This is a genomic window from Roseicyclus sp. (assembly GCF_018402035.1).
Classification (GTDB): domain Bacteria; phylum Pseudomonadota; class Alphaproteobacteria; order Rhodobacterales; family Rhodobacteraceae; genus Roseicyclus.
Genome location: NZ_JAGYJN010000002.1, coordinates 112,116 through 223,610 on the forward strand (window position 1 = coordinate 112,116; position 111,495 = coordinate 223,610).

General features: G+C 60.6%; 117 protein-coding genes, 2 tRNA genes, 1 other RNA gene and 17 pseudogenes (2 of these 137 running past the window's edge). 87 read left to right on the forward strand and 50 right to left on the reverse strand.

The window, feature by feature from the left end:
• From KG698_RS04605 to KG698_RS04625, 6 genes and pseudogenes are all read left to right on the forward strand, one after another.
• Positions 1–352 (forward strand): annotated as a pseudogene (locus KG698_RS04605) (aminopeptidase P family protein); it begins 862 nt to the left of the window's first position.
• Positions 353–451: 99 nt separating this feature from the next.
• Positions 452–1,586: pseudogene (locus KG698_RS04610) on the forward strand (ABC transporter ATP-binding protein).
• Positions 1,583–2,721, forward strand: a pseudogene (locus KG698_RS04615) (extracellular solute-binding protein). Before KG698_RS04610 ends, KG698_RS04615 begins: the two co-directional pseudogenes overlap by 4 nt.
• Positions 2,722–2,775: 54 nt before the next feature.
• Complete coding sequence (locus tag KG698_RS15470; protein ID WP_367114032.1) at positions 2,776–3,060, forward strand: hypothetical protein; 285 nt, start codon at positions 2,776–2,778, stop codon at positions 3,058–3,060.
• Between the two features lie 574 nt (positions 3,061–3,634).
• A pseudogene (locus tag KG698_RS15475) lies at positions 3,635–4,411 on the forward strand (ABC transporter permease); the annotation flags it as partial.
• Between the two features lie 149 nt (positions 4,412–4,560).
• A pseudogene (locus KG698_RS04625) lies at positions 4,561–5,346 on the forward strand (ABC transporter permease); the annotation flags it as partial.
• 56 nt (positions 5,347–5,402) lie between these two features.
• On the opposite strand, the pseudogene KG698_RS04630 reads toward KG698_RS04625, so the two are convergent.
• Positions 5,403–6,258, reverse strand: a pseudogene (locus KG698_RS04630) (urea carboxylase-associated family protein).
• Positions 6,259–7,039: 781 nt separating this feature from the next.
• On the opposite strand from KG698_RS04630, the gene KG698_RS15480 reads away from it, so the two are divergent.
• From KG698_RS15480 to KG698_RS15485, 8 genes and pseudogenes are all read left to right on the forward strand, one after another.
• Positions 7,040–7,261 (forward strand): flavin reductase, encoded by a 222-nt coding sequence (locus KG698_RS15480; protein WP_367114033.1) that lies wholly within the window; start codon positions 7,040–7,042, stop codon positions 7,259–7,261.
• Positions 7,262–7,610: 349 nt separating this feature from the next.
• Entirely contained in the window at positions 7,611–8,021 is a 411-nt protein-coding gene (locus KG698_RS04640; protein WP_213684407.1) for an LLM class flavin-dependent oxidoreductase, read from the forward strand.
• A 715-nt stretch (positions 8,022–8,736) separates the two neighbouring features.
• Positions 8,737–9,141, forward strand: a complete 405-nt coding sequence (locus KG698_RS04645; RefSeq protein WP_213684681.1) for a hypothetical protein — start codon at positions 8,737–8,739, stop codon at positions 9,139–9,141.
• The gene (locus tag KG698_RS04650; protein WP_300982911.1) at positions 9,023–9,397 is read left to right on the forward strand and encodes an amidohydrolase family protein; all 375 of its coding nucleotides are present in this window, start codon (positions 9,023–9,025) and stop codon (positions 9,395–9,397) included. The genes KG698_RS04645 and KG698_RS04650 overlap by 119 nt, the downstream gene beginning before the upstream one ends.
• Positions 9,394–9,603 carry a hypothetical protein gene (locus tag KG698_RS04655; RefSeq protein ID WP_213684409.1) on the forward strand — a complete coding sequence of 70 codons (210 nt, stop codon included), beginning with the start codon at positions 9,394–9,396 and terminating at the stop codon, positions 9,601–9,603. The genes KG698_RS04650 and KG698_RS04655 overlap by 4 nt, the downstream gene beginning before the upstream one ends.
• 203 nt (positions 9,604–9,806) lie before the next feature.
• Positions 9,807–10,654 (forward strand): annotated as a pseudogene (locus KG698_RS04660) (aldehyde dehydrogenase family protein); the annotation flags it as partial.
• A 37-nt stretch (positions 10,655–10,691) separates the two neighbouring features.
• A pseudogene (locus KG698_RS15775) lies at positions 10,692–10,964 on the forward strand (aldehyde dehydrogenase family protein); the annotation flags it as partial.
• A 52-nt stretch (positions 10,965–11,016) separates the two neighbouring features.
• Complete coding sequence (locus KG698_RS15485; protein WP_300982912.1) at positions 11,017–11,241, forward strand: aldehyde dehydrogenase family protein; 225 nt, start codon at positions 11,017–11,019, stop codon at positions 11,239–11,241.
• Positions 11,242–11,251: 10 nt separating this feature from the next.
• Here the strand turns inward: KG698_RS15485 and KG698_RS04665 are convergent, their stop codons facing one another.
• Together KG698_RS04665 and KG698_RS15780 are read right to left on the reverse strand one after the other, a co-directional pair.
• Complete coding sequence (locus KG698_RS04665) at positions 11,252–11,695, reverse strand: LysR substrate-binding domain-containing protein (protein ID WP_213684410.1); 444 nt, start codon at positions 11,693–11,695, stop codon at positions 11,252–11,254.
• Positions 11,696–11,960: 265 nt separating this feature from the next.
• Positions 11,961–12,107, reverse strand: a pseudogene (locus tag KG698_RS15780) (LysR family transcriptional regulator); the annotation flags it as partial.
• Between KG698_RS15780 and KG698_RS04675 the strand changes: the two are divergent.
• The 9 genes and pseudogenes from KG698_RS04675 (at position 12,082) to KG698_RS04715 (ending at position 15,898) form a co-directional block, all read left to right on the forward strand.
• Positions 12,082–12,834, forward strand: coding sequence for a hypothetical protein (locus tag KG698_RS04675; RefSeq protein WP_213684411.1), 753 nt, complete (start codon positions 12,082–12,084; stop codon positions 12,832–12,834). The pseudogene KG698_RS15780 and the gene KG698_RS04675 sit on opposite strands and share 26 nt — an antisense overlap.
• A gap of 14 nt (positions 12,835–12,848) precedes the next feature.
• A complete protein-coding gene (locus KG698_RS04680; protein WP_213684412.1) occupies positions 12,849–13,046 on the forward strand; it encodes a hypothetical protein in 198 nt (65 codons plus the stop codon).
• 79 nt (positions 13,047–13,125) lie between these two features.
• Positions 13,126–13,278, forward strand: coding sequence for a hypothetical protein (locus tag KG698_RS04685; RefSeq protein ID WP_213684413.1), 153 nt, complete (start codon positions 13,126–13,128; stop codon positions 13,276–13,278).
• A gap of 47 nt (positions 13,279–13,325) precedes the next feature.
• A pseudogene (locus tag KG698_RS04690) lies at positions 13,326–13,777 on the forward strand (ABC transporter ATP-binding protein); the annotation flags it as partial.
• Between the two features lie 151 nt (positions 13,778–13,928).
• The gene (locus KG698_RS04695; protein WP_213684415.1) at positions 13,929–14,414 is read left to right on the forward strand and encodes a TOBE domain-containing protein; all 486 of its coding nucleotides are present in this window, start codon (positions 13,929–13,931) and stop codon (positions 14,412–14,414) included.
• A gap of 41 nt (positions 14,415–14,455) precedes the next feature.
• Positions 14,456–14,797, forward strand: a complete 342-nt coding sequence (locus KG698_RS04700) for a hypothetical protein (protein WP_213684416.1) — start codon at positions 14,456–14,458, stop codon at positions 14,795–14,797.
• A 20-nt stretch (positions 14,798–14,817) separates the two neighbouring features.
• Positions 14,818–15,144, forward strand: coding sequence for an ABC transporter permease subunit (locus KG698_RS04705; RefSeq protein WP_213684417.1), 327 nt, complete (start codon positions 14,818–14,820; stop codon positions 15,142–15,144).
• The gene (locus KG698_RS04710; protein ID WP_213684418.1) at positions 15,144–15,284 is read left to right on the forward strand and encodes a hypothetical protein; all 141 of its coding nucleotides are present in this window, start codon (positions 15,144–15,146) and stop codon (positions 15,282–15,284) included. Before KG698_RS04705 ends, KG698_RS04710 begins: the two co-directional genes overlap by 1 nt.
• On the forward strand, positions 15,281–15,898 hold the full coding sequence (locus KG698_RS04715; RefSeq protein WP_213684419.1) for an ABC transporter permease: 618 nt from the start codon (positions 15,281–15,283) through the stop codon (positions 15,896–15,898). Before KG698_RS04710 ends, KG698_RS04715 begins: the two co-directional genes overlap by 4 nt.
• An 843-nt stretch (positions 15,899–16,741) precedes the next feature.
• On the opposite strand, the gene KG698_RS04720 is transcribed toward KG698_RS04715, so the two are convergent.
• Complete coding sequence (locus tag KG698_RS04720) at positions 16,742–17,521, reverse strand: hypothetical protein (protein ID WP_213684420.1); 780 nt, start codon at positions 17,519–17,521, stop codon at positions 16,742–16,744.
• Positions 17,522–18,288: 767 nt separating this feature from the next.
• Here KG698_RS04720 and KG698_RS04725 point away from each other — a divergent pair.
• The 4 genes from KG698_RS04725 (at position 18,289) to KG698_RS04735 (ending at position 21,046) form a co-directional block, all read left to right on the forward strand.
• Positions 18,289–18,618 carry a hypothetical protein gene (locus KG698_RS04725; RefSeq protein WP_213684421.1) on the forward strand — a complete coding sequence of 110 codons (330 nt, stop codon included), beginning with the start codon at positions 18,289–18,291 and terminating at the stop codon, positions 18,616–18,618.
• Positions 18,619–18,686: 68 nt separating this feature from the next.
• On the forward strand, positions 18,687–19,499 hold the full coding sequence (locus KG698_RS04730; protein ID WP_213684422.1) for a hypothetical protein: 813 nt from the start codon (positions 18,687–18,689) through the stop codon (positions 19,497–19,499).
• Positions 19,500–19,545: 46 nt separating this feature from the next.
• On the forward strand, positions 19,546–20,334 hold the full coding sequence (locus KG698_RS15490; protein ID WP_300982914.1) for a hypothetical protein: 789 nt from the start codon (positions 19,546–19,548) through the stop codon (positions 20,332–20,334).
• Complete coding sequence (locus tag KG698_RS04735; RefSeq protein ID WP_367114049.1) at positions 20,252–21,046, forward strand: DEAD/DEAH box helicase; 795 nt, start codon at positions 20,252–20,254, stop codon at positions 21,044–21,046. The genes KG698_RS15490 and KG698_RS04735 overlap by 83 nt, the downstream gene beginning before the upstream one ends.
• A gap of 437 nt (positions 21,047–21,483) precedes the next feature.
• On the opposite strand, the gene KG698_RS04740 is transcribed toward KG698_RS04735, so the two are convergent.
• Together KG698_RS04740 and KG698_RS04745 are read right to left on the reverse strand one after the other, a co-directional pair.
• Positions 21,484–21,630 (reverse strand): hypothetical protein, encoded by a 147-nt coding sequence (locus KG698_RS04740; protein WP_213684424.1) that lies wholly within the window; start codon positions 21,628–21,630, stop codon positions 21,484–21,486.
• The gene (locus KG698_RS04745; protein ID WP_213684425.1) at positions 21,630–22,007 is read right to left on the reverse strand and encodes a hypothetical protein; all 378 of its coding nucleotides are present in this window, start codon (positions 22,005–22,007) and stop codon (positions 21,630–21,632) included. Before KG698_RS04745 ends, KG698_RS04740 begins: the two co-directional genes overlap by 1 nt.
• A gap of 574 nt (positions 22,008–22,581) precedes the next feature.
• Here KG698_RS04745 and KG698_RS04750 point away from each other — a divergent pair.
• The 14 genes and pseudogenes from KG698_RS04750 to KG698_RS04795 all read left to right on the forward strand — a co-directional run bounded on the left by KG698_RS04750 (position 22,582) and on the right by KG698_RS04795 (position 30,245).
• A pseudogene (locus tag KG698_RS04750) lies at positions 22,582–23,038 on the forward strand (DUF2924 domain-containing protein).
• A complete protein-coding gene (locus KG698_RS15785; protein WP_367114034.1) occupies positions 23,035–23,214 on the forward strand; it encodes a hypothetical protein in 180 nt (59 codons plus the stop codon). The pseudogene KG698_RS04750 and the gene KG698_RS15785 overlap by 4 nt, the downstream one beginning before the upstream one ends.
• Complete coding sequence (locus KG698_RS15790; RefSeq protein ID WP_367114035.1) at positions 23,198–23,371, forward strand: recombinase family protein; 174 nt, start codon at positions 23,198–23,200, stop codon at positions 23,369–23,371. Before KG698_RS15785 ends, KG698_RS15790 begins: the two co-directional genes overlap by 17 nt.
• A complete protein-coding gene (locus KG698_RS15795) occupies positions 23,340–23,642 on the forward strand; it encodes a recombinase family protein (protein ID WP_367114036.1) in 303 nt (100 codons plus the stop codon). Before KG698_RS15790 ends, KG698_RS15795 begins: the two co-directional genes overlap by 32 nt.
• Positions 23,566–24,159: a recombinase family protein gene (locus tag KG698_RS15800; protein WP_367114037.1), complete on the forward strand. Its 594-nt coding sequence runs from the start codon at positions 23,566–23,568 to the stop codon at positions 24,157–24,159. The genes KG698_RS15795 and KG698_RS15800 overlap by 77 nt, the downstream gene beginning before the upstream one ends.
• Positions 24,128–24,361, forward strand: coding sequence for a hypothetical protein (locus KG698_RS15805; RefSeq protein ID WP_367114038.1), 234 nt, complete (start codon positions 24,128–24,130; stop codon positions 24,359–24,361). The genes KG698_RS15800 and KG698_RS15805 overlap by 32 nt, the downstream gene beginning before the upstream one ends.
• On the forward strand, positions 24,361–24,741 hold the full coding sequence (locus KG698_RS04760; protein WP_213684426.1) for a hypothetical protein: 381 nt from the start codon (positions 24,361–24,363) through the stop codon (positions 24,739–24,741). Before KG698_RS15805 ends, KG698_RS04760 begins: the two co-directional genes overlap by 1 nt.
• 571 nt (positions 24,742–25,312) lie before the next feature.
• Entirely contained in the window at positions 25,313–25,456 is a 144-nt protein-coding gene (locus KG698_RS04765) for a hypothetical protein (protein WP_213684427.1), read from the forward strand.
• The gene (locus tag KG698_RS04770; RefSeq protein WP_213684428.1) at positions 25,453–25,806 is read left to right on the forward strand and encodes a hypothetical protein; all 354 of its coding nucleotides are present in this window, start codon (positions 25,453–25,455) and stop codon (positions 25,804–25,806) included. The genes KG698_RS04765 and KG698_RS04770 overlap by 4 nt, the downstream gene beginning before the upstream one ends.
• Before the next feature lie 579 nt (positions 25,807–26,385).
• Complete coding sequence (locus KG698_RS04775; protein WP_213684429.1) at positions 26,386–26,898, forward strand: hypothetical protein; 513 nt, start codon at positions 26,386–26,388, stop codon at positions 26,896–26,898.
• A gap of 179 nt (positions 26,899–27,077) precedes the next feature.
• A pseudogene (locus KG698_RS04780) lies at positions 27,078–27,238 on the forward strand (DDE-type integrase/transposase/recombinase); the annotation flags it as partial.
• 623 nt (positions 27,239–27,861) lie between these two features.
• On the forward strand, positions 27,862–28,173 hold the full coding sequence (locus KG698_RS04785; RefSeq protein ID WP_213684430.1) for a co-chaperone GroES: 312 nt from the start codon (positions 27,862–27,864) through the stop codon (positions 28,171–28,173).
• A gap of 47 nt (positions 28,174–28,220) precedes the next feature.
• Positions 28,221–29,849: pseudogene (gene groL, locus KG698_RS04790) on the forward strand (chaperonin GroEL).
• 177 nt (positions 29,850–30,026) lie between these two features.
• Positions 30,027–30,245 carry a hypothetical protein gene (locus KG698_RS04795; protein WP_213684431.1) on the forward strand — a complete coding sequence of 73 codons (219 nt, stop codon included), beginning with the start codon at positions 30,027–30,029 and terminating at the stop codon, positions 30,243–30,245.
• A gap of 314 nt (positions 30,246–30,559) precedes the next feature.
• Here the strand turns inward: KG698_RS04795 and KG698_RS04800 are convergent, their stop codons facing one another.
• Complete coding sequence (locus KG698_RS04800) at positions 30,560–31,387, reverse strand: TIGR01459 family HAD-type hydrolase (protein ID WP_213684432.1); 828 nt, start codon at positions 31,385–31,387, stop codon at positions 30,560–30,562.
• A gap of 295 nt (positions 31,388–31,682) precedes the next feature.
• Here KG698_RS04800 and KG698_RS15495 point away from each other — a divergent pair, with 295 nt between their 5' ends.
• Positions 31,683–32,090, forward strand: a complete 408-nt coding sequence (locus tag KG698_RS15495) for a hypothetical protein (protein WP_300982915.1) — start codon at positions 31,683–31,685, stop codon at positions 32,088–32,090.
• Positions 32,091–32,103: 13 nt separating this feature from the next.
• Positions 32,104–32,454: an aminotransferase class V-fold PLP-dependent enzyme gene (locus tag KG698_RS15500; protein ID WP_300982916.1), complete on the forward strand. Its 351-nt coding sequence runs from the start codon at positions 32,104–32,106 to the stop codon at positions 32,452–32,454.
• 370 nt (positions 32,455–32,824) lie between these two features.
• Here KG698_RS15500 and KG698_RS15505 read toward each other — a convergent pair whose 3' ends face one another.
• Positions 32,825–33,268, reverse strand: a complete 444-nt coding sequence (locus KG698_RS15505) for a hypothetical protein (RefSeq protein WP_300983021.1) — start codon at positions 33,266–33,268, stop codon at positions 32,825–32,827.
• Here KG698_RS15505 and KG698_RS15810 point away from each other — a divergent pair.
• The 4 genes and pseudogenes from KG698_RS15810 to KG698_RS15525 form a co-directional block, all read left to right on the forward strand.
• A pseudogene (locus KG698_RS15810) lies at positions 33,170–33,385 on the forward strand (CDP-alcohol phosphatidyltransferase family protein); the annotation flags it as partial. The gene KG698_RS15505 and the pseudogene KG698_RS15810 overlap by 99 nt on opposite strands.
• A gap of 28 nt (positions 33,386–33,413) precedes the next feature.
• On the forward strand, positions 33,414–33,773 hold the full coding sequence (locus KG698_RS15815) for a hypothetical protein (RefSeq protein WP_367114052.1): 360 nt from the start codon (positions 33,414–33,416) through the stop codon (positions 33,771–33,773).
• Between the two features lie 34 nt (positions 33,774–33,807).
• On the forward strand, positions 33,808–33,975 hold the full coding sequence (locus KG698_RS15520; RefSeq protein WP_300982918.1) for a sugar phosphate nucleotidyltransferase: 168 nt from the start codon (positions 33,808–33,810) through the stop codon (positions 33,973–33,975).
• Between the two features lie 39 nt (positions 33,976–34,014).
• Positions 34,015–34,386, forward strand: a complete 372-nt coding sequence (locus KG698_RS15525; RefSeq protein ID WP_300982919.1) for a hypothetical protein — start codon at positions 34,015–34,017, stop codon at positions 34,384–34,386.
• 866 nt (positions 34,387–35,252) lie between these two features.
• Here KG698_RS15525 and KG698_RS04820 read toward each other — a convergent pair.
• A tRNA-Ser gene (locus tag KG698_RS04820) sits at positions 35,253–35,342 on the reverse strand.
• 250 nt (positions 35,343–35,592) lie between these two features.
• Here KG698_RS04820 and KG698_RS04825 point away from each other — a divergent pair.
• The 9 genes from KG698_RS04825 to KG698_RS15535 all read left to right on the forward strand — a co-directional run bounded on the left by KG698_RS04825 (position 35,593) and on the right by KG698_RS15535 (position 44,097).
• Positions 35,593–36,477, forward strand: a complete 885-nt coding sequence (locus KG698_RS04825; RefSeq protein WP_300982920.1) for an SPOR domain-containing protein — start codon at positions 35,593–35,595, stop codon at positions 36,475–36,477.
• Between the two features lie 67 nt (positions 36,478–36,544).
• The gene (locus KG698_RS04830; protein ID WP_367114039.1) at positions 36,545–37,702 is read left to right on the forward strand and encodes a D-alanyl-D-alanine carboxypeptidase family protein; all 1,158 of its coding nucleotides are present in this window, start codon (positions 36,545–36,547) and stop codon (positions 37,700–37,702) included.
• On the forward strand, positions 37,699–38,331 hold the full coding sequence (gene tmk / locus KG698_RS04835) for a dTMP kinase (RefSeq protein WP_213684435.1): 633 nt from the start codon (positions 37,699–37,701) through the stop codon (positions 38,329–38,331). The genes KG698_RS04830 and tmk overlap by 4 nt, the downstream gene beginning before the upstream one ends.
• Before the next feature lie 211 nt (positions 38,332–38,542).
• Positions 38,543–39,661, forward strand: a complete 1,119-nt coding sequence (locus KG698_RS04840) for a DNA polymerase III subunit delta' (protein ID WP_213684436.1) — start codon at positions 38,543–38,545, stop codon at positions 39,659–39,661.
• 19 nt (positions 39,662–39,680) lie between these two features.
• On the forward strand, positions 39,681–40,490 hold the full coding sequence (locus KG698_RS04845; protein WP_213684437.1) for a TatD family hydrolase: 810 nt from the start codon (positions 39,681–39,683) through the stop codon (positions 40,488–40,490).
• Between the two features lie 4 nt (positions 40,491–40,494).
• On the forward strand, positions 40,495–41,292 hold the full coding sequence (locus KG698_RS04850) for an MBL fold metallo-hydrolase (protein ID WP_213684438.1): 798 nt from the start codon (positions 40,495–40,497) through the stop codon (positions 41,290–41,292).
• Positions 41,293–41,295: 3 nt separating this feature from the next.
• Positions 41,296–42,225 carry an AEC family transporter gene (locus tag KG698_RS04855; protein ID WP_213684439.1) on the forward strand — a complete coding sequence of 310 codons (930 nt, stop codon included), beginning with the start codon at positions 41,296–41,298 and terminating at the stop codon, positions 42,223–42,225.
• A gap of 175 nt (positions 42,226–42,400) precedes the next feature.
• Complete coding sequence (locus KG698_RS15530; RefSeq protein WP_367114040.1) at positions 42,401–43,504, forward strand: ABC transporter transmembrane domain-containing protein; 1,104 nt, start codon at positions 42,401–42,403, stop codon at positions 43,502–43,504.
• A complete protein-coding gene (locus KG698_RS15535) occupies positions 43,456–44,097 on the forward strand; it encodes an ABC transporter ATP-binding protein (protein ID WP_367114050.1) in 642 nt (213 codons plus the stop codon). Before KG698_RS15530 ends, KG698_RS15535 begins: the two co-directional genes overlap by 49 nt.
• A 9-nt stretch (positions 44,098–44,106) precedes the next feature.
• On the opposite strand, the gene KG698_RS04865 is transcribed toward KG698_RS15535, so the two are convergent.
• The gene (locus tag KG698_RS04865; protein WP_213684440.1) at positions 44,107–44,949 is read right to left on the reverse strand and encodes a fumarylacetoacetate hydrolase family protein; all 843 of its coding nucleotides are present in this window, start codon (positions 44,947–44,949) and stop codon (positions 44,107–44,109) included.
• A gap of 134 nt (positions 44,950–45,083) precedes the next feature.
• Positions 45,084–45,170: transfer RNA gene (locus KG698_RS04870), tRNA-Leu, on the reverse strand.
• A gap of 189 nt (positions 45,171–45,359) precedes the next feature.
• Between KG698_RS04870 and lipB the strand changes: the two are divergent.
• From lipB to KG698_RS04885, 3 genes and pseudogenes are all read left to right on the forward strand, one after another.
• Positions 45,360–46,022, forward strand: a pseudogene (lipB, locus tag KG698_RS04875) (lipoyl(octanoyl) transferase LipB); the annotation flags it as partial.
• A gap of 201 nt (positions 46,023–46,223) precedes the next feature.
• Positions 46,224–47,843 (forward strand): cytochrome c oxidase subunit 1, encoded by a 1,620-nt coding sequence (locus KG698_RS04880; RefSeq protein WP_213684442.1) that lies wholly within the window; start codon positions 46,224–46,226, stop codon positions 47,841–47,843.
• A gap of 125 nt (positions 47,844–47,968) precedes the next feature.
• A complete protein-coding gene (locus KG698_RS04885) occupies positions 47,969–48,430 on the forward strand; it encodes a DUF2244 domain-containing protein (RefSeq protein ID WP_300982921.1) in 462 nt (153 codons plus the stop codon).
• Between the two features lie 10 nt (positions 48,431–48,440).
• Here the strand turns inward: KG698_RS04885 and KG698_RS04890 are convergent, their stop codons facing one another.
• Entirely contained in the window at positions 48,441–48,899 is a 459-nt protein-coding gene (locus KG698_RS04890) for a GatB/YqeY domain-containing protein (protein WP_213684444.1), read from the reverse strand.
• A 150-nt stretch (positions 48,900–49,049) separates the two neighbouring features.
• Here KG698_RS04890 and carA point away from each other — a divergent pair, with 150 nt between their 5' ends.
• Together carA and KG698_RS04900 are read left to right on the forward strand one after the other, a co-directional pair.
• A complete protein-coding gene (gene carA / locus KG698_RS04895) occupies positions 49,050–50,198 on the forward strand; it encodes a glutamine-hydrolyzing carbamoyl-phosphate synthase small subunit (RefSeq protein ID WP_213684445.1) in 1,149 nt (382 codons plus the stop codon).
• A 112-nt stretch (positions 50,199–50,310) separates the two neighbouring features.
• A complete protein-coding gene (locus KG698_RS04900) occupies positions 50,311–52,335 on the forward strand; it encodes a glycosyltransferase family 2 protein (RefSeq protein WP_213684446.1) in 2,025 nt (674 codons plus the stop codon).
• Here the strand turns inward: KG698_RS04900 and KG698_RS04905 are convergent.
• Positions 52,304–52,957: a GntR family transcriptional regulator gene (locus tag KG698_RS04905; protein WP_300982922.1), complete on the reverse strand. Its 654-nt coding sequence runs from the start codon at positions 52,955–52,957 to the stop codon at positions 52,304–52,306. The genes KG698_RS04900 and KG698_RS04905 overlap by 32 nt on opposite strands.
• Before the next feature lie 100 nt (positions 52,958–53,057).
• Between KG698_RS04905 and KG698_RS04910 the strand changes: the two genes are divergently transcribed.
• Positions 53,058–53,702 carry a pyrimidine 5'-nucleotidase gene (locus KG698_RS04910; protein WP_213684447.1) on the forward strand — a complete coding sequence of 215 codons (645 nt, stop codon included), beginning with the start codon at positions 53,058–53,060 and terminating at the stop codon, positions 53,700–53,702.
• A gap of 130 nt (positions 53,703–53,832) precedes the next feature.
• Complete coding sequence (locus tag KG698_RS04915) at positions 53,833–55,029, forward strand: UbiH/UbiF family hydroxylase (protein ID WP_213684658.1); 1,197 nt, start codon at positions 53,833–53,835, stop codon at positions 55,027–55,029.
• A gap of 100 nt (positions 55,030–55,129) precedes the next feature.
• On the opposite strand, the pseudogene KG698_RS04920 reads toward KG698_RS04915, so the two are convergent.
• The 3 genes and pseudogenes from KG698_RS04920 to KG698_RS04930 all read right to left on the reverse strand — a co-directional run bounded on the left by KG698_RS04920 (position 55,130) and on the right by KG698_RS04930 (position 57,300).
• Positions 55,130–56,261 (reverse strand): annotated as a pseudogene (locus KG698_RS04920) (aminotransferase class V-fold PLP-dependent enzyme).
• A gap of 128 nt (positions 56,262–56,389) precedes the next feature.
• Positions 56,390–56,848, reverse strand: coding sequence for an Lrp/AsnC ligand binding domain-containing protein (locus tag KG698_RS04925; protein ID WP_213684448.1), 459 nt, complete (start codon positions 56,846–56,848; stop codon positions 56,390–56,392).
• Positions 56,845–57,300 carry an Lrp/AsnC family transcriptional regulator gene (locus tag KG698_RS04930; RefSeq protein WP_213684449.1) on the reverse strand — a complete coding sequence of 152 codons (456 nt, stop codon included), beginning with the start codon at positions 57,298–57,300 and terminating at the stop codon, positions 56,845–56,847. The genes KG698_RS04925 and KG698_RS04930 overlap by 4 nt, the downstream gene beginning before the upstream one ends.
• A 139-nt stretch (positions 57,301–57,439) precedes the next feature.
• Here KG698_RS04930 and ilvC point away from each other — a divergent pair.
• Positions 57,440–58,461: pseudogene (ilvC, locus tag KG698_RS04935) on the forward strand (ketol-acid reductoisomerase).
• Between the two features lie 176 nt (positions 58,462–58,637).
• Here ilvC and KG698_RS04940 read toward each other — a convergent pair.
• The 3 genes from KG698_RS04940 to KG698_RS04950 form a co-directional block, all read right to left on the reverse strand.
• A complete protein-coding gene (locus KG698_RS04940) occupies positions 58,638–59,099 on the reverse strand; it encodes a CAP domain-containing protein (protein WP_213684450.1) in 462 nt (153 codons plus the stop codon).
• Positions 59,100–59,398: 299 nt separating this feature from the next.
• Positions 59,399–60,235 (reverse strand): inositol monophosphatase family protein, encoded by an 837-nt coding sequence (locus KG698_RS04945; protein ID WP_213684451.1) that lies wholly within the window; start codon positions 60,233–60,235, stop codon positions 59,399–59,401.
• A gap of 80 nt (positions 60,236–60,315) precedes the next feature.
• Positions 60,316–60,699 carry a helix-turn-helix domain-containing protein gene (locus KG698_RS04950; protein WP_213684452.1) on the reverse strand — a complete coding sequence of 128 codons (384 nt, stop codon included), beginning with the start codon at positions 60,697–60,699 and terminating at the stop codon, positions 60,316–60,318.
• Positions 60,700–60,962: 263 nt separating this feature from the next.
• Here KG698_RS04950 and KG698_RS04955 point away from each other — a divergent pair, with 263 nt between their 5' ends.
• The 3 genes from KG698_RS04955 to rpmG all read left to right on the forward strand — a co-directional run bounded on the left by KG698_RS04955 (position 60,963) and on the right by rpmG (position 63,342).
• Positions 60,963–61,931, forward strand: a complete 969-nt coding sequence (locus tag KG698_RS04955; RefSeq protein WP_213684453.1) for an NADPH:quinone oxidoreductase family protein — start codon at positions 60,963–60,965, stop codon at positions 61,929–61,931.
• 258 nt (positions 61,932–62,189) lie between these two features.
• Positions 62,190–62,975 (forward strand): Bax inhibitor-1/YccA family protein, encoded by a 786-nt coding sequence (locus KG698_RS04960; protein WP_213684454.1) that lies wholly within the window; start codon positions 62,190–62,192, stop codon positions 62,973–62,975.
• 199 nt (positions 62,976–63,174) lie between these two features.
• A complete protein-coding gene (gene rpmG / locus KG698_RS04965) occupies positions 63,175–63,342 on the forward strand; it encodes a 50S ribosomal protein L33 (RefSeq protein WP_021098674.1) in 168 nt (55 codons plus the stop codon).
• Between the two features lie 130 nt (positions 63,343–63,472).
• Here rpmG and KG698_RS04970 read toward each other — a convergent pair whose 3' ends face one another.
• Positions 63,473–64,171, reverse strand: coding sequence for a metal-dependent hydrolase (locus KG698_RS04970; RefSeq protein ID WP_213684455.1), 699 nt, complete (start codon positions 64,169–64,171; stop codon positions 63,473–63,475).
• Positions 64,172–64,305: 134 nt separating this feature from the next.
• Between KG698_RS04970 and gatC the strand changes: the two genes are divergently transcribed.
• The 11 genes from gatC to KG698_RS05025 all read left to right on the forward strand — a co-directional run bounded on the left by gatC (position 64,306) and on the right by KG698_RS05025 (position 75,889).
• A complete protein-coding gene (gene gatC / locus KG698_RS04975; protein ID WP_213684456.1) occupies positions 64,306–64,593 on the forward strand; it encodes an Asp-tRNA(Asn)/Glu-tRNA(Gln) amidotransferase subunit GatC in 288 nt (95 codons plus the stop codon).
• A gap of 2 nt (positions 64,594–64,595) precedes the next feature.
• On the forward strand, positions 64,596–66,080 hold the full coding sequence (gene gatA / locus KG698_RS04980; protein ID WP_213684457.1) for an Asp-tRNA(Asn)/Glu-tRNA(Gln) amidotransferase subunit GatA: 1,485 nt from the start codon (positions 64,596–64,598) through the stop codon (positions 66,078–66,080).
• 314 nt (positions 66,081–66,394) lie between these two features.
• Positions 66,395–66,922 carry a hypothetical protein gene (locus tag KG698_RS04985; protein ID WP_213684458.1) on the forward strand — a complete coding sequence of 176 codons (528 nt, stop codon included), beginning with the start codon at positions 66,395–66,397 and terminating at the stop codon, positions 66,920–66,922.
• Between the two features lie 39 nt (positions 66,923–66,961).
• A complete protein-coding gene (locus KG698_RS04990; RefSeq protein ID WP_367114041.1) occupies positions 66,962–67,606 on the forward strand; it encodes an N-acetylmuramoyl-L-alanine amidase in 645 nt (214 codons plus the stop codon).
• Positions 67,607–67,617: 11 nt separating this feature from the next.
• An RNA gene (rnpB, locus tag KG698_RS04995) (RNase P RNA component class A) lies at positions 67,618–67,999 on the forward strand.
• A 94-nt stretch (positions 68,000–68,093) separates the two neighbouring features.
• Entirely contained in the window at positions 68,094–68,738 is a 645-nt protein-coding gene (locus KG698_RS05000; protein ID WP_213684459.1) for an SDR family oxidoreductase, read from the forward strand.
• Between the two features lie 158 nt (positions 68,739–68,896).
• Positions 68,897–70,135 carry an aspartate kinase gene (locus tag KG698_RS05005; protein ID WP_213684460.1) on the forward strand — a complete coding sequence of 413 codons (1,239 nt, stop codon included), beginning with the start codon at positions 68,897–68,899 and terminating at the stop codon, positions 70,133–70,135.
• 133 nt (positions 70,136–70,268) lie between these two features.
• Positions 70,269–70,496: a hypothetical protein gene (locus tag KG698_RS05010; protein WP_213684461.1), complete on the forward strand. Its 228-nt coding sequence runs from the start codon at positions 70,269–70,271 to the stop codon at positions 70,494–70,496.
• A 116-nt stretch (positions 70,497–70,612) separates the two neighbouring features.
• Positions 70,613–72,856 carry a phosphoenolpyruvate--protein phosphotransferase gene (gene ptsP, locus KG698_RS05015; RefSeq protein ID WP_213684462.1) on the forward strand — a complete coding sequence of 748 codons (2,244 nt, stop codon included), beginning with the start codon at positions 70,613–70,615 and terminating at the stop codon, positions 72,854–72,856.
• A gap of 61 nt (positions 72,857–72,917) precedes the next feature.
• Positions 72,918–74,222, forward strand: a complete 1,305-nt coding sequence (locus KG698_RS05020; RefSeq protein WP_300982925.1) for a SulP family inorganic anion transporter — start codon at positions 72,918–72,920, stop codon at positions 74,220–74,222.
• A 53-nt stretch (positions 74,223–74,275) separates the two neighbouring features.
• Entirely contained in the window at positions 74,276–75,889 is a 1,614-nt protein-coding gene (locus tag KG698_RS05025) for a GMC family oxidoreductase (RefSeq protein WP_213684463.1), read from the forward strand.
• A 54-nt stretch (positions 75,890–75,943) separates the two neighbouring features.
• Here KG698_RS05025 and KG698_RS05030 read toward each other — a convergent pair whose 3' ends face one another.
• Positions 75,944–76,411: a GNAT family N-acetyltransferase gene (locus KG698_RS05030; protein ID WP_300982926.1), complete on the reverse strand. Its 468-nt coding sequence runs from the start codon at positions 76,409–76,411 to the stop codon at positions 75,944–75,946.
• Positions 76,412–76,506: 95 nt separating this feature from the next.
• Here KG698_RS05030 and KG698_RS05035 point away from each other — a divergent pair, with 95 nt between their 5' ends.
• Positions 76,507–77,112, forward strand: coding sequence for a flavin reductase family protein (locus tag KG698_RS05035; protein WP_213684465.1), 606 nt, complete (start codon positions 76,507–76,509; stop codon positions 77,110–77,112).
• A gap of 9 nt (positions 77,113–77,121) precedes the next feature.
• On the opposite strand, the gene KG698_RS05040 is transcribed toward KG698_RS05035, so the two are convergent.
• On the reverse strand, positions 77,122–77,655 hold the full coding sequence (locus KG698_RS05040) for a hypothetical protein (RefSeq protein ID WP_213684466.1): 534 nt from the start codon (positions 77,653–77,655) through the stop codon (positions 77,122–77,124).
• A gap of 160 nt (positions 77,656–77,815) precedes the next feature.
• On the opposite strand from KG698_RS05040, the gene KG698_RS05045 reads away from it, so the two are divergent.
• Positions 77,816–78,691 (forward strand): S-methyl-5'-thioadenosine phosphorylase, encoded by an 876-nt coding sequence (locus tag KG698_RS05045; protein WP_213684467.1) that lies wholly within the window; start codon positions 77,816–77,818, stop codon positions 78,689–78,691.
• 33 nt (positions 78,692–78,724) lie between these two features.
• On the forward strand, positions 78,725–79,627 hold the full coding sequence (locus KG698_RS05050) for a dienelactone hydrolase family protein (RefSeq protein ID WP_213684468.1): 903 nt from the start codon (positions 78,725–78,727) through the stop codon (positions 79,625–79,627).
• Here the strand turns inward: KG698_RS05050 and KG698_RS05055 are convergent.
• Positions 79,624–80,073: a nucleoside deaminase gene (locus KG698_RS05055; protein ID WP_213684469.1), complete on the reverse strand. Its 450-nt coding sequence runs from the start codon at positions 80,071–80,073 to the stop codon at positions 79,624–79,626. The two genes, KG698_RS05050 and KG698_RS05055, sit on opposite strands and share 4 nt — an antisense overlap.
• A gap of 53 nt (positions 80,074–80,126) precedes the next feature.
• On the opposite strand from KG698_RS05055, the gene KG698_RS05060 reads away from it, so the two are divergent.
• Positions 80,127–80,963, forward strand: coding sequence for a pseudouridine synthase (locus KG698_RS05060; protein WP_213684470.1), 837 nt, complete (start codon positions 80,127–80,129; stop codon positions 80,961–80,963).
• On the opposite strand, the gene KG698_RS05065 is transcribed toward KG698_RS05060, so the two are convergent.
• The 3 genes from KG698_RS05065 to ftsY form a co-directional block, all read right to left on the reverse strand.
• Positions 80,905–81,546 (reverse strand): inner membrane-spanning protein YciB, encoded by a 642-nt coding sequence (locus tag KG698_RS05065; RefSeq protein ID WP_213684471.1) that lies wholly within the window; start codon positions 81,544–81,546, stop codon positions 80,905–80,907. The two genes, KG698_RS05060 and KG698_RS05065, sit on opposite strands and share 59 nt — an antisense overlap.
• An 11-nt stretch (positions 81,547–81,557) precedes the next feature.
• Complete coding sequence (locus KG698_RS05070; RefSeq protein ID WP_213684472.1) at positions 81,558–82,460, reverse strand: EamA family transporter; 903 nt, start codon at positions 82,458–82,460, stop codon at positions 81,558–81,560.
• Positions 82,461–82,528: 68 nt separating this feature from the next.
• A complete protein-coding gene (ftsY, locus tag KG698_RS05075; protein ID WP_213684473.1) occupies positions 82,529–83,608 on the reverse strand; it encodes a signal recognition particle-docking protein FtsY in 1,080 nt (359 codons plus the stop codon).
• 137 nt (positions 83,609–83,745) lie between these two features.
• Between ftsY and KG698_RS05080 the strand changes: the two genes are divergently transcribed.
• A complete protein-coding gene (locus KG698_RS05080; RefSeq protein ID WP_367114042.1) occupies positions 83,746–84,795 on the forward strand; it encodes an alkane 1-monooxygenase in 1,050 nt (349 codons plus the stop codon).
• On the opposite strand, the gene KG698_RS05085 is transcribed toward KG698_RS05080, so the two are convergent.
• The 6 genes from KG698_RS05085 to KG698_RS05110 form a co-directional block, all read right to left on the reverse strand.
• Positions 84,792–85,631, reverse strand: a complete 840-nt coding sequence (locus KG698_RS05085) for an ATP-binding protein (protein ID WP_213684475.1) — start codon at positions 85,629–85,631, stop codon at positions 84,792–84,794. The two genes, KG698_RS05080 and KG698_RS05085, sit on opposite strands and share 4 nt — an antisense overlap.
• Before the next feature lie 4 nt (positions 85,632–85,635).
• Complete coding sequence (gene tatC, locus KG698_RS05090; protein WP_213684476.1) at positions 85,636–86,505, reverse strand: twin-arginine translocase subunit TatC; 870 nt, start codon at positions 86,503–86,505, stop codon at positions 85,636–85,638.
• Positions 86,502–86,984, reverse strand: a complete 483-nt coding sequence (tatB, locus tag KG698_RS05095) for a Sec-independent protein translocase protein TatB (protein WP_213684477.1) — start codon at positions 86,982–86,984, stop codon at positions 86,502–86,504. Before tatB ends, tatC begins: the two co-directional genes overlap by 4 nt.
• A gap of 57 nt (positions 86,985–87,041) precedes the next feature.
• A complete protein-coding gene (locus KG698_RS05100) occupies positions 87,042–87,275 on the reverse strand; it encodes a twin-arginine translocase TatA/TatE family subunit (RefSeq protein ID WP_213684478.1) in 234 nt (77 codons plus the stop codon).
• 127 nt (positions 87,276–87,402) lie between these two features.
• Positions 87,403–88,485 carry an ABC transporter ATP-binding protein gene (locus tag KG698_RS05105; RefSeq protein WP_213684479.1) on the reverse strand — a complete coding sequence of 361 codons (1,083 nt, stop codon included), beginning with the start codon at positions 88,483–88,485 and terminating at the stop codon, positions 87,403–87,405.
• 88 nt (positions 88,486–88,573) lie between these two features.
• On the reverse strand, positions 88,574–89,353 hold the full coding sequence (locus tag KG698_RS05110; RefSeq protein ID WP_213684480.1) for an SDR family oxidoreductase: 780 nt from the start codon (positions 89,351–89,353) through the stop codon (positions 88,574–88,576).
• 121 nt (positions 89,354–89,474) lie between these two features.
• On the opposite strand from KG698_RS05110, the gene KG698_RS05115 reads away from it, so the two are divergent.
• The 4 genes from KG698_RS05115 (at position 89,475) to KG698_RS05130 (ending at position 94,628) form a co-directional block, all read left to right on the forward strand.
• Positions 89,475–90,479: a Hint domain-containing protein gene (locus KG698_RS05115; RefSeq protein WP_213684481.1), complete on the forward strand. Its 1,005-nt coding sequence runs from the start codon at positions 89,475–89,477 to the stop codon at positions 90,477–90,479.
• A gap of 45 nt (positions 90,480–90,524) precedes the next feature.
• Positions 90,525–92,135, forward strand: coding sequence for a peptide chain release factor 3 (locus KG698_RS05120; RefSeq protein ID WP_213684482.1), 1,611 nt, complete (start codon positions 90,525–90,527; stop codon positions 92,133–92,135).
• Between the two features lie 131 nt (positions 92,136–92,266).
• Positions 92,267–92,761, forward strand: a complete 495-nt coding sequence (locus tag KG698_RS05125) for a hypothetical protein (RefSeq protein WP_213684483.1) — start codon at positions 92,267–92,269, stop codon at positions 92,759–92,761.
• Positions 92,762–92,894: 133 nt separating this feature from the next.
• Positions 92,895–94,628: a DEAD/DEAH box helicase gene (locus tag KG698_RS05130; RefSeq protein WP_213684484.1), complete on the forward strand. Its 1,734-nt coding sequence runs from the start codon at positions 92,895–92,897 to the stop codon at positions 94,626–94,628.
• Positions 94,629–94,808: 180 nt separating this feature from the next.
• On the opposite strand, the gene KG698_RS05135 is transcribed toward KG698_RS05130, so the two are convergent.
• The 18 genes from KG698_RS05135 to KG698_RS05220 all read right to left on the reverse strand — a co-directional run.
• Entirely contained in the window at positions 94,809–96,485 is a 1,677-nt protein-coding gene (locus KG698_RS05135) for a ribonuclease J (RefSeq protein ID WP_213684485.1), read from the reverse strand.
• On the reverse strand, positions 96,482–97,261 hold the full coding sequence (locus KG698_RS05140) for a type III pantothenate kinase (RefSeq protein WP_213684486.1): 780 nt from the start codon (positions 97,259–97,261) through the stop codon (positions 96,482–96,484). The genes KG698_RS05135 and KG698_RS05140 overlap by 4 nt, the downstream gene beginning before the upstream one ends.
• Positions 97,262–97,274: 13 nt before the next feature.
• On the reverse strand, positions 97,275–98,036 hold the full coding sequence (locus KG698_RS05145; protein WP_300982928.1) for a biotin--[acetyl-CoA-carboxylase] ligase: 762 nt from the start codon (positions 98,034–98,036) through the stop codon (positions 97,275–97,277).
• Positions 98,026–99,474 (reverse strand): NADH-quinone oxidoreductase subunit NuoN, encoded by a 1,449-nt coding sequence (nuoN, locus tag KG698_RS05150; protein ID WP_213684487.1) that lies wholly within the window; start codon positions 99,472–99,474, stop codon positions 98,026–98,028. The genes KG698_RS05145 and nuoN overlap by 11 nt, the downstream gene beginning before the upstream one ends.
• 9 nt (positions 99,475–99,483) lie before the next feature.
• Positions 99,484–101,028, reverse strand: coding sequence for an NADH-quinone oxidoreductase subunit M (locus tag KG698_RS05155; RefSeq protein WP_213684488.1), 1,545 nt, complete (start codon positions 101,026–101,028; stop codon positions 99,484–99,486).
• A 10-nt stretch (positions 101,029–101,038) separates the two neighbouring features.
• Entirely contained in the window at positions 101,039–103,123 is a 2,085-nt protein-coding gene (gene nuoL / locus KG698_RS05160) for an NADH-quinone oxidoreductase subunit L (RefSeq protein WP_213684489.1), read from the reverse strand.
• Positions 103,124–103,128: 5 nt separating this feature from the next.
• Positions 103,129–103,437: an NADH-quinone oxidoreductase subunit NuoK gene (nuoK, locus tag KG698_RS05165; protein ID WP_213684490.1), complete on the reverse strand. Its 309-nt coding sequence runs from the start codon at positions 103,435–103,437 to the stop codon at positions 103,129–103,131.
• Positions 103,438–103,571: 134 nt separating this feature from the next.
• Positions 103,572–104,180 (reverse strand): NADH-quinone oxidoreductase subunit J, encoded by a 609-nt coding sequence (locus tag KG698_RS05170; RefSeq protein WP_213684662.1) that lies wholly within the window; start codon positions 104,178–104,180, stop codon positions 103,572–103,574.
• Positions 104,181–104,187: 7 nt separating this feature from the next.
• Positions 104,188–104,604, reverse strand: coding sequence for a carboxymuconolactone decarboxylase family protein (locus tag KG698_RS05175; RefSeq protein WP_213684491.1), 417 nt, complete (start codon positions 104,602–104,604; stop codon positions 104,188–104,190).
• The gene (nuoI, locus tag KG698_RS05180) at positions 104,601–105,095 is read right to left on the reverse strand and encodes an NADH-quinone oxidoreductase subunit NuoI (RefSeq protein WP_213684492.1); all 495 of its coding nucleotides are present in this window, start codon (positions 105,093–105,095) and stop codon (positions 104,601–104,603) included. Before nuoI ends, KG698_RS05175 begins: the two co-directional genes overlap by 4 nt.
• Before the next feature lies 1 nt (position 105,096).
• The gene (nuoH, locus tag KG698_RS05185) at positions 105,097–106,134 is read right to left on the reverse strand and encodes an NADH-quinone oxidoreductase subunit NuoH (RefSeq protein WP_213684493.1); all 1,038 of its coding nucleotides are present in this window, start codon (positions 106,132–106,134) and stop codon (positions 105,097–105,099) included.
• 10 nt (positions 106,135–106,144) lie between these two features.
• Positions 106,145–106,546, reverse strand: a complete 402-nt coding sequence (locus KG698_RS05190) for a hypothetical protein (RefSeq protein ID WP_213684494.1) — start codon at positions 106,544–106,546, stop codon at positions 106,145–106,147.
• Between the two features lie 5 nt (positions 106,547–106,551).
• Complete coding sequence (gene nuoG, locus KG698_RS05195; protein ID WP_213684495.1) at positions 106,552–108,573, reverse strand: NADH-quinone oxidoreductase subunit NuoG; 2,022 nt, start codon at positions 108,571–108,573, stop codon at positions 106,552–106,554.
• Between the two features lie 84 nt (positions 108,574–108,657).
• Positions 108,658–109,092 carry a DUF5333 domain-containing protein gene (locus KG698_RS05200; protein ID WP_213684496.1) on the reverse strand — a complete coding sequence of 145 codons (435 nt, stop codon included), beginning with the start codon at positions 109,090–109,092 and terminating at the stop codon, positions 108,658–108,660.
• A gap of 116 nt (positions 109,093–109,208) precedes the next feature.
• Entirely contained in the window at positions 109,209–109,463 is a 255-nt protein-coding gene (locus KG698_RS05205; RefSeq protein WP_213684497.1) for a hypothetical protein, read from the reverse strand.
• A 163-nt stretch (positions 109,464–109,626) separates the two neighbouring features.
• Positions 109,627–110,007 (reverse strand): hypothetical protein, encoded by a 381-nt coding sequence (locus tag KG698_RS05210; RefSeq protein WP_213684498.1) that lies wholly within the window; start codon positions 110,005–110,007, stop codon positions 109,627–109,629.
• Between the two features lie 22 nt (positions 110,008–110,029).
• Positions 110,030–111,325, reverse strand: a complete 1,296-nt coding sequence (nuoF, locus tag KG698_RS05215; RefSeq protein WP_213684499.1) for an NADH-quinone oxidoreductase subunit NuoF — start codon at positions 111,323–111,325, stop codon at positions 110,030–110,032.
• 54 nt (positions 111,326–111,379) lie between these two features.
• A protein-coding gene (locus KG698_RS05220; RefSeq protein ID WP_213684500.1) for a DUF5337 domain-containing protein crosses the window boundary here: on the reverse strand, positions 111,380–111,495 show its end. Its footprint extends 130 nt past the window's final position; only the last 116 of its 246 coding nucleotides appear in the window; its start codon lies beyond the right edge, outside the window; its stop codon occupies positions 111,380–111,382.

Consider the following 111,495-nt stretch of genomic DNA (forward strand, 5'->3'; position numbering starts at 1 on the left):
AGGCAAAGAGCTACTGATGCCAGGGAATCGTTGTTCGGATATCGCGCGCGAGCTGAACGAGATGTATGCTGCTGAGAACCTCTTGCAGTACCGAAGCTTTGGATACGGCCACAGCTTCGGCGTGTTGTGCCATTATTATGGCCGTGAGGCGGGTCTTGAACTGCGCGAAGATTGCGACACGGTACTGGAACCGGGCATGGTCGTATCTATGGAGCCTATGATAACAATCCCCGAGAGCCTGCCCGGTGCAGGCGGGTATCGTGAGCACGACATCCAGGTCGTTACGCAATCGGGCAACCGCAATGTTACGGGGTTCCCATATGGACCAGAGCACCTTATCCTCCCGAGCTAACCTACGATGGACGGGCGTTTGAGACGCTTAATCCTGAGATGCAAAGGTTCCGGGAGTGGGAAGGGATAATGTCAGAAAGTAGCCTGTTGAATTTAGCAGATGATGTTGATTGTCGTCTTCGACGGAGTTCAAAAGAGCTACGATGGCACAACATTGGTCGTAAGGATCTCAACCTTGCGGTACCGAGGGGTGAGTTTTTGACGATGCTCGGCCCCTCGGGCTCTGGAAAAACAACCTGCTTGATGATGTTGGCGGGTTTTGAAACTGCCACAAGCGGCGAAATCCGTTTGAAAGGGCGCAACATCAACACTGTACCACCGCACAAGCGGGGTATTGGCATGGTATTTCAGAACTATGCACTATTTCCCCACATGTCAGTTGCAGAGAATTTAGCCTTTCCTCTTGAGGTCCGAAAGATTGACAAATCTACCCGTGAATTAAAGGTAAAACGGGCGCTGGAAATGGTGCAGATGGGTGATTTTGGAAGCCGTCGGCCCGCACAACTGTCGGGCGGCCAGCAGCAACGGATCGCTCTTGCCCGTGCGTTAGTTTTTGAACCCGAGCTTGTTTTGATGGATGAACCGCTTGGAGCGCTTGACAAACAGTTACGCGAACAAATGCAGTTTGAGATCACACGAATTGCCCATGAATTGGGCATCACAGTCGTTTACGTCACCCATGATCAAACTGAAGCATTGACCATGTCAGACCGCGTTGCGGTCTTTAACGATGGGCGCATCCAACAACTCGCAACACCCTCCGATCTATATGAGAACCCTTCGAATAGCTTCGTTGCGCAATTCATTGGCGAAAACAATCGCTTAATGGGCACAGTCACGCGGATCGATGGCGATACCTGTATTGTGCGGCTGGATTCCGGGGATGAAATAGATGCCAAACCCGTAAATGTGTCGAAAGTGGGCGATCGGACACAGATATCAATTAGACCCGAGCGGGTCGAAACGAACAAGGCACGACTACGCGCAGGCGTGCACACACTCAAAGCTGAAGTTCTCGAATTCATCTATATGGGCGATATTTTTCGCACTAGACTTCGGGTCGCGGGGAATAACGATTTTATTATCAAGACTCGTAATGCCCCGGACCAGATCCGCCATCAGCCAGGATCAAAATTGAAATTGGTTGGTTGCCAGAAGACTGTCGCGCGCCTCGACGCGCCGCAGGAAAAATAAAAAAGAAAAACGAAACCCACAACACGGAGCTAAAGGTATGAATATCAAGACACTACTCAGCGCCACGGCGCTTGCGACACTGCCACTATCTGGCAGCTTTGCCATCGCACAATCATTGCCAGAATGCCAAGATTGCGCCGATAGCATGGTGTTAATGTCATGGGGCGGCGCCTATCAAGCATCCCAGGTCGCGGCCTATGCCGAACCTTACAGCGCGATCACGGGAGTCACGGTCACATGGGACGAAGGCTCAAACGAAGCCATCGCTAAAATGCGTGCTGCATCTGAAGCGGGAAACATGACCTATGATCTTGTCGACGTCGAAGGGCCTGACGCCCAACGCGCTTGCGACGAGGGCCTAGCGCTTGAGATCGATTTTGATGCCGTTTTGGCAGCTGGTTCCGATGGAAGCACGCCCACCGAAGATTTCGGCACCTCAGGTTCAATCATCAACGAATGCTTTGTGCCCCAGATCGTGTTTTCGACGACCTTCGGGTATCGCACGGACGTGGCCGCTTGGAATGGTGCAACGCCAGACAGCCTGTGCGCAGTTTTTGATCTTGAAAACTTCCCAGGTATGCGTGCCTTGGAAGGACGGCCCAAAAGAACCTTGAGTGGCGCTTCTGTGCGATGGTGTCGCGCAAAGATGACCTGTACGATGTTTTGTCATCCGATGGCGGCGTAGAACGCGCTCTGGCCAAACTCGACACAATCAAGGATAGCGTCGTCTGGTGGTCCGCTGGTGCTGAAACACCCCAGCTTTTAGCCGATGGTGAAGTGGTGATGGGCTCAACATACAACGGCCGCCTTTTCTCGGCAATTGTTGAACAAAATCAGCCGATTGCAATGCTGTGGGATTGGCAAGTCTTCGACTATGATGGCTGGGTTGTGCCGGAAGGTCTGGATGACGCGCGTATGAACCGTGTCATGCATTTCTTGAATTTTGCAACCGACACGCAGCGTCTGGCTGATCAGGCAAAGTACATCTCGTACGGCCCGGCACGCGGTTCGTCTCAGCCACTCGTCTCGACACATGCGACGCTCGGCATCGAGATGGCGCCACATATGCCAACTAATCCTGCCAACCAGCAAAACTATCTGGTCAATAACATTGAGTGGTGGGCTGACAACCAAGATGAGGTTGAGTCGATCTTCCAAAACTGGCTTGCCCGGTAAATAACTCTTGGGCGGGGCGTTCGCGCCCTGCCCCTGCCTTTTGAGGGCAGGCGGATGACGCTAGAGACAGACAATGGCGCGGTGCTGACCGCAAGCGGCGTACCTCTCAGGCGCAGCCTTAACCGTGCCTTGCGCCGGCAAAAACTGCGTGCCTTTGTTCTGATCGCTCCGCTCTTGGTGTTTGTCCTTGTAACATTCCTTGCCCCGATCGGCGACATGTTGTTCCGCTCCGTGGAAAACCAGATTGTCGCCGACACCCTGCCGCGCACCGTTGACGCGCTGGCTAATTGGGATCCGTCGTCCGACCAACCCCCGATGAGGCGGCGTTTCGTGCACTAGCCACCGATCTGCTCATCGCCACAGAACGAAAGCAACATACACGGCTTGGGTCGCGGCTAAATTACGAAGCCTCAGGCATGTCATCCCTATTTCGCAGCACTGGTCGCGATGTAGAAGATTTTGGCGAAGAGGTGAGCGCATCGCTGACCAAGTTGGATCCTGCATGGGGCGAAGCGGATAACTGGGTCGATTTATTCGCGGCGCCTGACTGGATAATTGAACAAAAATTTGGGCTGCTTCCGGAAACCGGCGGGGAGAACCTACGTTTCGCTTGTCGGAAATCGCAATAAACTCCTTACCTCGGACGGCAGAAATTTACGGAATTTTTGCCCAGATCTCACAAGAGACCAACAATCGCAGCCCAACCCGCCAGGATCCATGGCATCTGGTCGCGATCACCTTGATCGAGGAAGTGTCATCAACACCTTCTGTCGCGCAAGAGTTTCAGGGCGATCATGCAGCACGGCTTGCCGCGATTGCACAGGCAGATTTTGCCGTCGCTAACTTTGGCACGGCATTCCGCGAAAGCGACGATGATTGGGCAACCGTGCGCCCTTGGGCCGTTATCTCAATGTATGCGGCGCCATATACCCCGGGATATTTTCTTAATGCGGTCGATTTGGGTAAGACCCCTCAAGGCATCGCACCACGACCTGTCGAAGAGCAGGTGTATATCATGCTGTTTTTGCGTACGATGTGGCTGTCTTTAACCATCACTGCGCTTTGCCTATTGTTAGGATACCCCGTCGCTTGGTTGTTGGCGAACCTACCATCGCGACAGTCCAACTTGCTGATGATTCTTGTCTTATTGCCGTTCTGGACGTCACTCCCTGGTACGTACCTCTGCTTGGAAAGTACTTTTGCAGCGTCAAGGTGTGATCAACGATTTGCTCGTTTGGATCGGCCTAATCGGGGATGATGGTCGCCTTGTCATGATCAATAACCAATTTGGAACGGTTATCGCGATGACTCTACATCTTGCTGCCGTTCATGATTTTACCGCTTTACTCAGTCATGAAAACCATTCCCGGTACATATACATGCGGGCAGCAAAATCACTTGGGGCGAACGATTGAGCGCATTTTTGGCGGGTCTATTTCCCCAATCCATTCCTGGTATCGCAGCCGGCTCTATCCTCGCATTTATTCTTGCCATTGGGTATTATATCACACCTGAGCTAATGGGCGGGGCACGTGGTGTGTTTATTTCAAATCGCATTGCGTATCATATTGGGACTTCTCTCAACTGGGGCCTCGCTGCGGCACTCGGAACGATGCTTTTTTGATCGTCGTACTCATCCTATATTGGGTTTATGACCGCTTTGTGGGGTAAAAATGTCAAGTTTGGCTAATTTTACTTTTCTGAAGACTGATCCCAGTTACCGAGTTTCAAGGCCTATGACCTCAATGGTCGGAGCGCGTTCAACATGAGTTTGCCTATCTACGCCACGCCTTTGAAACGGGATTTGGCACATCGCTTTCCAGTGTCTTCTGCGCGACGATCTTCTTCTTCCTGGTTGCGCCGATCATCATCATCATCCCACTTTCGTTCAACGCACAGGACTTCTTTACCTTCACCCCCGAGATGTTACGCCTTGATCCGGCTGGCTCTCTCTCAAGCATTATGATGATTTCTTCAACAACCCAGACTGGCGGCTTCCGCTCATAAACTCGCTGTCGATTGCGCCTGTCGCAATGATTATTGCTGTCTCGCTTGGAACGCTCGCAGCCATCGGATTGTCGCAGTCGCATGTACCATTCAAAGGCGCAATTATGGCTATGTTGATTTCGCCCATGATCGTTCCTTTGGTGATATCGGCTGCGGGAATGTATTTCTTCTACTCCCGAATTGGACTACAAGGCACTTATTGGGGGTCGTTTTGGCCCATGCTGCACTTGGGACTCCTTTGTAATCATTACCGTCACAGCCACCCTTGTCGGTTTTGATCGCACGCTCATCACGCGTGCAGCGGCAAGCCTTGGGGCTGGCCCACTACGTACCTTCTTCTCCGTTCAAATGCCTTTGATTTTGCCTGGCGTCGTTGCGGGCGGTCTCTTTGCATTTATTACGTCTTTTGACGAGGTAGTCGTTGTGATTTTCTTGGGTGCGCTGGGTGAGAAAAACACTGCCTTGGCAGATGTTTACCGGCCTCGCGTGAGCAAATAAGCCCCACGATTTTAGCTGCGGCAACTGTTCTTGTTGTGATATCCATCCTGCTTCTTATCACCCTAGAACTGCTTAGGGCGTCGCTCGGAACGTTTGCGCGGGCTTACACCTCATAGGTAGAACATAGCGGAACTCTTTTTGTTTTTTTAGCAGCTTTAAGTTCATGGGAAGGCCAGTCATCTACCATGGTTCTGATCATAGCTGCTTATCGGCGGCACGTTATGCTCAAAATCTGGATTTTGAAAAACCTCAACCAGCAGCGGGAAGCAACTTGCTTTATCGGAGGAATGTTCATCGCCGCAATCGCCGCCTGGGCAGGCAGATAGCCCAACGATCAAATCAATCTCCGCAACAAACTCGATGTAGTCACCGGGGCGCACCGGACTGGCCTTCATGAAATACTGATGCGTATCTGCGGTGAACCCCGTGCAACATGAAAACATTAAGGTACATCATGGACGAGGGCTCGGCTTGGCGAAGCGGTAGTCCGGCAAAATCAGCAAGCGCGCGTGTAAGATTTGAATGGCAGCAGTAATGATAATCAACTCCGCCGAGAAGCCGACCGGTATAGGGGTCGCAACGTGTTCCGATAACATCATGAACAGAGCCACCAAACTCATCGAATCCGTACCAATCGAGTGTGTCCGCAACAATTGTCGCTATCGGTCGGAAACTTGGTAGGCGGGACCACTGAAACGATCACCAGTAGACAGGTGTGTCCCATGCAGGGCACTGTGTTTTACCCTGAGAAAAATGTTCCCTGCAAATCAGCAGCATTCCAAAGATTTAGGTCACCAACCTGTGAGCCTTCAGTGCAGGTTATGCGAAAACTGCCTGCAGGGGCAGCGATGCATCGCGCATCGCGTGGTGGCACCAGCATCTCATTAATCTTCCGCGCACCTAAACGCGCTGCATTAGGGCTATTATGTCCGGGCGATGGAGCGTATCCGCCGGATAGCAAATAGTGGGTTTAAGGGCGCGGCGCGCATGTGCATCTTGTGGAGGTGAAAAGTTGGGGTTTATCGGTTTCATGACACCTCGATCATTTAGCCCTTGAAGACTAGAGAATTTCAGATTGAACTATTCCCCAATCTTTGAAAAGGCATTCGGGTCGATTCAACTACATCCCTCACCTATTGGTTGGTTACGGTTGTGTTGAAGTAGATCACGGCACGTTGTTGTTCGCTATGGGCAGTGTGGAGGGTGTTACTGGCTGTAGGAGGTGATCAGGCGGCTTGTGTCTTAACTCGAGCCTACGATACCGTTTTCCGCGCGCGCAGATAGGCACATTACTACTTTCAGTATCGCCATCGGCATTTGGCATTTTCGCCAAAGCCCATGATCAAAAACACAGTCCCGCTGCGGCCCGCAGAAGGCATCCTGATTGCGCTTGGCGCCTTTGGTGCAGGCGTCTAGAGCATGGAGCGAGGGGCCGAAAAGGGTCGTCGCATGGTGAAGAGAGGCGCGCATCACCAATTTTCTCGAACTTAAACTTCATGAAGTTTCGTTTTATCAACTCCAAATAGTACTGCCATGATCTGCCCATGGTTCGAGGCATTGTCGTCTCGAAAGAGACTGGAGCCCAAAACGTGTCGATGCATCCGCTTCAACCAGGGCCTGTCCGGCCGCAGATACAACTTGCCCCACAGTGGACGCAGCAGGCGCCCCCGTTTCATGCGTCCACGCGCGATAGCTATCTTGCGGCGATGCGCCAAGTGGCAGGGTCGGTCGCGGTGGTCAGCAACCGCAGGCCCTGCCGGCCGCTACGGTGCGACCGTTACGGCCTTTTGTTCCGTTTCCGCCGCCCCCCACGGTGCTTGTTTGCCTGCGCGACGGTAGCCGCATCGCCGAGGCAGTGCAGGCGAACGGGGTATTCACATTAATGATGCTGCCGGAAGACGCCGACCTAATCGCGCGCACTTTTGCGGGTGAGTTCGACGGCCTGCACGAGGATCGCTTTGCCGGGATCACTTTGATCGAGCAGGGGGCCTTGCCCCCGCCATCGCTGATACGCTCAGCCTTGCCTGCCGGATAGTGCGCAGCGAGCGGCAGGAAAGCCATGCCATCCTTTCGGTGCGGTTGCAGCCATCGGCCACCGGTCGCTGCCACCGCTTACCTATCACGATGGCGGCTATCGCGGTCTGCGCATGGTTCCACAAACGCGCAGCCCCATCCCATCACCCACCCTTTTTCCGCAGACAGAGTGAACCGACCATGGATTTTAACCTGCATTTCTCTATGAACTATCCGGGCCACGCCTATGGCGGTGCTCGTTCTTCAAGGGATCTCCTCGAACAGTCAGTTCTGGCCGACCAACCCGGGTTTCGGTCCGTCTCGGTGTCGGAGCATCATCTGCTAAACCCTGATTGAACCCTGCGCCGTTGATGACGGCGGTCAAGATCGCGTCCCAGACGAAACACATCGACATTGTGACCTGCGTTGCGGTGCTGCCCATCCACGACATGCGTATCTATGCGGGCGAGGTGATCGCAGCAGACATCTTTACAGAGGGGCGGCTGGTGCTGGGCGTAGGACGGGGCGGCTATGCCTCATGCAGATGGAGCGACTGGGTGTTGCCACAGCCGAGACCCGCGCGCGGTTCGAGGGAATCGCTGGATGTGTTGCAGGCCTTGTTGACACGCGACGAGGTGTCATGGGACGGTACCTATTACAAGTTTGCGCCACTCACGGTGATGCCACGACCCGCCCGCAGCGGTGGGCCGCGCATGATGATGGCAGTGATCAATCCTGAAGGCATCTATCACTCCACCAAGGAAGCGCTACAAACATTCTGACACTCAAACCCCCTTAGACCGGTGACTGGCTGGACCAGTTTCCCCGCGCGCAGGTGGATGCGCCTTCCATCGCGCCAAACCCGAGATGGGCGCAAAGCCGGAAAAGACCTGATCCTCCCAAGCCTCGCGCGCGGCGGTTCATCACCACCTCCGATGCGCACCGGCATGCCAAACTCGCGCAGGCGCAGGAGCATTATGGGCGGCTCGATAACATGTATAGCGGGCCCCAGCCTGATTGAGAAAGGGGATGGTCCCCGGTCCCTGCCGCGCAGTCAGAGTGTCTGATGACCTGGCAAAGAACACGTCCCTTTTGTAGTGTTCAGCCTCCGAGAGATGGTGGACAGGGGATGGGGGTCCTTTGCCGAGATGCGGGTGGATGTGGCTTAGAGGCTTGGTGCTCAACTCGGTTCCTCGCATGAAGAGACGCTAGGAGACGATCCACCGTATCGCCGAATATGCGATGCCACATTTCAAGGCCGCCGCATGACTGCCACGTTGGACGGCGGAATGTAAATCTTAACCCGGGCAGGGGCCGGAGGTGCAGCGCGCGGTGTGTCGATCCTGATGGTGAGCTGGCCGAATTGCCGAGGCGTCAGCCAACATCGCCCCCGCCCGAAGGGGGCTGCACGGTGATTGACGGCGCAGGGGCTACCGCGATCCCCGGCCTGTCTGATATCCACGCGCATTTGACCACCACCTGACCCTGACACAGACAGTGGATAACGCCACCTATCGCGCGCTGGTGCCCGGCACGGAAAGCTGCTGCACCGGCCTTCGCAACGGCTGGCGGGCTCTGGCCGCAGGCTTCACAACCCTGCGGGTGATGGGGCACCGCGATAGCGGCGATGTTGAGCTTGCCGCCTTCATCCGCCGTGGCCTGCTGCCGGGCCCGCGGCTGAGCGTGGCACCTTGGGTGATCTCACCGACTGCCGGCGCGGCGATCTGTTCTATCCCAACACCCGGCCGCGCCAGCCGCTCGACGTGGCTGATGGCATCGACGAATGCCGCCGTGCGTGGTGCGCACCCATCGGAAGCTGGGTGGCGATTTCATCAAGTTCACGGCGAGTGCGGGCCTGTTATCGGCTGGAGACAAGGCGCACTGGCCGAATTACACGGTTGAAGAAATGAAGGTAATAGTGGCCGAGGCGCATGACTGCGACATGAAGGTTGCCGCCCATGCCCATGCGACCGAGGGCATTCGCCGGGCGCTTGAGGCGGGTGTGGACACGATTGAGCATGGGTCCTTCCTCGATGACGCCTGCATCCAGATCATGCTGGATCAGGGCACGTTCCTTGGTGCCCACACTCTCAATCTCGGATACGGTGATCTGTACGGCGGCGCGCAGCGGGCGCGTACAGACGGATCGAAAAGATGAAGGCCGTGCGCGAAATCAAGGTGGCCAACATTCGCAAGGCGTTTGAAGCCGGGGTGCAGATCGCCATGGGCACAGATCCTCGGAAACCTGTGCCCCTTTGGCCAGCATGCGCGCGAGTTGAGATCTATGTCGAGATGCGGATGACCCGGCAGCAGGCGCTTGAGACGGCAACGGTGCATGGCGGCGGCAGCCCTCGCGCGGCCTGAGGTCACGGGCATGATCGCGCCGGGCCATGTGGCCGATGGTGCTGGTGAACGGTAACCCGTTAGAGGATATCTTTGTCTTGCGCTCGCGAGGGTGGTATCCGGGCGGTGTTCAAGGACGGGCAGGACGTGACTGATCCTCGGCCTGATCCCCTGCGCGGGATGGGCTGCAAATGATTTTCAATGACGTCACACAGGAGCCCCACATGCATCTGGCCACACGGTTTTACATCGGCGGGGCTTGGGTGGAGCCGCTGTCTCCGCGCACGCTACCGCTTATCAACCCGGCAACCGAAGAGCCTTGTGGCACTGTCGCTATGGGCAACGCCGCGGATGTGGACCGCGCAGTAGCTGCGGCCAACCGCGCCTTTTCCAGCTGGGCTGCCACGCCACCTGCCGAACGGGCGGACCTGCTCGACCGGCTCGTTGGCATCTATGAGCGCCGCTCGGAAGAGATGGCCGCGCTAATCTCGGAAAGAGATGGGCGCACCAATCACGCTGGCTTCGGGCAATCAAGTGAAGATCGGGCTTGCGCATATCCGCACCTTGCGAGCCTGTTGCGCAGCTATAGCTTCGAGCATTTCCTGCGCCTCGATACGCAGCATGACCGTATCCTCCATGAACCCATCGGCATCTGCGCCCTCATCACCCCTTGGAACTGGCCGATGAACCAGATCGCCCAAAAGGTGGCAGCGGCGCTGGCGGCGGGCTGCACTTCAATCTTGAAGCCATCGGAACAGGCCCCGCTGTCAGCCACCCTCTTCACGCAGATGATCGACGAGGCAGGCTTTCCGCCCGGCGTGTTTAACCTGATCCATGGCAATGCCGATGTGGGCGAGGCAATGGCGCGGCACCGTGATGTGCAGATGATCTCGCTCACTGGATCGGGGCGCGCGGGGCGGCGGTTTCTATTGCGGCAGCTCCGACGTTCAAGCGGGTGGTGCTTGAGCTGGGCGGCAAGGGGCCGAATATCATCTTTGCCGACAGCGGCATCGAGAGCTCGGTCGCACGTGGTGCCAGCCAGTGTTTCAACAATTCTGGCCAGTCCTGCAATGCGCCTGCGCGGATGCTGGTGGAGCGGTCGGCCTATCATGTGGCCGTGGAGCATAGCCACGCAGACGGCAGAGGCCACACCTGTTGGCGATCCCGCGGCACCCGGCCTGGCATCTGGGCCTCCCTCGCCTCTGCGCGCCAGTATGAGACCGTGCAGGGTTTTATCAGTGCCGGGATCCAAGAGGCGCGCGGCTGGTCGCAGGGGGCCTTGGGAGGCCCGAAGGGAAAGAGCGCGGTATTTTGCCCGCCCCACTGTCTTTGCCGATGTCACCCCAAACATGCGGATCGCGCGCGAGGAGATTTTTGGGCCGGTCCTGACCATCATACCCTTCGACACCGAGGAGGAGGCTATCCGCCTCGCCAATGACACCGGATTTCGGCCTTGCCGGATATGTTCAGACTGCGGACCCCGCCCGCGCCAAGCGCATCGCCCGAGGCCTGCGCTGCGGTGTTGTGGTGCTAAACGGGGCTGTCCGCGCCCCGGGCAGCCCCTTTGGTGGCATGAAGCACTCTGGCAACGGGCGCGAGGGCGGGCGCTGGGGGTTGGAGGAGTTTCTGGAGGTGAAGGCCGTCAGCGGCTGGCCCTGAGGCGGGAGGGTCAGATGGGCGGGGGGATTTCCTCGCGCACCCAAGGGAATACCGCCGCAGTTGCCTCACGCCACACAAGATAGAGTGTACGGTGAAAAACCGGCGCTCTATGCACCATATGTAGGGCACCTGACCTTAAGTGTTGCGTGACTAAGGGTTCGGGCAAATAGGCCGAACCGCCATGTTCGATCAGATGCTCCAGCGCCCAGGCGCTGGTAGAAAAGGTGATGCTGGCTGTCTTAGCCTCAGGGTAGGCGAGGGCGTGCTGGCGGCGGAATTCCGCCCCCAGATCGACAAAGATGTAATCCGGGTCCCATTTATTCACATGGCGCGGGATCAGCGACACACAGACGATCCGCTCCTGCGCCAATTCCCGCAGGTCCAGACCAGGCGCAGACACAGGCTCTAGCGTCAGGGCCGCATCGGTTATGCCGGTGCCTAGCCATGCGATCAACTCGGCCCGGCGGCCGGGGCGCCCTCATAGGCGATGCCGGGATGCGCCGCACGGGCTGAATATAGCCAGTTCTGCCCGCCGCATGCCACAGGTCAAATTCGCAGGCAAAGCTGAACAGACCCATATATCCCACAGGGAGATTGATGGCGTTCTTCGCCTGTTTCCAGCCATTTACCACCAGTTCTGCATGGGGCCGCAGCTCGAATCCCGCCCGCGTCATCCGTGCGCCGCGACGCTCGCGCACCAGCAACTGCCGACCCAGCGCCGACTCCAGCGCGTCCAGCCGCGCGGAGATGGTCGAATGCGTGACATCCAGCCGCTCGGCGGCTTTGTTGAGGTTGCCCGTTTCCAGCACAGCGAGGAATGTTTCGAGGAACGTCAGGTTCATGGATGACAAGGCCCGTAGGTTCATATTTCTCGAATTAATTCATCATAAAGTTTCGTTATCAAGTTGCAAAGCGTTTTGGCATCGTGGGATCCATGAAAAATCGGCTCAGGAGATGCCCGTGTTAAAACTTCAAGGTAGCGCTAAAGGTCTTGGACTGTCGCGCCGTCAGCTACTTGTCGGGGGCAAGCCTTTGGCTGCACCCGCCCTTTTGTCACGCGCCGCGTTTGCTCAAAATCGCCCGCTGAATTTTCTGACCTGGGGTGGGCGGTTCGGCGAGGGTGTGCGCGCGGCCTTCTCGGACCCGTTCACCGCCACCAGCGGTATCGCGGTTGAGGATATCACCCCCATAACTACGGCCGTTTCATCACGGCGATGCAAAACAACAATCCTGAGAATTTCGACCTCGCCTGGTTCTCGGATGAGGTGGAGCCTGCGCGGGCCGGTGCCCTCGGCTTTGTCAGAGGCGTTGGACTACAGCCTGATGCCTCATGCCTCAAACGCGCGGGCCAGTGCGCGGCAGGAATTTGGCGTGAGCCCTTATGTGACCACCTACCAGATCGGTTTCCGCACCGACCTATGGAGCAGGACGCCTACGTCTTGGGCTGATTTCTGGGATGTCGAGACGTTCCTCGGCCCCCGCTCGCTGGGCACCAGTGTAATGGGTGTGCTGGAGGCGGCGCTGATGGCTGACGGCGTGGCTCCAGAAGACCTTTATCCCATTGATGAGGAGCGCGCTCTACCGCAAGCTTGACGAGATCAAGCGGCATGTGCGGGTGTTCCACAATACCTGCCGCGCAGCCCGCGCGCCAGCAGCTCTATCAGGGCGAGATTGCCATGATCTTGTCCTGGAGCTCGGATTTCATCGCGCAGAGGGTGGCTGGAGAGGCTATCGACGTGGTGTGGAACGGCGGGTTCTATTTCAGCCCCTCGGTGGGTATCGCCAAAGGCCTCGCCGTATCGTGAGCAGGCGCATGCCTATCTTGACCAGTTCTTCCAGCATGACCGGCTCTTGAACTTCGTTAACGTATGGCCGACGACGCCCGTGGTCGACTCAGTAGCCGAGGCCATGACCGAGGAAGAGCGTGCCCGGACCGCAGCGGGCAACCTTGACCAGATGGTGAACCTTGACCGCGCACATTACCTTGTCAATCAGGAAAGCCTACAAGAGCGCTACGACTCTTGGCGGGTTCTTTGAGCCGCAACTGGTATCAGGATCGGTTCCGCAAAGGTAAGGACGCTTGAATGGCGAATGAAACCGTCGGTGGCGCACGTGGAGCCACCGTCGTCGTGACCGACCTCCGCAAGCTTTACGGGCAAGTCCACGCCCTGAGCGGAGTGAACCTAACGATTGGCGCGGGCGAGTTCGTGTCACTGTTGGGGGCATCGGGCAGCGGGAAATCGACCCTGCTGAAGTTGATTGCGGGGCTGGAGAATGCGTCATCAGGGCAGATCCTTCTTGGTGGCAGAGATGCGACGCGCCTGCCGTCAGAGAAGCGCGACATAGGGATGGTATTTCAGGACTATGCGCTGTTTCCCTCAATGACCGTGGCGCAGAATATCGCATTTCCGCTGCGGATGCGCCGGGTGCCCGCAGACACGCAGTGCCGGCACATCGCGCGGGTGGCGGCGATGGTGGGAATTGAGGCATTTCTTGATCGCAAGCCGTCGCAACTTTCGGGGGCCAGCAACAGCGCGTGGCCATCGCGCGGGCCATTGTGTTCGACCCTAAGATCCTGCTTTTGGACGAACCGTTGTCAGCGCTGGACAAGAACCTGCGCGAACAGACCAAAGGCGAGTTAAAGTCCCTACATGAGCGGCTGGGGGTGACGATCATCTACGTCACGCATGACCAGTCCGGAAGCGCTGGCCATGTCCGACCGAATTGCGGTGCTGGATCAGGGCGACATTGTGGATGTGGGCACGCCCACGGGCCTTTATTCCGCACCAAGGACGGCGTTTCTGGCGACATTCCTGGGCCAAGCGAACCTGTTGCCAGTGACCATCGACACCCGCACCGAAGACGACTGCACCGCCAGCTCAGCTTGGGGTCGCTTCACCTTGCCCAGCGCACGCTTATCGCCAGAGTTGAACGCGGCCCCCGGCACGGCAGCCCTTGCAGTGATCCGGCCCGAACACCTGACGGTTGCCGAGGGGGAGGGGCCGCCCAGTGCCATCCGCATTGCCGTTACGGTGACGCAGGCGCTCTATAACGGTTCCGAGACGATCTACAGTGCCACCTGTAACGGCGAGCGGCCTCGTACTGACGCTACGCGACAACCGGCCGGGGCGGGCGATCTTTGCGGTTGGGGCATCGATGCCGCTGAATGTTGATCTGTCGCACGGGTTTATTGTGCCGGCTGCGGGGGCGGGACATGATCGCGGGACGGGCGCACCTATTTTGGCTGCTTCCCGGTCTTATTGCCATGGCGGTGCTGTTCGTTTGGCCCATCGCCGGGCTGGTGGTGCTTAGCCTTGATGTGCCAGCGAGCGCCGTAAGCCCCTATGCCTTCATCTTGAACGAACCGATCTATCGCCGTGTGATGTTTAACACCGCGATCTCCTCGCTGGGCACGACGTTCCTGTGCCTTCTGATCGGATATCCGGTTGCCTATGCGATTCATCACCATCCGGCCGCCGTGGCGGTCGATCGTGCTAGGGTCGGTGCTATTTTCCCTATGCAGTGGGCACTATGCCGCGCGCGTTTTCGTGGATAGTGCTGCTGGGGGACCGTGGGGTGGTCAACCGCACCTTGATGCAGGTGTTTGACTGGCGCGAGCCGATCCAGATGCTTTACAATCAAAGCGGCGTGCTGATCGGTATGACGCATGTCATGCTGCCCTACATGGTGTTGACGCTGCTGGCGTCGATGTCGCGGGTGCCGCCGCAACTGGTGCCTGCGGCGCGCACGCTGGGTGCCGGGCCGCTGCGCGCCTTCACCAACGTCTTTCTGCCGCTGACCATGCCGGGTGTGCTTGCGGGGGTGATGATGACCTTCATTTTTCGCTGGGCTTCTTTGTCGTGCCTGCCATCTTGGGCGGCGCGCAGCAAACGACAGTTGTGATGATCCTGCGCGACCTGACGCTGGGCCTCGGTCGCTGGGGCATCGGGTCGGCGCTTTCGATCTCTGTTATCATCATCTGCATTGTCGGGGCGGCGATCTATGTGCCGCTGGCTCGCATTGGCGAGGTGGAGGATCAATGACCCCGCTGGGACGCCTTGCCACCGCCACTATCGCCAGCATGTTCCTGTGCCTTGTTGTGCTCTATATGGTCGCCCCTATCCTTGTGGGCGCCAGCGTATCGGTAACGCGGGGAGAGTTCCTTGCCTTCCCGCCACAGGGGTTCTCCAACCGTTGGTTTGCCAACATCGCTTCGGACAGGCTGTGGCGCGCCGCCTTCTTCAACAGTTTGATCATCGGCACATTGGCTACCTGCATTGCGACCATTTTGGGCACGCTGACCGCTTATGGCATGGCCCTGACGCAGAACCCTGTCCTGCGGCGCACGCTGATTGTGCTGTTCATCTTGCCGCTGGCGGTGCCGCACATGTCGCTAGCGATGGCCTTCTACCCGGTTTTTGCAAAACTGGGGCTGATCGGCACGCATCTGGGCGTGTCCCTCGCGCAGGGCCTGTTCGCCATTCCGCTGGTGGTGCTGGCAGTGCTGCCCGTTATCCGGCGGCGCGACCTGCAATTGGAACGCGCCGCGCGCACGCTTGGCGCCGGGCCTTTGGCGAGCTTTTTATCTGGTGATGTTGCCCATCATGCTGCCCGGCATCGCGGTTGGTGCTGCGCTTTCGTTCATGATCTCATTTGATGATGTGACCGCGCCGATATTTCTCTCTGGCTCCACTGCAGGGACACTGCCGAAGATGATGCTGGATGCGCTCGCGTTGAACAGCGATCCCTCGGTGATGGCCGCCTCAACCGTGATCGCTATGCTAGGCCTTGGTCTTTTCTTGATCGGGGCTGGGCGCAGGCCCGGCCGCGGGGGTAGCGGGCCTGAAAAATGCGAGTTTGTGCCAAAAGCTAAAGCAGCGCGGACCAGCCTCTGCTCCGACATGGGTTGGACGTTTTGGCAACTTTCGGAGCGGTCATGCCGAGGGTTTGCTGTGGAATATCGATGCCACGGTTGATAAGCAATCTACACAGCCTGGGGCAGTGGGCGTTTCCACAGCCGTAGTGGAACCTTAGGGTCCTGATCTGAAATAAGGGCAGCCTTCCATAATCCCTCTGCTCATAGGGCCGTGCCTCCCATAGGGCGGTGCCTTCGGCCTGTTTGGCGAATATGGTCTGGTGCGGCTTTCAGGGATCGATGCCTTGATATTGAGCATTCGCAACTCGGGCGTTGAAAGAAGCCGGCGCATTGTCTGTGGCAAACCAAATCTGTGCGCTCTTCGCCTTTATACCAAGGACTTCGCGCCCTCTTGCTTCCACAGTGCTTCCACGGGTTTTGGAAACGCAAACGCCGCGCCGGAGGGCGGCTCATAAGAGTCTGATACATTTGTGTATTTTGGTTGCGGGGGCTGGATTTGAATCTGTGGCCTTCAGGTTATAAGCTAATTCCAAAGCATTTACGTTATGGAATTACAACATTTTAACTATGCCTCCTTCCCGTCAGATCGAAATTTTGCATAGTCACTAACCTTGGCTGATTTCGTTAAAAATGCACCAAATCAGCGCGTAGCTGCCCAACTGCCGTTGTCTGCCACACTCGTTGAGGGAATGTTAAGGTCGGCAGTTGTGCTGAGCCTCCCCATCTGAATTGGTCCACCGTTATGTTTAGGAGACGGAGGACAAGGAATGGCGAACAAGCGGCACAAGCCCGAGGAAATAGTTCAGAAGCTGCGGCAGGTTGACTGATATAGCCATCGATATCCTGCAGCGGAATGACAAGCCGGTGGCCTGCGTCCAGGCGCAGGGCGAGCGGTGTAACCTGCTTGGCCGCAAGATATGGATGATCGCCTGGCGCCGGATGCGCGCTCGCCCAGATCCGCGCGGCGCGCGCAGCAGCTTCGTCTGCCCGGCTTGGCGCGGGCGCGGCATCGTCGACAGGATTGCGCTCAAGCGGCGCCTCGGGCAGTGCCAGTTGCGGCTTGCAAGGATCGTTCGCCGGCATGTCCGACGGACCTGTGCGGCGGCCCACAGGCTGGTGGCGCGTAGCCATGCCAATCCGGTCAGCAACCCATTCGGCGGCATCCTCGCGGCGCATGCCGAGATCGCGACCGACCAGCTCCGGGAACCAACCGCCTCGACCTTCCTCGTGGTCGAACCACATGCCGGCACGCGCACCGGAGACGACCACCGAGAGGCTGCCCTTGCGGCCCCAGCGCCATTCCTGACCTGCGCGGAACGTGGGCTTGCCCAACAGCTCGACCGCGAGCTCCGGCACCCGTACGCGCAGTTCTGCATCGAAAGCCCGCCAATCCCGCCCTCTCATCGCTGCCCCCGCGGGACTGGGCGCATGCACGCCGGTCGGCTGGAGGGCCGGGGCAGCATGGCGCAGGAGATGGCGAAGAGGGGCGGACACGGGGCTCTACAACCGGATGAGGGGCGTCGTTGCCCTCGGTTCTGCCGCCCTGCAGGCCACCTCCGCGACGTTGAAACCGGTCCGCCCAGATTTTGGCCACGACGCCGGGAGGGGTGAGCTCTTCAATTAATGCATTGAAATCATGAGGAATAAAGGGTGGACCCCAGACGCCGGAACCGCCTATTCTCGGGCTGGCGAGACCACGCGGCGCGGAGGTGGGGTCACCCCTCATCCGCGCGAACGGGGTGAACGGTTCCACCCACTCAAGGCCTGTGGCGAAACGGGTGGACCCCCAGCCAAGCACCCTCGCCATTGGAAGCGCAGCCTGGAGCTTCAGGATGCTAAGCGAGGCGCCCTTGGCCGAAACCGTTGGGCCCGACAACGGTTTGCAGGGACATCACACGGCCGCGACAAGGTCGCCATAGGCAGTGTTTAAACTGCCAACAGTGCTCAGACGAGTGCCAACCTCGTTTGCGGGGAAACGAGGTTCATCCGGCGCTTGTATTCAATGGCCGCTCACAGGCTGCGTTCGGATGCCATACTCGGAGCGATTCACGATCCACACGACGATCCGGCGCAATTGCATGGGCTTAGGTTCCTCGCCACGCGCAAGCCGCCCATCAAGCACAGCACGCAGGATGCCAATATCAGCACCACCTGCGGTTCAGGCGGGCGTCGTGTATCCGGCCACGCCGGAGGCCGAGGTCAGCGGAGGTAGTGGTGTTGTGCTTGTCAACACCACTCTCCCAGCCGCGCTTCGCCACCTCACCCCGCGTCAGGGCCTCATCATGTTCATCGCCCAGATGCCACCGTCCATCTACCCCGGAATCAACCCCTTGATCTGCTTTGCTCGGCCATGTAGCGGCACCGGCAAGCTTGAGGACTTCGGCGGGCAAAAGCCGTTGGGACCGTCAACGGCTTTTCTTGGCCATCTCTATTTGTTCGCTACCAAATATGCCGCGTCACCATTATGCGGAGTTCTGGGTTTCAAGCTGTTGTTCTGCTGAATCATTTTCGGTTTTCCGCTTTGGATAATCATGATGCCTCTGCTCTCAACCGCAGAAGAACATCTCCCATGAACTCCCCCTCGAACTCTCCGCTCGGCGATCCGATCGACGAGCGGCTGACCTGCTTACGCCTGTCGCTTTCGCGCTTTATGCTGGACCGGACGGAAAGCTCTGGGTGGAAATCGCAGTTGGCAGACAGAAGCGACATTGAGGCGGAGTTGGCGCGGGTTCGAGCCCGTCTGGCCGATCTGGATGTCGAACGAGTGCAGCTTCAGCGCGACGTTGCAGCGCTGGAGGCTCGTCTCGCTGCAGAGCAGGTGCCGGCAGTGAGACAATCCTCATTCGAGAACGCCCCTGTCACTAATTCCTCGCCGTCGCGCGACAAGATCGATCTGTTCCGACGGCTGTTTGCCGGTCGGCCTGACGTGTTCCCAGTGCGATGGGAAAACAGAAAGACTGGTCGCTCCGGGTATTCGCCCGCCTGCGCCAACGAATGGGTGAAAGGGATCTGCGGCAAGCCGAAGGTCAAATGCGGAGAATGCCCCCATCAGAAGTTCATCCCGCCGAATGAAAGCGTCATAGAAAAACACCTGCGCGGCGACGATGGTCGGGGCGGGGATTTTGTCGCTGGTGTCTATCCTTTGCTGCCCGGCGATACATGCTGGTTCCTGGCTGCGGATTTTGACAAGGCGTCCTGGAATGAAGACGCCAATGCGCTGCTTGAAACCTGCCGGGGGAAGGGCGTGCCCGCAGCGCTGGAACGGTCGAGGTCAGGAAACGGAGGGCATGTCTGGATCTTCTTCTCTGAATCGGTCTCCGCTCGTTTGGCGCGCCAGCTTGGATCCGTCCTGATCACGGAAACGATGGAGCGACTGGCCTGAAATCGGCTTCGCCTCCTATGATCGGCTGTTTCCGAACCAGGATACGATGCCGATTGGCGGCTTCGGAAATCTGATCGCGCTGCCGCTCCAAAACACCGCACGCAAAGTTGGCAACAGCGTCTTTGTGGACGCGGACATGCAGCCACATGGTGATCAGTGGGCCTTTTTGTCTTCCTTGCCGAGAATGACGATGGCGGCGGTGACCGACCTCGTCGAAGCGGCAGAGCATTCCGGGCGAGTGCTGGGCGTCCGCATGCCGGTGGAAGACGAGCAAGCAGACGAACCGTGGAAAATGTCGCCCTCGCGCCGCACTATACCGACCCGACTGGATGTGCCCATCCCGCAGACAATCAAGGTGACGGTCGCGGATCAGATTTACATTGACCAGTCCGACCTTCCATCAGCCATGATTGCCCAACTGGCGCGACTGGCCGCGTTCCAGAACCCCGAATTTTACCGCGCACAAGCGATGCGGTTGCCGACATTTGGAAAGCCGCGCATTGTGTCCTGCGCCGAGCTGCATCCCCGGCACATCGCACTGCCGCGTGGCTGCTTTGACGAGGTGGCCGGGTTCCTCGCCGATCACGGAGCGAAGGTCGAACTTGAGGATTTGCGTGAGGAAGGCACCGCAATACCGGAGACTGTGCGGTTCCGCGGTGAACTCCGCCAGCAGCAGTCGCGGGCATTCGATGCCCTTGATCAAGCACGATACCGGCGTGCTGGCAGCCACCACCGCCTTCGGCAAGACGGTCGTGGCCTCGGCGCTGATCGCGCATCGCACCCGCAACACGCTGGTTCTGGTTCACCGCCGGGAATTGCTGAGCCAATGGGTTGAACGGCTTGGCTCGTTCCTACAGATTGATCCCAAGCAGATCGGCACCATCGGCGGCGGGAAACGCAGACCCACCGGTGTGATCGACGTGGCGCTGATCCAAAGTCTCGTTCGCAAGGGTGAAGTTGACGACATCGTTGCCGATTATGGCCATATTGTCGTCGATGAATGCCATCACCTGTCTGCTGTGAGCTTTGAGGTTGTCGCCCGCAGATCGAAAGCGCGTTATGTTGTCGGTTTGTCGGCAACCGTCGCCCGAAAGGACGGGCATCATCCGATCATCTTCATGCAATGCGGCCCGGTGCGCCATCAGGTAAGCGCCAAATCGCAAGCCGCCGAAAGTGGCCTTCGCCACCGGGCGCGGGAACGTCACACGAGATTCCGGTTACAGGACACGCTCGCCATGGCCGAACGCCCGTCCATGCCTGCAATCTATGCAGCACTGGCGGAGGACGAGGCCCGAAATGATCTGATCTTCCATGACGTGCTGAAATCGCTTGAGGCCAAGCGCTCGCCGATTGTCTTGACCGAACGAAAGGACCACCTCGACTATCTCCAGAAACGGTTCTCAGGGTTTGCCAGAAATATCGTGGTGCTTCGGGGCGCCATGTCGGCAAAGGACCGGAAGGTAGCGCAAGTGGCGTTGAGCGTTGCCGATGATGAAGAACGGCTGATACTCGCGACAGGTCGCTACATCGGCGAGGGGCTTCGATGATGCTCGTCTCGATACCCTGTTTCTGACCATGCCGATCGCCTGAAGGGCACGCTGGCGCAGTATGTCGGTAGATTACACCGACAACATGACGACAAGAAAGACGTGCTGGTGGTCGACTATGTTGATAGTTCGGTTCCGGTTCTCGCGAGAATGGCGGCGAAGCGACGAACAGGTTACCGGGCTCTCGGATATGTCATGGAATAGCACCCCGCGGAAAGCGGGATACCATTCTTGCTCGAGCGTTCAGGGACGTTGCGCAGCGACGGCGAGGATCTGCATCTAACGCGGAATCAACCCCTTGATCTGCTTTGCTCGGCCATGTAACGGCGCCGGCAAGCTTGAGGGACTTCAGCGGGCAAAAGCCGTTGGGACCGTCAACGGCTTTTCTTGGCCATCTGTATTTGTTCGCTACCAAATCGCCCGGCGCCAGTACCGCGTCATCCCCTCTGCCGCAGATTCGGTCCGAGCACCCGCTTGGCACCACCACGCTGCGCAGACGGTAGGCGCACCAGCGTGGCCATGGCGTCGGCAAGCTTGTTTGACATTGGTTCTCCCTCAATCTGCTGCTCAAGAAACCAGTCCATCAGGCATTCCTTCTTGCCCTGGTTCCCGACGAAATCCCGAAATGCGCAATCGCAGCCTGCATCAGTTCGAGATAAGGCGTCGTATAGGGTGGCGCCTCCGCACCATCGGCAGGGCGGGCGACTTCGGGCACGTAGTCCGGCCAGATCGCCTTCACAAGAAAGCGCGGCATGCGGGTCTCGATGAACTCCCAGTCGCGTGCCGTAAGTCGATCATAGTACGGAGAATACTGCCCCTCTCGCCATTGCTCAGGACGAATGCTGGTGTGGTATCCAGAATGCAGACCGAAACCGCTTTCAAGACCCTGAGCCCAACCAGTTCGGGTCTCGGTGAAGCGACCTTGCGCAAGCAGGTCTCCGTCCCGCAGCGCCACGAGCAACTCTTTTTGCGCCTCAGATTTCCATTTTTCCAGAGGGTCTTGTGGCGGTCGCCATTCGCCATGCGTGGTCTCAGTCTTTTGGGAAGCCTAGCGGCTTCAGTCGCGCGCCGGGCGACCATGACATTTTGCACATGGGCCAACGCCTCTGCATAACTCCATTGGGTACGATCGAGCGTCTGCAGCGACATCGGCGGCCTCCTGATTCATATGAGCTTCACCGAACATAACGGGAACAAATAGACCCCTCAACCCTTTAAGATGTTACAAGGGTTGAGGGGTTCACCCTGCCGGCAATTGATGGGCTGACCGGTTCCAAGGTCGCAGACAGCAGTACAATCGGGCACCCATGGGTCATGATGTACGATCCAAAACCCAACCGCCGACCCAACCCGCTGCACCCCGACCGCATGACGGCGCATGAGCGCCGCACCGAGCTCTATGGCCTGCTGGCCACGGCAGTGGTGCGCCTCGCGGGCCGCGATCGCGACGATCTATCCCAGAATACTGGAGACCGTTCGCTACACTTGCCGCGCAAACAGAGCGGTACTGCAGCTCCAACTCACAGGAGATCTGCATGACGACACACGAACCCATCCTGGCGCGCTTGGCCGCCTTGAAAGCCATGTCTGTCAATGAGCTGAAGGCTGAATGGCAGGCGCTCTTCGATGCGCCAGCGCCGAACAACAGCCGCAACGTTCCTGGAAGGCCGTCTGGCTTACCGGATCCAGGAGTTGACCTACGGCGGCCCCGACAAGCAAACGCGCCGCCTGCTGGACCTGCTGGCCGACGAAGTCGAGGGCACGCTGACGCGCAAGGCGCAGATTGCTGATCCCCGGAACCCGGTAGTGGGCACCAAGCTCATCCGCGAATGGGATGGCGTCGCCCACACGGTCACCGTTCTCAGGGAAGGCTTTGAATGGGATGGCCGGCGCTACAAGTCGCTGTCTGCGGTGGCGCGCGCCATCACGGGCACGCGCTGGAACGGCTATCGCTTCTTTGGGCTGCGCGAGCGGAAACGGGGTGAGGCATGAAGGACGTGTCAACAAAACCCACCCGCCGCCTGCGCTGCGCCATCTACACCCGCAAGTCGAGCGAGGAAGGGCTCGAGCAGGAGTTCAACAGCCTGCATGCGCAACGGGAGGCCTGCGAGGCCTATATTGCCAGCCAGCGCTCCGAGGGCTGGGCGCTTGGTGCGCGATCAATATGATGATGGCGGCATCTCAGGCGGCACACTAGAGCGCCCTGCCCTGCAACAACTGCTGACCGATATCGAAGACGGCCTGGTCGACGTGGTCGTTGTCTACAAGATCGACCGTCTGTCAGCGCTCGCTGATGGACTTTTCCAAGCTGGTAGAGGTCTTTGACCGCAACGGCGTGACCTTCGTCTCGGTGACGCAGTCCTTCAACACGACCACCTCGATGGGGCGGCTGACGCTGAACATCCTGCTCAGCTTCGCCCAGTTCGAGCGCGAGGTCACCGCCGAGCGCATCCGCGACAAGGTGAAGGCCTCGCGCATGAAGGGCATGTGGATGGGCGGCTATGTGCCTCTCGGCTATGATGTCGTCGGACCGCAAGCTGGTGGTGAACGAAGAGGAAGCCGCCAAGGTCCGCATGGTTTTCGAGCGTTTTGTTGAGATCGGCTCTGCCACCGTGCTGGCCCGCGAACTGCGCAGCGATGGGTTCCGCAGCAAACAAGGCACGCTGATCGATAAGGGCTACCTCTACCGGCTGCTGAACAACCGCGTCTATCGTGGCGAGGCCGTGCACAAGGGCAAGGCCTATCCCGGAGAACACGAGGCCATCATCGACGCGCGCCTCTGGGATCAGGTCCATGCCATCATGAGCGAAAGCCCCCGCAAGCGGGCCAACAACAGCCGGACGCAAACGCCTGCGCTGCTGAAGGGGCTGCTGTTCACTGCCACCGGCGCAGCAATGACACCATCCAGCACTAAGAAGGGAACGCGCCGGTATCGCTACTACGTCTCTATGGACCTTCTGAAAAACCGCGAAACGCCCGAGGATGGCATCCCGCGGCGTTTGCCAGCCGATACGGCTGAGGCCGCCGTCATCACGGAAATCCGCCGTGTCCTGCGCACGCCGGAGACCACGGCGCAGGTTATTGCTGCGCTCGACCGCGAGATACATCCCTGAGGCGGATGCCATCGACGCCCTGCAGCAGTTCCCCCAGCTCTGGGAACAGCTATTTCCGGGCGAACAGGCCCGCATCATCCAGCTGCTGGTCCGGCGCGTCACCGTTACCGCCGAAGGTCTTGTCATTGATCTGCGCACTGACGGTATTGCAGGCGTCATGCGGGACATGATGACCCCACGCCAGCTTGAGGCTGCGGAATAATGGCAGCGCCCGACACCATCCAGGTTTTCGTGCCCCTCAAGCTGCGGAAGAAAAACGGGCGGCCGAAGATCATGCCGCCCGCCGATTACCTACCCAGCCAAGATCAAGCGCAAGACCCGCACATCCTGCGAGCCATCGGCCGGGCATGGGGCTGGCGTCGGCGCATGGAAGCAGGTGAGTTCGGCACCATTCAGGAACTGGCCGAGGCCGTTGGGTTGGCGGAACGCCATGTCAGCCGACAGCTGCGGCTCGCCTATCTGGCGCCGGAGGTACTGAAGCGACTGACCTGTGGACGCGAGGCCTCGGCGGTCAGCCTGTACGATTTGTCCTTTCTGGCGGGGGAAGGTTGGCAAGAGCAGGTGCGGCGCACGTTCAAATGACGGCGGGCGTCTGGCGTGGAAATGTAGGCACGGCATCCATTTCAGATGGTGCGGACGTTCGTGCCTTCTGCAGCTATTGCCGGGTGAGCACCCATAGTACAAATATTCTATGACGCGGCGAAGGTCTGCTTCTGGGCGCGTCTAAAATGACTGTGCTAAAGAAGGGTCTAACGATATGCATGGTAGAGGCTTGCCAAACTTGGGCTCTTTTTTGGGCATGGGTGGTGTGCGACATGGAACCACAGTCACCAACGTTGTATTTCTGTCGCCAATAGACTAACTAAGAAATAGACATTTTCGTTTTTCGGCGGCGTAGATGCGAAAACCTGCGAAAGCGGTCCACGGCTTTCCATAATAAAATGTAGCTAATATTTTCTGCATTAGGCATCTGATGTTTGGGAAGGTTGCCGATGCCATCGCGCAAGACCTCGTCAGATGTGACATTCTTTCATCCGTTTGTGGTCCCGGGATGCTCCGATGAACTGCCTGAAGGCGACTACGAAGTGTTGGCGCACAATGAGGTCATGCTGAGCTACAGCATTGCGGCATACCGACGGACAGCGAGTTTATATTGATCAATTGGCGCGCAGAAAAACCAGAGCTGCGCGCAGTGGATCACCAAGAGTTGGATCTGGCACAGGATCAGACCAGTGCAATTACAGACGTAATCAAAAACGGTGCGGCAGCGCTTTCTCTGTCAGAGGATCAAGAATGACATTTCCCGAATGGACTAAACCCAGTGTTTACGGTGCCTTCGTTGGTGCAGTTTCGGTATCTATTCTCGGCTTTACCTGGGGCGGCTGGACAACTTCAGGAGTTGCGCAGAAGATGGCTGATAACTTTGCCGCAGAGCAAGTCACCTCGGCTATGGTGCCGGTCTGTCTAGGCCTTTCAGAAGCTGATGCCGAACGCGTTGAAATACTGGCAACGCTTCGAGAAGCTTCCAGCTTTCAGCGGCGCAATGCGATGATGGAAACAGGCTGGGCCACATTGCCGGGTGCTGATGCTCCGAGCCGGGATCTGGCTGACGCATGTCTTGCGGAACTTGCTTTAGATGGATCGTAAATCACGACTCACAGAGCCTCGCGGTCCACATGTAATCGCTACCTACGCCCCTGCACAAACACCAACGATCACGGCCATATTTGTTGGTTCGATTTTGGCGGTCATACTGCTTTTTACGCCAGCGTTTGCCCAAACCGACGCACCCCCAATGCCTGAGAACGCCAGCGCCAAAAGTTACGGCGATGGATGGGAATGCAATATTGGGTTCCGGTTGGACGAAAATGCCTGCGTCGCTGTGATTGTGCCGCGAAACGCATATGACACGAACCGGCCCTACGGTTCCGGATGGGAATGTCTGCATGGGTTTCGCAGAACCGATGAAGCTGCATGTGTTGCAGTGGAGGTGCCTGAGGGTGGGTTCTTGGACCCGTCGGGAGAACGTTGGCGTTGTTTGCGCGGCTATATCAAGGTCGATGACACATGTCAGGAGATCGTGCTGCCAGCGAATGCATACTTGGCAGACGTCTCATATGGCTCCATGTGGACGTGCGAACGCGGATATTTGGCGTCTGGCGAGACATGCGAGCTAATAGAGGTTCCTGAAAACGCGCATCTGGACAGATCGGGCAACCGCTGGGAATGCGACAGGAATTTCCGAAAATCCAAGGGGCAGTGCGTGCTGAACAACTAGGCGCGAGCCACGGCAACTACCCACTGAAAAATGCGCAGGTGAGGACGATTCTGCCCTCCGTGCCAACGGATCAAAGGAAATCAATTCTGACACTGTCGACGAAACTAACAAAAAATATTCTGTTCAAAGCCTATGACGCCAAGCGGGAAACCCCGATGGATAAGACAACGCGGATCGTTAGGCAAATGGTCGACGAAGAAACGGAACAACGTGACGCCAAGAATTCTCGACTGCGTAATGCTCGCCTTGAAAGAGAAGCGAACACGCCCCCAGATACCAAAGCTCCCGCAGCATCAAATTGCGTCGCAAGAAAGCCGCTTCGACGCGGTAGCCAAACCTCGGAGGCTTTATTTGCGTTCAGTGCCCGGCTGGGCAAAAGGCACGTCAATCAGGCTAAAATCGACCATGGGTGTTCCCGGAACATCCAATCGTCCCAGCCGATCACAAGGATCCATCCGTGACAAACTCAGAACCTCCCTGAGAAAAATTCACTATATTTGCAATACTTATGTTGAAACGAAGGATAGGCGCATTTGGCAGACCGGCCTGAAAGTGGCAAGCTATTCAGAATACTCCACAGCATTGGAAGCACAAATCTGAGCCGAACGAGAGGCTCTATCAGAGAATTGCGCACGTGCCGGCCCCCGACCAATTCTGGGTCACCGATACCACCTATATCCGCACCACGAAGGGTTCTTGTATCTCGCGGTGGTGATCGATCTGTTTTCCCGACGTGCCATTGGTTGGTCGATGCAGGGTCGGACCTACACCGACCTGCCGCTGCAAGCCCTGCTCACGGCCGACTGAAACTGCAAGGCGTTTAGCAAACTAGGGGCTGTTCAGGGGCTGGAGGATTACCTGGAAACCAAAACGCTTCATGGTCTGGGCTTAACAGGTCTTGTCCGAACTCTTTTGGCACGCTCTGTTTATTGTTGCTGAGAAATGATGAGGTGAATACCCTCTCCTGACGGCATCGCAATGTGCCACACTGAGAATAGCAGAAGGTCACTTTGCCCCCGCTTGATACATGAATTCCCGCAGCCGCTCTCTGACCCTTCCTCTACCCCTATCAAACGCTGAACTGCCCACTCTGATCGGTGATCCTACGCTCGATGCGCACTGCGGTTTCCTCAGCATCGATGCACTCGGAGGATCTTGGCCTGCTCGGCGTCGAATGCGATCGCTTCGTCGTGGCTCTCTGTCTAATGGTTCAGGGCTGTGGTGATGTCATGCCCTGAGCCTCATGGCAATGTCCGCGATATCCATGCGGAGGGATGCTGGAGCTGTTTTCTGTCGAGTTGGCAAACCAGCGCGACTCCGAGTGGCTTGTTATCAGGGTCCAAAGAGCATATCTCATGCAAGGTCACTCGGTGCACACGGGTGAAAAGCATACATCCCCAAATTATTATCAAGGAGTTCAGACCATGAACTTTCTACCCCTGCACGACCGGGTGCTTGTCCGTCGCATTGCAGGCGAGGAGAAGACCAAAGGTGGTCTGATCATCCCCGACAATGCGAAAGAAAAGCCTGCTGAGGGCGAAGTCATTGCCTGCGGCCCGGGCGCTCGAAAGGATTCTGGCGAGTTGATCGAGATGGCAGTGAAGGCCGGCGAACGTGTACTGTTCGGCAAGTGGTCGGGCACCGAGGTCATGATCGACGGTGAAGAGCTGATGATCATGAAGGAATCTGACATCCTGGGGATCATAGACATCAAGGCCGCCTCGCAAGCCGCCTGAACCCAACGCGACACATCCAAAGAAATTTGAGACATCAGGAGCTGGCAATGGCCAAAGACGTCAAATTCAACACGGAAGCCCGCGAAAGCATGCTTAGGGGGTGAACACTCTCGCCAATGCGGTCAAGGTGACCCTTGGTCCGAAAGGCCGCAACGTAATCATCGACAAGAGCTACGGGGCCCCGCGGATCACCAAGGACGGCGTCACTGTCGCCAAGGAAATCGAGCTGGAAGACAAGTTCGAGAACATGGGCGCCCAGATGGTCAAAGAGGTTGCCTCCCGCACCAATGACGAGGCTGGCGACGGCACAACCACCGCTACTGTGCTCGCCCAGGCGATTATCCGGGAAGGCATGAAGTCAGTAGCTTCCGGCATGAATCCTATGGACCTCAAGCGCGGCATCGACCTCGCGACACTCAAGGTGGTCGAAGCGATCCGCAAGGCGGCCCGCCCGGTAAACGACACCGCCGAAATCGCACAGGTTGGCATCAATCGCAGCCAACGGCGAGACCGAAATCGGTCGCCAGATCGCCGACGCGATGCAGAAGGTTGGTAATGACGGTGTCATCACCGTCGAAGAGAACAAGGGTCTCGAGACTGAAACAGATGTCGTCGAAGGAATGCAATTCGATCGCGGCTATCTTTCTCCCTATTTCATAACCAACGCTGAGAAGATGACCGTCGAGCTTGAAGATGTAATCATCCTGCTGCACGAGAAGAAACTTTCGTCGCTGCAGTCAATGGTGCCTCTTCTCGAGCAGGTAATTCAATCCAGCAAGCCGCTGTTGATTATTTCGGAAGATGTCGAAGGCGAGGCGCTGGCGACACTCGTGGTAAACAAGCTACGTGGTGGCCTCAAGATCGCTGCAGTGAAGGCCCCCGGGTTTGGTGACCGCCGCAAGGCCATGTTGCAGGACATTGCGATCGTAACCGGTGGCCAGGTAATTTCTGAAGACCTCGGGATGAAGCTGGAATCCGTCACGATCAACATGCTCGGCTCCGCGAAGCGCGTCACAATTACGAAGGACGAGACTACGATCATAGACGGCGCTGGTGCCAAAGCCGAAATTGAGATCGCGGGTCACGCAGCTCCGGGGGCAGATCGAAGAGACCACCTCGGATTACGACAAAGAAAAGCTGCAGGAACGCATGGCCAAGCTGGCTGGCGGTGTCGCGGTGATCCGCGTCGGCGGCATGACCGAGACAGAGGTGAAGGAGCGCAAGGATCGCGTCGACGACGCGCTGAATGCGACTCGCGCCGCGGTTGAAGAGAGGGTATTGTCGTCGGTGGTGGCGTGGCTCTGGTGCAGGGTGCAAAGGCGCTCGACGGCCTGAAGGGCGAAAACCTGGATCAGGATGCAGGCATTCAGATCATACGAAAGGCGCTGGAAGCCCCACTTCGCCAGATCGCCGACAACGCAGGAGTAGACGGTTCGGTGGTCGCCGGCAAGATCCGCGAAAGCGACGACGTGACCTTCGGCTTCAATGCGCAGACCGAGGAATATGGCGACATGTTCAAGTTCGGCGTAATCGACCCGGCCAAAGTGGTGCGCACAGCGCTTCAGGATGCAGCCTCGGTCGCTGGTTTGCTGGTCACCACCGAAGCCATGATCGCCGACAAGCCGTCCAAGGTGAGCGCTGGCGGTGGCATGGGTGATATGGGCGGTATGATGTAGTCGTGGACTGACCGCAAAAGCTCAGGGCTCGCGGCAGCGGGCCCTTTTTGCCGTTTGCAGAGCGTATGTGCGCATCCTTTCAAGTAAAACGCATCAACTACTCATAAAACTTAGGGAACCCGCTTCAAATGCGGCACAGAACGCTTTCCGTGCTGGTTTGGACGCCATCGGCCGGGCATGGGCCTGGCGGCGGCGGATGGAACCGATGAGTTCGCCACCATTCAGGAACTGGCCGACGCCGTTGGACTGGCGGAACGCCATATCAGCCGGCAGCGAAGGTTGGCGTACCTCGCACTGGAGGTGGTGAAGCGTCTGACCTATGGGCGCGAGGCCCTCAGCCTGCCAGCCTTTACGACCTGTGTTTTCTGGCGGCGGAGCCTTGGGAGGAGCAGGTGAGGCAGGCGCTTGGGGACCGCGCAGACAGATCGACGTGACGCGCCCCTTACCTGCCGGTCGGCCACGCCCCATGCTGCATGGCCGCGTTCGCCAGAAGCAGAAATTGGCCAGCGCTGCAGCATTCTTGCGGTGCGGATGACCTGCAGTTCGGGACAAAGGATGAATTCGCCGCTTCACTACCAGTGATGGGTGGCGTCACATTACAACCAGCAACAGCAAAGCAGATCCTACTGTGATTAAGGCCAGCAGATTGGTCTGCTGTTCCATCCTCTCCGTTCAGGTCCAGCGCAATTGATTGCAAATTCCGGCAAGAACTACTTCGGTATTTTGTTGCCTGATGAGGCTGCGTGCACGCGCCAGGTTCTCTGGGTTTCGCATATCGCCCATTTCATCAGAATGAATACCCCCGCAATAAAGTAGGCATTGAACCTGTTCTGAGCAGCACCTTTGATATCTGTGGGTAAGCCATCACCTACTGCAAGAATTCGGCCTTTTGAAAGCTTTCGACCTGCCGCTGTGGTCATGCGCGCCATGGCTGCAACGTAGATCGGGGCCTCCGGCTTGCCGGCGTGAGTGACTTTCCCGCCGAGGTCGGAATAGAGCCGCGCGATTGATCCCGCGCAGATGACCATGCGGGTGCCACTTTTCACGACCAGGTCGGGGTTGGCGCAGATCACTTCGACCCCGCGATCACGCATTTCGGTGAGCAATGCTTCATAGATTTCTGCGCTTTCGATCCCGTCATCCAGGGGACCGGTCAACAGGCACAGCTTGCCATCTGCACAGTCGACAATCGGATTGGCTAAACCCTCCAAAATCGACCTATCCCTCGCAGGACCGAAGTGAAACAAGGGTGTTTCAGGTTGTTCATGCAACAGCAACTTGGTGACGTCCCCTGAGGTGACAACCGCATCGAAGGCCTCACGTGGCACGCCAAGTCGGTCTAGTTGCGAATAAATGATCTGATTGCACCTTGGAGCATTGGTGATCAGAATGACTTTGCCGCCCTGTTCCCGATACCTGCAAAGGGCATCTACCGCATCCGGGAATGCGGCGACGCCGTTGTGAAGAACGCCCCAGATGTCGCAAAACAAGCCATCATAACAGGTGGCGAGGTCGCGAAGTGGCATAAGTTTGGCCATTTAACCTATAGTCCTGGGGCGCTAAGCGCCCTGAGTCAAGTGCGGCAATGATCGTTTGCTATTTGCCTTGTCGTTCTGTAGGAATGAAGCTTCGCGATCAAACAGGATCGTGACCAGCGTGTGAATTAATCGTTTGCTTCGCGCACCCTGCCTGCATTTTTCTACACTTGAACCTACTATTTAACCGGCCAGAACGGCGCTGGGTTCTTTGGTGGCAAGAGGCTCCTATCCACAAAATCTGTGGAAATAGGCCGTATTTCAATCAGTCAGCGTTCAATTTTGGACGATGCTTCACATGGCATCTCTTCAGGCCGTGTTCTCGAAATCGATTTGTGCCCTCTCGATGTTCACGCTCGCCTCTCGCACGTGGAGATATCATGGGTGTGGCGGCTATTTGTCAAAAGGCATGAAGCCGAAAGAGATTGAAACTGCTTTGGACAAATATCTGCTATTTACGCCCGGCCCGGTCAATGTGGCCGCCTCACTTCGCCATGCAATCTGCAAAGAAGACATATGCCACCGCGAAGCTGACTTTGACAACTTGCTGGAGAGCCTAGAGCAAAAGCTGCTTTCTGTGCTTCAGATCCAAAACCGCGACAGCTATCGCGCCGTTGTCATAACTGGCTCAGGCACTGCGGCAAACGAGGCGATCCTATCGTCTGTCGTTGGGAACGGCGCAATCTTGATCCTGTCAGAATGGTGAATTTGGCGAGCGTTTGCACAAAACCTCGCTGATCCACAACCAAGACACCCATGTTCTACAGCAGCCCTGGGGGATGCCTTTCGACACCGACCAGATCTCCACCTATCTTGCCGCGCATAAAATCGATGTGGTCGCGATGGTGCATCACGAGACCAGCTCGGGAATGCTGAACCCACTTGCAGTGATCGGTAATCTGGCCAGGGCCAATGGCGCGATCTTTGTTGTGGACGGCGTCAGCTCCGTCGGCGCGGAAGCCATTGATATGGAAGGTTGCAACATTGCCTTTTGTTCCAGTTCTAGCTCCAAGGCAATTGGGTCCTATCCCGGACTGTCCTTTTGTTATTGGGCACAAGGCCCAGTTTGAAAAGCTAAAACTACATGCCGCAAAGACAACATATCTGAATCTTGCGACTTTTTATAGCTTTTTGGAGAAGCACAGCCAGACGCCTAACACGCCCGCCGTTCCGCTGTTTTTCGCCTTCGAACAAGCACTGACTGACATTTTGTCCGAAGGCGTCACCACGCGTTTCGCCCGAATACGCGCCCGGGCAGACCAACTAAGGGATGGTATGCGAAAGTTGAACCTCGAGTTCCTTCTTGACGAAGCGGAGATGTGCGCGATCCTGACAACGGTCAAAGTGCCTTCGTCGATCTCGGTTCGAGATTTGCGGGAAAAACTGCGTAAAATCAATCATCATCTACGAAGGCAAAGGTTGTTTTGCAGGGAAAGTCTTTCAGGTCGGCAATATCGGCACGTTGTCGGACCATGACATTTGGTTCTTCCTCGACACGTTGAGAAACGTATTGCTTGAGTTGCAGGCGCAGGCGGCCGTAGGCATCGCCCCGATCAGGCCAAGAATCGCGGGCCGGACCATTCGGGGTCTGACAGAGCCAAGGCTGGCCAAGGTCGGATTGTGAAGGACAAGATCACCCGCCTTTGGGCAACGAAAACCAAAGATGACGAATGGTGGTCTTCCTTTGTCACAGCACCCCTTGCGATCGCGGCAAATTACTTTGCCGTTGATGTCCCCGCGATCACGCCAAACCGTATCACTGCCGCATCCTTCGCGATTGCCGTGGTGGCGAGCATTGGTATCTTGGCCGGTGGCCTGGGCTGGTTCGTTGCAGCGGCCGTCTTGATACAGATTAGCCACGTCCTCGACTGTATGGACGGTCAAATGGCGCGCTACCGCAAGGTATCTTCACCCTTTGGCAGCTATTTGGACCGATTGACAGACCAGGTTCAGGTGACACTTTGGTTCGGAGCGGTTGGTTATGCGGCTTATGCGCAGTCACTAAGTGCCGTTCCGGTCTTCCCTTGCTATGATTGGCATCTCTTTCTATGGGCTGCGCGGCTATGTGAAATACATTGCGCTCGAGATCGAAACATCGCTCGATCCAGATTATCCGGCGAAACTTGCGCAACAGAGACACCGGGAACCTTCAGCAGGTCTGGGCTTTGGCGCCACCGCCAACGTTAAATGGTTTTTCTGCGAGCAGCCCAAGATCCTAGATTTTGACGAGGGCGTTTTCGTTTTCATGCTGTCAGCGGCGCTGATCTTAGATCAGCTGACCCCAATGCTGTGGATCTTCGCTGCAAGTCAGGTGTTCTGGGGCGCCCAAAAGGCATGGCGGCACGGCATGAATATCGACGCCAACCGAAAGCTTTCAATCCAGAAATAACCTTCCACACTACTGATAGAGACAGGGCAAACCTATGATTTACAATAAAAAACCTCCGCCCGTGGCCGTCATTTTGGCCGCGGGCATTGGGTCACGCCTGAGCCCGCTGACAGACAAATCAGCCAAGTGCTTGCTGTCTGTCGGGGGCTCCGTCATCCTCGAACGCATGATCCGCAACTGCTTGAGTTGCGGAGTTTCCTAATTCGTCTTGGTCCTGGGCCATCGTGCGGACGAGCTCAAAATGTTCATCAAAAAGAACTTTCGCGGAATCCGCGTCACCTATGTGATCAATAATCAGTATCGCGACACAAACACAGGCTATTCCTTGATGCTCGCGTCATCGGCTGTCGGAGCTGCAGAATTCATCAAATTCGATGCAGACGTGGTATTCGACACAAAGATCCTGCGCGCCTTGATAGACAGCGATCTGCCCAACGTCCTGTGTATTGATCGCAATATTGCGCTTGCAGAGGAAGAAGTGAAGGTGATCGCAGATGACAACATGCGCCTTCTGGAGATCGGCAAATCATTAGACCCAAAAATGGCCTTGGGTGAATCCATCGGGATTGAGAAAATCAGCGCGGCGACGGCTCACCTGCTTTTTCCGAACTGAAGGGAATGATGGAAAGCAAAGCGCATGCACAACATTATTATGAGGCTGCATACGTGCGGTTAGTTAACAAAGGGACACCCTTTTACGCGCTGGATATAACAGGAATGAAATGGACCGAGATTGATACGGTCGAAGATTTCACCGCGGCTAACGTAATGTTTGGTTCCCCAGTCACAACTATGTCGCGCGGACAGCAAAGGGCTTTGGACAAAGCGAACGCAGATCTACTGCTTTCAGTCCAAATCTACGACAGGACAAATTGTGTGCCGTAGGTGTTTAATCCCAGCATCTGGTGGATCGGATCCACGATGAATCTGTCTGGCTCGGATGTTGATGGCATTGCAAATGAATTTGATATCGCGCAGGCGGTCCTCGAAGAGCTGTGGGACCGACTGGACCCCGCTCAACATGAAGCGTGACTAAGGTGCCTTCAGACGACTCATAGGGCTGCGGAATTTGGGCTCGGAGCTGCCTTGCAACGGTGCAGGGCGCGACCCGGTTTCCGTTGCAAGGCAACGTCTGCTCCTTGGTGTCCCCGCCAGACTGCCTCGCTGAGGCAGCGACCGTCCGCCCCCTCCCATATCGACCGCCCAGTGCCCGTCCCTCGAATTCGCAACGCATTGTGCTATCGGATGCACTTTCGAAAAGGGCGCTCGGCGGAAAACGCCAAGACACTGTAATTAAACGCTAGTTTTAAAGCGTCCTTTTGAACGCCTAGGGCGGTCGATTAGAGACAAATGCGGTTCAGAGACCGATTTTGACGGTTTTAGCAGTCTCTGGAGGGCGGTCACCACCGCCAAACCCCTTTGAAACCGAAAGAAAAAAGGGCCCTGTGAAGGCCCACCATCTGTTTCGGTAAGTGTAGGTGGCGGAGGAGGTGGGATTCGAACCCACGGTACGCTTTCACGCACGCCGGTTTTCAAGACCGGTGCCTTAAACCGCTCGGCCACTCCTCCGCTGGGCATCCCTCTAGGGGGGTATGATTGATTCTGAAAGACGCGCCGATATGGCAACACTGCGGCGCCGGCGCGTGGGTGGATTTGCAAACGGGTTTTCAGACGAGATCAAACTCGCTATCTTTCGACGCAACGAAAGCGGGCCGGATAAAAGCAACAAACCGACCCAACACACCGAGGCACAAACGAACCGAGGCACAAAATCGTGCCCACCGCGTGCGGACAGAGCAGGAACATGACCAGTATGCCCATGATTATATCGCCGGCCCGTTTCGGGGTCGCCCTTTGCGCGCTTTTCGCGCTGGCCGCATGTAGTGAGACATTCCAACCTTTCGCGGCGCTTGGCGCGCGCGCGGGACATGAGGGCGGTGCCGCCCCGATGGGGGCCACGCGGTTGATCGAGCGCGATGTCGAGGCACCCGAGATTTTTGAGGTGACCGAAGAGGGTCTTTGGGATGGGCGGCCATCGCTTGGCGGGGTGTGGGTGGCGCATCCCACCGCGACCGATCCCGAGCGTGTAATCATCCGCAACGAAGAGAACGGGCGCTTTGTCATCGGCGCCTTGTTCCGCCGCGAACGCAATAACCCGGGGCCAGAGCTGATGGTATCATCCGATGCAGCCGCCGCGCTGAACATCCTTGCGGGTGATCCAACCGCGCTTCAGGTCACCGCGCTGCGCCGCGAGGAAGTTGCCGACCCCGTCATCGCCCCCTCGCCCGAGGCCGAGGCGACATTGGCCGCAGCCACAGATGCCGATGCTGCGACACCTGCCATTACCGCCACACCGCTGGACGACCCGATGACCACGATCGCCGCTGCTGCGATCGCGCAAAGCGAGGCGGAGCGCGCGCCACCCCGGGCAGCGGTTGCCGCCGCGGCCCCGGTCACCGCCGGATCGGCGCTGCAACGCCCCTTTGTGCAAATCGGGATCTTCTCGGTCGAGGAAAACGCCAACAATACCGGCCAAGCCTTGCGCACCGCCGGTCTGATCCCCACGATTTATGATCAAACCTCCAACGGACGCCGCTTCTGGCGGGTTGTGGTCGGTCCGGCCTCGACAGCCGCCGAACGTGATGCCATTCTGGCGTCCGTGCGTGGGCTTGGCTTTGCGGATGCCTATTTCGTCACGCGCTGACGCATAGAAACGAGATATTTCAATGGCTTTTGCCTTGTTTTCCTGGACCCGGAACGCTGCCATTCTCGTGGCTCTTCTCGGCTGGTCGGTCGCGCCCGCCATGGCACAGGGCTATGACAGCGAAGCGACGGCGGCCTATGTGATCGATCATGGCTCGGGGCAGGTTTTGCTTGCGAAAAATGCCGATCAACCCTTGCCGCCTGCTTCCATGTCAAAGCTGATGACGCTGTTGATGGCCTTCGAGGCGCTCCGCGATGGGCGTCTCAGCCTTGAGACACGGGTCGCGGTCAGCGCGCATGCGATGAGCTTTGGCGGCTCGACCATGTTTCTCAACACCACCGACCGCCCTACGGTCGAGGATTTGATCCGCGGCGTGATTATCGTCTCGGGCAATGACGCCTCGGTCGCCTTGGCAGAGGCGCTTAGCCCCGATGGCACCGAGGCGGGTTTTGCGCGCATCGCGACCGAACGGGCGCGCGCGCTTGACATGGCATCGACCACGATCTTGAATGCCTCGGGCTGGCCCGCGCCGGGCCATGTGATGAGCATGCGCGATCTGGGTATCTTGGCAGAAGAGCTCATTACCGCGCATCCCGCATACTATCGCTATTTCATCGAAACAGAGTTCGATTACGAAAACCGCGCACCTGCAAACCGCTTCAACCGCAACCCGCTGTTGGGATTGGGGATTGGTGCGGATGGCCTTAAGACTGGCCATACGCAAGAGGCGGGTTTCGGCCTTGTCGGCTCGGCCGTGCAAGGCACGCGGCGGGTGACTTTTGTGATCACCGGCCTGCCATCGGCCGAGGCACGGGCACGCGAAAGCGAGCGCATCCTCAACTGGGCCTTTCGGCAATTTGTCGAACGCCAAGTCGTGACCCAAGGCACCGAGATGGCGCGCGTACCCGTCTTCATGGGCACAGGCCCCGATGTCGCGATTGCGCCCGCGCGCGATCTATCCTTGCTCTTGCCCGTGGTGGGCGAAGCACCGCTAAGCGCGGAAATGACCTATCTCAGCCCTGTGATTGCCCCGGTTGCAGCGGGCGACACACTGGGTGAGATGGTCCTGCGCTTGGGCGAAGGTGACGCGATGATCGAACATCGCATCCCGCTTTTGGCGACAGGGGATGTGCCCGAGGGCGGACTCATTGTCCGGCTGACCACGGCAATGCGTGCGGTCTTGGAAGACGTCTTTGGCCCGACCCCGCCCGCAGTGGGTGGATGAAGACGTTGACGCAAGCCCTTTTCATCAGCCTCGAGGGGATCGACGGCTCGGGCAAATCCACGCAGGCCAAAGGGCTGGCGGCGTGGCTGCAGGGCCAAGGCCGCGATCCTGTGCTGACGCGCGAGCCGGGTGGCGCACCGGGCGCCGAGGCGATCCGCCGCCTTTTGGTCGAGGGTGACCCCGACCGCTGGTCGCCAGAAACCGAGATCTTGCTCTTTACAGCCGCCCGTCGCGACCATCTGGAGCGCACGATCCGCCCCGCCTTGGCCGCAGGGCGCGATGTGATCACGGACCGCTTCGCCGATAGCACGCGGGTGTACCAAGGGGCGACGCGCGGCGATCTGCGCGGGCTGGTTGATGATATCCATGCCCGCGTGATCGGGATTGAACCCGATCTGACCTTGATCCTTGATATCGACCCCGAGATTGCCTTGGCGCGCGGGCTTGCCCGCCGCTCAGGCGAGGATCGCTTCGAGGATTTCGGCCTCGGTTTCCAAAAGAAGCTGCATGAAGGGTTTCGCGCCTTGGCCAAGGAAGCGCCGGGGCGCTGCATCTTGATCGATGCGAACCGTTCGGCCGCGGCCATCGCCGCCGATATCACCGCCGCCGTGGCAAAACGCTTGGGCTAGAGCGTGTCGCGTTTGATCAGTCCGCTGATATTCACCGCAACAGGCGAGGCAGCGTTTGCAAGGCATAACGCGTTCGCCTGTTGGGGTGAATGCGATAGAACGCGGCACGCTCTAGGCCGAAAAACACAAGTTTTTCGGTTGGGAAATCTGGAGATTTCCCACGCGGAAAACGCGCGTTTTCCGCTCCCCCAACTCGTGCTAGGACAGGTCCATGAGCGATGATCTTCTGCCAGAACCCGACCGGCTTGACGGCGCGCCCCACCCGCGCGAGACCGCACGGCTATTCGGGCAGACCGCGGCGGAAGCGGAATTTCTATCAGCCTTCAACACGGGACGTCTGCCGCATGGCTGGCTCTTGACCGGCCCCAAGGGCATCGGCAAAGCCAGCTTTGCTTGGCGCGCGGCCCGGTTCTTGCTGGCCACACCTATCGCCCAAAATGACGGGCTGTTCGGGGCGCCACCGCCGCCCGACACCCTTGATATCGCAGATGATCACCCGGTGGTGCCACGGCTAAAAGCACTGTCTGAGCCGGGGCTATGCCTGATCCGGCGCGGGCCGCGCCCCGATGGCAAGGCGCTTTCCGACGTGATCCGCGTCGAAGAGGTGCGCCGCCTGAAAAGCTTTTTCCAGATGTCGGCGGGTGGCAACGGCCGGCGGGTCGTGATCGTCGATTGCGCCGACGAGATGAACCCGAACGCCGCCAACGCACTGCTCAAAGAACTCGAAGAACCACCCGCAGATGCCGTGCTGTTCTTGATCGCGCATCGCCCCTCGGGGCTGTTGCCAACGATCCGCTCGCGCTGTCGGGTGTTGCGGTTTCAACCGCTCGGGGCCGATGATCTGCGCGCAGCACTGCAACAGGCGGGCTTTGCGCCACCGTCCGAGATGGCCGGTCTGGCCGAATTGGCGGGCGGCTCTGTCGGCACGGCGGCACGGCTTTTGTCGCAAGACGGGCTTGGGCTTTACGCAGATTTGTTGCGCTTGCTACAGGGCTTGCCGCGCCTTGACCGCCCCCTTGCCCTGCAATTGGCCGAAGCCACGGCTGGCAAACAGGGCGAAGACCGCTTCGATTTGACCCTGAACCTGCTGGATACCGCACTTGCGCGCTTGGCACGGCGCGGGGCATCTGGCACGCCCCTGCCCGAGATCGTGAAAGATGAGGATGCGCTTTTGGCGCGCCTCTCACCCAGCCCTTTGGCCGCGCGGGGATGGGCCGATTTGGCCGCGTCGCTGACCCACCGCGCAAGACGAGGGCGCGCGGTGAACCTTGACCCTGCCGCGCTCACATTCGATATGTTGCTTGAACTCGACCGGCAGGCCGCGACCTGACCCGCAACAAGATTGCCCCATGAACAACACCCTGCCCCAGATCGTCGATAGCCATTGCCATCTCGACTTTGACAGCCTTGCGGGGGAATTGCCCGAGGTTGTCGCGCGCGCAACGGCTGCGGGTGTCACGCGCATGGTCACGATCTGCACAAGGTTGCGCAACGCCCCCGCCGTGCGCGCCATCGCCGAGGGGCACGGCCCCGTTTTCTGGGCCGCAGGCACCCACCCGATGAGTGCCGCCGAGGAACCGCTAGCCACGGTTGCGGAACTGACAGCGCTGGCCAAGCATCCGAAATTCGTGGGCATCGGTGAAACCGGACTTGATTATCACTACACCGCCGACACCAAGGCGGTGCAGCAAGAAAGCCTGCGCATCCATATCGCGGCGGCGCGCGAAACTGGCTTGCCGCTGATCATCCATGCCCGCGACGCGGATGCGGATATGGCGCGCATCTTGACCGATGAATATCGCGCAGGCGCCTATTCTTGTGTGATGCATTGCTTCAGCTCGACCCCGGCCTTGGCGCAAGCGGCCCTTGATCTGGGTTTTTACCTGTCGATGTCGGGCATCGCGGCCTTTCCCAAGTCGCAGGAATTGCGCGATATTTTCGCCGCTGCCCCGGTTGAGCGGGTCTTGTTGGAAACCGACAGCCCCTATCTGGCCCCGCCCCCCCATCGCGGCAAACGCAACGAGCCCGCCTATACCGCGCTGACAGCCAAGATCGGCGCCGAGGTCTTTGGGCTTAGCTATGCCGATTTCGCGCGTCAGACCTCGGCCAATTTCGACCGGCTGTTCTGGAAAGCCGCCGCTTGGGCAAAGGCCGCGTAAGCCGATGGCCAAGATGATCTTCACAATCTTGGGCTGCGGGTCATCGGGCGGCGTGCCGCGTTTGGGCGGGGAATGGGGCGATTGCGACCCGACCAACCCCAAGAACAACCGCCGCCGCTGCTCGCTTCTGATCCAGCGCCGCGAGGGGGAGGGCGAGACCGCCGTTTTGATCGACACCTCGCCCGATCTGCGCGCGCAATTGCTTGATGCGGGTATCGGGCGGCTTGATGGGGTGGTCTATACCCATGCCCATGCCGATCATGTCCATGGCCTCGATGATCTGCGGATGATCGTGTTCAACATGCGCAAGCGCTTGGGCGTCTGGGCGGATGGGGCAACGCAAAACGATCTCATCAGCCGCTTTGGTTACGCCTTTGTGCAGCCGCCCGGCTCGGCCTATCCGCCGATCCTCGATCTGAACGCGATCGACGGCGATGTGGTGATTGATGGCCCCGGCGGCGCGATCCGGCTGACCCCTTTCGAGGTCACGCATGGCAATATCCATGCGCTTGGCTTTCGCATTGGCGATCTGGCCTATCTGCCCGATGTCTCGGATATCCCTGAGGACGCCTGGCCGCTGTTGGACAACCTTGACTACTGGATCATCGACGCGCTGCGCCGCACGCCGCACCCCAGCCATGCCCATCTGGCGCGGACGCTGGAATGGATCGCGCGGGCAAAGCCGCGCCATGCGATCTTGACGAATATGCATATCGATCTCGACCATGCCACGCTGGTGGCCGAGACACCCGATCACATCATGCCCGCCCATGACGGCATGACCATCAGCATCGAGGTCTAGGGATTGGGCGATATCCTGACCATCGTGCTGCCTGTCTTTCTTGTCGTGGCAGCAGGTTACGGCGCTGTTTGGGCCAAGCTCTTCTCGGATGCGGCAGTCGATGGGCTGATGTCTTTCGCCCAGAAATTCGCCATTCCCTGCCTGCTTTTCGCGGCGATCTCGACCCTCGATCTGGGCCGGGATTTCGACCTTGGGCTGATGCTGAGCTATTACAGCGGCTCGATCATCTGCTTTTTCGCGGGGCTGTTTGGCGCGCGGCTTATCTTTGGCCGCCCGTGGGAAGATAGCGTCGCCATCGGCTTTTGCGCGCTTTTCGCCAATTCCGTGCTCTTGGGCCTTGCGGTGGGCGAGCGGGCTTATGGTATCGACAGCCTTGGGCCGAATTACGCCATCATCGCGCTGCATGCGCCGGTTTGCTACATTCTCGGCATCGTCACGATGGAGATTGTGCGCGCACAGACAGGCGGTGTGGCCCTGATCCGCACGGTGACGCGGGCGATTTTTCGTAATGCGCTGATGATCGGGATCGGTCTTGGCTTTGCGGTCAATCTCAGCGGCATCGCGGTGCCCGCAATCCTTGACGAGGCGGTCGCCCTGATCATGCGGGCAGCATTGCCTGCGGCCTTGTTCGGCTTGGGCGGTGTGCTTTACCGCTACAAGCCCGAGGGTGATGCCGGCGTGATTGCCATGATCTGTGCTATTTCACTGGTCTTGCATCCAGCCATCGCATGGAGCTTGGGCAAAACCATAGGGGGCTTGAGCCAAGAGCAGCTGCGCGCCGCCGTGGTCACGGCTGCAATGGCCCCCGGCGTCAATACCTATATCTTTGCCGATATGTATGGTGCCGCGCGGCGGGTCGTTGCCTCCTCTATCTTGATCGGCACGGGGCTCACGGTTGTCACCGGCTCGGCTTGGATATTGCTTGTGGGCTAGCTGTTGCTTGCCGCGCCGCCCTGCTTGGCGTAAGGGGCGGGTGTTGTTGCGACGATACGCCTAACGCCGGAGCGGACCGCCCTGCCCAACCCATCCGACATCGAGACGGAGCAGACCACGCGACCTGTCGCCTCCGTCCGGGCATTTGCTGGGCCGATTGTGGCGCGAGCATGTGATGGGCCATTGGCCCCGGCTGGTCATTGCCGCTGTGCTGATGTCGATTGAGGGTGCCGCCTTGGGGGCGCTGGCCTATCTGATCCAACCGCTTTTCGATGATCTTTTCGCTGCCAGCGATATGGCGGGTGTGGGTTGGGTCGCCTTGGCGATCTCCGCCGTGTTCGGCCTGCGCGCCGTTGCGGGGTTTGGGCAACGGCTGATCGTCGTGTCCATTGGCCTCAAGGTCACAACCGCGCTGCAATCGCGGCTCTTGCGGCATCTGTTGTCCCTTGATCTGGCCTATTTCCGCACCACCCCGCCCGGCGCGCTGATCGAGCGGGTGCGCGGCGACACATTGGCCCTGCAAGGGCTGGCCGCGACCACGGTGATGTCGCTGGGGCGCGACACGATCACCTTCGCCTCGCTGTTGACGGTGATGCTGATCAACGATTGGCGCTGGACGCTGCTTGCCCTGATCGGCCTGCCCTTGCTGGTTTTGCCGATGCTGGGGCTGCAACGCTATATCCGCAGCACGACGGGTGCCAGCCGCGAGGCGGCAGCGCGCCTTTCCACGCAATTGGACGAGATTTTTCACGGCATCCAGTCGATCAAGCTCAACCGGCTGGAACGCCATGAGACCGGCCGCTTCGAGGGCGAGGTGCGCCATTTCCTGCGCGAAGCCTTGCGCGCCCAGCGCGGGCTGGCCGCCAACCCCGCAATGATCGATCTGATCGCCGCGGCGGGGTTTGTTGCCGTGCTGTACTACGGCGGCGCGCAGATCATCGCAGGCGAGAAATCAGTTGGGCAGTTCATGTCCTTTTTCACCGCACTTGCGCTGATCTTTGACCCGCTGCGCCGCTTGTCGAACATCGCGGGCCAGTTGCAGGCCGGTGTCGCCTCGCTCGCACGGCTTTACGAGGTGCTCGAGGCCAAACCGACGATCCTGCCCCCTGCCGCCCCTCGCCCGGTGCAGCAAGGTGCCATTTGTTTCGAAGATGTGCATTTCGGCTATGGCGATACGGCCGTGCTGCGCAGGGCTGAGCTTTACAGCGCGCCGAGGGCAAGACCACCGCCATCGTCGGCCCATCGGGTGCGGGCAAGACCACGGTCTTCGCCCTGCTGACACGGTTGGTCGATGCGGACTGCGGCCAGATCACCATCGCGGATCAACCTGTCGATCAGCTTGACCTTGACGGGCTGCGCGATGGGATCGCGATGGTGGGCCAAGAAACCGCGCTGTTTGACGCGACGATTGCCGAGAATATCCGGCTCGGGCGGCTTGATGCCACCCCCGAGGCGGTGCGCGCAGCGGCGGATGCGGCATCGGTGATGGAGTTCGCAGCCGCCCTTCCCTTGGGCCTTGATACACCCGTCGGCCCACGCGGCAGTGCGCTGTCGGGCGGTCAGCGCCAGCGCGTCACCATCGCGCGCGCCATGCTCAAGGCCGCGCCCATTTTGCTGTTGGATGAGCCGACATCGGCGCTTGACGCGCGCTCGGAGCAGCTTGTGCAAGAGGCGCTGACCCGGCTCAGCGCCGGGCGCACCACGCTGGTGATCGCGCATCGCCTGTCCACCATCCGCGACGCCGACCTGATCGTGGTGATCGACCGTGGCCGCGTGATCGAGCAAGGCACCCATGCCGAGTTGATGGCCCTCAACGGTGCCTATGCAAGGCTCGAGGCGCTGCAATCGGCGGGTCTGATGCCCGTCTTGTAAGCTGCGCTTTCAGACGTCTTGCACGATATTGGATTGCGCGCCCAGGCCAGCGATCGACAGCGTCACCCGCTCGCCACCTTTCAGGTAACGCGGCGGCTTCATCCCCATGCCGACGCCGGGCGGCGTGCCAGTGACGATCAGATCGCCCGCCTCCAGCAGCACGAAACGGCTGAGATATTCGACGATATGGGCCACGCCAAAGATCATGGTCGCGGTCGTGCCGCGCTGCATCACCGCACCATCGACGCTGAGTTCCATGGCGAGGTTTTGCGGATCGGGGATGTCATCGCGCGTCACCAGCACCGGGCCGCAGGGGCAGAAGGACGGATAGCTTTTGCCCTTGGACCACTGGCCGCCGCGCTCGGTCTGCCATTCGCGTTCCGAGATGTCATTGGCCGCAACATAGCCAAAGACATGATCCATCGCCGCCTCAGGCGCGATGCCCAGCGCGGGCTTGCCGATGATCACGCCCAGCTCCACCTCCCAATCAAGCTTGTTGGCGTGGGCGGGGCGCAAGATCGGGTCGTTGGGGCCGCACAGCGTGCTGCCGGGCTTTGTGAACAAGATCGGCTCGGCTGGCACGGGCATGCCCGCCTCGGCCGCATGGTCGGAATAATTCAGCCCGATGCACCAGATATTGCGCGGCCGCGCGATGGGCGCGCCGATGCGCTGGCCAGTGATATCGACCACCGGCAAAGCGGCCAGATCGACACCCGCCAGACGCGCAGCCAGATCGGCCAAGCTATCGGGGCCGATATCTGCGACAAGACCTGTCAGATCGCGCCAGCTTTGATCTTGTGCCTGCACCACGGGGCGTTCCGCCCCAACCGCTCCGACCCGCATGAACCGCATGATGTCCCCCTGCCTGAAATCTGGGGCGATGGTTAAACACCGGCGAGGCCCGTGTCACGGGGCGAAATCGTTTTGGTTTCGGGGTTTGGGTCTTTCCCGCCGCGCGGCACAAAGGCCGCGCTGGCAGGATAGATTGGTGCGGTCGAGAGGACTCGAACCTCCACGGGAGTTACCCCACAGCGACCTCAACGCTGCGCGTCTACCAATTCCGCCACGACCGCACATGACAGGTAGTCGGCGTCGTGTAGCCGAGCCATCTGACCTTGAAAAGGGGGGAGGCGATATTTTTCCATTGATCGCGCGTGCGGATATGCAGGCCGCACCTTGCCACAGGTCGCAGCGGCGTTTTCCTTGCGTGTTGCCCATGTTAATGAAGCTGCGGCGCAAGGTAGGCCAAGCAGAAAGGCAAGACATTGGTCGCATGGATCAGATCAGAGGGCTTGGTCGATTACGACGCGGCGCTTGCGTGGATGCAAGAGCGCGCCACAGCCATTGCGGCGGGCACGGCTGAGGAGGCGATCTGGCTACTCGAGCACCCGCCGCTTTATACCGCCGGCACATCGGCCAAGCGCGACGATTTGAAAGACCCCGAACGCTTTCCAGTGTTTGAGACACGGCGCGGTGGGCAATACACCTATCACGGCCCCGGTCAGCGCGTGGTCTATGTGATGCTCGACCTCAACCGGCGCGGGCGCGATGTGCGCGCCTTTGTCCAAGCGCTCGAGGCTTGGGTGATCGCCGCGCTTGATGAATTCAACATCAAGGGCGAGATCCGCCCCGGTCGCGTCGGCGTCTGGGTCGCGCGCGCCGACAAGCCCGCCCTGCCCGATGGCACCCCGCGTGAGGACAAGATCGCGGCCATCGGAGTGCGACTCAGCAAATGGGTCAGCACCCATGGTCTGGCGATCAACCATGACCCCGATCTGGCGCATTTCGACGGCATCGTGCCGTGCGGGATCACAGGCCATGGTGTCACCAGCCTTGTCGATCTGGGGCTGCCGGTCACGATGGATGACCTCGACCTTGCGCTGGAGCGCAGTTTTCACAAGGTCTTCACGCAATCAGCGCCCTGATCCGGCCATCGGCGGCCAGTACAAGGCGCATTTGCGCTGCGCCTTGATCTGAGACAATTTTCCTCACCCCAAAGCGCGACTGATTGACGCCAACAACATTGCGGCACTGACATCACCGCCCTAGAAGGGCATTATCAAATGCGCGGAGAGGTGCGGCTATTGCCGTCGCTGCCGCCGACGAGCGACAGACAGGAGTTTCACATGGCAGACGCCGCCATTTCAGGGCATGACCACGACCGACCGGGTTTCTTTACCCGTTGGTTCATGTCCACCAACCACAAGGATATCGGGATTCTCTACCTGTTCACCGCAGGTATCGTGGGTCTCGTGTCCGTCATCTTCACCGTCTACATGCGGATGGAGTTGATGGAGCCGGGCGTGCAATACATGTGCGCCGAAGGCGCGCGCCTGACCGCCGCCGCGGTCGAAGATTGCACCCCCGATGGCCATCTTTGGAACGTGATGATCACGGGCCACGGCGTTTTGATGATGTTCTTCGTCGTCATTCCCGCGCTGTTCGGTGGTTTCGGCAATTACTTCATGCCCTTGATGATCGGCGCGCCGGATATGGCGTTCCCGCGTCTCAACAACCTGTCCTATTGGCTCTATGTCGCGGGCACCTGTCTTGGCCTTCTGCGCGGTGTTCATCGATGGCGGCGCTGGCCCCGGCTGGACCTTCTACCCGCCGCTGAGTCATGGCAGGACGCGCCGACAAGCCGCGCGGTCGATTTCGCGATCTTCGCCGTGCACGTTTCGGGCGCCAGCTCGATCCTTGGATCGATCAACATCATCACCACCTTCCTGAACATGCGCGCACCGGGCATGACGCTGCACAAGGTGCCGCTGTTTGCATGGTCGATCTTCGTCACCGCATGGCTGCTGCTTTTGTCGCTGCCGGTTCTGGCGGGCGCGATCACCATGCTGCTGACCGACCGCAACTTTGGCACGACCTTCTTTGATGTGTCGGGCGGCGGCGACCCGGTGTTGTTCCAGCATATCTTCTGGTTCTTCGGTCACCCCGAAGTGTATATCGTGATCTTGCCGGCCTTCGGCATCATCAGCCACATCGTTTCGACCTTCTCCAGAAAGCCGGTCTTTGGCTACCTGCCGATGGTCTATGCGCTGGTGGCAATCGGTGGCTTAGGCTTCGTCGTCTGGGCGCACCACATGTACACCGTGGGCATGACGCTGAACCAGCAGGCCTATTTCATGGTCGCCACGATGGTGATCGCGGTGCCGACCGGCATCAAGATCTTCTCGTGGATCGCCACCATGTGGCGCGGTTCGATCACCTTCGAGACGCCCATGCTGTTTGCCATCGGCTTCATCTTCTTGTTCACGCTGGGTGGTGTGACGGGGATCATCCTGAGCCAAGCCGCTGTGGACCGCGCCTATCACGACACCTACTACGTCGTGGCGCATTTCCACTATGTGATGAGCCTTGGGGCCGTCTTCGGAATCTTTGCCGGTATCTACTACTGGATCGGCAAGATGTCGGGCCGCCAATACCCCGAGTTCTTGGGCAAGGTGCATTTCTGGATGTTCTTCATCGGCACCAACATCACCTTCTTCCCGCAGCACTTCCTTGGCCGTCAGGGCATGCCGCGCCGCTACATCGACTATCCCGACGCTTTCGCGCTGTGGAACTATGTCAGCTCGATCGGCGCGTTCATCTCGTTTCGCCTCGTTCCTGCTGTTTATCGGGATCGTGTTCTACACGATCCTTGCAGGGCGCAAGGTGACCGAGAACGCCTATTGGGGCGAGCATGCGGACACGCTGGAATGGACCCTTCCCAACCCGCCGCCGGAGCACACCTTTGAGGAGCTTCCGACGCGCGAGATGTGGGACCGTCAGCCGCATCACTGATAGGCCCATGCCAATCCTGATCGACAATCTAAGCGGGGCCCCGGACACGACCGGGGCCCTTTTCCGTGACGGCCACGGCATGCCCCGGCTCAGGCTGCGCCTGACGCCGCATAAATCGCTCACGCCCGAGGGATTCGTCTGGTTCATCGGCGCAACCGCCGCGCTGATCTCGGTGCCGCTGTTGTCGATTCTCGGCACGGCGGTGTTCTGGGCGCTTTTGCCGTTTCTTGTCGCGGCGATCTGGGGCGTTTGGGCAGCCCTCACGCGCAGTTGGCGCGACCGCGACATCTATGAAGAGATCTTGCTTTGGGATGATTTGATCCGGCTTGAACGCCACGAGCCACGCCGCGCCACGCGCGACTGGGAGGCAAACCCCCATTGGGTGCGCATCGCGCTGCACCAAACGGGTGGTCCAGTGCCGCAATACCTGACGCTGCAAGGTGGCCCGCGCGAGGTGGAGCTGGGCGCGTTTCTGACCCCGCCCGAGCGGGTTGGGCTGAAAGAGACGCTTGAACGCGCGCTGCGCGATAAATCGCGCTAGCGCCGCCCCCTCAGGCAAGGCGGGCTTTCACCATCGGGCCCACCGCGCCAAAATCCATTTGTCCGGTATATTTCGCCTTCAAGGCCGCCATCACGCGGCCCATATCGCGCAAACCTGATGCACTTGTTTCAGCGATGGCGGCATCGATTGCGGCCGTCACCTCGTCCTCGTCCAACTGGCGCGGCAGGTAATCCTCGATGATGGTGATTTCCGCGCGTTCCTTTTCGGCCAGTTCCAACCGCCCGCCTTCTTCATAGGCGCGCGCGCTTTCATGACGCTGTTTGACCATCTTGCCCAAGATCGCAAGCACGGCGGCATCATCCACGCCATCGGGCTGCCCCTCACCGCGCGCGGCGATATCTTGATCCTTGATGGCCGCATTGATCAGCCGGAGCGTGCTGAGGCGTGTGGCGTCTTTTTCGCGCATCGCCTCTTTGAGGCCAGCGCCGATCCGTCCTCTCAGGTCCATTGGCATCGTCTGTCCCCAACCATCACATCAAAGCGCCTTGATAAGCCAGACGGGCCGCGGCAACAACACCTTGCGTCCACGGCTTGACCATACCCCGCCCGCCCCGTATGCCGACGCCAATTTGCCGACCCGCAACACGGGAGCTGAACCATGCCCGCCAAACCCACTGCCTGCCTCGCCCTTGCCGATGGAACGCTCTTTTTCGGAAAGGGATTCGGCGCAAAGGGGATTCGCGTCGCGGAATTGTGCTTCAACACCGCGATGACCGGCTATCAGGAGATCATGACCGACCCCTCCTATGCCGGGCAGATCGTGACCTTTACCTTTCCCCATATCGGCAACACCGGCGTCACGCCTGAGGATGACGAGACCGCCGACCCGGTCGCCGAAGGCATGATCGTGAAATGGGATCCGACCGAGCCGTCGAATTGGCGCGCCACGGGCGATCTGGTGTCTTGGCTGGAAAAAACGGGCCGCATCGGCATGGGCGGTGTCGATACCCGCCGCCTGACCCGCGCGATCCGCCAACAGGGTGCGCCGCATGTGGCCCTTGCCCATGATCCCGACGGAAATTTCGATATCGAGGCGCTGGTCAAGGCCGCGCGGGGCTTTCCGGGGCTGGTGGGCCTCGATCTGGCCAAAGGGGTCAGCTGCGCGCAATCCTATCGCTGGGATGAAAAGCGCTGGGCATGGCCCGAGGGTTATACCAAGCGCACGGGTGCCGCACCCAAGGTCGTCGCGATCGACTACGGTGCCAAGCGCAACATCCTGCGCTGTCTGGCAAGCGTCGGCTGCGACGTCACCGTCATGCCCGCCACCACCACCGCCGAAGAGGTGCTGGCCCAAAACCCCGATGGGGTGTTCTTGTCCAATGGCCCCGGCGATCCGGCGGCGACCGGCGCCTATGCCGTGCCGATGATCCAAGGCGTGCTGGCCGCCGATCTGCCCGTTTTCGGCATCTGCTTGGGCCATCAAATGCTGGCACTGGCCCTTGGCGCCAAGACCGTCAAGATGAACCATGGCCATCACGGCGCGAACCACCCGGTCAAGGATCTCGAAAGCGGCAAGGTCGAGATTACCTCGATGAACCACGGCTTTACCGTGGACAGCCAAACCCTGCCCGCGGGTGTGATCGAAACCCATGTGAGCTTGTTCGACGGGTCGAACTGCGGCATCCGCATGGCCGACCGCCCGGTGTTCTCGGTGCAATACCACCCCGAGGCAAGCCCCGGCCCGCAAGACAGCTTTTACCTCTTCGAACGCTTTGCCCAAGCCATTCAGGCCCGCGCCACCGGTTGATCTGCATCGCCCCGGTTAACGTGACGTTAACCTTGTTGGCGCAGCCTGTCTGGGTCTGGGGGCGGTCAATGGTTGCATCTTGATCGTCGCCGCATCAGCGCGCGAGGGGTCTATGCACAGCGAAATTGACGCCGTTGATGATGCGAAGACTACGCCCAAAATCGGCACGCTGCGCCCCCTGACGCCGGGGCCAAGCGCGGCTGAGATGGTGGCGATCGCGTCACGCGCAAGGCTTCGTATCAATTCCCCTCCCAGCGCGCCGCCCTCGACGCTTGACCGGCTGCTCTTGGCGCGCGGTGCGGCACGACTTGGCGATGTCATGGACGCGCGCGAGGCGGCAGGGCTAAGCGATATATGGATCGGCCAAGTTCTCTTGGCGCGCGGTGCCGTTTCTGAGGCCGAGATGTTGCCCGCCTTGGCCGAGTTCCATGGCCTTGGCATGAATGACTGGATGCATGGCACCCCTGATCCCGGCCTTGCGCGCTACCTATCCGCCGATCGGGCCTTGGCGCTGGAAGCTGTGCCATTGGACCGCATCGGGGCCACGGTGATCATCGCGACCGGTCGCCCAGACCGCGCCGATGAAATCCGCGCCGCGCTCTGCCTGCCTGCGGGGCAAAAAGCGGCGTTGGTTCTGGCACCAAGGGCGCAGATCATTGCCGGCCAAATCGCGCTTTACGGCGAACTGCTCGCGCGTATCGCCGAAGGTCAAGCGCCCCAGCGAAACAGTTGCCGCAATTGGCGCACAAAGATCGTCGGGCGTAGCGCGTTCTTGATCCTTTTGGCTATTGCGGGGCTTACGTTTCTGGCCCCCCTCGCTGTGACCGTGACGGCCTTTCTGATCGCGCTGGCGGTCTTTATGGCCAATATGGTGCTCAAGATCGCAACCTTTGGCGCGACTCTGCGCGCTGAGCGTCAGATACGCCGCGCGCGCCCACCCAAGGACGAACGGATCACCGCGCCATGGGCCTTGCCGATCATCTCGATCCTCGTGCCGCTCTACGAGGAACGCGAAATCGCCACCACATTGATGCGCGCGCTTGCCGATCTCGACTATCCGCCTGAGCGGCTGGATGTGTTGTTGATCATCGAAGAGGGTGACAGCCTGACCCGCACGGCCTTGTCATGTCTCACGCTGCCGGGTTGGGCGCGGATCATCACCGTGCCGCGGGGCGAACCACGCACCAAGCCGCGCGCGCTAAATTTCGCGCTGAATTTCGCACGCGGCGAGATTATTGGCGTTTATGACGCCGAAGACAGGCCTGAAAGCGATCAGCTGTTGCGCGTGGCGCAGCGCTTTGCAGCCTTGGGGCCGGATACCGCCTGCCTGCAAGGGCAGCTTGATTACTTCAACGCGCGCTACAACCTGTTGTCGCGGCTTTTCGCGATCGAATACGCCATCTGGTTTCGCGTGCTTTTGCCGGGGGTACAACGTCTGAGCCTTGTCGTGCCCTTGGGGGGGACGACACAATTTCTGCGCCGCGCAGCACTCGAGGCCGTGGGCGGCTGGGATGCCCACAACGTCACCGAGGATGCAGAGCTTGGCATCAGGCTTGCGCGCCACGGCTACCGGGTCGAGATCATCGAAAGCACCACCTTCGAGGAGGCCAACGCCGCGATCATCCCTTGGGTGCGCCAGCGCGCACGCTGGCAAAAAGGCTATCTGCTGACATGGGCCGTGGCGATGCGCGCCCCTTTTGCCCTGTTCCGCGCGCTTGGCTTGTGGCGGTTCTTGGCCCTACAGGTGCAGATCCTTTGTGCCGTGACGGGGTTCTTGGTCGCGCCGCTTTTGTGGTCATTGATGATCAAGCCATTCGGCTATGCCCATCCGCTTGATCTGGTGATCAGCCCCTTTGGCTACGGTATTTTGGCCACGGTTTTCGTGGCCAGCGTGGTATTGTCCATCGCATTGGCGATCTATGCGACGCAGGCGGCGCATCTTCGCCATTTGCGGCCTTTTATCCTGCTTTCCGAATTCTACTTCTTGCTTGGCACGCTGTCAGCGTGGCGCGCGGTGCTCGAGATTTTGTACCGCCCGTTCGACTGGGCCAAGACGCGCCATGGCCAATTTGGCGCGCTGCCCGCGGCGGTGGCAAAGCCGCGGCTTACACCGACGACTTCTGCGCCTCCTCCTTGAGGCGGACGACGAAGGCAATGGAAAGATGGTCGCGCAAAGCGCGCGCCGCGCGCTCACCATCGCGCGCGGCAATCGCCTCGACGATTTCGGAATGCTCGGCCAGCGCCTTTTCACCCCGCCCCTTGGCCGCAAGCGATGTGCGCGCCATCAGCGCCATAGACCGATAGACAAGATCAAGCTGTTGGACCAGATAGCGGTTATGGCTGGCCAGATGGATCTGGTAGTGAAACCGCCTGTTGGCGCGCGCCAAAGCCTGCGGATCAGACAAAAGCGCGCGATCCGCCTCGACCATCTCGCGCAAAACCTGAATTTCCTCGATCGCGGCATGCTGGGCTGCAAGCCTTGCGGCCAGCGCCTCCAACTCTTGGCGCACGGCGTAGAGCTCGGCCATCTGCGCGTGATCGAGCGAGGCCACAATCAGCGAGCGCCCATCGCGGGTCAGCAAGCGCTGCGTTTCAAGACGTTGCAGCGCCTCGCGGATCGGCGTGCGGCTGACGCCGAAACGATCGGCAAGCTCGGATTCAACGAGCCGGTCACCCGGGCGGTAGATCCCTTGATCGATCGCGTCGAGGATCAGGGCATGGGCATCCTTATGCGGATCGGGGATCATCTTCGAAGCCATGGTGCAGCGGTATCCTATCATATGCCGCGCAAAGCTAGGCGGCGGAGCCGCCCCTGTCCAGACTTGCGCAGCACCGCGCGCGGCCCTAGGGCTTAGTGTTATGGCCAAACACCGCTTTTCCCATGTCGAGACTTGGGTCTTCGACCTCGACAATACGCTTTATCCGCCCGCGATGGCGCTCTTTGACCAAATCAACATCCGCATGACAGAGTGGGTGATGCAGGTGGCAGGCGTCGAGCGCGCAGCGGCCGAGGCGTTGCGCCACAGCTATTGGCGTGAATACGGCACGACATTGGCGGGGCTGATGCGCCACCACACCATCGACACCGACGCCTATTTGGCACAGGTGCATGAGATCGATTTCTCGGTCATCGCGCCTGACCCGGCGCTGGCGCGTGCGATCAGCGCCCTGCCGGGGCGGCGGATCATCTATACGAATGGCACCAAACCCTATGCCGAGCGGGTGATTGCCCATCGTGGGCTGTCGGGGCTGTTTGATGCGATCTATGGGGTGGAACATGCACAGTTGGTGCCTAAACCCGACCGCGCCGCCTTTGAGACGGTCTTTGCCCTCGATGGCTTGCACCCAACACGCGCGGCCATGTTCGAGGATGATGCGCGCAATCTGCGCGTCCCCCATGCGATGGGCATGCGCACCGTACATGTCGCACCCGAGGCAGAACCTGCAGCCTTTATCGAACATCACACAGCCGATCTGACCAGTTTTTTGGAAGCGCTGGTGTGAGCATCCGAAAATTCGTACGAATTTTCGCAGAAGGGATTTTTCGTACGAAAAATCCACACAAGCCAGAGTTGGGACAGCCTGTCGCGTCGCCCTGCCCCCTGTCGCGCCCTAGATCAACCTCATGAACAATTTGACCCAGATAGATATCTTTGTTTCTGGCGGTGGCGTGGCTGGCCTTACGGCGGCTGCAGCCTTTGGCATGGCCGGATTTTCGGTCATTTGTGCTGATCCCACGCCGCCCATCACCGATGCGGCGACCGAAGGGGCGGATTTGCGGACCACCGCTTTTTTACAGCCCTCGCGCGATTTTCTGGACCGGATTGGGCTTTGGGCACGGCTTGGCCCCCATGCGACCCCGCTTCAGGTCATGCGCATCGTCGATGCAGGCGGACCAGAGGCCGAGGCGCGTGTCGCCCATGATTTCGATGCGGCCGATATCTCGGATCTGCCGTTTGGCTGGAACCTGCCCAATTGGCTACTGCGCCGCGAGATGGTGGCGCATCTGGCGACATTGCCCAATGTCGATTTTCGCCCCGGCGTCGGAACCGCCCAGCTTTTGACACGCGCAGGCGAGGCGCGCGTCACCCTCAGCGATGGCAGCCGGATCGCGGCCAAGCTGGTGATCGGTGCGGATGGGCGCGACAGCCGGGTGCGCGAGGCTGTGGGGATTGGCGTGCGCAAACTGCGCTATGGGCAAAAGGCGCTCGTCTTCGCGGTCAGCCATGCATTGCCCCATGACAATATCTCGACCGAGATCCACCGCTCAGGCGGACCTTTCACGCTGGTGCCTTTGCCCGATCGCGATGGGCGGCCCTGTTCAGCGGTCGTGTGGATGGAGCGCGCGCCCGAGGCGGTGCGCCTTGCCGCTTTGCCCGAGGCGGCGTTTGAGGCCGCGATGACGGATCGCTCCGCTCATCTGTTCGGCCCGCTCAAACTTGCATCGCGGCGCACGCTTTGGCCGATCATCAGCCAGATCGCAGACCACATGGTCGCCGAGCGCGTGGCGCTGGTGGCCGAGGCCGCCCATGTGATGCCCCCTATCGGGGCGCAAGGGCTGAACATGAGTTTGGCCGATCTGCGCGTGCTGTTGGATCTGGCCGAGGCAAACCGCGACGATCCGGGGCAGGCCGATCTGCTGTCGCGCTACCAGCGCGCGCGCCATGCAGAGATCGTGGCGCGGGTGACAGGGGTGGATGCGCTCAACCGTGCCTCGATGGCGCAGGCGCAGGGGTTGCGCGACCTGCGGCTTAGGGCGCTCAATGCGATCTATGCCGTGGCGCCTGTGCGCCGCGTGATGATGCGCGCGGGGCTGGGCGCCAAAGGGTAAAGGGGCAAGGCCCAAGGCTTTGGCCCGCACGAATCGCAGTGCTGGGGGCTCTGCCCCCAGACCCCCGGAGTATTTTTGAAGCAAAGATGGGCGTTGCCGCTCAGGGAAAGACGCGGTCGATCCCGTCTTTCAGGCGGGCAAGGGCGGCGGGCACATCATAGAGCTTGTCCAGCCCGAAAAGCCCGATACGGAAGGTCATGAAGCTGTCGGGTTCATCCACGCGCAGGGGCACGCCTGCCGCGATTTGGATGCCCAACTCCATGAATTTCGCGCCCGATTTGATCGCCGGGTCATCGGTATAGCTGACCACGACACCCGGCGCGCCAAAGCCATCGGCCGCGACCGAGCGGATGCCCTTTTCGGCCAACATCGCGCGTACGCCGTTGCCCAATGCCCATTGCGCGGCTTTGAGCCGCTCAAAACCATAGGCACGCGTTTCCAGCATCGTGTCGCGAAATACCCGCAGCGCATCGGTGGGCATGGTGGCGTGATAGGCATGCCCACCCGCCTCATAGGCGGCCATGATCGCGGCCCAGCCCTTGAGATCGGCGGCGAAGCTGGAGGATTGGGTGTGTTCCATCCGTGTCTTGGCGCGATCCGACATCATCACAAGACCCGCGCAAGGCTGGGCCGACCAGCCCTTTTGCGGGGCTGAGATCAGCACATCAACGCCTGTTGCCGCCATATCGACCCAGATCGTGCCGGACGCGATGCAATCAAGCACCAAAAGCGCATCAACCTCGTGGGCGGCTTCCGCCAGCGCCGCGATATAGCTGTCGGGCAAGATGATACCGGCCGAGGTTTCGACATGGGGGGCAAAGACGATGCCGGGCCGGCTGCGCGCGGATCTGGGCCGTCACCTCGTCAATCGGGGGGGGCGCATAGGGCGATTGCGGGCTGTTGCCCATGGGGCGCGCCTTGATCACCGTCACCTCGCGCGCGATCTGTGCCGCGTCGAGGATTTGCGACCAACGGAATGAGAACCAGCCGTTGCGCACCACCAGCACATCTTGATCGCCCGCGAATTGGCGCGCGACCGCCTCCATCGCGAAGGTGCCGCCACCGGGGATGACCGCGACATGAGAGGCACCATAAACCTCTTTCAGCATGGCCGAGATATCGCGCATCACGCCCTGAAACGCACCCGACATGTGGTTGAGCGAGCGGTCGGTAAAGACCACGGAATATTCCAAAAGCCCATCGGGATCGACAGTATCGAGCAAGGCGTTCATTGGCACGGTCTCCTTCTGCCTGTCCGGGGTAGCGCCATGGGCGGGTGTGACCAAGCCCGAAATCGGCGTTTGGACGCGCGGCAGACCGTGCAAGCGGGCCGATTGGGGCGGATTGTTTCCGATATGCGTCAGCCAAGCGGGCCGGGGCGGCGTTCCTCGGATAAAAGCACATTGGCCTCGACCCCGCCGATACCGGGCAGGGTCATGATCCGGCGGCGTAGCACCCGCTCGAAATCGGGCAGATCGCGGGCGACGACACGCAGTCGGTAGTCATAAAGCCCCAGCACATGTTCGACCGTCTGCACCTCGGGGATGGCCGCGACAGCGCGTTCGAAATCATCAAGGCTCACGCGGCCCTTGAGGCCCAGCTTCACACCGAGAAACACAGTCACGCCAAAGCCCAGCGCCTCGAGATCGAGATCAAGCTTGCGCGCACCGATCACGCCCGCGTCACTCATGCGTTTGATGCGCCGCCATGTGGCGGGTTGGCTGAGGCCCAAGCGACGGCCAAGGGTGCTGGCCTTGAGGGTGGCATCGCCCTGTAATGCGCGCAAAATAGCGCGATCCGTGGCATCAAGATCGATCACAGCGGCACCGTTTGCTGGTTCTTGATCGTGGCCACATGCATCAACGCCTCGATATCGGCGATATGCGGCAGGCCCAGGATCCGTTCGCGGTAAATTCTCTGGTAATGGGTCATGCTGCGCGCGATCACGGCAAGGCGCACATCGACACGGCCAAGGAAGGTCTGGATCTCGGTCACCTCGGGCACCTCGCGGGCAGCGGCGAGAAAGGCATCGAAGGCACGCGGATCAGTCTTGTCGAGCGTGATGCGCAAGCTGACCTCGACCGTATATCCCAGCGCCGCCCAATCGATGGTCAGATGTTGGCCGCGCAGCACGCCTTGGGCCTGCATGCGATCAAGGCGCTTGTAGCAGGTGGCAAGCGGCACACCGACAGCAAGGGCAAGCTGCGTCATGGGTTGGGCCGGATCGGCCTGTAGGTGGCGCAGAATCCTGCGGTCGGTATCATCAAGCATGAGATTGATCAAATTTTCGTTCTGTACGAATGAATTTCTACATCATTCAGGGGATAATGCAAATTTTCTTGCGGCGGCCGCGCTATCAGCAAGGCATGTTGCGCAACAGTTGATTCCCGCCATCCGAGGAGAGAGACAGATGCGCGTTTATTATGATCGCGATTGCGATGTGAACCTGATCAAGGACAAGAAAGTCGCCATCCTTGGCTATGGCAGCCAGGGCCATGCCCATGCGCTGAACCTGCGCGATAGCGGTGCCAAGAACGTCGTCGTGGCACTGCGCCCCGGCTCGCCCAGCGCGAAAAAGGCCGAAGGCGAAGGCCTCAAGGTCATGGGCATCGCTGAAGCCGCCGCTTGGTGCGACCTGATCATGTTCACCATGCCCGATGAATTGCAGGCCGAGACCTACAAGAAATACGTCCATGACAACCTGCGCGAAGGTGCCGCGATTGCATTCGCCCACGGTCTGAACGTGCATTTCGGCCTGATCGAGCCGAAAGCCGGCGTCGATGTCATCATGATGGCCCCAAAGGCCCCGGCCACACGGTGCGCGGCGAATACACCAAGGGCGGCGGCGTGCCCTGCCTTGTGGCGGTTCACAACGACGCCTCGGGCCGCGCGCTGGAAATCGGCCTGTCCTACTGCTCGGCCATCGGTGGCGGGCGTTCGGGCATCATCGAGACGAATTTCCGCGAAGAATGCGAAACCGATCTGTTCGGCGAACAGGCCGTGCTTTGCGGCGGTCTGGTCGAGTTGATCCGCATGGGCTTTGAGACGCTGGTTGAAGCGGGCTATGAGCCCGAGATGGCCTATTTCGAGTGCCTGCACGAGGTGAAGCTGATCGTTGACCTGATCTATGAAGGCGGCATCGCGAACATGAACTACTCGATCTCGAACACCGCCGAATACGGCGAATATGTCTCGGGTCCGCGCATCTTGCCCTATGACGAGACCAAGGCACGGATGAAGGCGGTTCTGACCGACATCCAGACCGGCAAGTTCGTGCGTGATTTCATGCAAGAAAACGCCGTTGGCCAGCCGATGTTCAAGGCGACACGCCGGATCAATGACGAGCACCAGATCGAGGCGACCGGCGAAAAGCTGCGCGCAATGATGCCGTGGATCTCGGCAGGCAAGATGGTCGACCGCGCCAAGAACTAAGCGCGCGACCTGCCCGATAAAGCGTGTCGCGTTCTATCGCATTCACAGCAACGGACGAACGCGTCATGCCTTGCAAACGCTGCCTCGCCCGTTGCTGTGAATACCTCGGATTGATCAAACGCGACACGCTCTAGAACGGCCCCGGTGGTAACGCCGGGGCCTTTTTCATGCGCACATCAGCAGGGCCGCGCCATCACCAAAACCCAATATGCGCCGCTATCGGCAAAGCCGAACTGGGTCACTTGCGGGTTGAGGATATTTGCGCGGTGATCAGGGCTTGCCATCCATTGCGCGATGGTCGCGCGGATATCGCTTGTGCCGGTGGCGATATTCTCGACCGCGGCGCAGGCGGTATAGCCCGCGCGGCGCAACCGGTCGTTCAAGGCGGCACCGTCACTGCCTTGATGGGTCAGCGCATTCATGTGGCTCAGATCATCGGCAAGCAGTTGTGCGGCGGCCTGTAACGCGGGAGAGTGGCTCAGGGGGCGAATGATCCCGCCCTGCGCGCGCTGCACAGAGAGTTGTGTGCCAGCGGAGGCGATATCGAGGCTCCCACCCGCCGAGATCCGCTCGGTTCCCGGTGCAGTGGCGCAGGCGGACAAAATCACAATGGTTAACATACCAAGAATACGGATCATCATGATGTGCCTCTTGGGCTGCTCGGTGTTGTTTTCTCTAAGATGAGCCTGTCGCATGCATTCCGCAAGGGTAGCGTGGCACATGGCATGTGACACGGGATCACTGGTTGTGGATAAACAGAGGTGTAGATCTTATTATGCGAACTTTTGCGGCATCTTGGGTCCAATACTAGCAAATCATGTTCGAAAATAATAACCAACGCGATGTGTATCTTTCGGCAATCCCTTGCCGAGATGCACCTTTCTGCATCCGGGCGGTGTATGTGTTGGGCAGTCGCGCCATCATGCCTTGCGGCGCACTAGGCAATATCGCGCAAGATCGCCAAGGCGGCGGCATGGATCATGGGGTTGGCGGCGGCCAAAGCACGGCCACCGTGATGCACCGGCCCACCCTGCCAATCGGTCACGATGCCACCGGCCGCTGTGATCACCGCGATGGGGGCGGCGATATCGTAGCTGGCCAAGCCCGCCTCGATCACCAGATCGACCTGCCCAGCGGCGATCAGCGCATAGGCGTAGCAATCCAAACCATAGCGGGTCAGCTTGACGCGGTCGCGCACGGCCTCGAACCCTGCGCGCTCGGCCGTGGTTCCAATCTCGGGGAATGTGGTAAAGAGCGTCGCCTCAGCCAGATCGGCGGTCGCGCGTGTCGCCAAGGGGGCCACACCCATCGGGCCTGTGACCAAGGCGCGCCCAAAACCACCTTCGAACCGCTCACCGATATAGGGTTGATCGATCAGGCCATAGAGTGGCCCATCCGCGTCGCAAAGCGCGATCAGCACGCCCCAGCTTGCCGTGCCCGAGATAAAGGCCCGTGTCCCATCAATCGGGTCGATGACCCATGTTAGCCCGCTGGTGCCGGGTTTCGCGGCCTCTTCCTCGCCCAAGATCGCGTCATCGGGGCGGTGTACGGCCAGTACGGCGCGCATCGCGGCCTCGGCGGCGCGGTCAGCCTCCGTTACCGGGTCAAAGCGGCCAATGCCCTTGTCATCGGTGCGCAGCGTCGCGTTGCGGAAAAAGGGCAAGATCGCGGCCCGCGCGGCATCGGCCATCGCATGGGCGGTCGCGATCAGGTCTGCTGCGTCAGGGTTGACGCGTTGGGCGACATTATTTTGCCCTGTGAGGGGATCGGTCATTTTGGCCTCCGGCGGCTGCGGGTCTGGACGCGGGCCGGAAGGGACACGATCCCCTGCACGGGGTCAAGTCACAGACGCCCTTAGGCGGCTGCGTCAGACAAAACGCGCGCCAGCTCGAACAGCCGCCGCCGCTGATTCTCGGGGATCGCGTAGTAAGAGCGGATCAATTCCAGCGCTTCCTTGTCTGCCAAGATATCGCTGGGCAGCCCTTCGGCCGGCGCATCGGTCGCATGCGCGGCATCGGTCCCATCCACACCTTCAAAGAAATAAGCCACAGGCACGGCCATCGACTGCGCGATATCGAAAAGCCGCGAGGCGCTGACGCGGTTCATGCCGGTCTCATATTTCTGGATCTGTTGAAACTTGATGCCGACTTTCTCGGCAAGCTGCTGTTGGGTCATTCCGACCATCCAGCGGCGGTGTCGGACCCTTTTTCCGACATGGACATCTACCGGGTGTTTCACGCCCCACTCCTTATCATTGCCAAACCAAAGCCTGACGCACCGATCCAAAACTACGGATACATCGGGCGTCGCCGCGAAACGACGACATAGATCAGCTAGAGCGACGTTGCGTCAAATCAATCCTTTGGAGAGTGATTGCAAAACTATTCGCCCTGAGGTTCAGTGATTGACATTGCCAATTTTTCTGACACGCCCGCGTGATCTCGGGCTGGCGGGTCGCAAAACGGGTCTCTAGATTGCGCCAAAGCCACGGGGGAAACAGGATGCGCGCTTACGTATTGGAGGATCACACCACCCCACCACGCTTGGCCGAGATGGCAACGCCTGTGCCGGGGCCGGGTCAGATCTTGGTCAAGATTGCCGCGTGCGGGTTGAATTTCGCCGATCTGCTTATGGTTGACGGCAAGTATCAAGATACGCCGCCACCCCCCTTTATCATGGGGATGGAGCTTGCCGGCACTGTTGTGGGACATGGGCCGGGGGTGAGCACGCCTAGGGTCGGCGCGCGCGTGGCGATCTTTGCGGGCCAAGGCGGACTGGCAGAATACGGAGTTTTTGACGCCGCTCGCGCGGTCGATATCCCCGAGGCGATGCCCTTTGCGCAAGCGGCGGGCTTTTTGGTGGCCTATGGCACCTCGCATCTGGCGCTGACGCGCAAGGCGGGGTTGAAGGCAGGCGAACGGCTGGTCGTCCTCGGTGCGGCGGGCGGTGTGGGGCTTTCCGCCGTGGCCTTGGGTGCCGCCATGGGGGCCGAGGTGGTCGCGGTCGCGCGTGGTGCCGACCGGCTGGCCGTGGCGCAAACGGCAGGTGCGCATCACCTGATCGACAGCCGCGATGGCGATCTTGCCGCGCGGCTCAAGGCCTTGGGCGGTGTCGATGTGGTCTATGACGCGGTCGGCGGTGCCGATTTCGACGCGGCCCTGCGCGCCACCCGCCCCGAGGGGCGCATCTTGACCATCGGCTATGCCAGCGGCGTTGTGCCGCAAATCCCCGCGAATTTGCTTCTGGTCAAGAATATCAGCGTGATGGGCTTTTATTGGGGCGGCTATCTGCGGTTCGCACCCGAGGTGCTGAACAATAGCTTGACCGAATTGATGGCCCTTTATGCCGCGGGCCAGATCACACCCCATATCAGCGCTACTTTCCCGCTGGATCGCGCGGCCGAAGCGCTTGCCTTGTTGCGTGATCGCAAAAGCACAGGGAAGGTCGTGGTCACGATTGCACCCGCTTAACCCGTCTTGCCGCGCCCGCCCGGTGCGAGCGCGCACAGAGCCATGAAAGCAAGGTGCAAATGCGAATGAAGCGCCGAGAAGCGGCGGCCATCCATGTCGCGCCAAAAATTGATAGGAAAAAACTATGACTGCACCTGCTCTCCCTTTCGTCGCGTTTGCTTGAAATCTGCAATCAACTCGCCAATATGCGTAATCAAGGACGCACCCGCGCGCGGACAACGCGACGGGTCCACCGCATGATATTTTTAGGAGGAATACATGGCTGACTATCAGACGATCCGGGCCGGCGTATCCGCCAATGCTCAGGCCCAGGTCGACGCGGGCCTGCGCGCCCATATGAACAAGGTCTATGCCACCATGTCGGGTGGCATGTTGATCACCGCCGCCGCGGCTTGGGCGATTGCCGATCTGGCCGTGACCAATGACCCCACGGGGGCCACCATGGCGCTGCGCGACGGTCAATATCTGACCGGGCTGGGTGAGACGCTTTATGCAACCCCGCTGCGCTGGGTGGTGATGTTTGCACCCTTGGCCTTTATCCTCTTTGGCTGGGGCGCGCTGATGCGCCGTGGATCGGCGGCTGCGGTCAGCTTGGGCTTTTTCGCCTTCGCCGCGCTGATGGGCGTGTCGATGAGCTCGATCTTTTTGGTCTTCACCTCCTTCTCGATCGTGCAGACCTTCCTTGTGACGGCCATCGCTTTCGCGGGCCTGAGCCTGTGGGGCTACACCACCAAGCGCAACCTGACCGGCATGGGCAGCTTCTTGATCATGGGCGTGATCGGGTTGGTCGTGGCGATGATCATCAACATCTTCTTGCAGTCGCCCGCGATGATGTTCGCGATCTCGGCGCTGGGTGTGCTGATTTTCGCGGGTCTCACCGCCTTCCACACGCAAGAAATCAAGACCACCTATATCGCGCATGCGGTACATGGTGATCAGGAATGGCTGGACAAAGCCGCCATCGATGGCGCGCTGAGCCTCTATATTTCCTTCCTGAACATGTTCCAGTTCTTGCTGATGTTCATGGGACAACAACAAGAATAAACGCCTTTTTGGCGCTTTACCTGAGGGCCGGGGCAACCCCCGGCCCTTTTTCATGAAGGCTGCAACACCGCGCCCACAGCGCCTTTGCCGAATTGGGGTGTTGACTCGCGCTTGCGGCCAAGTAAAAGGCGCAGTCTCAAAGACGTTTTCGCGCAGGCCTAGGCCCGCGCGCCCCGCATTGACCGCAGGAGCCCGACCCATGGCGAAGCCGACAACCATTAAGATCCGCCTGAACTCGTCTGCCGGGACGGGCCATTTCTATGTGACCAAGAAAAACGCCCGCACGATGACCGAGAAAATGACCGTGCGTAAATACGACCCGGTCGTGCGCAAGCATGTCGAATACAAGGAAGGCAAGATTAAGTAATCTGCCGCCAAGGATGGACGAAAGGCCGCGCAGGGTAATCCGCGCGGCCTTTTTCATTTCGCGACACCGCTGGAACGAGGGGCGGGAAAACCCGGGTTTTCCCGTGCGAAAAACCTGGGTTTTCGCTCCCTCAAATCTCGATTGTAACGCCCGGATCAGGATCAAACACCCGCACACCGGGCATCACCGCAACCTTGAGCGCATCGGCCGATTGCTCGAGCAAGGGGAACGTCTTGTAGTGATAGGGGATCACGGTCTTGAAACGGAAAAGCTTCGAGGCCGCATAGGCCGCGCGCTTCATATCCATCGTGTAATGCCCACCTGCACATAGAATACCAACATCGGGCGCATGCAGATCATCCCAGATCTTCATATCGGCCATGACATCGGTATCACCCGAGACATAGGCGCAACGCCCCTCGCCTGTGATGATGTAGCCTGCAGGCTCGCCCGCATAGATCGGCGGCCCATCGCGACCGACCGAGGATGAATGGACCGCATGCACCATGGTCACGGCCACATCACCCAACTGCACGGTGCCGCCCTTGTTAAAGCCGGTGGTTGCAACGCCATCTTCGGTGGTGGCGATCCAGCTCATCAATTCGACCATGCCGTAAACCGGCACGTTCAATTCACGCGCCAGATCGCCAAGACCGGCGATATGGTCGAAATGTCCATGCGTGATCAAGATCGCCGTCACACCCGCCAAGACGGCATCGCGGCTGTCGTGGGGAAACATCGGATTGCCCTTTTCCCAAGGGTCGATCAGCAAAACTTGATCGCCGATCTCAAGACGCACACTGGCGTGCCCCAACCATGTGTATTTCATCGCGTGCACTCCATTGAAAACCCTCTTGGCCAAAGGATAGTCCGCCGCCATGACATGGGAAAGACTGGATCGGCTTGCGGGTCTCGCATCACGCGGCTAAACCGCGCCTTGTTCTTGTCGAGGAGGCTCAGAAAATGTCCATCGACCGCGCCACAGCCGCCAAGGTCGCCAAACTCGCCCGCATCCGCGTGGACGAGGCCGATCTGCCCGCGCTTGCCGATGAATTCAACGCAATCCTTGGGTTCATCGAACAGCTTCAAGAACTCGATGTCAGCGATGTGGAGCCGATGGTCAGCGTCACGCCGATGCAGCTGCGCCGCCGCGCCGATGTGGTGAGCGATGGCAACCAACAGGCCAAGGTTCTGGCCAATGCGCCCGATGCGCGCGAGGGCTTTTTTGCCGTTCCCAAGGTGGTGGAGTGACCATGTCCGATCTCACGAAACTCACCATCGCCGAGGCCCGCGACGCGCTGCGCCGGGGCGAGACAACATCGGTCGCATTGACCGAAGCCTGCCTGAGCGCCATTGACGCAGCCGACGCGCTGGGTGCTTTCGTCCACAAGACGCCCGAGATCGCGCTGGAACGCGCCGCCGCCGCCGATCAGCGGATCAAGGCCGGTGATGCGCCCGACATGTGCGGCATTCCCCTCGGCATCAAGGATCTGTTTTGCACCGAGGGCGTGGCGTCACAGGCCGCCTCGAAAATCCTTGAAGGGTTCCGCCCGCAGTATGAATCGACTGTTTCGGGACAGCTGCGCGACGCAGGCGCGGTGATGCTGGGCAAGCTCAATATGGATGAATTCGCCATGGGCTCGTCCAACGAGACCAGCGTTTATGGCAACGCCATCAACCCTTGGCGCGCAGGCAATAGCGATGCCGCACTTACGCCCGGCGGCTCCTCGGGCGGCTCTGCCGCCGCTGTCGCCGCCGATCTGTGCCTTGCGGCCACCGGCACCGATACCGGCGGCTCGATCCGCCAGCCTGCGGCGTTCACGGGGATCGTGGGGCTCAAGCCCACCTATGGACGCTGCTCGCGCTGGGGGATCGTGGCTTTTGCCTCGTCGCTCGATCAAGCAGGGCCGATGACCAAAACCGTGCGCGACGCGGCAATCATGGGGGCGGCCATGATGGGCTATGACCCCAAGGACAGCACCAGCGCAGATCTGCCCGTTCCCGATTTCGAGGCAATGCTGACGGGCGACATCCGGGGCCGTGTCATCGGCATTCCGCGCGAATACCGCATGGATGGCATGCCCGAGGAGATCGAGGCACTTTGGGCGCGCGGCCGCGAGATGCTGGCCGACGCCGGTGCCGTGATCCGCGACATCAGCTTGCCGCATACGAAATATGCCCTGCCCGCCTATTATGTCATCGCACCTGCCGAGGCGTCGTCGAACCTTGCCCGCTATGACGGGGTGCGCTTTGGCTACCGCGCCAAGATGGTACCGGGTGACGGCATCACCGAGATGTATGAGAAAACCCGCGCCGAAGGTTTCGGCCCCGAGGTCCGCCGCCGCGTGATGGTGGGCACCTATGTGCTGTCGGCGGGCTACTACGACGCCTATTACAACCGCGCCCGCAAGGTCCGCACGCTGATCAAGCGCGATTTCGAAGAGGTTTTTGCCGCTGGTGTCGACGCGATCCTAACGCCCGCCACCCCTTCGGCGGCTTTCGCCTTGGGCAAGAAACACGCCGATCCGGTGGAGATGTATCTCAACGATGTCTTCACCGTGACCGTGAACCTTGCCGGTCTGCCCGGTCTGGCGGTGCCAACAGGGCTTGATGGCGCGGGTCTGCCGCTTGGGCTACAACTGATTGGCAAGCCATGGGAAGAGGGCGAACTGCTCAATATCGGCTATGCGCTGGAACAGGCCGCCGGTTTTGTGGCCAAGCCCGCGAAATGGTGGTAATGTCGCGGAAACAATAAGCTTCCGAGGCAGGTACATGGTTGGTTTTCCGCAGGGCGCAGTTGCCCTTTTTCTGTGTGTGTTCGCCGTTGCGGCGTGCAACGCGACCCTACCCAATGATGTGGCAAGCGGCGTGGGCTTTGAAGATTATCATCAATGGCAGGCAAGGCGCGCGATGCTGCGCGGCGAGGGCTTTGGTGCAACCCGCGCCCCTGCCCACGACGGTGCGCCCACCGTTGCCCCCCGTCACCGCCGCGTTGCCGCCGCGGGCCCAGCCCGCGATTGTCACCCCGCCCCCGGCGGCGCAGGTTGCCGTCATGGTTCCGCCCCCTGCCCCGCCCATCGCGCCCGACACACAGGCCGATGTGACAACCATCGCCGCTGCCGCCATCGCCGCTGCCGAGGCACAGCAGGCCACAGCCCCGCCCTTGGTGCGTGCAGGCGCGGCGCGGATTTCCGATGAACAGGATTTCGACGCCGTGGCCGAGCGCGAAACCATCGAAAGCGATGCCGAGCGGCTTGCCCGCATGCAGGCTGAGCGCGTCGTGATCGCGCCCACCGCGATCCCCGAGCGCCCGGCAGATATCGGCCCCAATATCATCGACTATGCGCTGGCCACGACCCATGGCGTGGGCGAGCGCCGCCATACCCGCCGCCCGATCAGCGCCGATCGCCATGAGCGCGGCTGCATGGCCTTTCGCTCGGCCGATCTGGCGCAGGAGTGGTTTTTGCAAAACGGCGGTCCGGGCCGCGACCGTCAAGGGCTCGACCCTGATGGCGATGGCTTTGCCTGTGATTGGAACCCAAACGTCTATCGCGCCGCGGCGGCGGCCGCGCGCAATTGAGCCTGTCGCCCAATTCTGGCCCCCGCCGCGACGGGCTAAGTGCCGGAGCTGGTCGTGATCCACTATACCGCCATGGCCGATTGCGACGCGGCGCTGCGCGCGCTTTGCGACCCTGTGCGCGAGGTCTCGGCCCATTACCTGATCCGCCGCGGGGGCGAGGTGGTGGCGCTGGTCGATGAGGACTTGCGCGCATGGCACGCAGGGGCGGGCGCATGGGCAGGCCGGGGCGATGTCAATTCCCGCTCAATCGGCATCGAGTTGGATAATGACGGCACATCGCCCTTTGCGGCACCGCTGATGGATGCGCTCGAGGGGCTGTTGGCGGGGATCATGGCGCGCTGGGCCATCGCGCCCCAAGGCGTGATCGGGCATTCCTGCATGGCACCGGGGCGCAAGATCGACCCCGGTCCGCGCTTTGACTGGCAAAGGCTGGCGCGGCGTGGGCTGGCGCTTTGGCCCGATAACCGGGCCGCATCGCCGCTGGACATGGGCCGCTTTCGCACCGATGCGCTGGCCTATGGTTTTCCCGATCTGGACGATGCGCTGCTGCTCACGGCGGTGCGGCTGCGCTTTCGCTATGGGGCCAAGGGGCCGCTTGATGGGCGCGATTGCGCGATCATGGCCGAGATGGCCGCCAAGGCAACCAGCGCGTCAGGGCTTGAACCCGGCGTCGCCCGCGCGTAGCTGAGGGTTGCGCGGAGGGCTGGATGGCCGCGGGCGGGCAACCGTTCGAGGAAAGTCCGGACTCCACAAGGCCACGGTGCCGGGTAACACCCGGGCGGAGCAATCCGACGGAAAGCGCCACAGAAATGAAACCGCCGTGCCCCTCGGGGCGCGGTAAGGGTGAAACGGTGGGGTAAGAGCCCACCGCGCGACGGGTAACCGGAGCGGCACGGCAAGCCCCACCGGGAGCAATGCCAAATAGGGATGTCGCGGGGGCAACCCCGGGGTTTGGCTTTTGCCCCAGACATCCGGGTTGGCAGCTTGAGGCGCGCGGGCAACCACGCGTCCAGAGGAATGGTCATCCAGAGGGGGCAACCCCTTGGACAAAATCCGGCTTACAGGCCCTCCGCGCATCCTGTTTTCCGGTCTTGTCGATGTCACAGCGGACGATGCTTGCGGCCACCTAACTGCCGGCCTAAGCAAGGCTGTATCTGGCAGGGGGTGGATCATGCATGTTTTGATCACAGGGGCCAACCGTGGCATCGGCGCGGGCTTGGCCCATGCCTATCAGGCACGCGGTGACGTTGTGACCGCCACGGCGCGCAATCGCCCGGGCTTGTCACCGCTGGATGTGACCGACCCCGGCTCGGTGCGCGCATTGGCAGACGCGATGGGCGGGGCCGCGCTTGATCTCTTGATTTGCAACGCAGGGGTTTATCTTGATCGCGGCGAGAGCTTGGCGACAGGCTTTGACCCCGACATCTGGGCCGAAAGTTTCGCAGTGAATGTAACGGGCGTGTTCTTATGCGTGCAAGCTTTCTTGCCGCATCTGGCGCGCGCGCCCAAGCCCAAGATCGCCATTATCGCAAGCCAGATGGGCTCAAGCACCCGCGCGCCGGGGGGCAGCTATGTCTATCGCGCCACCAAGGCCGCGGCGATCAATCTTGGACGCAACCTTGCCACCGACCTGAGGCCACGCGGCATCGCGGTCGGCGTCTATCATCCCGGCTGGGTGCAAACCGATATGGGTGGGGCCGACGCCGAGATCACGACCGATGAGGCGGTCAGCGGATTGGTCGCGCGATTTGCGACCCTCGATCTGGCGACAAGCGGCTGTTTCGAGACATGGGATGGGCGCGCGCACGCCTTTTGAAGGATTTCGCCGGTTTGCGGCCGCGGTCCGCCGGGGGCTCTGCCCCCGGACCCCCGGAGTATTTGGAAAGCAAAGATGGGTCGGGCAGGGTATGAGCAGCCCTTGCGGCTGCGCGCGCGGAACCTTATGACGCACAGCGTCAAGCAAGGGGACGGGCCATGCCCATTCTGGTGATGAAATTCGGTGGCACATCGGTCGCCACACTCGACCGCATCCGGCGCGCAGCAAAGCGCGTGGGCCGTGAGGTCGCGAATGGTTACGATGTGATCGTGATCGTGTCGGCCATGTCGGGTGAAACCAACAAGCTGGTGGGCTTCGTCGAAGAAACCTCGCCGCTTTATGATGCGCGCGAGTATGATGCCGTGGTCAGCGCGGGCGAGAATGTGACCGCTGGGCTGATGGCCCTGACGCTGCAGGAGATGGATATCCCTGCGCGCAGCTGGCAAGGCTGGCAAGTGCCGCTGAAGACCACCTCGGCCCATGCGGCCGCGCGGATCGCGGAAATCCCGCCCGAGAACATCATGCGCAAATTCGCCGAAGGCATGAAGGTTGCCGTCGTGGCGGGTTTCCAAGGGATCAGCCCCGAGGGGCGCATCACGACTTTGGGGCGTGGCGGGTCGGATACCACAGCCGTGGCCTTTGCCGCGGCCTTTGACGCGGTACGTTGCGACATCTACACGGATGTGGACGGGGTCTATACCACCGATCCGCGCATCACCTCCAAGGCGCGCAAGCTGGACCGGATCGCATTTGAGGAAATGCTGGAACTGGCCTCGCTCGGGGCCAAGGTGCTGCAGACACGCTCGGTCGAATTGGCGATGCGCTACAATGTGAAGCTGCGGGTTTTGTCGAGCTTTGAAGAAATGTCGGATGATGCCGGTACGCTTGTCGTGCCCGAGGAGGATATCGTGGAAAGCAATGTGGTGGCAGGCGTGGCCTATTCCCGCGACGAGGCCAAGATGACCTTGCAAGGCGTGGCCGACCGGCCCGGCATCGCGGCGGCGATTTTCGGCCCCTTGGCCGAGGCGGGTGTGAATGTCGACATGATCGTGCAGAACATCTCGGATGGTGGCACGACCGACATGACCTTTTCTTGCCCGGTGAACGAGGTCAAGCGCGCCGAAAAGGCGATGGCCGATGCCAAGGCAGCGGGGCTTGTCGATTTCGCGGGGCTGGTGGCCGATACCGAGGTCTGCAAGGTCTCGATCGTGGGGATCGGCATGCGCAGCCATGCAGGCGTCGCCGCCAAGATGTTCCAAACGCTGCGCGACGAAGGCATCAATATCAAGGTCATCACCACATCCGAGATCAAGGTCTCGGTGCTGGTGGATCGCAAATACCTCGAACTGGCCGTGCAGGCGCTGCACGACGCCTTTGGTCTGGACCGCGCGTCCTAAGCACAAAACAGCGGGGCGCGCGTGATACATGCGCCCCGCGCAATGCCGCAATGCAGCATTGGCTGTGGTCTTGGCGGTGCAAGATCGTATTTTGCAAGGGACAGTTAGACACGCTTATTCAGCGGAGCGTCCCATGACCACCCAGACATTCCACAGCCCGATCTTCGTTCCCCGCATCGCAGCCTCGGTTGCGGCATTCTTGAGCGACCTGTCCCATGCCGTGGCCTTGGCCACCGGCGCACAGGCGCGCTTTGACGAGATCCAACGCCTCCAAGCACTCAGCGATGATGACTTGGCCCAAATCGGCCTGTCGCGCGACAATATCGTGCGCCATGTCTATGCGGACCTGTTGACGCGCTAAGCCTGCTGACAACGCCGCAGTCTGTGCCATTCTCGTTGCGTGTTGCCCCATGACCGGGCTATCCCTAGACCCCGGAGCAGCGCGCCGCATTTTTGCAAGCGCGAGGGGCAAGGGTGATGGCACAGCGTATCGAAACAGAGAGCCGCAAGCTCCTGAGCCGTTTGCAGGGCGTGATGGCCGATTCCGCCGCTGGTCAAGAGCGGCTGGATCGCATCACCCATCTGATCGCGGATTCGATGGGGACCGAGGTCTGCTCGATCTACCTCTTGCGCGATCAAGACACGCTTGAGCTTTGCGCCACCCAAGGCCTCGCCCCTGAGGCGGTTCATGTCACGCGTATGCGGTTGGGCGAGGGTCTGGTTGGTCGCGTCGCGCGCGCGGCCCAGCCGATCAACACCGCCAATGCACCGGCAGAACGCGGCTTTCGCTACATGCCCGAAACAGGCGAAGAGCGCTATTCCAGCTTTCTGGGCGTTCCGATCCAGCGCTTGGGCGAACGCTTGGGCGTGTTGGTCGTGCAATCGCGTGATGCGCGCGAGTTCTCCGATGACGCCGTCTATGGGCTAGAAGTCGTCGCCATGGTGCTGGCCGAGATGACCGAGCTTGGCGCCTTTATCGGCGAAGGCGCGGCCTTGGCCGAGCGGCACAAGCAACAGGTGATGTTTCGCGGCGCTTGTGCACAAGAAGGTGCCGCGATGGGCCATGTCTGGCTGCATGAGCCGCGCGTGGTTGTCACCCGGCCCGTTGCCGACGACCCCGAGGCCGAGCTTGCCCGCCTGCATCAGGCGGTCGAGCAGTTGCGCATCGATATCGACGAATTGATGACACGCGCGCCCATGGCCGAGGGCGAACAGCGCGAAGTGCTAGAGGCCTACCGCATGTTCGCTCATTCGCGCGGCTGGATGCGCCGGATCGAAGAGGATATCGGGCGCGGCCTTTCGGCCGAGGCGGCGGTGGAAAAAGAACAATCGACCGCGCGTGCCCGGATGGAGACGGTGCCAGATGCTTATTTGCGCGACCGCCTGCATGACCTTGATGATCTGTCCAATCGCCTGCTGCGGCGCTTGACGGGTCAGGGCCGTGATACAGGTGCCGAATTGCCGGCCGATCCGGTTTTGGTGGCACGCAATATTGGACCGGCGGAACTGCTCGATTATGGGCGTCGCCTGAAAGCCGTGGTGTTGGAAGAGGGATCGGTCGGCAGCCATGCCACCATCGTCGCCCGCGCGCTGGCCATTCCGCTGGTCATCCATGCGCGCGCGATCACGACCGAGGCACTTAATGGCGATTTGATCTTGGTCGATGGCGATCAGGGCGTTGTGCATCTGCGCCCCGAAGACAATGTTGCCTCGGCCTTTCGTGACAAGATGGCGATGCAGGCCGAGGCGCAACAGCGCTATGCCTCGATCCGCGACAAACAGGCCGAGGCGCTGTGCGGCACGGTCATCTCATTGCAGATGAACGCAGGGCTGATGGCCGATCTCCCCTCTCTGCCGTCATCGGGGGCGGATGGTGTGGGGCTGTTTCGCACCGAGTTGCAGTTTTTGACCCGCAACACGGTGCCGCGCCGGGGCGAATTGGCCGCTCTTTACGCCCGCGTCATGGATGCCGCAGGCGGCAAGCGCGTCGTATTTCGCACGCTCGATATCGGGTCGGACAAGGTGCTGCCCTATATGAAAAAGACCGAAGAACCCAATCCAGCGCTTGGCTGGCGGGCAATCCGGGTGGGGCTGGACAAGCCCGGCGTAATGCGGATGCAGCTACAGGCTTTGATCCGCGCGGCAAATGGGCGGCCTTTGGCGGTGATGTTTCCCTTCATCGCCCAACTCGAAGAATACATGCAGGCGCGCGATCATCTCTTGCGTGAAATGGATCGCGAGGCCGCCTTGGGCCATGTGCTGCCAGAGAAACTTGAAATCGGCGCGATGCTTGAAACACCCTCGCTGGCCTTTGCGCCGCGACAGTTTTTCGAGGAATGCGATTTCATCTCAATCGGCGGCAACGACCTGAAACAGTTCTTTTTCGCCGCCGACCGCGAGAATGAGCGCGTGCGCCGCCGCTATGACACGCTCAATGTCAGCTTCCTGACCTTTCTCGAACAGATCGTGCATCGCTGCCGCGACACTGACACGCCGCTCAGCTTTTGTGGCGAGGATGCGGGCCGCCCGATCGAGGCGCTGTGTTTCGCCGCCATGGGGCTACGCGCGCTGTCGATGCGGCCTGCCTCCATCGGGCCGGTGAAATCGCTGTTGCGCCGTGTCGATCTGCGCGAGGCGCGCGCGGTGATCAACGAGGCACGCGCCAGCGGCGCACAATCGGTCCGCGCCGGCGTGATGGATTGGCTGAAACGGCAAGGTTAAGCCCCCTTGCAAACCCCTTGCGCCGGACGCAAGGATGGGGCCGGCCAACGGATGTGGGGGGATGTCTTCCGCGACGCGCCTGATGCCCACGGCCATGCTGACACCCAAGATCCTGACGACCCTCCCCCAAAGCACACCGAAAAGCGTGATGGCCGATCTTATCGCGGGCATCACCGTGGCGATGGTGGCGCTTCCGCTTAGCCTTGCGATTGCCATCGCCTCGGGGGCGGCACCGGCCACGGGGCTGGTGACGGCGATTGTGGCGGGGTTCTTGATCTCGGCGCTGGGAGGCAGCCGGGTGCAGATCGGCGGGCCGACCGGTGCCTTTATCGTCGTCGTGCATGGTGTGATCACAGCGCATGGGTTTGACGGGCTGGTCCTGGCCACGCTGATGGCGGGGGTCATCCTTGTCATCGCGGGGCTATTGAGGGCCGGAAGCCTGATCCGGCTGGTGCCAGAGCCGGTGATCAACGGCTTTACCATCGGCATCGCCGCAATCATCGCGCTCAGCCAGCTTCCCGATGCGGTGGGGATCACGCTGCCCGCAGGCACGCCCGCCGAGGCGATGGAGCGGCTGCCCGCGATCTGGGCCGCGCGCGACAGCCTTGATTGGCCAAGCCTCGCCGTGGGTCTGGCCACGATCATCGCCATCGTGGGCTTGCGCCGCGCAGTCCCGCGCTTTCCGGGGCTGATCGTCGCCGTGGCCTTGGCCTCGGCGGGGGTGGCGCTGTGGGATTTGCCGGTGGACACGCTTGGCGACCGTTTCGGGGCCTTGCCAGCAAGCCTGCCGATGCCAAGCCTGCCGGTGATCACGCTGGCGCGGCTGATCGAGCTTTTGCCCTCGGCGCTGATCATCGCCTTTCTTGCGGGGGTCGAGTCGCTGTTGTCGGCGATGGTCGCGGATCGGATGGTGCAGGGCAAACACCGCCCCAGCGCCGAGATCTTGGCCCAAGGCGTGGCCAATATCGGATCGGCGTTGATGGGCGGGCTTCCGGCGACGGGGGCGATTGCGCGCACCGCCACCAATGTGCGCGCCGGTGGGCGCACGCCGCTTGCGGGGATTTTCCATGCCATGGTGATCTTGGTGGTGATGCTTTTGGCGGCACCCATGGCCAGCTATCTCGTCATGCCCGCGCTGGCGGGGCTGTTGATCGTCACCGCATGGAACATGTCCGAGCCGCAACATTGGCGCGGCTATCTGACCACGGGCCGCATCTCGGACCGGATGCTGCTTATCTTGACGCTGGTGCTGACGGTGCTGACTGATCTGACTGTGGCCATTGCCGTGGGCGTGGCAATCGGCCTTGCGCTGCGGCTCAAGCGGCGTGACGTTCCGCCGGCAGACTGGACGCCACCCGACAGGTAGCGCTACAGCTTTGCGAAGCCTGCGCCCAACGGCGCAAGTGAGAGGGAGCGGTGATGCTGACGCAGGATTTTGGCGATTGGGATGTGGTGATTGTCGGCGCTGGCTCGGCGGGCTGCGTCTTGGCCAATCGCTTGTCGGCCGATCCCACATGCAAGGTGCTGTTGCTTGAGGCAGGCGGTAGCGACAACCGGCTTTGGGTGCATGTGCCGGTGGGCTATCTTTACGCCATGGGCGATCCCTCGCTCGACTGGTGCCTCAAGACCGAGGCAGAGCCGGGGCTGAACGGGCGGGCGCTGAACTATCCGCGCGGGCGTGTGCTGGGCGGGTGCTCGTCGATCAACGGCATGATCTACATGCGCGGACAGGCCCGCGATTACGATCTTTGGCGGCAGATGGGCAATATCGGCTGGGGCTGGGATGATGTGCTGCCCTATTTCAAACGCTCGGAAAGCTATCACGGCGGGGCCGATGCGGCGCATGGCGAGACGGGCGAATTGCGCGTGGAACGCCAGCGCCTCGCATGGCCCATCCTTGATGCCGTGGCCGAGGCCGCGGGCGAGCTGGGTATCCCGCGCAGCGATGATTTCAACCGCGGCGACAATGAGGGTGCGGGCTATTTCGAGGTGAACCAACGCCGCGGCCTGCGCTGGAACGCGCGCCGCGCCTTTCTTGACCCTGCGCGCCGCCGCCCCAACCTGCGGATCGTGACAGGGGCCGAGGTGGCGCGGTTGAGCTTTGCGGGCAAGCGCGCAACAGGGGTGATCTTTCGCCAAGATGGCACCGCCTATCATGCGCGCGCGGGTGGCGAGGTTGTCTTGTCGGCGGGGGCCATCGGCACGCCCAAGATCCTAGAGTTGTCGGGGATCGGACGGGCCGATATCCTCAAACCCTTGGGCATCGATGTGGTGCAAGACACGCAAGGCGTGGGCGAGAACCTTGCCGATCACCTTCAGATCCGCACGATTTTCCGCATCACGGGCGCGCGCACGCTGAATGATTGGTATGCCAGCACTTTGGGCAAGCTGAAGATCGGGCTTGATTACGCGCTGAAACGCTCTGGGCCCTTGGCCATGGCCCCGTCGCAACTGGGGATTTTCACCCGATCTTCGCCCGAGCATGAGACACCGAACATCGAGTATCATGTCCAACCCTTGTCGCTTGACGCCTTTGGCCAGCCTTTGCACCGCTTTCCCGCGCTGACTGTGTCGGTGTGCAACCTGCGCCCTGAAAGCCGTGGATCGGTGCATGTGACCACTGCCGATCCGGGCAAGCCACCGGCGATCAAGCCCAATTACCTCTCGGCTCCGGCCGATCAGCGGGTCGCGGTCGCATCGATCCGCCATGCCCGCGCGCTGATGGCCACAAAGCGCATGGCCGAATTCCAACCCGTCGAGATCAAACCCGGCCCCGCAGTCGATGGCGAGGCCGCGTTGCTGCAAGCCGCCGGTGATATCTCGACCACCATCTTTCACCCGGTCGCGACGGCGCGGATGGGGGTTGATGCGGGTGCGGTGGTCGCGCCTGACCTGACGGTCAACGGGATCAAAGGGCTGTCGATTGCCGATGCTTCGGTCATGCCGGCGATCACCAGCGGCAATACCCATGCCCCGGTGACGATGATCGCCGAGAAAGCCGCCGAGATGATCATCGCGCGCTTGCGCGGCTAAGGGACCGAAAAACCCGGGTTTTTCGGGTGGGAAAACCCGGGTTTTCCCGGCCCCCTAGCGGCGGCGCCAGGGTTTGACCTTGCCGGTGACATGGGCCCAATCGCCCACGCCCAGCACGCGGTCCGGGTTGGTAGGTGGCGGCATCTCGACGCCCGCAAGCTTGGTAAAGCCAAAACGGCGATAGTAGGGTTCATCACCCACCAGCATGACGCGCGGCCAACGCTCTTCGGTTGCAAGGGCAAGCCCCTCATGCATCAGCATACCGCCCAAACCCTCGCCCTGTCTTGTTGGGTGTACGGCAACGGGGCCAAGCAGCAAAGCCTCGGCCCGGCCCACGCGCACCGGCCAAAAGCGGATCGCCCCGGCCAAGGTGCCATCCGCATCGCGCGCAACCAGACAAAGGCGCGCCACCGGCGGCACCCCCTCGCGCAGCCGGTAAGAGGACAGCGCCGTGCGGCCGGGCGCAAAACACAGGTCATAGAGCGCCTCGACCTCCCAGCGGTCGTCAGGTGTCTCTTGCATCAGCCTGTACATGCGCGCGAATTCTGCCCCTTGCCTCTGGCATCGCACCTATCACGGCGCTAGGTCTGGCACAAATACGAGGAAGGATCCTGCCGATGTTTTATCGTCCCGCCGATGGCCACGGCCTGCCGCATAATCCGTTCAACGCCATCGTGACGCCGCGCCCCATCGGCTGGATCTCGACGCGCGGTGCTGATGGGGCGGAAAACCTCGCCCCTTATTCCTTCTTCAACGCCGTGGCTTATGTGCCGCCGCAGGTGATGTTCGCCTCGACCAGCGCCAAGCCAGATCGCGGCGACACCAAGGACACGGTCGCAAATATCCGCGAGACGGGCGTGTTTTGCGTCAATATCGTGGCTTATGCGATGCGGGATGCGATGAACCAAACCTCGGGGGCGTGGCCACGCGAGACCGACGAATTCACCCATGCGGGGATTGCGCGGATCGCATGCACCACCATCCCCTGTTCGCGTGTGGCCGAAGCACCCGCCAGCCTTGAATGCCGGGTCACCCAGATCGTGGCCCTCGAAGGGGCACACAACATCGCCGTCTTTGGCGAGGTGGTGGGCGTACATCTGCGCGATGACTGCGTGATCGATGGGATGTTCGATGTCACGCGGTTCCAGCCCTTGGCACGGCTTGGCTATCGCGATTACGCGGTAATCGATGAGACATTCAGCCTTGTGCGACCGGACGAGTAGCGCGCCCCCTCAGGCCGCGCGGAACGAGAGCGTCAGCGCCGGGGCCACGCGGCGTTCCAACAAGGGGGCGAGTGTTTTGCAAAACACCTCGATCCCCTTGCGGGCACGCTCGACATGATGTTCGGGGCGCAAGAGCGTTAACAAAGGCATGGGCTTGTTGGGTGTTGCCCCCGCTTTTGTCAAAGCTTCCAGATCTGGGTCGATCAGGGTCGAGAAGCCCATCCGCCGACGGGTGACAAAGACCCCGACAATCGGCGGCAAACGCTCGGCCTGTTGCAAGGCGCGGCGCAGCGGGGCGGCCAATTGACCCGCCCAGACCGGTGCGCCGACGATCAACAGATCGGCGGGGCCGATATCGGGGGTGACCGAAATCTCAGGTAAACGGCGCGTGATGATATCGCCCCAAACACGCAAGCGCCCAAGCGGGCCGTCGTAGCGGGGGCAATTGATTTCACGGATTTCAGCGCCGCATTTGGCACTCAAAAGCCGCGCCATGGCCAAACTGCGCCCACGGCGCGAATATACCAATATGACCGTACGCATATACGTGACCTTTCAGATCCCTGCGCCCCGGTCCGACGCGATGACGATTTCACTCGTTAATTTTGCATATAGGGTAGTTGACGGATTAAACTAGGGTCGGCTTGCAAGAAAGCCGCTTGCATGGTTGAGCTTGGGTCATCGCACGACAGGAGAGCATGAGATGAACACGAAAATCGGCGTGATCGGCGGCTCTGGCGTCTATGAGATCGACGGGCTGCAAAATGCGCATTGGGTTACGGTCGAAACCCCCTTTGGCGCGCCATCCGATGCGGTGCTGACCGGGCGTCTTGATGATGTGGAGATGGTGTTTTTACCCCGCCACGGGCGCGGCCATGTCCATAGCCCGACATCGGTGCCTTACCGGGCCAATATCGATGCGCTCAAGCGGCTTGGCGTGACGGATGTGATCTCGGTCTCGGCCTGCGGCTCGTTTCGCGAGGAACTGGCACCGGGCGATTTCGTCATCGTGGATCAATTCATCGACCGCACCTTTGCGCGCGAGAAATCATTCTTTGGCCCCGGCCTTGTTGCCCATGTCTCGGTGGCCCATCCCACCTGTCCCCGGCTGGGGGCTGCCTGTGCGGCGGCGGCGCGCGCCCAAGGCATCACTGTGCATGAGGGTGGCACCTATCTGGCGATGGAAGGGCCACAATTCTCAAGCCACGCCGAATCGCGCCTTTACCGCGATGTCTGGGGCTGCGATGTGATCGGCATGACCAATATGCCCGAGGCGAAACTCGCCCGCGAGGCGGAGCTGTGCTACGCATCGGTGGCGATGATCACCGATTACGACAGTTGGCACCCCGAGCATGGCAGCGTCGAGATCACCGATATCATCCGCACGCTTGGCGGCAACGCCGACAAGGCGCGGGGCATGGTGGCGCGGCTGCCTGCTTTGCTGGGCGGGATGCGCGCGCCCTGCCCGCATGGCTGCGACCGCGCGCTGGAACATGCGATCTTGACCGCACCCGCCGCGCGCGATCCGGCGATGGTTGCCAAGCTTTCGGCCGTGGCCGGTCGGGTCTTGGCGTCGTGACGCGGTCGCGGCATGGCGCAAGGTGTTGCTGAGATGACGCGCCCAGCCCTGACAGCGGCGCGCTTGAAAACCCTGTTGGGGTTGGCGGGCGATCCGCCCCCGGCACAGGCCAGAATCGCATCAAGCCGCGCGCATGGCGCGCATCGGTTGCATGAGATTGCCTTTCGTATCAGTGGGTCCGCGATTACGGGGCTGTTCATGTTGCCCGATGGGCCGGGGCCGTACCCGGCGGTGCTTTACGCCCATGCCCATGGCAACCGCTACGCCATCGGGGCCGATGAATTGATCCAAGGTCGCCCCGCGCTGCAAGGCCCCTATGGCCCGGCCTTGGCCGATCTGGGGATTGCCAGCCTTGCCATCGATCTGGCCCCTTTCGGCGCGCGTCAAGGATCGGCGCCCGAGGCAGCATTGGCCAAGGCCGCCCTTTGGCAGGGCAGGCCCATGATGGGGCAAATGCTGGCGGAACTGGCCGCTGCCCTTGATTGGCTGGCCGCCCAACCCGCGATTAACAGCGCGCGCATCGCCACGCTTGGCCTATCGATGGGGGCCACCCATGCCTATTGGCTGGCAGCCCTTGAGCCGCGTATCGCCGCCTGCGCGCATCTGTGTGTCTTGGCCGATATCGCGCCGCTGATCGCGACCGGGGCGCATGATCTGCATGGCCCCTATATGACCGTGCCGGGGTTGTTGGCCGAGGGGGATATGGGCGATGTCGCGGCCCTTGTCGCGCCGCGTCCGCAATTCGTGGGGCTGGGCGCGGATGATCCGCTTACCCCTGCCCCTGCGCGCGATCCGGCCTTGGCGCGGTTGCGCATGGCCTATCGTGCCGCGCCAATGGCACTTGAGGTGCATCTTGCCCAAGACAGCGGCCATGTCGAAACCCCCGCCATGCGCGCGGCGGTGCTGGATTTCCTGCAAAGACATCTGTGCCGCTAGCGGCGCGCGGCGAAAAATTCCTTGAGGAGTGTCGCGGCCTCGGCCTCGGCGATGCCGCCATAAACCTCGGGGCTGTGATGGGCTTGCGGGTGGTCGAAAACGCGCGGGCCTTGCGCCACACCGCCCGATTTCGCGTCATATGCGGCAAAATATAGCCGCGCGATGCGCGCCGCCGCGATGGCACCCGCACAAGCGGGGCAGGGTTCCAGCGTCACCCACAGGTCGCAACCGGTCAGCCGCTCACTGCCTAAGACCTGACAGGCGGCGCGGATCGCCAGCATCTCGGCATGGGCGGTGGGGTCGGTCAATTCGCGCATGCGGTTACGGGCGCGTGCGATGATCTGGCCGTCGCGCACGATCACGGCACCCACCGGCACCTCGCCCGCGGCGGCGGCGGCGCGGGCCTGATCTAGTGCTGCATCCATGAATGATGTGAAACCCGTCATGGCCCCCGTGATCCTGCCTTTCGCTCGCGCTGTCAAACCGCTATGCGACAAGGATGAGTGAGATGGAGCGCATCGCAAAACGCCTCAGCCGTGTCGGGATCGCCTCCCGCCGCGAGGCGGAGCGTATGATCGAGGCAAAGCGCGTCAGCGTGAACGGCAAGATCATCGACAGCCCCGCGCTGAATGTCGGCCCTGACGACAAGATCACCGTCGATGGCAAAGCCTTGGCCGAAGCGGACCGCCCGCGCCTATGGCTTTATCACAAACCCGCAGGGCTGGTGACCACGGCCAAGGATGAAAAAGGCCGCGAGACGGTCTTTGACAAACTGCCCGCCGATCTGCCGCGCGTGATGAGCGTGGGCAGGCTTGATCTGACATCCGAGGGGCTATTGCTCTTGACCAATGATGGCGGGCTTAAGCGCAAGCTGGAACTGCCCGCCACCGGCTGGCTGCGCAAATACCGCGTGCGGGTCAAAGGCAAACCGCTTGATGCCGATCTGGTGCCTTTGCGCAAAGGGATCGTGATCGAGGGCGAACGCTTTCAGGCGATGGAGGCCACGCTTGACCGCCAGCAAGGTGCCAATGCGTGGCTGACCGTGGGCCTGCGCGAGGGCAAGAACCGCGAGATCCGCCGCGCCATGGCCGAGATCGGGCTAGAGGTGAACCGGCTGATCCGCGTCTCGTACGGGCCGTTCCGCTTGGGCACGCTCAAGCCCGGTGAAGTCGAGGAAATCAAGCCGCGCGTGCTGCGCGACCAGCTTGGGATCGAGGCCGCCGTCGAAGGCCATGCGGTCGCCAAGGAAAAGCCCAAGCGCCCCTTGCGCAAAAAGCCTAGCGGTCCCCGCCCGGAGGGTCAGGCGCGTCCGACCGGTCCGCGCCGTCCGCGCTAAGGCTTTCACGCTCCAACAGCTTGGACTGCGCCATAAAGGCCAGAAACAAGAATGCAGGCAGCGCGAAGGTCTCGAAGGTGACCCAAAACTCCGTTGTTTGCGTGCGCCAGACCACCTCATTGGCCACCGCCATCGCACCAAAGGCCAGCGCGATGCGCCGCGACAAGATCAGCCAGCCATGATCCGACATGGGCAGCATCTCGCCCATCAAGACCTTGAGCCAGCCTTGGCCGCGCAACAGACCGATGCCCAACGTCACGGCAAAAAACCCGTAAACCAGCGTCGTCTTCATCTTGAAGAAACGCTCGTCATTCAGCCAGATCGTCAGCCCGCCGAAGACCACGACCATCACGGCGGTGAACACCTGTAGGCGGCTGATGCGGCCCGTCAGCTTCCACAAGATCGCGATGGTGATCAGCAAGAGCGGCACGAATGCGGCCGTGACCAGGATGAACCCATCATAATCGCGCCCGCCGATAGTCAGGCTTGTGTCCTGAAACCGCATATAGGCGACGAAGAACAAAAGCGGCGGCCCAAGTTCAAGCGCTTGGCGCAGCCATGGGTTGATCGGTTTATCTGGCATGCGCGCTCCTGCTATCCACCGAACTCAACTATCACCGCACCCGCCGCGATCAACCCCATCAACGCCAATCGGCGCGGCCCAACGCGCTCGCCCAAGAAAAGCCAGCCGATCAATGCGGCGAAAACGGTCGAGGTTTCGCGCAGCACCGCCGCCTCACCCACGCTATCAAGCCGCGTGGCCAACATGATCGAGCCGAAGCTCGCGAATGCCACGAAGGCACCGAAAAGCCCGCGCGCCATCAACGGGCCAAGCGGCGGCGGATCGGCCAAGCGGCGATAAAAGCGCAGCGCGATGAAGGGGAAAAGCAATCCGTCGATGAAAAAGAACCACGCCAGAAAGGTGAAGGGATCGGCCGTGGCCCGGATGCCATAGGCGTCATAGGTGGTGTAAAGCGCCACAAAAAGGCCCGTCAGCACCGCAAAACCCAGCGCAGGCACCAAGCGGTCGCGATCAACCGTCACATGCGCAAGGTTATAGGCCGCAAGCCCGTAAAGCCCGGCCAGCAGCACCGCGACCCCCATCCATTGCATCGGTGCAAAGGTCTCGCCAAACAAAAGATAGGCGCCGATGATCGCGAAAAGCGGCCCGGTGCCGCGCATCACCGGATAGACGACCGTATAGGCCCCCCGGCGATAGGCCGCGAGTGTGGCCCATTTATAAAGCACATGGATCACGAAAGCGCCGGCAAAGATCGGCCACATATGCGGCTCGGGCCATGGCACGACGAAAAGGGCAAAGGGCATGGCGATCAGCGCATAAAAAGCGTCGATCACGCCACGCGCCAAAAGCGGATCATGCCGCCCCTTTTGCAGCGCGCCGAAAACGGCATGCAGCAAGGCCGCCATCAAGGCCAAGACAAGGGCGACACCGGCGGCGGCCTCGGTCCCTTCGATCCCAGTGATCCAAGCGCTCATCTTTGGGGGCCGCGCGGGCAGGACGACTGCGACAATCTATTCACACCGGCTGTGGATGGATACGCGATTCATTCAACACCAACGAGCGCCTTGGCGAATTCCTCGGGGTCGAAAGGTTGCAAATCATCAATCTGCTCGCCTACCCCGATGGCATGGATCGGGAGGCCGAACTTGTCGGCCAAGGCGACGAGAACACCACCCTTAGCGGTGCCATCAAGCTTGGTCATCACCAGCCCCGAGACATCAGCGATCTTGGAAAAGATCTCGACTTGGCTGAGTGCGTTCTGACCCGTGGTCGCATCAAGCACCAACAGCGTGTTATGCGGCGCGTCCGCGTCGCGCTTGCGGATGACGCGCACGATCTTGGCCAATTCCTCCATCAGATCGGCGCGGTTTTGTAGCCGACCGGCGGTATCGATCATCAACAGATCGGCGCCATCCGCCTCGGCGCGGATCATCGCGTCATAGGCCAGTGCGGCGGGGTCCGACCCTTCGGGCGCGGTCAGTACCGGCACGCCTGCGCGCGCGCCCCAGATTTGCAACTGTTCCACCGCCGCCGCGCGGAACGTGTCGCCCGCCGCGATCACCACGGTTTTGCCCGCCGCCTTGAACTGGCTGGCCAGCTTGCCGATGGTCGTGGTCTTGCCCGAGCCGTTCACGCCCACGACCAAAACCACCTGTGGTTTTTTCGGATAGATCGGCAAGGGGCGGGCCACGGGTTCCATTACGCGGGTGATTTCAGCGGCCAGCAAGCCCTTGATATCGCTTGCCGACATCATCTTACCATGGCGCCCTTGGGCCATATTGGCAGTGACGCGCAGCGCGGTATCGACACCCATATCCGAGGCGATCAACAATTCCTCGAGGCTTTCCAGCATCTCGTCATCAAGCGCACGGCGCGGCGCGGCGCTGCGTCCGATCAAACGGCCCAAAAGCCCGGGTTTTGAAGCGGGCGCTTCAAGAGGCGGAGTGGGCGCTTGCAGGGGGAGAGGTTCCGGCGCAGCCTCGGGCGTGGCGGGCGCTACGACATCCGCGACATCGCCCTGCGTCAGATCGGCCGCACCCTCTTCGATGATCGCATCCAGCCCCTCGTCGATCTTGGAGGCGGATTTGAACATCCGGTCCTTCAGTTTCTTGAAAAAGGACATGGGCGATGGCGTCTTTCTGCTTGGCGTCTGTCTTTCTTCACCTAATACGCCGCAGGGGGGAAAGAAAGGCCATGGTTTCGCCGCATCAGCATGCCCATTATATTGCTACCCAGAAACTTGAGGGTCGTCCTTTGCCAGTGATCGCACGTTATGCGCTTGTCACCTTGATTCCCGCCCTTTTGATCGCGCTTGGCGCGACGGTTTGGGGCTTTGCGGGCGCGCTTGCGCTGATCTGGTTGACGCTCATCGCGGCTGGCCTCGACCATCTGCTGGAGCCGCCGCAGCCTGCCGATGCGGACCATGGCCCATGGTCAGAGCGTTTGGCGCTTGGCCTAGCGGTGGCGCATCTGGTGTTGCTGGTCTTGGTTTTGGATGCGCTGACGTCGGGGCGGTTATCGACCGGTCAAAGCATCATCTTGATCTTGGCACTGGCCAGTTTCATGGGCCAAGTCAGCCATCCCAATGCGCATGAGTTGATCCACCGCAAGGATCGCATCGCGCGCGGTTTGGGCGCGCTTGTCTATGGCGTGACGGGCTTTGGCCATCATGTTTCAGCGCATCGGCTGGTGCATCACCGCCATGTCGGCACCATCGATGATCCCAACACGCCGCTGCCCGGCGAAGGTTTTTGGGCCTATCTGCCACGGGCTTGGACGGGCTCGTTCATCGCGGGGCTGGCAAGTGAAGCCGACAGGCTGACGCGCAAGGGGCGCAAGGCTCATATCCTGAACACACCCTATGCGGCATGGATCGGCTTAGCCGCAGGCGCGATGTTTGGGGCGATCTGGATCGGTGGCATTTGGGGCGCTGTGGTGTTGGTGTTCTTATGGGTGATGTTCGGGGTGCAAATCCTAATCTCGGATTACATCCAGCATTACGGGCTCGCGCGCCTCGCGCTGCCCAATGGCCGGCGCGAAGCCGTGGCCCCGCATCACAGTTGGAACGCGCCACGTGGCTTTTCGAGTTATTTGATGATGAACGCACCATCGCATTCCGAACATCACATGCATCCCGACCGGCCTTATGACCGGCTTGACCCGCGCGCTGATGTGCCGATGCTGCCCCATGCTTTGCCGGTGATGGCGATGATCGCGATGTTGCCAAGGGTCTGGCGGCGCATGATGGACCGCCGCGCGCAAAAGGTGATGGAAGCGGCGCGCGCCCGCTTGGCCCAAGCCGCCCCTTAGATCGTGACGCCCGACCGTCCGGCCAGATCGCAAAAGAACTGCCACGCCACCCGGCCCGAGCGTGAGCCGCGCGTGGCCTGCCATTCGATTGCTTCAGCCACCAAGCGGCTATCCGCGATCTCCAGCCCATAGGCCGCGCAATAGCCGCGGATCATCGCAAGGTATTCATCTTGCGTGCAGGGGTGAAAACCCAGCCAAAGGCCGAAGCGATCCGAGAGCGACACTTTCTCTTCGACCGCCTCGGATGGGTTGATGGCGCTTGAGCGTTCATTCTCGATCATGTCGCGCGGCATCAGGTGACGCCGGTTGGAGGTGGCGTAGAAAATCACATTATCGGGCCGCCCCTCGACCCCGCCATCAAGCACTGCCTTAAGCGATTTGTAATGCTGGTCATCATGCGAAAACGACAGATCGTCGCAAAATAAGATCACCCGCACGGGTGCGGCGCGCAAAAGCGTCAGAAGGCGACTGATTGACGGTAGGTCTTCGCGCTGCACCTCGACCAGCTTCAGATCGGGTGCCTTTGCCAGACAGGCAGCATGCACCGCCTTGACGATCGAAGATTTCCCCATCCCCCGCGCGCCCCACAAAAGCGCGTTATTGGCGGGCAGACCGGCGGCGAATTGCGCGGTATTGGCCAAAAGCGTATCGCGGGCGCGCTCGATCCCATGCAGCAGGTCAAGCGCCACCCGGTTCACCTGCGCCACCGGGGCCAGATGATCGGGGTTGGCGTGCCATACAAAGGCCGTCGCCGCATGCCAATTGGGCGTGGGCGCGGGCAAAGGGGCCATGCGGTCTAGCGCATCGGCGATGCGGGCAAGCGGATCATCTGACATGGGATCAAAGCTCTTCGTCTTCGTCGAGAATACCCTCGGCGCGCATCCGGCGCAGACGCCCACGTTCGACCAAGCGCACCAAGAGGATGGAAATCTCGTAAAGCCCGTAAACGGCGGTGAACAAAATCAACTGCGTCACCACATCGGGCGGGGTCACAAGGGCTGCAAGCGTCAAAATGCCCACCACCGCCCATTTGCGCACCGCACCAAGCCCCGCCGCCGTCACCAGCCCCGCCTTGCCCAGAAGCGTGAGCAGCACGGGCAACTGAAAGCATAGCCCGAAGGCAAAGATGAACTTGAGCGCCAGATCAAGGCTTTCGCGAATCGAGCCCAGAAACACGGTCTGAATACCCGTATCCGACGCGGCATCGGGGTTTTGGAAGGTGCCATCACCCGCGATCAGATTGGCCAGCGCCGGGATCGCATCTGAAAAACCGATAAAGAAATTCATTGCCAAGGGCGTGACGACATAATGGGCAAAGGACGCGCCGATCATGAACAACACGGGCGAGGCGATCAGGAATGGCAAGATCGCGCCTTGCTCGGACTTATAGAGACCGGGCGCCACAAAACGCCAAAGCTGGTGGGCGATCACCGGAAAGCTGACGGCAAACCCCATCACGATCGAGATGCGGATCAAGACAAAGAATTTTTCCTGCGGCGCTGTAAAGATCAGGCGGGCATCCTCACCGCGCGCGCGCAGCACATCGGCCAGCGGTTGCGAAATAAACTCAAGGATCGGCTCTGCGACAGTGAACATCGCGACCATGCCGATGACAAAGGCCATGACCGAGCGGATCAGCCTTGTGCGCAGCTCGGCCAGATGCTCGATCAAGGGGGCCGAGCTGTCTTGGATCTTGTCGTCAGCGCTCATGATTTGGTGGGTTCCGTAGCGGCGGGGGCCGGTGCGGGCGCATCCGCGCCATCGGCGTCGCGCGCATCCGTGGCCGTCGGCGGCGCGGCTTTGGCCGCGTTGCGCGCATCAATTTGATCGCGCAGCTTCTTGGCGTTGGCGAGTTTCTCTTCCGCGATCCGGCGGGTTTCGCTGCCTTCGTCGTATTTCGTCGGGTCAAGCTCGAAGGGGTCACCCATCGTGTCTTTGAAGGCATCCATGCCAGCCTTGGCGGGATTGCGCGCATATTGCGTCGCCTTGCGCAGATCGCGATTGATATCGCTGACCCCGGCCTCATCGGCGGCATCGTTCATGGCACGCTGAAAGTCGCGCGCCATCGACCGGAGCTTGCCGGTGAACTGCCCGAACTTCCGGAACATCACCGGAAGATCCTTTGGCCCCACAACGATCAGCGCAACAACGCCGATCACCAGAAGCTCCATCCAGCCGATATCAGGCATGCATGTCCCTGTTCGAAAATGGCCCTTCCCCGCGGCACGCGGGGTTGCGGCGCGTGATCAGGCTTTGTCGCTGTTGCCTTGCGGCGTCACATCGCGCGCGCGGGTGCCATCTTCGGCAGCGGGCGTTGCGGCATTCTCGATCTCGGCCGAAGAATCCTTCACACCACGCTTGAAGGCAGTGATACCTTTGCCGACTTCGCCCATAAGGCCCGCGATCTTGCCGCGCCCAAAAAGCACGAGCACCACGATGGCGATCAGCAGCAGGCCTGCTGGTCCGATATTGTTGAGCATGTCTTTCTCCCTAACCCCATCCGCGCAAATCTGACCGATGCGCGGTTCGCTTTCGGTTTTCAGAGTCTATAGGTATGTGTTCCACGCGGCAGATCAAAGCCCCAAAACGCCAGAGTGGTCGTTGCGATCAGCGCTTTTTCGCGAAGACAAAGCAGCGATCGCGCCGCACGGTCAGCCAAAGTGGTGTGCCGGGCTTGGGCAAGAACACCGCAGGCACCGTCGCCTTGAGGATGCCACCGTCGAAATCCATGCGGAATTCCACAAGGCTTTCATGCCCCATAAAGCGCGCGCGCGCCACGATCCCGCGCGCGGGTGTGCCGTCTTGCGGGGTCGGGTTCGGCCCACGGCCACCGCGATCAAAGTCGATTTTCACATGCTGCGGGCGGAAAACAATCTCGACCTCGGTGCCATCGGGATGGCCGGGGGCCAAGAATTGCCCAAAGGCGGTATCAACCAAAGCACCCTGCACCACCCCCCGAATCACATTGATATCGCTGAAAAATGCGGCGGCTGCCTTGTCGGCGGGGGCGTTGTAGATGTTATAGGGCGCGCCCTTTTGCACGATCACCCCATCGCGCATCAACGCGATCTGATCGGCCATGCGCATTGCCTCTTCGGGTTCATGGGTCACCAGAACCACGGCGGTGCCTTCTTCTTTCAAAAGCTCGAGCGTCTCGTCACGGATGCCATCGCGCAGGCGGTTGTCGAGGCCCGAGAATGGTTCATCCATCAGCATGATGCGCGGGCGTGGCGCCAGTGCACGGGCCAGTGCCACGCGCTGTTGCTCACCACCTGACAGCATATGCGGCGCCTTGTCGCCATAGCCCGCAAGATCGACCCGTGCGAGCAATTCATTCACCCGGCGTGCAATCTCGGCCTTGTTGCCCTTTAGGCCAAAGCCCACGTTTTGGGCCACGCTGAGATGGGGAAACAGCGCAAAATCCTGAAAAATCAGGCCCACGCCGCGCGCCTCGGGCGGCAGATGGACCTGTTCATCGGACAAGGTGACACCATCGGCGCGCACCGCACCCGCGATCTGGCGTTCGATGCCCGCGATCACGCGCAAGGTGGTGGATTTGCCGCAGCCAGATGGGCCAAGAAGGCACATCACCTCGCCCGCGCGGACGGTAAAACTGACATCGCGCACCACATCGCGCCCGTCGAATCGACAGGTGATACGATCGACGTCCAGACGGGGCCTGTCTGCCATGTGTGCGTGATACCCGATTATTTCCCTCGGAGACCCGAGCTAACAGCCAAGGCGCGGGCTGGCAAGCCGACCCGCGCCCAGCGTGCGATCAGATCGTCGCGTTGGTGCCGCCGCCATCGAGCAAGATATTCTGTGCCACGATGAAGCCCGCATGCTGCGAACACAAGAAGGCGCAGGTCTGGCCGAATTCTTCGGCCGTGCCGTAGCGCCGTGTCGGCAAGGAGGCTTTGCGCTGTTCGCGGGCCTGCTCGACCGAGATGTTTTGCTGACGCGCGACACCGGCATCCAGCGCATCGGCGCGGTCAGTGGCATGAATGCCGGGCAGCATATTGTTGATCGTCACGCCATATTGGGCCACCTGACGCGCCGTGCCTGCGACATAGCCGGTCAAACCAGTGCGCGCAGCATTGGATAGGCCCAACGCCGGGATCGGTGCCTTAACCGATTGCGAGGTGATATTGACCACCCGGCCCCAGCCACGGTCGATCATCGCGGGCAAAAGCGCCGTCATCAGCGCGATGGGCGTCAGCATATTGGCATCAAGCGCACGGATGAAATCATCGCGTGTCCAATCCGACCACAGACCGGGCGGCGGTCCGCCTGCATTGGTGACAAGGATATCAATCGCCCCTGCCGCCGCAAGCACGCGGGCGCGATCCTCGGCATCGGTGATATCGGCGGCAATCGCCGTGACTGTGACGCCGTAGCGGTCGCGGATTTCTTGCGCGGTTTTATCCAGCGCCTCGGCACCGCGTGCGTTCAGCACCAGATCGACACCCGCCTCGGCCAGCGCTTCGGCGCAACCACGGCCCAAACCCTTGGATGATGCGCAAACCAGCGCGCGCTTTCCTGCAATCCCCAGATCCATGATCTTGCCTCCTGTTCGCAATCATTGCCGTTGTCCTAACAGCGACCGATGCCAACAGCCAGACTTGACCAGAACCACCGCGCAGCATACCGAAAGATGAGATATCATCAAAAGATGAGTTATGGCCGATTTCACCCCGCTCTACCGTTTCGCCACATACCCAGCGGCCGCGCTTAAGGCGCAAAGCGGTGCCAATGCGGGCGATCCGATTGGCTTGGGCGCTGCGGCCATCGCGGGCGATACCTATCGGCTGACGCGAAATGCAAAGCCTGTGCGATTGCACATTTGCGAAAGCCCTGATCTTGGACAATGCGTGGCCAATGGCTCGCAGGTTGGCCAGCCGGGTGATGCAATCAGCATCGCAGATTGCCACAGCTTGATGGGCCCCTCGGGCGAGACGGTCGAGATCTTGGTGCTGCGCCGCATCAATCGACACGATGAGGCGACGCTCTATCTTTTGCCGCTGTCCGATATCCGACCTCAGACCGAGTATGAGCTGATCGGATCCTCCGCAGCGCTCGCACCAGAACGCTTTGCCGATATCGTCTCGGTCAGCTTTTTCGCAGGCACCCAAATTACCTTGGCCAGTGGCGCACAGGTACCGGTCGAAAAACTCCAGATCGGGGATATGGTCTTGACGCTCGATCACGGCCCACGCCCGATCCGCTGGATCGGACATCAGACGCGCCGCGCAACCGGGGCTGCGGCACCGATCCGCATCACGGCCGGCACCTTGCACGCCGCGCGTGATCTTTTGCTAAGCCCCGAACACCGTCTGTTTGTGTGGCAGCGCCACGATACGCTTGGCACCGGCCGGGCCGAGGTGCTGGTCAAGGCCGCACTTTTGGTCAATGGCAGCAGTGTCATGCGTGACGAAGGGGGTCATATCGACAGCTATCAGCTTTTGTTCGATGGGCGCGAGGTGATCTTTGCCGAAGGGATCGCGGTTGAAAGCCTGTTGGTCACATCGGAGCGAAACGACCAACTGCCCGATGGGATCAACTTGGAAGATATCGCCGCCGAACGCCGGGCCGTCGCGATGCTTGAGGTCGATGCCCGCACCTTGGGTGACAGCACCGACGCCGCCCTCAGGCTGACGCGCGCCAGCCGTGGTCAAGACGACTGATCCTGCCCGATTGCTCTGGACTGCGTGCATCGCTATATCCCGCCCATGCTGGACATCGCCCCCCCCAACCGCCCCGCCCTGCCGCCCGAGATTGCGCGGCGACGTACCTTTGCGATCATCTCGCACCCCGATGCGGGCAAAACCACCCTGACCGAGAAATTCTTGCTGTTTGGCGGCGCGATCCAGATGGCGGGCCAAGTCCGCGCCAAGGGCGAGGCGCGGCGCACGCGGTCGGATTTCATGCAGATGGAGAAAGATCGCGGCATTTCGGTCTCGGCCTCGGCCATGTCCTTTGATTTCGGGCGCTACCGCTTCAATCTGGTCGACACGCCCGGCCATAGCGATTTCTCGGAAGACACCTATCGCACGCTGACCGCTGTTGACGCCGCGATCATGGTGATCGACGGGGCCAAGGGTGTGGAAAGCCAGACCCAAAAGCTGTTCGAGGTCTGCCGTATGCGCGACCTGCCGATCTTGACCTTTTGTAACAAGATGGACCGCGAAAGCCGCGACACGTTCGAGATCATCGACGAAATCCAAGAGAACCTCGCCATCGATGTGACCCCGGCAAGCTGGCCCATCGGGGTGGGGCGCGAATTTGTCGGCGCCTATGACATCTTGCACGACCGGCTTGAGATTATGGACCGCGCCGACCGCAACAAGGTTGCGGAATCGATCAAGATTAGCGGTTTGGATGACCCAGCACTGGCCAAGCATGTGCCCGCCGACCTGCTTGAAAAACTGCGCGAAGAACTCGAGATGGCGCGCGCGCTTTTGCCCGCCTTTGACCGCGACCGATTCTTGGAAGGGTCGATGACGCCGATCTGGTTTGGCTCGGCAATCAATTCCTTCGGGGTGAAAGAGTTGATGGATGGCATCGGGGAATTCGGGCCACCGCCCCAGCCCCAACGCGCCGACCCCCGCCAGATCGCCCCCGAAGAGGGCAAGGTTGCGGGTTTCGTCTTCAAGGTGCAGGCCAATATGGACCCAAAGCACCGCGACCGCGTGGCCTTTGTGCGCTTGGCCTCGGGGCATTTCGAGCGGGGCATGAAGCTGCACCATGTGCGCGCGGGCAAACCCATGGCAATCACCAACCCGGTGCTGTTTCTGGCCGCTGACCGGGAACTCGCCGAAGAAGCATGGGCAGGCGACATCATCGGCATTCCCAACCACGGGCAATTGCGCATCGGCGACACGCTGACCGAGGGTGAGGCGCTCAAGGTCACGGGCATACCCAGCTTCGCGCCGGAACTGCTCCAGACCGCGCGGGCGGGCGATCCGATGAAGGCCAAGCATATGGAAAAGGCCCTGATGCAATTCGCCGAAGAAGGGGCCGCCAAGGTCTTCAAGCCCAGCTTCGGTTCAGGCTTTATCGTGGGCGTCGTGGGTGCGCTGCAATTCGAGGTGCTGGCCAGCCGGATCGAGCTGGAATACGGGCTTCCCGTCCGGTTCGAGGGGTCGCAATTCACCTCGGCGCGCTGGGTCCATGGCCCCAAGGACGCGGTCGAGGCATTTTCGGATGCCAACAAGCAGCATATGGCCACCGATAATGACGGCGACCCGGTCTATCTGACCCGGCTGCAATGGGACATCGACCGCGTGGCGCGCGATTACCCGAAGGTCCAGCTGACCGCGACCAAGGAATTGATGGTTTAGGGAAGGGCCGAAAAACCCCGGTTTTTCGGTTGGGGAAACCCGGGTTTTCCCCCGCGTTTTCCGTCAAGAAAACGCCCCCAGTCCCGCCCGCGATTAACGCGGGCTTAACCAACGGCATGGCAAGCAAGGCCATGATCCGATGCGCGCGCACCATCTTGATGCTGTTGCTCTTGCCCCTGATGGCATGCACAGGCGGCGCTTTGTCCAATGACCGCAGCGCGATCAGCGGCGTCTATTCCGTCCAAACAGCGATCTCGGATCATCCGCATCATGTGCTCATCGGCCATGTGATCATCGCCGATCATGGGGCAACGCGTGCCCATGCGCTGGTGATCGGCCAGCGACGCGATGGGGTGCATCGCCTCAGCTTCGATGCAGCATGGCGCGATGGGGTCATGCTGTCCTTCCGTAAGGAACATGGCACGGGCTGCACCCATGGCCATTGCCGCGATGCAACCGTGGGCATGATCTTGCTCAGCGCGCCCTTGTTTCAGATCGCCCAAGCCCAAGGGCTTGCCGCCCGCCTGATTGGCCCATCTGGAGCCATCGACATCTTTGCCCCCGCCGCCTTGTTCAACGAGGCCGCCGCGCGCGCGGCCGATATGGTGCCAGACGACCTCGTTTGACGCGGCGGCTGTTTTCGCCTATGTGCAGGCCAGCCCCGCGATCCGCGTTGGGGCGATCGATCCGCGGAGCGCGCAGGATAGCATGCGCTCCAACTCACCCATGCCGGGACTGTCCCGGTCAGACTGGACGCATATGACAAGCTTTTCCGACCTCAACCTTAATCCCAAGGTTCTGAAAGCCGTAGCCGAAACAGGTTACGAAACCCCCACCCCGATCCAAGCCGGTGCCATCCCCCCCGCCCTCGAAGGGCGCGATGTCTTGGGGATCGCCCAGACCGGCACGGGCAAGACTGCCAGCTTCACGCTGCCGATGATCACGATCCTTGCCCGTGGCCGCGCCCGCGCGCGCATGCCGCGCAGCTTGGTTTTGTGCCCGACGCGCGAACTCGCCGCCCAAGTGGCCGAGAATTTCGACACCTACGCCAAGCATGTGAAACTGACCAAGGCGCTGTTGATCGGTGGCGTCAGCTTCAAAGAGCAAGACATGCTGATCGACAAGGGTGTCGATGTGTTGATCGCGACCCCCGGTCGCCTGCTCGACCATTTCGAGCGCGGCAAGCTGATCTTGACCGACGTCAAGGTGATGGTGGTCGATGAGGCCGACCGGATGCTCGACATGGGCTTTATCCCCGATATCGAGCGGATTTTCGGCCTTGTCCCCTTTACCCGGCAAACGCTTTTCTTCTCGGCCACCATGGCGCCCGAGATTGAGCGAATTACCAACACCTTCTTGTCGAACCCCGCAAGGATCGAAGTGGCCCGCCAAGCCAGCGCATCGGAAACCATCGAACAGCGTTTGTTGGAATTCCGCCCCTCGCGGCGTGACCGTGAAACGGCCGCCTCAGAAAAGCGCATGATGCTGCGCGCCGCCATCGAGGCCGAAGGTCCGGCTTGCAGCAACGCCATCATCTTTTGCAACCGCAAGGTCGATGTCGATATTGTTGCGAAGTCGCTCAAGAAATATGGCTATGACGCCGAACCAATCCATGGCGATCTAGAGCAATCACACCGCACCCGCACGCTCGATGGGTTCCGCGAGGGTAAGCTGCGCTTCCTTGTGGCCTCGGATGTGGCCGCACGCGGGCTTGATATTCCCAGCGTCAGCCATGTGTTCAACTACGACCTGCCCAGCCATGCCGAGGATTATGTCCACCGCATCGGTCGCACTGGGCGCGCGGGTCGCTCGGGCGTTGCGATCTCGATCGCGGTTCCGTCAGATGACAAATACCTCAGTGCGATCGAAGCGCTGATCACCAAGCCCATTCCTCGCGGCGCATTGCCGTGGAGCCCGGCGGGCAGCACGACCACTGAGACCGCGCCGCAAGCCACAGCCGCCGGTGCGCCGGACAGGGCCGAAGATCGCGGCGACGAGAGATCGGCCAGCGGGCGGAGCCGGTCACGCCGTGGGCGCGGCAAGAACGGGCGCGGCGACGCGACAACCGAGGCCGCCCCAAGGCCCGTCGCACCCGCAGCCGCCCCAGAGGTCACAGACGAGGTGCAAACTGCACCGCCCCCTGCCCGCTTTGAGCGCCCCGCCCAACAAGACCGCGAAAGAGATCGCACTTGGGGCAACCGCGACCGTGGGCGCGGCGGTGATCGCGTCACAGGCATGGGCGATCATCTGCCCGATTTCATCGCGCTTAGCTTTGACGAACGCCGCGGCGGCCCGCCACGCCCCTTTACCCCCGACGAGGATGAGAGCGAGGATCAGCATGATCCCGCAATCGCCGAAGACACGGCAGAGGCAAAGGTGACTGCGACCAGCGATGCCGAAGCCCCCAAGCCCAAGCGCCGCCGCCGGAAAAAGACCGAAACAGCGGTTGTCGGTGCTGATCACACCGAGACCTCCGAGGCAGGTGCTGCCTAAAACGGAAAAGGGATCGCCATCAAAGCGATCCCTTTTTTCATGAACGAAGGCTTTGACGCGCAGCGCTTAGAGCGTGTCGCGTTCTATCGCATTCACCGCAACAGGCGAACGCGTTATGCCTTGCAAACGCTGCCTCGCCTGTTGCGGTGAATACAGCGGACTGCTCAAACGCGACACGCTCTAGGCGGCCATCAGCCTTTGGATCAGCACCGTGACCTCGGGCTTTTTACCGATCTCGATCAGGCACAAGTTACGTACGGCACGGCGCACGGCCTCTTCCAGACGATCATCATCATTGACGGTTTTGGCGTTGAAGCGCGGCATCGCCTCGGCCAGTTCCTCTTCGATCATGGCGGCCAGATCGTCGCCCTTGCCCGTCACCTCGGGCAGGCCGCGCAGCGCGACCCAGCTGTCTTCGATCAGCACATCATCTTCATCGACGATTACGGCGACCGCGACCAAGCCGTTCAGCGCCAGCTTCATCCGATCACGGATCACCCCATCGAGCGCGCCGACAAAGGCCGACCCGTCCAGATAGGTTTTAGCGACATCGATATATTCCACGATGCGCGGCGCATTGCCCGACAGCTCCACCATCGAGCCATTGGCCGCCACGATCCCTGCCATCCCCTTGGAGAGCGCAAGCTGCGCATGTTCGCGCAGATGGCGGTATTCGCCGTGACAGGGGATCAGGATCTTGGGGCGCAAGATGTCGTGCATCGCTTCCAGATCGGGGCGGTTGGCATGACCCGAGACATGGTAGAACCCATGGCTATCGTCGATCACATCGACACCTTTTTCGGCCAGCGCATTCTTGATCCGGCTGACGGGCACCTCGTTGCCGGGAATGGTCTTGGAGGAGAACAGGAACATATCCCCCTCTTTCATCTCATGGCCCAGATAGCTGCCCCGCCCGAGCGAGGCCGAGGCCGCGCGGCGTTCACCCTGTGAGCCGGTGACGATCAGCATCAGGTTCTCGCGCGGGACATCGAGCGCGTCCTCTGGGCTGAGCGTGCGGGGAAAGCCTTTCAGCACACCCGCCTCTTCGCCCGCGCTGACCATCCGCTTCATCGCGCGCCCCATCAGGCAGATGGACCGCCCATTGGCCACGCCCGCATCAGCCAGCGTTTTCAGCCGCGCGATGTTGGAGGCGAAGGTGGTGGCCACCACCAACCCCTTGGCACCCGCGATCAATTCCCCGATGGGTTCGGGCAACTGGCTCTCAGAACGGCCGGGATGGCGATTAAAGATATTGGTCGAGTCGCAGATATAGGCCAACACGCCGTCTTGGCCGATCTGGCGCCACAGATCCTCATCAAAGGCTTCGCCGACAATCGGGTTGCGGTCGATCTTGAAATCGCCCGAATGCACCACGCGGCCCACCGGCGTGTCGATCACCAGCGCCGAGGCTTCGGGGATCGAATGGCTGACCGGGGCGAATTGCACCGTGAAGGGGCCAGCCTTGACCGTGCCGGGCCAAACGGGGGCCACATGCACCGGATCGATGGATTGGCCTGCATCTTCAAGTTTGCGCTTGGCATGGACGGCGGTGAAGGCGCGGCAATGGATGGGCGCGCGCAGCCGCGACCACAGATGGCCCACCGCACCCACGTGATCCTCATGGGCGTGGGTGATAAAGATCGCATCGATCCGGTCGCGTCGCGCCTCGAGCCAGGCGATATCGGGCAAGATCAAATCGACACCGGGTTGGCCATCCATATCGGGAAAGCCCACGCCCAGATCGACCACGATCAGCCGCTCTTTTTCGACGGGGCCGTAGCCATAGACGTAAGCATTCACGCCGATCTCCCCCGCGCCGCCGAGGGGGAGGTAGATCAGCCGGTTCCGGTCTGTCATATGCTGCCTTGGTCCTTATTATATTGGTGGATGACCGTCAGGCCATGCATGGTCAAATCATCTTCGATCCGGTCAAATAGCACATCACCTTGCGAGAACAACGAGGCAAGACCGCCCGTTCCGATGATGCGCATGGGCCGATCATATTCGCCGCGGATGCGATCGCAAACTCCGCGCACAAGTCCCACATATCCCCAAAACACACCCGACTGCATACAGGCAACCGTATTCGTGCCGATCACGCGCTGTGGCTTGGTCACATCGACGTGCGGCAGTGCGGCGGCGGCATGGTGCAGCGCCTCGAGGCTGAGGTTCACACCCGGCGCGATCACGCCGCCCACATAGGCCCCGTCATGGGCCACGACATCAAAGGTGGTGGCGGTGCCGAAGTCGACCACGATCAAATCGCCGCCATGGCGCTGATAGGCACCGGCCGTATTGACCAGCCGGTCGGGGCCCACTTGCGTGCCTGCATCCACCCGTGGCGGGTGCGGCAACAGGCATTCGGGCTTGCCCACCACCAGCGGGCGGCAATCGAAATAGCGATCGCACAGCACCCTTAGGTTGAAAACCACGCGCGGCACGGTCGAGGACAAGATCACCTCGGTGATCGCGATCTCGATCTTGTGATGGCCCATCAGCGTTGAGAACCAGACGTAGTATTGATCGGCCGTGCGCTGATGGTCGGTCGCGGTGCGCAAGGTGCACAAGAACCGCGCGCCATCCCAGACGCTGAAGACCGTATTGGTATTGCCGCAATCGATGCAGAGAAGCATGTGAGCCCCCCAATCAGAAGAAAATATCGGCCGCCGCAATCTGCTGGCGACCTTTGGGTGTTTCCAACACGAGTTGCCCGTCCATGTCTATCTCGACAAAGGTGCCCGTGATCTCATCACGCATCATGCGTGCGGTCATGCTTTGGCCGATACGCGCGGCATGTTGCAGCCATGCGCTGCGGATCGGGCCAAAGCCATAGGTGGTGAACTGCGCTTCCCAGCGGGCGAAATGCTGGGCGAGATGGGTCAGGAAATCCTCGGGCGTGATGACGATGCCTGTTTCGCCCAAAAGGCTGACAGGGGCCAGCGCGCCCGGCTCGAGCAGGGCTGCATCGGGGGTGGCGGCAAGATTGACGCCGATCCCGATCACAAGCGCCTCGACCCGCCCACCTGCACCGCTGCTTTCCAGCAAGATGCCCGCCAGTTTGCCACCATTGAGCAGCACATCATTGGGCCATTTCAGCGTAAAGAGCTCGGCCCGGCCCGTAACCGCGACCAAAGCGTCGCGCAGCGCCAGTGCCGCCACGAAAGACCGCAGCGCCGCCTGTGCGGGTGGCCCCGCCGGGCGCATAACGAGCGAGGCGGCAAAATTGCCCTCGGGCATGGACCAAACCCGCCCGCGTCGCCCGCGCCCCGCGGTTTGCGCCAGCGCGCAGATCCATGTGGGGGCGGCCATGTCAGGGGCACGGCGCGCGCCTTCGGCCATGGTGCTGTCGGTCGCGGGCAGGATCAGCCGATCCACACCCACGGGCCAATCAGGGCGTTCAGCGGACAAGCGTTTCGGCCGCCTGCGCCGCCATGCTTTCCAAGCCCAACAGGTTGACGCCGGGCAACCATGCCAGCGCGATCAACGCGGCCATCGCCATCAGCCCCGCATATTGGACAGCGCCCATGCGGCCATCAAGACCCTCACGCGCTTGGCCGAAATACATCAAATAAACGATGCGCAGGTAGTAATACGCCCCGATGACCGAGGCGATCACACCCGCAATCGCAAGCCACGCCATGCCCGCATCGACCGCCGCCAACAGCACGGCATATTTGCCGAAAAAGCCCACCATCGGCGGCACGCCCGCAAGGCTGAACATCAAGATCAACAGGGCCAGCGCCTTGGTGCCTTCGCGGCTGGCAAAAGACGACAGCGCGCTGATCTCGGTAACTGGGCGACCATCTTTTTCCATGCTCAAGATAAAGGCGAAGGTGCCGATATTCATCGTCACATAGATCGCCATGTAGATCAGCATCGCGGTCACACCTTGCTCGGTGCCAGCGGCCAGCCCCATCAGCGCAAAGCCCATATGGCTGATCGAGGAATAGGCCATCAGCCGCTTGATATCGGTCTGCCCGATGGCCGCGACCGCGCCCAGAAACATCGAGAAGACAGCGAGGAAGGCCACGATCTGCTGCCAATCGCCCACGGCCCCGCCAAAGGCGTCATAGACCACGCGCGCAAACAGCGCCATCGCCGCGACCTTGGGCGCGGTGGCGAAAAGGGCCGTGATGGGGGTGGGCGCGCCCTCGTAAACATCGGGTGTCCACATGTGGAAGGGGGCGGCTGAGACCTTGAAGGCAAGGCCCGCCATCACGAAGACCAGACCGAAGAGTAGGCCCAAGGGCATCTCGCCCGCTGTTGCCGTTTCGATAATGCCCGAGAACAGCGTGGTGCCGGCATAGCCATAGGTCAGCGATGCGCCATAAAGCAAAAGCCCCGAAGACAGCGCGCCAAGGATGAAATATTTCAGCCCCGCTTCGGTCGAGCGGACGCTATCACGGCGGAGCGAGGCGATGACGTAAAGCGCCAGCGATTGCAGCTCGAGCCCCATGTAAAGCGCGATCAGATCACCGGCCGAGACCATCACCATCATGCCCACGACCGAAAGCGTCACCAGCACCGGGTATTCAAACCGCAAGATATCGGCCTTTTGCATGTAGTCGCGCCCGATCAGCAAGACCGCCGCGGCAGAAAGCAAAATGGTGATCTTGGCAAAGCGCGCAAAAGCGTCATCGACGAACATGCCGCCAAAGGCCATGCTTGTGCCATCCGCCGTGACGCCGATGTAAAAGGCGATCACGACAAAGATCAGCGCCGTGCCCGATGTCAGCGTCGCGGCCATACCATCTTTGCTGGTATAGACAGCCGCCATCAGTGCGCCCATCGCGAAAAGCGACAGCACGATCTCGGGGATCAGAATGGCAAGGTCCGCGCCGGTCATCGGATTACCTCAGTTATTGGTCGCGACCATCGCGTCGGCGGCATGGGCCGCAAGCGCAATGTCGTAGGTGGAAACAAGCGCCGCGACCGAGGGGCCGATCATATCGGTCACAAGGCTGGGATAGACGCCCAAAAGCAATGTCATAACGATCAGCGGTGCAAAAATCGCCCGCTCACGCCGATCCATGTCGGTGATGGATTTCAGGCTTTCCTTGATCAGATCGCCAAACACGACCCGGCGGTACAGCCACAGTGCATAGGCCGCCGACAAGATCACGCCGGTGGCGGCCAAGACGCCCACCCAAGTATTGACTTGGAACACACCGATCAGCGTCAGGAATTCACCGACAAAGCCGCTGGTCCCCGGCAGGCCCACATTGGCCATGGTGAACAGCATGAACACCGCCGCATAGGCGGGCATGCGCACGACAAGGCCGCCATAGGCGTCGATGTCGCGGGTATGCATCCGGTCATAGATCACGCCCACGCACAAAAACAGCGCGCCAGAGATGAAGCCATGGCTGATCATCTGGAATATCGCACCATCGACACCCTGTTGGTTGGCGGCAAAAATCCCCATGGTCACAAAGCCCATATGGGCCACCGATGAATAGGCGATCAGCTTTTTCATATCCTCCTGCACCATCGCCACAAGCGAGGTGTAGATGATCGCGATCACCGAGAGCCACAGGACCAAGGGCGCCATGATGTCAGAGGCGACGGGGAACATCGGCAAGGAGAAGCGCAAGAACCCATAGCCGCCCATCTTGAGCAAGATCGCGGCCAGCACGACCGAGCCCGCCGTCGGTGCCTGCACATGCGCATCGGGCAGCCATGTATGCACAGGCCACATCGGCATCTTGACCGCGAAGCTGGCAAAGAACGCGAGCCACAAAAGCATCTGCATCCCGCCCGCGATTTGCCAACCCATCAGGTTGATCGGCCCTGCGCCGAACTCATGCGCGAGCAGGTCAACGATATCGGTCGTGCCCGCATCGACATACATGGCAATCATCGCCACCAGCATCAGCACCGAGCCGAGGAAGGTATAGAGGAAGAATTTGAACGCCGCATAAATGCGGTCTTTGCCGCCCCAAATCCCGATGATCAGGAACATCGGGATCAGCCCCGCCTCGAAGAACAGGTAGAACAGCACCAGATCAAGCGCCACGAAAACGCCGATCATCAGCGTCTCAAGCACCAAAAGCGCGATCATGTATTCCTTGACGCGGGTATTGACGCCCCAGCACGACGCGATGGTGATCGGCATGAGGAACGTGGTCAGCAGCACGAACAACACGCTGATCCCGTCTACACCGAGCTTATAGGTCAGCCCAAAGAGCCAGGCGGTTTCCTCGACCAACTGAAAGCCGGTGTCGTTCGGGTCGAACTCCGTCAAGATCGCAAGCGAGATCAAGAAGGTGGCACTGGTCGCAGCCAGTGCCAATCGTTTGGCGTTGAGTTGCGCCGCCGCATCATCGCCGCGCAAGAACACCGCAAGGATGACCGCCGCGATCAGCGGCAAGAAGGTGACGATGGAAAGCAGATTGTCCATGGATCGTCTCTCAGCCTCCGGCGCGCAGGCTCATCCAGGTGATGAAGAGGACGATCCCCAACACCATGGCGAAGGCATAGGTAAAGATATAGCCGGATTGCGCCCGGCCCGCGAGGCGGGTGATGAAAGGGATGACACCCATGGCCAGCCCATTGATCCCACCATCGATGACAGCGCCATCACCACGCTTCCACAAAAAGCGACCAAGCCATTGGGCTGGGCGGATAAAGAGGAAATCGTAGATCTCGTCGAAATACCATTTGTTCAACAAGAACAGGTAGAGATAGCGCTGGTTTTCCGCCAAGCGGCGCGGCAGCGACGGGTTGACGATGTAGAACCAATAGGCGGTCACAAAGCCAAGGATCATGGCAAAGAACGGGCTCCACTTGACCCATTTGGGCACTTCATGGGCTTCGTTCAGGATGTTGTTGTCGGGGGCGGCATGGATCGCGCCTTCGCCCGGCGCGCCGATCAGGTTGTAATGGGCATAGCCTTCGGCCTTGGGCTTGGCGTCTGCCCCATGCGCCGCATCGGTGACGGCGTGGCTTTCTTCGACCGCATAAGGCACGCCAAAGAAGCGGCCGACCTCATCGGTTTTGCCGAAGAAGGAATTGTACCACACCACACCCGCAAAGACCGCACCAACGGCCAGAACGCCAAGCGGCACCAACATGGTCCATGGGCTTTCATGGGCGTGATCATGCGTGTGCTTATTGCCGCGCGCCTCGCCGAAAAAGGTCAGGAACATCAACCGCCAAGAATAGAAGCTGGTGAAAACGGCGGCGACGATCAGCGCCCAGAAGGCATATTGGCCAAGCTGCCCGCCGAATGCATAGGCAGACTCGACCACCGCATCCTTGGAGAAGAACCCGGCGAAACCGAAATAGGTGGTGGGAATACCCACGCCCGTGATGGCCAGCGTGCCGATCATCATCGCGGCAAAGGTATAAGGGATTTTCTTCCGTAGGCCGCCGTAATTGCGCATGTCCTGCTCGTGATGCATCGCATGGATGACCGAGCCCGCGCCCAAAAACAGCATCGCCTTGAAAAACGCATGGGTAAACAGGTGGAACATCGCCACCGAATAGACGCCCACACCGGCGGCCACGAACATATAGCCCAGCTGCGAACAGGTCGAATAGGCGATCACGCGCTTGATGTCGTTTTGCACAAGGCCCACGGTGGCCGCGAAAAATGCGGTCGCGGCCCCAAGGATGATGATAAAGTTCGTCGCAAAAGGCGCGTATTCCATCAAAGGCGACATGCGGCAGACAAGGAAAACACCCGCCGTCACCATGGTCGCCGCGTGGATCAGCGCCGACACCGGCGTCGGCCCCTCCATCGCGTCAGGCAACCATGTGTGAAGGATCAATTGTGCCGACTTGCCCATCGCACCGATGAACAGAAGCATCGCAATGGTGTTGGCCGCGTTCAACTCCATCCCGAGGAAGGAAATCGTCATCTGGCCGAATTCCGCAGCCATCGGCAAGATCACATCGAACTGGATCGAATCCGACAGCCAGAACAGGCCGAAAATGCCCAAGAGAAAGCCGAAATCACCAACACGGTTCACGATAAAGGCCTTCATCGCCGCCGCCCCCGCCGATGGCTTGCGGTAGTAAAAGCCGATCAAAAGGTAAGAGGCAACGCCGACCCCTTCCCAGCCGAAAAACAGCTGCAGCAGGTTATCGGCCGTGACCAGCATCAGCATGGCGAAGGTGAAGAACGACAAATAAGCAAAGAACCGCGGGCGGTAGCTTTCGCCTTCTTTGAAATTCTCGTCATGCGCCATGTAGCCAAAGGAATAAAGATGCACGAGCGCGGACACGCTCGTGATCACGATCAGCATGATCGCCGTCAGCCGGTCGATGCGGATCGCCCAATCGGTGTAGAGCGTGCCGCTTTCGATCCACGTAAACAGGCTATGGGTATAGGTCGTGCCGTCGAAGGTCAGGAAAATGACCCAAGACAACAGGCAGGACAAAAACAGCATGCCGGTTGCCACGACTTGCGCGCCTGTCTCACCGATCATGCGCCAGCCGAAGCCCGCGATCAGCGCACCAAGGAGCGGGGCGAAAAGGAGGATCGTTTCCATATGCCTCAGCCCTTCATGTTCGAGACATCTTCGACCGCGATGGTGCCGCGGTTACGGAAGAAGCAGACAAGGATCGCAAGGCCAATCGCGGCCTCGGCGGCAGCGACGGTCAGCACGAAGAGCGTGAACACCTGCCCCGTCAGATCGCCAAGGAAGGCTGAAAAGGCGACGAGGTTGATATTGACCGACAACAGCACCAGTTCAATCGACATCAAGATGACGATCACGTTCTTTCTATTGAGAAAGATGCCGAAGATGCCGATCACGAAAAGTGCGGCGGCAACCGTCAGATAATGTTCCAGTCCGATCGTCATCTCGTCCCTCCGCAAAGTGCCTGCGCACCCGCATCGTCGTATTTTTTGCACCGCGATTTCTCGCGGCCTTGTTGGAATTTTCGTACAAAAATTCGCATCATGCGATTATTCGTACGAATAATCGGGTCAAAAGCTCATAGCCCCTGACCCGGTTTTACATCTTTCAGCTCCAAGGCTTTTTGCGGGTCGCGCATCATCTGGGCGACCACGTTTTGGCGTTTCACATCCCCGCGATGGCGCAAGGTCAAAACGATCGCACCCACCATCGCCACCAGCAAGATCAGCCCCGAGAGTTGGAACAGCAAGATGTAGCGATCATAAAGGATCAGGCCCAAGGCTTGCGTATTATGCGCTTGCTCCAAGGGCGGGATCGGATTGCCAAGGCGGGCATCCACACCTTCGGAAAACTCCCACACACCAAAGGCCAGCCCAAGCTGCATCAACAAGACAACCCCAATCAAGGCGCCCAGGGGGAGATAGCTGGCCATTTCCGCCTTCAGCGCGGCAAAATCGATGTCGAGCATCATCACCACGAACAAGAACAGCACCGCGACCGCGCCGACATAAACGATGATCAAAAGCATCGCGACAAATTCCGCCCCGATCAGCACGAACAGCCCCGCTGCCGACAAAAAGGCCAAGATCAGCCAGAGCACCGAATGCACGGGGTTGCGCGCCATGACAGTCAGCAAGCCGCCGGTCAAAAGCGAGATCGCGAAAAGGTAAAAGGTGAAATCGCCCATGCCCATCTTAACCGGTCTCCTTGGCGTCCAGCACCTCGGCCGCCAGTTCCATGGCCTTGTTCATTGCTGGAACACCGCCAAAAAGTGCCGCAAGCCCGATGGTTTCGGCCACTTCTTGCTTGGTGGCGCCCGCCTCGATGGCGTGGCGCACAGTCAGGCGGATCTGCCCCTCGGCCAGCGCGCCTTGTACGGTCAGCCCCAAAAGCGTGAGCAAAAGCCGGGTCTTGGCATCAAGCCCCGTCGGGTTGAACTGCTTGCCGAAAAACGCCTCGAGCATCTCTGCGGGCACGGTGGGCCACAGCTTGTCCATCTGCGCGGGGTTGAAGCCGCCCATGCCGGGGGTAAGTGTCTTCGTCCACGCCTCGGTCATTTCTTGGGCCTGGCGCATCATCGCTTCGAATGGGTTTTGGGGTGTGTCGCTCATCGGTAGGGCGCATCCAATTCAAGATTGCGGGCAATCGCCGCTTCCCAGCGCGCGCCGTTGTCCAAAAGCTTTTCCTTGTCGTAGTAAAGCTCTTCGCGCGTCTCGGTGGCGAATTCGAAATTCGGCCCCTCGACGATCGCATCGACCGGGCAGGCCTCTTGGCAAAAGCCGCAATAGATACATTTGGTCATGTCGATGTCATAGCGCGTCGTGCGGCGCGATCCGTCCTCGCGCGGCTCGGCATCGATGGTGATCGCCTGCGCGGGGCAGATCGCCTCGCACAATTTACATGCGATGCAGCGTTCCTCGCCATTGGGATAGCGGCGCAGCGCGTGCTCGCCCCGGAAACGCGGGGACAGCGGCCCCTTCTCATGGGGATAGTTGACCGTCACCTTGGGCGCGAAGAAATACTTCAGCCCCAAGCGCATGCCCGCCCAGATATCACCGAGCAGGAAATACTTGGTCGCGCGGTTCCAATCGATCTGCGTCATCTCAGCCCCCCACAGCCCAGCGGGCATAAGCACCGCCGAAAACTTCGAACTTCGCCATGAAGGCCACGAAAACCACCCAGCCCAAGCTGAAGGGCAAGAAGACCTTCCAGCCCAACCGCATCAGCTGGTCATAGCGATAGCGCGGCACGATGGCCTTCACCATGGCGAAGAGGAAGAAGAAAAAGGCCATCTTGGCGATCATCCACAACGGGCTGTCGGGGATGAAGGGGATGGGGCTGAGCCAACCGCCGAAAAACAGCAATGTCATCAACGCGCACATCAAGAAGATGGCGATGTATTCGCCCGCCATGAACAACAAGAACGGCGTTGAGGAATATTCGACCTGATAGCCCGCGACCAATTCCGATTCCGCCTCGGGCAGGTCAAAGGGCGGGCGGTTGGTTTCGGCCAGCGCCGAGATGAAGAACAAGAACACCATCGGCAAATGCGGCAGCCAGTACCAGCCAAACAGCCCGTAAGCGGTATCTTGCGCGGCCACGATCGCACCAAAATTCAGCGATCCGGTCGAGATGATCACCCCGATGATGATCAATCCGATAGAGACTTCGTAGGAAATCATCTGTGCGGCCGAGCGCAGCGAGCCAAGGAATGGGTATTTCGAGTTCGACGCCCAGCCACCCATGATCACGCCATACACCTCGAGCGAGGACATGGCGAAGACGTAAAGGATGGCCACGTTGATATCGGCCAGCACCCAAGTCTCGTTGAAGGGGATGACCGCCCAAGCAAGGATCGCCAGCACAAAGCTGGTCATCGGTGCCATCAAGAAAACCGGGCGATCCGCACCGGCGGGGATGACAACCTCTTTCACGACATATTTCAGCGCGTCGGCCACGGTTTGCAACAGGCCGAAAACACCCACCACATTGGGCCCGCGCCGCATCATCACGGCGGCCCAGATCTTGCGGTCGCCGTAAACAAGGAACAACAGGCTGACCATGACAAAGCCGATCACAAGCAGGCTTTGCGCCGCCATGATCGCCATGAGGCCAAGAGTGGTCGAAAAGAAGCCGTCCATGGGTCGCCCCTTAAACCGTCGGTATTCCTTGCTCGGCGCACGCGGCCGCCACAACTTCGGCGTCGAGCGTCTGCAACCCCCGCGGGAGCGCCGGCGAGATGGTGTAAACCGCATCTGCGATCCAAACGCCACCCTGTTCGCGCAGATTTGTGCGGACATGTCGCGCAAAGCCGAAGCCGCGGATAAGGGCGTATTGCGCAGCCGCGCAGCGCGCGTAAGCGTCCACTTCGTCGCGGGCCGCGTCACCGCGCAATTGAACGCGGAAATTCACCAGATCATCGTCCAGCAATCGTGTCTCCACACCCTCGTAGCGCAGGGCTTCGGTGCGCGCGGCAGGCGCGTCTGTTGAGGTGCAAGAAGCCACGAGAATGGCCGCCAGACACAGCAGATGCGCACCATGCAGCTTTGGCATGGCCCTCACTCCGCTGCGATGGCTGTCTTTTCGCGGGCTTTGGCATTGGCGGACAACTCCGCCATCAGCGTCGAGGCGCGCGCGATTGGATTGGTCAAGAAATGATCGCGCACCGCGTTCACAAAGCTCGCCGCGCCAACTGTGCCCAAGGGCAGCGTATCGCCGCTATTTTCCGGCACCGCGTCAATCATCGCCAGATGCGGCACGGCCTTGATCAGCGCGTGGCGCAGTTCGGCCAAGCTGTTCCATGGCTGCGGCTGAGCGATCTCACCCGACAAGGCGCGCAAGATCGCCCAATTCTCTTTTGCCTCGCCCGGCGGAAAGCCCGCGCGCAGGGCAAGCTGGGGGCGGCCTTCGGTATTGACGAAAAGCCCCTGCTCCTCGGTCCAAGCAGCGCCGGGGAAAATCAGATCGGCACGATGCGCGCCCCGGTCACCATGGCTGCCTTGGTAGATGACAAAGGGGCCAGCTTTGATATCGACCTCGTCGGCGCCGAGATTATAGACCACATCAGCGCTATCGACCGCGGCGGCAAGCCCGCCTTCGGTCACGGCACCGACATCCATCGCCCCAACGCGGGCAGCAGCGGTGTGCAAGATCAACAGGCCCGAGCCGGATTCGGCCGCGATTTGCATCGCATGTGCCAAAACCGCCGCACCATCGGCCTCGCGCAGCGCGCCTTGGCCGAGGATGACAAGGCTATCCACACCCGCAGATGTGGTGTGGGTGATGCCGATCTGGCTGGCCAAGGCCGCCCGATCCGTGCCCAAATGAGTAAAGGGATAGGTCAGATCGACCGCTTCGCCGATCAGCGAGACCTGCGCGCCGCGCGTCCAAGCCTTGCGGATGCGCGCGTTCAGCACGGGCGCCTCAGCACGCGGGTTGGTGCCGATCAGCAAAATGGCGCGGGCCGCGTCGATATCTTCGATGCTGGCCGTGCCGACATAGGCCGCGCGGTTGCCCGCGGGCAGCTTGGCACCATCCACGCGGCATTCGACCGAACCGCCCTGCCCCTCAATCAGCTGCTTGAGCGCAAATGCTGCCTCGACCGGGGCCAGATCGCCGACCAGTCCCGCAAGCTTCTTGGCACCCTTGATCTTGGCGGCCGCAAGGCCCAGCGCTTCGGGCCATGTGGCCGCGCGCAGCTTGCCGTTTTCGCGGATATAGGGGCGATCAAGGCGTTGGCGGCGCAACCCATCCCAAACATAGCGGGATTTATCGCTCAGCCATTCTTCGTTCACGCCATCATGGTTGCGCGGCAACAGGCGCATGACTTCGCGCCCCTTGGTGTCGATACGGATGTTGGAGCCCAGCGCATCCATCACATCGATGGACTCGGTCTTGGTCAGTTCCCAAGGCCGGGCGGTAAAGGCATAGGGTTTGGACGTCAGCGCGCCCACGGGGCATAGATCGACGATATTGCCCTGCAACTCCGACACCAGCGAGGCACCCAGATAGCTGGTGATCTCGCTATCTTCGCCACGACCGGTCTGGCCCATCTCAGGCATGCCGCCCACCTCGGTGATGAAGCGCACACAGCGCGTGCAGGAAATGCAGCGCGTCATCTCGGTTTTCACCAAGGGGCCAAGGTCAAGGTTGTCGGCCGCCCGCTTGGGTTCGCGGTAACGCGAGAAATCGACGCCATAGGCCATCGCCTGATCTTGCAGGTCGCATTCACCGCCCTGATCGCAGATCGGGCAATCCAGCGGATGGTTGATCAACAAGAACTCCATCACACCCTCGCGGGCCTTTTTGACCATGGGCGAGTTGGTTTTGATGACGGGGGGCTGCCCCTCGGGGCCGGGGCGCAGATCGCGCACCTGCATCGCGCAAGAGGCGGCGGGCTTGGGCGGGCCGCCCACGACCTCGACCAGACACATCCGGCAATTACCCGCAATCGACAGACGCTCATGATAGCAAAACCGCGGTATTTCGATGCCTGCCTGTTCGCAGGCTTGGATCAACGTCATCGCCGGATCGACCGCAATCTCGTGGCCGTCGATGATGATCTTGCGCAGGTCGCTCATGGGGTGCGTTCCTTCCTCGGCGCGGGCAATGACAAGATCAGGTCCAAATGATCTCACCCGGGCACAGTCGCGGTTCGCCGTCTTTTAGCCCCCGCGAAGCAGTCTGCCAATGGGCGATCCGGTGGCGATTTCGTCGCGCCCCACGCGACAGGCCCCCGCGACGTCATCGGACCCCATCACACCACGCGCTGCGAAATAGTCACGTGCGAACGCGATGTAGCGATCTTGTTCCTTATCATCCTCGACATAGGCGGTCACCTCGGCCCGGTTAAAGCCAAGCGACATGGCGTGGCTGGCCAATCCCAGAAGGAAAACATTGGCCGCAAGATCGCGGCGCGCCAGATCGGGACAGGTCCGCTCGATATGGCGGCCAATGGTGATCGCCAACAACCCTTCATGCAGGCGCGGGTCATTGCGTAGCGCATCGAAGCGATCCGCGCGCGCGCTGCCTACGACCGTCAAAAGCCCCGTTGCCGCCATCAACAGCGATATCGTCAGTATTTTTGCATAGCTGCCCATCGGACCATCACCTTTTGCACGCACCCATTAACGCATAAATGGGGGTTCTGGCGAAGGTTATGCAATAACACCGCGGGCAAAGCGCGCATCACAGGCATGGCGCCGCCGAAAACGGCCTAAAGACGCACACCCCAAAAGGTGACGATCAGCCAAACCAGCCCAACGATCAGCACGACCGACAAGATCGCATAAAGTGCCGCTTCCATCCGCGCGGGCGTGTTCAGCATAATCGCCGCGCCAGCTGCAACCATGGCACCGACGACGATCCCAAGGATCGAGCCACCGATCCCCCAGTGATACCCAAGGATCATGCCCACAACGCAGCAGACCAGATAGATCGAGGCCAGCCCGTACCAATACCAACGCACCATCACCTGCCGCCCTTACGCCGTCTTGCACCAGCCCGCTTGCCGGGGTCTTTCAACTTTGGTTGCAAATAATACGAAAGATCGACCAGTGCCGCAATGCAAGCGGCGCGCCGATATGGTGGCGCTGTGGCAGCTTTGCCGCGATTGTTATGGGGTGTTTGGGCGCTTAGCGCGCGCTGCAGCGGCCAGCAACAACAGGTTCGCCGGACGCGTTGCGGGTCACCATCCAATCGCCGGTGCCCTCATCCATCACCCAATCGACCGAAGATGAACCCGTGCGCTCAATGCAATGGCGTGTCGCAACAAAGCGCGCGCTTTCGCGGGCATCGGCAAGGTCCACACCGGGCGCACGCACCAAAACGGTGAAATCACGCCAAGTCTCGCCTGTGCTGAGCCGCGCATCATAAGGCAGGCCAGCACCACGCGGGCCGCGATCAAACTCACCACCGCAGGCCGCCAACAGCGCCACAAGACCAAGGCCACTGGCCACCAACGCGACCCGGCGCAAAGCCTTGCGCGCGACATATGTGGTTGATGCATGTGCCATGCGGTCCTGCCCTTCCTTGCGATTATTCCGCCGCGATCCCCGCGAGGCCGCCGCGTTTGACGCGGATACGATCCTCAATCTCGTGGCGGAAATGGCGGATCAGCCCTTGGATCGGCCACGCCGCCGCATCGCCCAGCGCACAAATCGTGTGGCCTTCGACCTGCTTGGTGACATCGAGCAGCATGTCGATCTCGGCCACCTCGGCCTCGCCCTTCACCAAGCGCTCCATCACCCGCATCATCCAGCCGGTGCCTTCGCGGCAAGGCGTGCATTGGCCGCAGCTTTCATGCTTGTAGAATTTAGACAGCCGCCAGATCGCTTTGACCATATCGGTGGATTGATCCATCACGATCACCGCCGCCGTGCCAAGGCCCGAGCGCTGTTCGCGCAGCCAATCGAAATCCATGATCGCGCCCTCGCGCATCACATGGGCAGGCAACACCGGCACGGAGGAGCCGCCGGGGATCACCGCCTTGAGATTATCCCAGCCGCCGCGAATGCCGCCGCAATGACGCTCGATCAACTCGTCAAAGGGGATGCTCATCTCTTCCTCGACGACGCAAGGTTTGTTCACATGGCCGGAAATGGCGAAAAGCTTGGTTCCCGCATTATTGGGCCTGCCAAAACCCGCGAACCATTCCGCGCCACGGCGCAAGATCGTGGGGGCCACGGCAATCGATTCGACGTTGTTGACGGTGGTGGGGCAGCCATAAAGCCCCGCGCCCGCCGGAAAAGGCGGCTTCATCCGGGGCATGCCCTTGCGGCCCTCAAGGCTTTCCAAAAGCGCCGTTTCCTCGCCGCAGATATAGGCCCCCGCGCCGTGGTGCAGATAAAGATCGAAATCCCAGCCCGACTTGGCGGCGTTCTTGCCCAAAAGGCCCGCAGCGTAGCATTCGTCGATCGCCGCCTGCAGCGCCTCGCGTTCGCGGATGTATTCGCCACGGATGTAGATGTAGCAGGCATGCGCCTGCATCGCGAAAGACGCGATCAAGCACCCCTCGATCAGCGTATGGGGATCATTGCGCATGATCTCGCGGTCTTTGCAGGTGCCCGGCTCGCTCTCATCGGCATTCACGACCAGATAGCTGGGCCGCCCATCCGATTCCTTGGGCATAAAGGACCATTTGAGGCCGGTGGGGAAACCCGCACCACCCCGTCCGCGCAGGCCCGATGCCTTCATGATCTCGACGATCTTGTCACGGCCAAGGGCGATGATGTCCTTGGTCCCATCCCAATGCCCACGCGCCATCGCGCCCTTCAGGCTGCGATCATGCATGCCGTAGATATTGGTAAAGATCCGGTCCTTGTCCTGCAGCATCTTGGCTCTCTCACGTGGTTGTCGGCCCGGATCTGGCGGGCCTGTCGTCTCGTGTCAGCGATCCATGCGCTCGGCGCGGCGCGCTTTCCATACCCAATAAGTCACAATCAAGGCCCAGACCAGTGCGGCAATCGCCGCAAGGTCGAACAAAAAGGCCAAGCGGATGGGCA

Bases quoted from the DNA above. Each gene is read 5' to 3' on its own strand.
- KG698_RS05100 (WP_213684478.1), bottom strand. From the start codon at position 87,275: ATGCTCAACAATATCGGACCAGCAGGCCTGCTGCTGATCGCCATCGTG.
- KG698_RS04775 (WP_213684429.1), top strand. From the start codon at position 26,386: ATGCGACAGGAATTTCCGAAAATCCAAGGGGCAGTGCGTGCTGAACAA.
- KG698_RS05085 (WP_213684475.1), bottom strand. From the start codon at position 85,631: ATGTCAGATGATCCGCTTGCCCGCATCGCCGATGCGCTAGACCGCATG.
- KG698_RS05210 (WP_213684498.1), bottom strand. From the start codon at position 110,007: ATGGCACATGCATCAACCACATATGTCGCGCGCAAGGCTTTGCGCCGG.
- nuoL (WP_213684489.1), bottom strand. From the start codon at position 103,123: ATGGAAACGATCCTCCTTTTCGCCCCGCTCCTTGGTGCGCTGATCGCG.
- KG698_RS04885 (WP_300982921.1), top strand. From the start codon at position 47,969: ATGCCCCGGCTCAGGCTGCGCCTGACGCCGCATAAATCGCTCACGCCC.
- KG698_RS05135 (WP_213684485.1), bottom strand. From the start codon at position 96,485: ATGACAGACCGGAACCGGCTGATCTACCTCCCCCTCGGCGGCGCGGGG.
- KG698_RS15520 (WP_300982918.1), top strand. From the start codon at position 33,808: ATGATTTACAATAAAAAACCTCCGCCCGTGGCCGTCATTTTGGCCGCG.
- tmk (WP_213684435.1), top strand. From the start codon at position 37,699: ATGAAGACGTTGACGCAAGCCCTTTTCATCAGCCTCGAGGGGATCGAC.
- KG698_RS04720 (WP_213684420.1), bottom strand. From the start codon at position 17,521: ATGAGAGGGCGGGATTGGCGGGCTTTCGATGCAGAACTGCGCGTACGG.
- KG698_RS05140 (WP_213684486.1), bottom strand. From the start codon at position 97,261: ATGCTTCTCTGCATCGATTGCGGCAATACCAATACGGTCTTCAGCGTC.
- carA (WP_213684445.1), top strand. From the start codon at position 49,050: ATGCCCGCCAAACCCACTGCCTGCCTCGCCCTTGCCGATGGAACGCTC.
- KG698_RS15815 (WP_367114052.1), top strand. From the start codon at position 33,414: ATGATTGGCATCTCTTTCTATGGGCTGCGCGGCTATGTGAAATACATT.
- gatC (WP_213684456.1), top strand. From the start codon at position 64,306: ATGTCCATCGACCGCGCCACAGCCGCCAAGGTCGCCAAACTCGCCCGC.
- KG698_RS15490 (WP_300982914.1), top strand. From the start codon at position 19,546: ATGCCGATTGGCGGCTTCGGAAATCTGATCGCGCTGCCGCTCCAAAAC.
- KG698_RS15485 (WP_300982912.1), top strand. From the start codon at position 11,017: ATGACACCGGATTTCGGCCTTGCCGGATATGTTCAGACTGCGGACCCC.
- KG698_RS05050 (WP_213684468.1), top strand. From the start codon at position 78,725: ATGACGCGCCCAGCCCTGACAGCGGCGCGCTTGAAAACCCTGTTGGGG.
- ftsY (WP_213684473.1), bottom strand. From the start codon at position 83,608: ATGTCCTTTTTCAAGAAACTGAAGGACCGGATGTTCAAATCCGCCTCC.
- KG698_RS04680 (WP_213684412.1), top strand. From the start codon at position 12,849: ATGTGCGGGTGTTCCACAATACCTGCCGCGCAGCCCGCGCGCCAGCAG.
- KG698_RS05170 (WP_213684662.1), bottom strand. From the start codon at position 104,180: ATGGGCGATTTCACCTTTTACCTTTTCGCGATCTCGCTTTTGACCGGC.
- KG698_RS04970 (WP_213684455.1), bottom strand. From the start codon at position 64,171: ATGAAATACACATGGTTGGGGCACGCCAGTGTGCGTCTTGAGATCGGC.
- KG698_RS04710 (WP_213684418.1), top strand. From the start codon at position 15,144: ATGATCCTGCGCGACCTGACGCTGGGCCTCGGTCGCTGGGGCATCGGG.
- KG698_RS05110 (WP_213684480.1), bottom strand. From the start codon at position 89,353: ATGGATCTGGGGATTGCAGGAAAGCGCGCGCTGGTTTGCGCATCATCC.
- rpmG (WP_021098674.1), top strand. From the start codon at position 63,175: ATGGCGAAGCCGACAACCATTAAGATCCGCCTGAACTCGTCTGCCGGG.
- KG698_RS05070 (WP_213684472.1), bottom strand. From the start codon at position 82,460: ATGAGCGCTTGGATCACTGGGATCGAAGGGACCGAGGCCGCCGCCGGT.
- KG698_RS04945 (WP_213684451.1), bottom strand. From the start codon at position 60,235: ATGACCGATCCCCTCACAGGGCAAAATAATGTCGCCCAACGCGTCAAC.
- KG698_RS04640 (WP_213684407.1), top strand. From the start codon at position 7,611: ATGACGGCGGTCAAGATCGCGTCCCAGACGAAACACATCGACATTGTG.
- KG698_RS05105 (WP_213684479.1), bottom strand. From the start codon at position 88,485: ATGGCAGACAGGCCCCGTCTGGACGTCGATCGTATCACCTGTCGATTC.
- nuoK (WP_213684490.1), bottom strand. From the start codon at position 103,437: ATGACGATCGGACTGGAACATTATCTGACGGTTGCCGCCGCACTTTTC.
- nuoI (WP_213684492.1), bottom strand. From the start codon at position 105,095: ATGACGCAGATCGATTGGAACCGCGCGACCAAGTATTTCCTGCTCGGT.
- KG698_RS05205 (WP_213684497.1), bottom strand. From the start codon at position 109,463: ATGGTGCGTTGGTATTGGTACGGGCTGGCCTCGATCTATCTGGTCTGC.
- KG698_RS04800 (WP_213684432.1), bottom strand. From the start codon at position 31,387: ATGGCCAAACTTATGCCACTTCGCGACCTCGCCACCTGTTATGATGGC.
- KG698_RS15530 (WP_367114040.1), top strand. From the start codon at position 42,401: ATGGGCCATTGGCCCCGGCTGGTCATTGCCGCTGTGCTGATGTCGATT.
- KG698_RS04760 (WP_213684426.1), top strand. From the start codon at position 24,361: ATGGCAGCGCCCGACACCATCCAGGTTTTCGTGCCCCTCAAGCTGCGG.
- KG698_RS05005 (WP_213684460.1), top strand. From the start codon at position 68,897: ATGCCCATTCTGGTGATGAAATTCGGTGGCACATCGGTCGCCACACTC.
- KG698_RS04825 (WP_300982920.1), top strand. From the start codon at position 35,593: ATGATTATATCGCCGGCCCGTTTCGGGGTCGCCCTTTGCGCGCTTTTC.
- KG698_RS04695 (WP_213684415.1), top strand. From the start codon at position 13,929: ATGACCAGTCCGGAAGCGCTGGCCATGTCCGACCGAATTGCGGTGCTG.
- KG698_RS04880 (WP_213684442.1), top strand. From the start codon at position 46,224: ATGGCAGACGCCGCCATTTCAGGGCATGACCACGACCGACCGGGTTTC.
- KG698_RS04905 (WP_300982922.1), bottom strand. From the start codon at position 52,957: ATGGCTTCGAAGATGATCCCCGATCCGCATAAGGATGCCCATGCCCTG.
- tatB (WP_213684477.1), bottom strand. From the start codon at position 86,984: ATGCCTGATATCGGCTGGATGGAGCTTCTGGTGATCGGCGTTGTTGCG.
- KG698_RS05190 (WP_213684494.1), bottom strand. From the start codon at position 106,546: ATGCCAAAGCTGCATGGTGCGCATCTGCTGTGTCTGGCGGCCATTCTC.
- KG698_RS05200 (WP_213684496.1), bottom strand. From the start codon at position 109,092: ATGGGCAGCTATGCAAAAATACTGACGATATCGCTGTTGATGGCGGCA.
- nuoH (WP_213684493.1), bottom strand. From the start codon at position 106,134: ATGGACGGCTTCTTTTCGACCACTCTTGGCCTCATGGCGATCATGGCG.
- KG698_RS05020 (WP_300982925.1), top strand. From the start codon at position 72,918: ATGTCTTCCGCGACGCGCCTGATGCCCACGGCCATGCTGACACCCAAG.
- KG698_RS05155 (WP_213684488.1), bottom strand. From the start codon at position 101,028: ATGGACAATCTGCTTTCCATCGTCACCTTCTTGCCGCTGATCGCGGCG.
- gatA (WP_213684457.1), top strand. From the start codon at position 64,596: ATGTCCGATCTCACGAAACTCACCATCGCCGAGGCCCGCGACGCGCTG.
- KG698_RS04795 (WP_213684431.1), top strand. From the start codon at position 30,027: ATGGGCCTGGCGGCGGCGGATGGAACCGATGAGTTCGCCACCATTCAG.
- KG698_RS05035 (WP_213684465.1), top strand. From the start codon at position 76,507: ATGTTTTATCGTCCCGCCGATGGCCACGGCCTGCCGCATAATCCGTTC.
- KG698_RS04700 (WP_213684416.1), top strand. From the start codon at position 14,456: ATGATCGCGGGACGGGCGCACCTATTTTGGCTGCTTCCCGGTCTTATT.
- KG698_RS05120 (WP_213684482.1), top strand. From the start codon at position 90,525: ATGCTGGACATCGCCCCCCCCAACCGCCCCGCCCTGCCGCCCGAGATT.
- KG698_RS05025 (WP_213684463.1), top strand. From the start codon at position 74,276: ATGCTGACGCAGGATTTTGGCGATTGGGATGTGGTGATTGTCGGCGCT.
- KG698_RS04785 (WP_213684430.1), top strand. From the start codon at position 27,862: ATGAACTTTCTACCCCTGCACGACCGGGTGCTTGTCCGTCGCATTGCA.
- KG698_RS04730 (WP_213684422.1), top strand. From the start codon at position 18,687: ATGAACTCCCCCTCGAACTCTCCGCTCGGCGATCCGATCGACGAGCGG.
- KG698_RS05115 (WP_213684481.1), top strand. From the start codon at position 89,475: ATGGCCGATTTCACCCCGCTCTACCGTTTCGCCACATACCCAGCGGCC.
- KG698_RS15795 (WP_367114036.1), top strand. From the start codon at position 23,340: ATGGACTTTTCCAAGCTGGTAGAGGTCTTTGACCGCAACGGCGTGACC.
- KG698_RS15785 (WP_367114034.1), top strand. From the start codon at position 23,035: ATGAAGGACGTGTCAACAAAACCCACCCGCCGCCTGCGCTGCGCCATC.
- KG698_RS05055 (WP_213684469.1), bottom strand. From the start codon at position 80,073: ATGACGGGTTTCACATCATTCATGGATGCAGCACTAGATCAGGCCCGC.
- KG698_RS05060 (WP_213684470.1), top strand. From the start codon at position 80,127: ATGAGTGAGATGGAGCGCATCGCAAAACGCCTCAGCCGTGTCGGGATC.
- KG698_RS04960 (WP_213684454.1), top strand. From the start codon at position 62,190: ATGGCTGACTATCAGACGATCCGGGCCGGCGTATCCGCCAATGCTCAG.
- KG698_RS04655 (WP_213684409.1), top strand. From the start codon at position 9,394: ATGAAGGCCGTGCGCGAAATCAAGGTGGCCAACATTCGCAAGGCGTTT.
- KG698_RS05040 (WP_213684466.1), bottom strand. From the start codon at position 77,655: ATGCGTACGGTCATATTGGTATATTCGCGCCGTGGGCGCAGTTTGGCC.
- KG698_RS05010 (WP_213684461.1), top strand. From the start codon at position 70,269: ATGACCACCCAGACATTCCACAGCCCGATCTTCGTTCCCCGCATCGCA.
- KG698_RS05125 (WP_213684483.1), top strand. From the start codon at position 92,267: ATGATCCGATGCGCGCGCACCATCTTGATGCTGTTGCTCTTGCCCCTG.
- nuoG (WP_213684495.1), bottom strand. From the start codon at position 108,573: ATGAGCGACCTGCGCAAGATCATCATCGACGGCCACGAGATTGCGGTC.
- KG698_RS04900 (WP_213684446.1), top strand. From the start codon at position 50,311: ATGCACAGCGAAATTGACGCCGTTGATGATGCGAAGACTACGCCCAAA.
- KG698_RS04770 (WP_213684428.1), top strand. From the start codon at position 25,453: ATGACATTTCCCGAATGGACTAAACCCAGTGTTTACGGTGCCTTCGTT.
- KG698_RS04910 (WP_213684447.1), top strand. From the start codon at position 53,058: ATGGCCAAACACCGCTTTTCCCATGTCGAGACTTGGGTCTTCGACCTC.
- KG698_RS04890 (WP_213684444.1), bottom strand. From the start codon at position 48,899: ATGGACCTGAGAGGACGGATCGGCGCTGGCCTCAAAGAGGCGATGCGC.
- KG698_RS05175 (WP_213684491.1), bottom strand. From the start codon at position 104,604: ATGAGCGACACACCCCAAAACCCATTCGAAGCGATGATGCGCCAGGCC.
- KG698_RS04850 (WP_213684438.1), top strand. From the start codon at position 40,495: ATGGCCAAGATGATCTTCACAATCTTGGGCTGCGGGTCATCGGGCGGC.
- KG698_RS04675 (WP_213684411.1), top strand. From the start codon at position 12,082: ATGGATGACAAGGCCCGTAGGTTCATATTTCTCGAATTAATTCATCAT.
- KG698_RS05045 (WP_213684467.1), top strand. From the start codon at position 77,816: ATGAACACGAAAATCGGCGTGATCGGCGGCTCTGGCGTCTATGAGATC.
- KG698_RS15800 (WP_367114037.1), top strand. From the start codon at position 23,566: ATGTCGTCGGACCGCAAGCTGGTGGTGAACGAAGAGGAAGCCGCCAAG.
- KG698_RS15470 (WP_367114032.1), top strand. From the start codon at position 2,776: ATGACGCTAGAGACAGACAATGGCGCGGTGCTGACCGCAAGCGGCGTA.
- KG698_RS05065 (WP_213684471.1), bottom strand. From the start codon at position 81,546: ATGCCAGATAAACCGATCAACCCATGGCTGCGCCAAGCGCTTGAACTT.
- KG698_RS05030 (WP_300982926.1), bottom strand. From the start codon at position 76,411: ATGCAAGAGACACCTGACGACCGCTGGGAGGTCGAGGCGCTCTATGAC.
- nuoN (WP_213684487.1), bottom strand. From the start codon at position 99,474: ATGACCGGCGCGGACCTTGCCATTCTGATCCCCGAGATCGTGCTGTCG.
- tatC (WP_213684476.1), bottom strand. From the start codon at position 86,505: ATGAGCGCTGACGACAAGATCCAAGACAGCTCGGCCCCCTTGATCGAG.
- KG698_RS04865 (WP_213684440.1), bottom strand. From the start codon at position 44,949: ATGCGGTTCATGCGGGTCGGAGCGGTTGGGGCGGAACGCCCCGTGGTG.
- KG698_RS04650 (WP_300982911.1), top strand. From the start codon at position 9,023: ATGCCGCCGTGCGTGGTGCGCACCCATCGGAAGCTGGGTGGCGATTTC.
- KG698_RS04740 (WP_213684424.1), bottom strand. From the start codon at position 21,630: ATGGACTGGTTTCTTGAGCAGCAGATTGAGGGAGAACCAATGTCAAAC.
- KG698_RS15495 (WP_300982915.1), top strand. From the start codon at position 31,683: ATGGCATCTCTTCAGGCCGTGTTCTCGAAATCGATTTGTGCCCTCTCG.
- KG698_RS15525 (WP_300982919.1), top strand. From the start codon at position 34,015: ATGTTCATCAAAAAGAACTTTCGCGGAATCCGCGTCACCTATGTGATC.
- KG698_RS04715 (WP_213684419.1), top strand. From the start codon at position 15,281: ATGACCCCGCTGGGACGCCTTGCCACCGCCACTATCGCCAGCATGTTC.
- KG698_RS05130 (WP_213684484.1), top strand. From the start codon at position 92,895: ATGACAAGCTTTTCCGACCTCAACCTTAATCCCAAGGTTCTGAAAGCC.
- nuoF (WP_213684499.1), bottom strand. From the start codon at position 111,325: ATGCTGCAGGACAAGGACCGGATCTTTACCAATATCTACGGCATGCAT.
- KG698_RS05000 (WP_213684459.1), top strand. From the start codon at position 68,094: ATGCATGTTTTGATCACAGGGGCCAACCGTGGCATCGGCGCGGGCTTG.
- KG698_RS04845 (WP_213684437.1), top strand. From the start codon at position 39,681: ATGAACAACACCCTGCCCCAGATCGTCGATAGCCATTGCCATCTCGAC.
- KG698_RS04985 (WP_213684458.1), top strand. From the start codon at position 66,395: ATGGTTCCGCCCCCTGCCCCGCCCATCGCGCCCGACACACAGGCCGAT.
- KG698_RS04940 (WP_213684450.1), bottom strand. From the start codon at position 59,099: ATGATCCGTATTCTTGGTATGTTAACCATTGTGATTTTGTCCGCCTGC.
- ptsP (WP_213684462.1), top strand. From the start codon at position 70,613: ATGGCACAGCGTATCGAAACAGAGAGCCGCAAGCTCCTGAGCCGTTTG.
- KG698_RS04955 (WP_213684453.1), top strand. From the start codon at position 60,963: ATGCGCGCTTACGTATTGGAGGATCACACCACCCCACCACGCTTGGCC.
- KG698_RS04930 (WP_213684449.1), bottom strand. From the start codon at position 57,300: ATGCTTGATGATACCGACCGCAGGATTCTGCGCCACCTACAGGCCGAT.
- KG698_RS04840 (WP_213684436.1), top strand. From the start codon at position 38,543: ATGAGCGATGATCTTCTGCCAGAACCCGACCGGCTTGACGGCGCGCCC.